This window comes from Gemmiger formicilis (genome assembly GCF_900167555.1).
Classification (GTDB): Bacteria; Bacillota; Clostridia; order Oscillospirales; family Ruminococcaceae; genus Gemmiger; species Gemmiger formicilis.
Map to the genome: position 1 here is coordinate 115,343 of NZ_FUYF01000004.1, position 113,412 is coordinate 228,754.

General features: G+C 60.5%; 116 protein-coding genes, 8 tRNA genes and 1 pseudogene (1 of these 125 running past the window's edge). 103 read left to right on the top strand and 22 right to left on the bottom strand.

The window, feature by feature from the left end; translation table 11 throughout:
- The 16 genes and pseudogenes from recJ to B5D32_RS05190 all read left to right on the top strand — a co-directional run.
- Positions 1-400 carry the 3' end of a single-stranded-DNA-specific exonuclease RecJ gene (recJ, locus tag B5D32_RS05115; protein WP_078784027.1) on the top strand. It extends 1,634 nt beyond the left edge of the window, so only the last 400 of its 2,034 coding nucleotides appear in the window; its start codon lies beyond the left edge, outside the window; the stop codon is at positions 398-400.
- Between the two features lie 66 nt (positions 401-466).
- Complete coding sequence (locus B5D32_RS05120) at positions 467-2,647, top strand: RelA/SpoT family protein (protein WP_078784028.1); 2,181 nt, start codon at positions 467-469, stop codon at positions 2,645-2,647.
- A 186-nt stretch (positions 2,648-2,833) separates the two neighbouring features.
- Entirely contained in the window at positions 2,834-3,289 is a 456-nt protein-coding gene (dtd, locus tag B5D32_RS05125) for a D-aminoacyl-tRNA deacylase (protein WP_078784029.1), read from the top strand.
- 22 nt (positions 3,290-3,311) lie between these two features.
- Positions 3,312-3,917 (top strand): MBL fold metallo-hydrolase, encoded by a 606-nt coding sequence (locus tag B5D32_RS05130; RefSeq protein WP_078784030.1) that lies wholly within the window; start codon positions 3,312-3,314, stop codon positions 3,915-3,917.
- On the top strand, positions 3,917-5,377 hold the full coding sequence (gene hemZ, locus B5D32_RS05135) for a coproporphyrinogen dehydrogenase HemZ (protein WP_078784031.1): 1,461 nt from the start codon (positions 3,917-3,919) through the stop codon (positions 5,375-5,377). The genes B5D32_RS05130 and hemZ overlap by 1 nt, the downstream gene beginning before the upstream one ends.
- The gene (locus B5D32_RS05140) at positions 5,340-6,266 is read left to right on the top strand and encodes a uridine kinase family protein (RefSeq protein WP_078784032.1); all 927 of its coding nucleotides are present in this window, start codon (positions 5,340-5,342) and stop codon (positions 6,264-6,266) included. The genes hemZ and B5D32_RS05140 overlap by 38 nt, the downstream gene beginning before the upstream one ends.
- A 122-nt stretch (positions 6,267-6,388) precedes the next feature.
- Entirely contained in the window at positions 6,389-6,853 is a 465-nt protein-coding gene (locus B5D32_RS05145; protein ID WP_227594984.1) for a zinc ribbon domain-containing protein, read from the top strand.
- Between the two features lie 108 nt (positions 6,854-6,961).
- Positions 6,962-7,654 carry a MazG family protein gene (locus tag B5D32_RS05150; RefSeq protein ID WP_078784033.1) on the top strand — a complete coding sequence of 231 codons (693 nt, stop codon included), beginning with the start codon at positions 6,962-6,964 and terminating at the stop codon, positions 7,652-7,654.
- A 38-nt stretch (positions 7,655-7,692) separates the two neighbouring features.
- A pseudogene (locus B5D32_RS05155) lies at positions 7,693-7,998 on the top strand (HU family DNA-binding protein); the annotation flags it as partial.
- A 72-nt stretch (positions 7,999-8,070) separates the two neighbouring features.
- Positions 8,071-8,316: an RNA-binding S4 domain-containing protein gene (locus B5D32_RS05160; protein WP_078784035.1), complete on the top strand. Its 246-nt coding sequence runs from the start codon at positions 8,071-8,073 to the stop codon at positions 8,314-8,316.
- A 93-nt stretch (positions 8,317-8,409) separates the two neighbouring features.
- A complete protein-coding gene (locus B5D32_RS05165) occupies positions 8,410-8,727 on the top strand; it encodes a YabP/YqfC family sporulation protein (protein ID WP_078784036.1) in 318 nt (105 codons plus the stop codon).
- A complete protein-coding gene (locus tag B5D32_RS05170; protein ID WP_078784037.1) occupies positions 8,728-9,207 on the top strand; it encodes a hypothetical protein in 480 nt (159 codons plus the stop codon).
- 42 nt (positions 9,208-9,249) lie between these two features.
- Complete coding sequence (locus B5D32_RS05175; RefSeq protein ID WP_159446990.1) at positions 9,250-9,549, top strand: FtsB family cell division protein; 300 nt, start codon at positions 9,250-9,252, stop codon at positions 9,547-9,549.
- Positions 9,550-9,619: 70 nt separating this feature from the next.
- On the top strand, positions 9,620-10,102 hold the full coding sequence (locus B5D32_RS05180; RefSeq protein ID WP_078784039.1) for a S1 RNA-binding domain-containing protein: 483 nt from the start codon (positions 9,620-9,622) through the stop codon (positions 10,100-10,102).
- Positions 10,103-10,269: 167 nt separating this feature from the next.
- Complete coding sequence (locus B5D32_RS05185; RefSeq protein WP_078784040.1) at positions 10,270-11,409, top strand: THUMP domain-containing class I SAM-dependent RNA methyltransferase; 1,140 nt, start codon at positions 10,270-10,272, stop codon at positions 11,407-11,409.
- A gap of 3 nt (positions 11,410-11,412) precedes the next feature.
- Entirely contained in the window at positions 11,413-12,234 is an 822-nt protein-coding gene (locus tag B5D32_RS05190) for an NYN domain-containing protein (protein ID WP_078784041.1), read from the top strand.
- Between the two features lie 178 nt (positions 12,235-12,412).
- Here B5D32_RS05190 and B5D32_RS05195 read toward each other — a convergent pair whose 3' ends face one another.
- From B5D32_RS05195 to B5D32_RS05205, 3 genes are all read right to left on the bottom strand, one after another.
- Positions 12,413-13,771, bottom strand: coding sequence for an SH3 domain-containing protein (locus tag B5D32_RS05195; RefSeq protein ID WP_078784042.1), 1,359 nt, complete (start codon positions 13,769-13,771; stop codon positions 12,413-12,415).
- Between the two features lie 18 nt (positions 13,772-13,789).
- Entirely contained in the window at positions 13,790-15,178 is a 1,389-nt protein-coding gene (locus tag B5D32_RS05200) for an SH3 domain-containing protein (protein ID WP_078784043.1), read from the bottom strand.
- Between the two features lie 89 nt (positions 15,179-15,267).
- Positions 15,268-16,161 carry a PLP-dependent cysteine synthase family protein gene (locus tag B5D32_RS05205; protein ID WP_078784044.1) on the bottom strand — a complete coding sequence of 298 codons (894 nt, stop codon included), beginning with the start codon at positions 16,159-16,161 and terminating at the stop codon, positions 15,268-15,270.
- A 267-nt stretch (positions 16,162-16,428) separates the two neighbouring features.
- On the opposite strand from B5D32_RS05205, the gene B5D32_RS05210 reads away from it, so the two are divergent.
- From B5D32_RS05210 to B5D32_RS05285, 16 genes are all read left to right on the top strand, one after another.
- Positions 16,429-16,827: a sigma factor-like helix-turn-helix DNA-binding protein gene (locus B5D32_RS05210; protein ID WP_078784045.1), complete on the top strand. Its 399-nt coding sequence runs from the start codon at positions 16,429-16,431 to the stop codon at positions 16,825-16,827.
- Positions 16,817-18,175, top strand: coding sequence for a signal recognition particle protein (gene ffh / locus B5D32_RS05215; RefSeq protein ID WP_078784046.1), 1,359 nt, complete (start codon positions 16,817-16,819; stop codon positions 18,173-18,175). Before B5D32_RS05210 ends, ffh begins: the two co-directional genes overlap by 11 nt.
- Positions 18,176-18,277: 102 nt before the next feature.
- Positions 18,278-18,517 (top strand): 30S ribosomal protein S16, encoded by a 240-nt coding sequence (rpsP, locus tag B5D32_RS05220; RefSeq protein ID WP_078784047.1) that lies wholly within the window; start codon positions 18,278-18,280, stop codon positions 18,515-18,517.
- Between the two features lie 30 nt (positions 18,518-18,547).
- A complete protein-coding gene (locus B5D32_RS05225; protein ID WP_078784048.1) occupies positions 18,548-18,781 on the top strand; it encodes a KH domain-containing protein in 234 nt (77 codons plus the stop codon).
- A 198-nt stretch (positions 18,782-18,979) separates the two neighbouring features.
- A complete protein-coding gene (rimM, locus tag B5D32_RS05230) occupies positions 18,980-19,510 on the top strand; it encodes a ribosome maturation factor RimM (RefSeq protein ID WP_078784049.1) in 531 nt (176 codons plus the stop codon).
- Positions 19,511-19,514: 4 nt separating this feature from the next.
- Positions 19,515-20,747: a tRNA (guanosine(37)-N1)-methyltransferase TrmD gene (gene trmD / locus B5D32_RS05235; protein WP_078784050.1), complete on the top strand. Its 1,233-nt coding sequence runs from the start codon at positions 19,515-19,517 to the stop codon at positions 20,745-20,747.
- A 249-nt stretch (positions 20,748-20,996) separates the two neighbouring features.
- Complete coding sequence (locus B5D32_RS05240; RefSeq protein WP_007046747.1) at positions 20,997-21,260, top strand: HPr family phosphocarrier protein; 264 nt, start codon at positions 20,997-20,999, stop codon at positions 21,258-21,260.
- Positions 21,261-21,326: 66 nt separating this feature from the next.
- The gene (gene uvrC, locus B5D32_RS05245) at positions 21,327-23,177 is read left to right on the top strand and encodes an excinuclease ABC subunit UvrC (RefSeq protein ID WP_078784051.1); all 1,851 of its coding nucleotides are present in this window, start codon (positions 21,327-21,329) and stop codon (positions 23,175-23,177) included.
- A 139-nt stretch (positions 23,178-23,316) separates the two neighbouring features.
- Entirely contained in the window at positions 23,317-25,728 is a 2,412-nt protein-coding gene (locus tag B5D32_RS05250; protein ID WP_078784052.1) for a hypothetical protein, read from the top strand.
- 28 nt (positions 25,729-25,756) lie between these two features.
- Positions 25,757-27,010 carry a response regulator gene (locus tag B5D32_RS05255; protein ID WP_078784053.1) on the top strand — a complete coding sequence of 418 codons (1,254 nt, stop codon included), beginning with the start codon at positions 25,757-25,759 and terminating at the stop codon, positions 27,008-27,010.
- Complete coding sequence (locus B5D32_RS05260; protein WP_078784054.1) at positions 27,007-28,728, top strand: cache domain-containing sensor histidine kinase; 1,722 nt, start codon at positions 27,007-27,009, stop codon at positions 28,726-28,728. The genes B5D32_RS05255 and B5D32_RS05260 overlap by 4 nt, the downstream gene beginning before the upstream one ends.
- Complete coding sequence (locus B5D32_RS05265) at positions 28,712-29,683, top strand: substrate-binding domain-containing protein (RefSeq protein ID WP_078784055.1); 972 nt, start codon at positions 28,712-28,714, stop codon at positions 29,681-29,683. The genes B5D32_RS05260 and B5D32_RS05265 overlap by 17 nt, the downstream gene beginning before the upstream one ends.
- A gap of 336 nt (positions 29,684-30,019) precedes the next feature.
- A complete protein-coding gene (locus B5D32_RS05270) occupies positions 30,020-31,093 on the top strand; it encodes a galactose ABC transporter substrate-binding protein (RefSeq protein ID WP_078784056.1) in 1,074 nt (357 codons plus the stop codon).
- Between the two features lie 107 nt (positions 31,094-31,200).
- On the top strand, positions 31,201-32,709 hold the full coding sequence (locus B5D32_RS05275) for a sugar ABC transporter ATP-binding protein (protein ID WP_078784057.1): 1,509 nt from the start codon (positions 31,201-31,203) through the stop codon (positions 32,707-32,709).
- Positions 32,710-32,723: 14 nt separating this feature from the next.
- Positions 32,724-33,707, top strand: coding sequence for an ABC transporter permease subunit (locus B5D32_RS05280; protein WP_078784058.1), 984 nt, complete (start codon positions 32,724-32,726; stop codon positions 33,705-33,707).
- Between the two features lies 1 nt (position 33,708).
- The gene (locus B5D32_RS05285; RefSeq protein WP_078784059.1) at positions 33,709-33,909 is read left to right on the top strand and encodes a hypothetical protein; all 201 of its coding nucleotides are present in this window, start codon (positions 33,709-33,711) and stop codon (positions 33,907-33,909) included.
- Positions 33,910-34,064: 155 nt separating this feature from the next.
- On the opposite strand, the gene B5D32_RS05290 is transcribed toward B5D32_RS05285, so the two are convergent.
- From B5D32_RS05290 to B5D32_RS05300, 3 genes are read right to left on the bottom strand one after another with little or no spacing between them, the layout of a single operon-like run.
- Positions 34,065-34,643, bottom strand: a complete 579-nt coding sequence (locus tag B5D32_RS05290; RefSeq protein WP_078784060.1) for a flavin reductase family protein — start codon at positions 34,641-34,643, stop codon at positions 34,065-34,067.
- Entirely contained in the window at positions 34,640-35,626 is a 987-nt protein-coding gene (locus B5D32_RS05295; protein WP_078784061.1) for a glycosyltransferase family 2 protein, read from the bottom strand. The genes B5D32_RS05290 and B5D32_RS05295 overlap by 4 nt, the downstream gene beginning before the upstream one ends.
- A gap of 18 nt (positions 35,627-35,644) precedes the next feature.
- The gene (locus B5D32_RS05300; RefSeq protein WP_078784062.1) at positions 35,645-36,343 is read right to left on the bottom strand and encodes a Crp/Fnr family transcriptional regulator; all 699 of its coding nucleotides are present in this window, start codon (positions 36,341-36,343) and stop codon (positions 35,645-35,647) included.
- A gap of 110 nt (positions 36,344-36,453) precedes the next feature.
- On the opposite strand from B5D32_RS05300, the gene B5D32_RS05305 reads away from it, so the two are divergent.
- The 3 genes from B5D32_RS05305 (at position 36,454) to B5D32_RS05315 (ending at position 38,904) form a co-directional block, all read left to right on the top strand.
- Positions 36,454-37,512 carry an ABC transporter substrate-binding protein gene (locus B5D32_RS05305; protein ID WP_078784063.1) on the top strand — a complete coding sequence of 353 codons (1,059 nt, stop codon included), beginning with the start codon at positions 36,454-36,456 and terminating at the stop codon, positions 37,510-37,512.
- Between the two features lie 109 nt (positions 37,513-37,621).
- A complete protein-coding gene (locus B5D32_RS05310) occupies positions 37,622-38,344 on the top strand; it encodes an ABC transporter permease (protein ID WP_242943404.1) in 723 nt (240 codons plus the stop codon).
- The gene (locus tag B5D32_RS05315) at positions 38,341-38,904 is read left to right on the top strand and encodes an ATP-binding cassette domain-containing protein (protein WP_242943405.1); all 564 of its coding nucleotides are present in this window, start codon (positions 38,341-38,343) and stop codon (positions 38,902-38,904) included. The genes B5D32_RS05310 and B5D32_RS05315 overlap by 4 nt, the downstream gene beginning before the upstream one ends.
- 176 nt (positions 38,905-39,080) lie before the next feature.
- Here the strand turns inward: B5D32_RS05315 and hemW are convergent, their stop codons facing one another.
- From hemW to B5D32_RS05330, 3 genes are read right to left on the bottom strand one after another with little or no spacing between them, the layout of a single operon-like run.
- A complete protein-coding gene (hemW, locus tag B5D32_RS05320; RefSeq protein ID WP_078784065.1) occupies positions 39,081-40,160 on the bottom strand; it encodes a radical SAM family heme chaperone HemW in 1,080 nt (359 codons plus the stop codon).
- Positions 40,161-40,168: 8 nt separating this feature from the next.
- Positions 40,169-40,978 carry an acetylxylan esterase gene (locus tag B5D32_RS05325; RefSeq protein ID WP_078784066.1) on the bottom strand — a complete coding sequence of 270 codons (810 nt, stop codon included), beginning with the start codon at positions 40,976-40,978 and terminating at the stop codon, positions 40,169-40,171.
- On the bottom strand, positions 40,975-41,946 hold the full coding sequence (locus tag B5D32_RS05330; protein ID WP_078784067.1) for an acetylxylan esterase: 972 nt from the start codon (positions 41,944-41,946) through the stop codon (positions 40,975-40,977). Before B5D32_RS05330 ends, B5D32_RS05325 begins: the two co-directional genes overlap by 4 nt.
- A 168-nt stretch (positions 41,947-42,114) precedes the next feature.
- Between B5D32_RS05330 and B5D32_RS05335 the strand changes: the two genes are divergently transcribed.
- Both B5D32_RS05335 and B5D32_RS05340 read left to right on the top strand, forming a co-directional pair.
- Positions 42,115-42,834 carry a Bax inhibitor-1/YccA family protein gene (locus B5D32_RS05335; RefSeq protein WP_078784068.1) on the top strand — a complete coding sequence of 240 codons (720 nt, stop codon included), beginning with the start codon at positions 42,115-42,117 and terminating at the stop codon, positions 42,832-42,834.
- 114 nt (positions 42,835-42,948) lie between these two features.
- A tRNA-Ala gene (locus B5D32_RS05340) sits at positions 42,949-43,024 on the top strand.
- A 59-nt stretch (positions 43,025-43,083) separates the two neighbouring features.
- Here B5D32_RS05340 and B5D32_RS05345 read toward each other — a convergent pair.
- On the bottom strand, positions 43,084-43,428 hold the full coding sequence (locus B5D32_RS05345; RefSeq protein WP_078784069.1) for a hypothetical protein: 345 nt from the start codon (positions 43,426-43,428) through the stop codon (positions 43,084-43,086).
- Positions 43,429-43,690: 262 nt separating this feature from the next.
- On the opposite strand from B5D32_RS05345, the gene rpsB reads away from it, so the two are divergent.
- Positions 43,691-44,410 carry a 30S ribosomal protein S2 gene (rpsB, locus tag B5D32_RS05350; protein WP_078784070.1) on the top strand — a complete coding sequence of 240 codons (720 nt, stop codon included), beginning with the start codon at positions 43,691-43,693 and terminating at the stop codon, positions 44,408-44,410.
- A 36-nt stretch (positions 44,411-44,446) separates the two neighbouring features.
- The gene (gene tsf / locus B5D32_RS05355; protein ID WP_078784071.1) at positions 44,447-45,364 is read left to right on the top strand and encodes a translation elongation factor Ts; all 918 of its coding nucleotides are present in this window, start codon (positions 44,447-44,449) and stop codon (positions 45,362-45,364) included.
- Between the two features lie 231 nt (positions 45,365-45,595).
- Here tsf and B5D32_RS05360 read toward each other — a convergent pair whose 3' ends face one another.
- On the bottom strand, positions 45,596-46,171 hold the full coding sequence (locus tag B5D32_RS05360) for a xanthine phosphoribosyltransferase (protein ID WP_078784072.1): 576 nt from the start codon (positions 46,169-46,171) through the stop codon (positions 45,596-45,598).
- Between the two features lie 298 nt (positions 46,172-46,469).
- Between B5D32_RS05360 and B5D32_RS05365 the strand changes: the two genes are divergently transcribed.
- The 5 genes from B5D32_RS05365 (at position 46,470) to B5D32_RS05385 (ending at position 51,399) form a co-directional block, all read left to right on the top strand.
- Complete coding sequence (locus tag B5D32_RS05365) at positions 46,470-47,693, top strand: ABC transporter substrate-binding protein (RefSeq protein WP_078784073.1); 1,224 nt, start codon at positions 46,470-46,472, stop codon at positions 47,691-47,693.
- A 241-nt stretch (positions 47,694-47,934) separates the two neighbouring features.
- Positions 47,935-48,819, top strand: coding sequence for a branched-chain amino acid ABC transporter permease (locus B5D32_RS05370; protein ID WP_078784074.1), 885 nt, complete (start codon positions 47,935-47,937; stop codon positions 48,817-48,819).
- 10 nt (positions 48,820-48,829) lie between these two features.
- The gene (locus B5D32_RS05375) at positions 48,830-49,915 is read left to right on the top strand and encodes a branched-chain amino acid ABC transporter permease (RefSeq protein WP_078784075.1); all 1,086 of its coding nucleotides are present in this window, start codon (positions 48,830-48,832) and stop codon (positions 49,913-49,915) included.
- A complete protein-coding gene (locus B5D32_RS05380) occupies positions 49,916-50,677 on the top strand; it encodes an ABC transporter ATP-binding protein (protein WP_078784076.1) in 762 nt (253 codons plus the stop codon). It abuts the gene before it with no gap.
- Between the two features lie 2 nt (positions 50,678-50,679).
- Entirely contained in the window at positions 50,680-51,399 is a 720-nt protein-coding gene (locus tag B5D32_RS05385; RefSeq protein ID WP_078784077.1) for an ABC transporter ATP-binding protein, read from the top strand.
- A gap of 153 nt (positions 51,400-51,552) precedes the next feature.
- Here B5D32_RS05385 and B5D32_RS05390 read toward each other — a convergent pair whose 3' ends face one another.
- The 5 genes from B5D32_RS05390 to B5D32_RS05410 all read right to left on the bottom strand — a co-directional run bounded on the left by B5D32_RS05390 (position 51,553) and on the right by B5D32_RS05410 (position 55,168).
- The gene (locus B5D32_RS05390) at positions 51,553-52,215 is read right to left on the bottom strand and encodes an ABC-2 transporter permease (protein WP_078784078.1); all 663 of its coding nucleotides are present in this window, start codon (positions 52,213-52,215) and stop codon (positions 51,553-51,555) included.
- Positions 52,212-53,072 (bottom strand): ABC transporter ATP-binding protein, encoded by an 861-nt coding sequence (locus tag B5D32_RS05395; RefSeq protein ID WP_078784079.1) that lies wholly within the window; start codon positions 53,070-53,072, stop codon positions 52,212-52,214. The genes B5D32_RS05390 and B5D32_RS05395 overlap by 4 nt, the downstream gene beginning before the upstream one ends.
- A gap of 3 nt (positions 53,073-53,075) precedes the next feature.
- A complete protein-coding gene (locus B5D32_RS05400; protein ID WP_078784080.1) occupies positions 53,076-53,447 on the bottom strand; it encodes a GntR family transcriptional regulator in 372 nt (123 codons plus the stop codon).
- Between the two features lie 130 nt (positions 53,448-53,577).
- Positions 53,578-54,153, bottom strand: a complete 576-nt coding sequence (locus B5D32_RS05405; protein WP_078784081.1) for a DUF4364 family protein — start codon at positions 54,151-54,153, stop codon at positions 53,578-53,580.
- A gap of 106 nt (positions 54,154-54,259) precedes the next feature.
- Positions 54,260-55,168 (bottom strand): S1 RNA-binding domain-containing protein, encoded by a 909-nt coding sequence (locus B5D32_RS05410; protein WP_078784082.1) that lies wholly within the window; start codon positions 55,166-55,168, stop codon positions 54,260-54,262.
- Between the two features lie 125 nt (positions 55,169-55,293).
- On the opposite strand from B5D32_RS05410, the gene B5D32_RS05415 reads away from it, so the two are divergent.
- From B5D32_RS05415 to B5D32_RS05445, 7 genes are all read left to right on the top strand, one after another.
- Positions 55,294-55,482, top strand: coding sequence for a DUF951 domain-containing protein (locus B5D32_RS05415; protein ID WP_078784083.1), 189 nt, complete (start codon positions 55,294-55,296; stop codon positions 55,480-55,482).
- A 128-nt stretch (positions 55,483-55,610) separates the two neighbouring features.
- Positions 55,611-56,699, top strand: a complete 1,089-nt coding sequence (gene prfA, locus B5D32_RS05420) for a peptide chain release factor 1 (RefSeq protein ID WP_078784084.1) — start codon at positions 55,611-55,613, stop codon at positions 56,697-56,699.
- A gap of 4 nt (positions 56,700-56,703) precedes the next feature.
- Positions 56,704-57,723, top strand: coding sequence for an L-threonylcarbamoyladenylate synthase (locus B5D32_RS05425; RefSeq protein ID WP_078784085.1), 1,020 nt, complete (start codon positions 56,704-56,706; stop codon positions 57,721-57,723).
- A complete protein-coding gene (gene coaE / locus B5D32_RS05430; protein WP_078784086.1) occupies positions 57,720-58,355 on the top strand; it encodes a dephospho-CoA kinase in 636 nt (211 codons plus the stop codon). Before B5D32_RS05425 ends, coaE begins: the two co-directional genes overlap by 4 nt.
- The gene (locus tag B5D32_RS05435; RefSeq protein WP_078784087.1) at positions 58,319-58,906 is read left to right on the top strand and encodes a lytic transglycosylase domain-containing protein; all 588 of its coding nucleotides are present in this window, start codon (positions 58,319-58,321) and stop codon (positions 58,904-58,906) included. The genes coaE and B5D32_RS05435 overlap by 37 nt, the downstream gene beginning before the upstream one ends.
- Positions 58,907-58,927: 21 nt before the next feature.
- Complete coding sequence (locus tag B5D32_RS05440; RefSeq protein WP_143402683.1) at positions 58,928-60,319, top strand: aminopeptidase; 1,392 nt, start codon at positions 58,928-58,930, stop codon at positions 60,317-60,319.
- 88 nt (positions 60,320-60,407) lie between these two features.
- Positions 60,408-60,483 (top strand) — tRNA-Thr (locus B5D32_RS05445).
- Between the two features lie 205 nt (positions 60,484-60,688).
- On the opposite strand, the gene B5D32_RS05450 is transcribed toward B5D32_RS05445, so the two are convergent.
- Genes B5D32_RS05450 through B5D32_RS05460 form a run of 3 tightly spaced genes read right to left on the bottom strand, consistent with a single transcriptional unit; the run spans position 60,689 to position 62,990 of the window.
- The gene (locus B5D32_RS05450; RefSeq protein WP_078784089.1) at positions 60,689-61,540 is read right to left on the bottom strand and encodes a DUF2238 domain-containing protein; all 852 of its coding nucleotides are present in this window, start codon (positions 61,538-61,540) and stop codon (positions 60,689-60,691) included.
- 12 nt (positions 61,541-61,552) lie between these two features.
- The gene (locus tag B5D32_RS05455) at positions 61,553-61,774 is read right to left on the bottom strand and encodes a hypothetical protein (RefSeq protein ID WP_078784090.1); all 222 of its coding nucleotides are present in this window, start codon (positions 61,772-61,774) and stop codon (positions 61,553-61,555) included.
- Positions 61,775-61,805: 31 nt separating this feature from the next.
- Positions 61,806-62,990: a hypothetical protein gene (locus tag B5D32_RS05460; RefSeq protein WP_078784091.1), complete on the bottom strand. Its 1,185-nt coding sequence runs from the start codon at positions 62,988-62,990 to the stop codon at positions 61,806-61,808.
- A 58-nt stretch (positions 62,991-63,048) separates the two neighbouring features.
- Between B5D32_RS05460 and B5D32_RS05465 the strand changes: the two genes are divergently transcribed.
- The 9 genes from B5D32_RS05465 (at position 63,049) to B5D32_RS05505 (ending at position 72,002) form a co-directional block, all read left to right on the top strand.
- Positions 63,049-63,360 (top strand): YabP/YqfC family sporulation protein, encoded by a 312-nt coding sequence (locus B5D32_RS05465; protein ID WP_078784092.1) that lies wholly within the window; start codon positions 63,049-63,051, stop codon positions 63,358-63,360.
- Positions 63,357-64,505, top strand: a complete 1,149-nt coding sequence (locus B5D32_RS05470) for a sporulation protein YqfD (protein ID WP_078784093.1) — start codon at positions 63,357-63,359, stop codon at positions 64,503-64,505. The genes B5D32_RS05465 and B5D32_RS05470 overlap by 4 nt, the downstream gene beginning before the upstream one ends.
- Positions 64,506-64,641: 136 nt before the next feature.
- Complete coding sequence (locus B5D32_RS05475; RefSeq protein ID WP_078784094.1) at positions 64,642-65,640, top strand: PhoH family protein; 999 nt, start codon at positions 64,642-64,644, stop codon at positions 65,638-65,640.
- A gap of 1 nt (position 65,641) precedes the next feature.
- A complete protein-coding gene (gene ybeY / locus B5D32_RS05480) occupies positions 65,642-66,142 on the top strand; it encodes an rRNA maturation RNase YbeY (RefSeq protein ID WP_078784095.1) in 501 nt (166 codons plus the stop codon).
- A complete protein-coding gene (locus tag B5D32_RS05485; protein ID WP_159446991.1) occupies positions 66,132-66,632 on the top strand; it encodes a diacylglycerol kinase in 501 nt (166 codons plus the stop codon). The genes ybeY and B5D32_RS05485 overlap by 11 nt, the downstream gene beginning before the upstream one ends.
- On the top strand, positions 66,613-67,524 hold the full coding sequence (gene era, locus B5D32_RS05490) for a GTPase Era (RefSeq protein ID WP_242943406.1): 912 nt from the start codon (positions 66,613-66,615) through the stop codon (positions 67,522-67,524). The genes B5D32_RS05485 and era overlap by 20 nt, the downstream gene beginning before the upstream one ends.
- Positions 67,525-67,811: 287 nt before the next feature.
- Positions 67,812-68,555, top strand: coding sequence for a DNA repair protein RecO (gene recO / locus B5D32_RS05495; protein WP_078784097.1), 744 nt, complete (start codon positions 67,812-67,814; stop codon positions 68,553-68,555).
- Between the two features lie 18 nt (positions 68,556-68,573).
- Positions 68,574-70,946 carry an endonuclease MutS2 gene (locus tag B5D32_RS05500; RefSeq protein ID WP_078784098.1) on the top strand — a complete coding sequence of 791 codons (2,373 nt, stop codon included), beginning with the start codon at positions 68,574-68,576 and terminating at the stop codon, positions 70,944-70,946.
- A gap of 105 nt (positions 70,947-71,051) precedes the next feature.
- Positions 71,052-72,002: a hypothetical protein gene (locus B5D32_RS05505; protein WP_143402684.1), complete on the top strand. Its 951-nt coding sequence runs from the start codon at positions 71,052-71,054 to the stop codon at positions 72,000-72,002.
- A 282-nt stretch (positions 72,003-72,284) separates the two neighbouring features.
- Here B5D32_RS05505 and B5D32_RS05510 read toward each other — a convergent pair whose 3' ends face one another.
- Positions 72,285-72,845: a TetR/AcrR family transcriptional regulator C-terminal domain-containing protein gene (locus tag B5D32_RS05510; protein WP_078784100.1), complete on the bottom strand. Its 561-nt coding sequence runs from the start codon at positions 72,843-72,845 to the stop codon at positions 72,285-72,287.
- A 296-nt stretch (positions 72,846-73,141) separates the two neighbouring features.
- Here B5D32_RS05510 and B5D32_RS05515 point away from each other — a divergent pair, with 296 nt between their 5' ends.
- The 3 genes from B5D32_RS05515 to sigK all read left to right on the top strand — a co-directional run bounded on the left by B5D32_RS05515 (position 73,142) and on the right by sigK (position 76,461).
- A complete protein-coding gene (locus B5D32_RS05515; protein ID WP_338108534.1) occupies positions 73,142-74,566 on the top strand; it encodes a radical SAM/SPASM domain-containing protein in 1,425 nt (474 codons plus the stop codon).
- Positions 74,567-74,890: 324 nt separating this feature from the next.
- Entirely contained in the window at positions 74,891-75,751 is an 861-nt protein-coding gene (locus B5D32_RS05520; protein ID WP_159446992.1) for a sigma-E processing peptidase SpoIIGA, read from the top strand.
- A gap of 14 nt (positions 75,752-75,765) precedes the next feature.
- Positions 75,766-76,461 carry an RNA polymerase sporulation sigma factor SigK gene (gene sigK, locus B5D32_RS05525; RefSeq protein ID WP_078784102.1) on the top strand — a complete coding sequence of 232 codons (696 nt, stop codon included), beginning with the start codon at positions 75,766-75,768 and terminating at the stop codon, positions 76,459-76,461.
- A gap of 113 nt (positions 76,462-76,574) precedes the next feature.
- On the opposite strand, the gene B5D32_RS05530 is transcribed toward sigK, so the two are convergent.
- Entirely contained in the window at positions 76,575-77,096 is a 522-nt protein-coding gene (locus B5D32_RS05530) for a hypothetical protein (RefSeq protein ID WP_078784103.1), read from the bottom strand.
- Positions 77,097-77,215: 119 nt separating this feature from the next.
- Between B5D32_RS05530 and B5D32_RS05535 the strand changes: the two genes are divergently transcribed.
- Positions 77,216-77,995: a SigB/SigF/SigG family RNA polymerase sigma factor gene (locus B5D32_RS05535; protein ID WP_078784104.1), complete on the top strand. Its 780-nt coding sequence runs from the start codon at positions 77,216-77,218 to the stop codon at positions 77,993-77,995.
- 237 nt (positions 77,996-78,232) lie between these two features.
- On the opposite strand, the gene B5D32_RS05540 is transcribed toward B5D32_RS05535, so the two are convergent.
- Positions 78,233-78,844 (bottom strand): HAD family hydrolase, encoded by a 612-nt coding sequence (locus B5D32_RS05540; protein WP_078784105.1) that lies wholly within the window; start codon positions 78,842-78,844, stop codon positions 78,233-78,235.
- 125 nt (positions 78,845-78,969) lie between these two features.
- Between B5D32_RS05540 and B5D32_RS05545 the strand changes: the two genes are divergently transcribed.
- The 39 genes from B5D32_RS05545 to dcm all read left to right on the top strand — a co-directional run.
- Positions 78,970-79,224 carry a YlmC/YmxH family sporulation protein gene (locus B5D32_RS05545; RefSeq protein WP_078784106.1) on the top strand — a complete coding sequence of 85 codons (255 nt, stop codon included), beginning with the start codon at positions 78,970-78,972 and terminating at the stop codon, positions 79,222-79,224.
- A 107-nt stretch (positions 79,225-79,331) separates the two neighbouring features.
- On the top strand, positions 79,332-79,685 hold the full coding sequence (locus B5D32_RS05550) for a ComEA family DNA-binding protein (protein ID WP_078784107.1): 354 nt from the start codon (positions 79,332-79,334) through the stop codon (positions 79,683-79,685).
- A gap of 12 nt (positions 79,686-79,697) precedes the next feature.
- On the top strand, positions 79,698-81,914 hold the full coding sequence (gene ppk1, locus B5D32_RS05555; RefSeq protein WP_078784108.1) for a polyphosphate kinase 1: 2,217 nt from the start codon (positions 79,698-79,700) through the stop codon (positions 81,912-81,914).
- Between the two features lie 14 nt (positions 81,915-81,928).
- Positions 81,929-82,309 carry a hypothetical protein gene (locus tag B5D32_RS05560; protein WP_078784109.1) on the top strand — a complete coding sequence of 127 codons (381 nt, stop codon included), beginning with the start codon at positions 81,929-81,931 and terminating at the stop codon, positions 82,307-82,309.
- Between the two features lie 269 nt (positions 82,310-82,578).
- Positions 82,579-83,373, top strand: a complete 795-nt coding sequence (locus tag B5D32_RS05565; protein WP_242943407.1) for a M23 family metallopeptidase — start codon at positions 82,579-82,581, stop codon at positions 83,371-83,373.
- Positions 83,363-83,809: a zinc metalloprotease gene (locus B5D32_RS05570; RefSeq protein ID WP_078784110.1), complete on the top strand. Its 447-nt coding sequence runs from the start codon at positions 83,363-83,365 to the stop codon at positions 83,807-83,809. The genes B5D32_RS05565 and B5D32_RS05570 overlap by 11 nt, the downstream gene beginning before the upstream one ends.
- Before the next feature lie 46 nt (positions 83,810-83,855).
- Entirely contained in the window at positions 83,856-85,721 is a 1,866-nt protein-coding gene (locus B5D32_RS05575) for a TIGR03960 family B12-binding radical SAM protein (RefSeq protein ID WP_078784111.1), read from the top strand.
- Positions 85,696-86,346 carry a TIGR03936 family radical SAM-associated protein gene (locus B5D32_RS05580; RefSeq protein ID WP_227595376.1) on the top strand — a complete coding sequence of 217 codons (651 nt, stop codon included), beginning with the start codon at positions 85,696-85,698 and terminating at the stop codon, positions 86,344-86,346. The genes B5D32_RS05575 and B5D32_RS05580 overlap by 26 nt, the downstream gene beginning before the upstream one ends.
- Before the next feature lie 368 nt (positions 86,347-86,714).
- Positions 86,715-87,056 (top strand): 50S ribosomal protein L19, encoded by a 342-nt coding sequence (rplS, locus tag B5D32_RS05585; RefSeq protein WP_078784112.1) that lies wholly within the window; start codon positions 86,715-86,717, stop codon positions 87,054-87,056.
- A gap of 72 nt (positions 87,057-87,128) precedes the next feature.
- Entirely contained in the window at positions 87,129-87,674 is a 546-nt protein-coding gene (gene lepB, locus B5D32_RS05590; protein WP_078784141.1) for a signal peptidase I, read from the top strand.
- Positions 87,671-88,621 (top strand): ribosome biogenesis GTPase YlqF, encoded by a 951-nt coding sequence (gene ylqF / locus B5D32_RS05595; RefSeq protein ID WP_078784113.1) that lies wholly within the window; start codon positions 87,671-87,673, stop codon positions 88,619-88,621. The genes lepB and ylqF overlap by 4 nt, the downstream gene beginning before the upstream one ends.
- Positions 88,584-89,231, top strand: a complete 648-nt coding sequence (rnhB, locus tag B5D32_RS05600; protein WP_078784114.1) for a ribonuclease HII — start codon at positions 88,584-88,586, stop codon at positions 89,229-89,231. The genes ylqF and rnhB overlap by 38 nt, the downstream gene beginning before the upstream one ends.
- Positions 89,224-89,574, top strand: coding sequence for a YraN family protein (locus B5D32_RS05605; RefSeq protein WP_078784115.1), 351 nt, complete (start codon positions 89,224-89,226; stop codon positions 89,572-89,574). The genes rnhB and B5D32_RS05605 overlap by 8 nt, the downstream gene beginning before the upstream one ends.
- Before the next feature lie 223 nt (positions 89,575-89,797).
- Positions 89,798-91,246: a threonine synthase gene (gene thrC, locus B5D32_RS05610; RefSeq protein ID WP_078784116.1), complete on the top strand. Its 1,449-nt coding sequence runs from the start codon at positions 89,798-89,800 to the stop codon at positions 91,244-91,246.
- A 27-nt stretch (positions 91,247-91,273) separates the two neighbouring features.
- Positions 91,274-91,957: a metallophosphoesterase gene (locus B5D32_RS05615; protein ID WP_078784117.1), complete on the top strand. Its 684-nt coding sequence runs from the start codon at positions 91,274-91,276 to the stop codon at positions 91,955-91,957.
- Positions 91,958-91,962: 5 nt separating this feature from the next.
- A complete protein-coding gene (locus tag B5D32_RS05620) occupies positions 91,963-93,867 on the top strand; it encodes a DUF6020 family protein (protein WP_078784118.1) in 1,905 nt (634 codons plus the stop codon).
- A gap of 96 nt (positions 93,868-93,963) precedes the next feature.
- Positions 93,964-95,352, top strand: a complete 1,389-nt coding sequence (gene tig / locus B5D32_RS05625; protein WP_078784119.1) for a trigger factor — start codon at positions 93,964-93,966, stop codon at positions 95,350-95,352.
- 123 nt (positions 95,353-95,475) lie between these two features.
- Positions 95,476-96,066, top strand: coding sequence for an ATP-dependent Clp protease proteolytic subunit (locus tag B5D32_RS05630; protein WP_078784120.1), 591 nt, complete (start codon positions 95,476-95,478; stop codon positions 96,064-96,066).
- Positions 96,067-96,080: 14 nt separating this feature from the next.
- Complete coding sequence (gene clpX / locus B5D32_RS05635) at positions 96,081-97,433, top strand: ATP-dependent Clp protease ATP-binding subunit ClpX (RefSeq protein WP_078784121.1); 1,353 nt, start codon at positions 96,081-96,083, stop codon at positions 97,431-97,433.
- Positions 97,434-97,607: 174 nt separating this feature from the next.
- On the top strand, positions 97,608-97,892 hold the full coding sequence (locus tag B5D32_RS05640) for a co-chaperone GroES (protein ID WP_078784122.1): 285 nt from the start codon (positions 97,608-97,610) through the stop codon (positions 97,890-97,892).
- 44 nt (positions 97,893-97,936) lie between these two features.
- Positions 97,937-99,568: a chaperonin GroEL gene (groL, locus tag B5D32_RS05645; RefSeq protein WP_078784123.1), complete on the top strand. Its 1,632-nt coding sequence runs from the start codon at positions 97,937-97,939 to the stop codon at positions 99,566-99,568.
- Between the two features lie 432 nt (positions 99,569-100,000).
- The gene (locus B5D32_RS05650) at positions 100,001-101,407 is read left to right on the top strand and encodes an MATE family efflux transporter (RefSeq protein WP_078784124.1); all 1,407 of its coding nucleotides are present in this window, start codon (positions 100,001-100,003) and stop codon (positions 101,405-101,407) included.
- Positions 101,404-101,982, top strand: coding sequence for a cytidylate kinase-like family protein (locus tag B5D32_RS05655; RefSeq protein WP_078784125.1), 579 nt, complete (start codon positions 101,404-101,406; stop codon positions 101,980-101,982). Before B5D32_RS05650 ends, B5D32_RS05655 begins: the two co-directional genes overlap by 4 nt.
- A gap of 218 nt (positions 101,983-102,200) precedes the next feature.
- On the top strand, positions 102,201-102,665 hold the full coding sequence (locus tag B5D32_RS05660) for a VanZ family protein (RefSeq protein WP_078784126.1): 465 nt from the start codon (positions 102,201-102,203) through the stop codon (positions 102,663-102,665).
- A gap of 82 nt (positions 102,666-102,747) precedes the next feature.
- On the top strand, positions 102,748-104,349 hold the full coding sequence (locus tag B5D32_RS05665) for a peptidoglycan D,D-transpeptidase FtsI family protein (RefSeq protein ID WP_078784127.1): 1,602 nt from the start codon (positions 102,748-102,750) through the stop codon (positions 104,347-104,349).
- 257 nt (positions 104,350-104,606) lie between these two features.
- Complete coding sequence (locus B5D32_RS05670; protein WP_078784128.1) at positions 104,607-105,578, top strand: diacylglycerol/lipid kinase family protein; 972 nt, start codon at positions 104,607-104,609, stop codon at positions 105,576-105,578.
- Positions 105,579-105,580: 2 nt separating this feature from the next.
- Positions 105,581-108,031: an endopeptidase La gene (gene lon / locus B5D32_RS05675; protein WP_078784129.1), complete on the top strand. Its 2,451-nt coding sequence runs from the start codon at positions 105,581-105,583 to the stop codon at positions 108,029-108,031.
- Positions 108,032-108,320: 289 nt separating this feature from the next.
- On the top strand, positions 108,321-108,917 hold the full coding sequence (gene yihA, locus B5D32_RS05680; protein WP_078784130.1) for a ribosome biogenesis GTP-binding protein YihA/YsxC: 597 nt from the start codon (positions 108,321-108,323) through the stop codon (positions 108,915-108,917).
- A 3-nt stretch (positions 108,918-108,920) separates the two neighbouring features.
- The gene (locus tag B5D32_RS05685) at positions 108,921-109,697 is read left to right on the top strand and encodes a class I SAM-dependent DNA methyltransferase (protein ID WP_078784131.1); all 777 of its coding nucleotides are present in this window, start codon (positions 108,921-108,923) and stop codon (positions 109,695-109,697) included.
- On the top strand, positions 109,681-110,592 hold the full coding sequence (hslO, locus tag B5D32_RS05690) for an Hsp33 family molecular chaperone HslO (RefSeq protein ID WP_078784132.1): 912 nt from the start codon (positions 109,681-109,683) through the stop codon (positions 110,590-110,592). Before B5D32_RS05685 ends, hslO begins: the two co-directional genes overlap by 17 nt.
- Positions 110,593-110,697: 105 nt before the next feature.
- A tRNA-Gly gene (locus B5D32_RS05695) sits at positions 110,698-110,773 on the top strand.
- Between the two features lie 6 nt (positions 110,774-110,779).
- Positions 110,780-110,852, top strand: a tRNA-Val gene (locus B5D32_RS05700).
- An 8-nt stretch (positions 110,853-110,860) separates the two neighbouring features.
- Positions 110,861-110,937: transfer RNA gene (locus tag B5D32_RS05705), tRNA-Asp, on the top strand.
- 3 nt (positions 110,938-110,940) lie between these two features.
- Positions 110,941-111,016 (top strand) — tRNA-Phe (locus B5D32_RS05710).
- A gap of 35 nt (positions 111,017-111,051) precedes the next feature.
- Positions 111,052-111,127 (top strand) — tRNA-Gly (locus B5D32_RS05715).
- A 41-nt stretch (positions 111,128-111,168) separates the two neighbouring features.
- Positions 111,169-111,243, top strand: a tRNA-Cys gene (locus B5D32_RS05720).
- A 353-nt stretch (positions 111,244-111,596) separates the two neighbouring features.
- A complete protein-coding gene (locus B5D32_RS05725) occupies positions 111,597-112,526 on the top strand; it encodes a ParM/StbA family protein (RefSeq protein WP_338108535.1) in 930 nt (309 codons plus the stop codon).
- Positions 112,523-112,795: a hypothetical protein gene (locus B5D32_RS05730; RefSeq protein ID WP_078784133.1), complete on the top strand. Its 273-nt coding sequence runs from the start codon at positions 112,523-112,525 to the stop codon at positions 112,793-112,795. Before B5D32_RS05725 ends, B5D32_RS05730 begins: the two co-directional genes overlap by 4 nt.
- 183 nt (positions 112,796-112,978) lie before the next feature.
- A partial coding sequence (gene dcm / locus B5D32_RS05735) for a DNA (cytosine-5-)-methyltransferase (RefSeq protein ID WP_338108536.1) occupies positions 112,979-113,412 on the top strand: 434 nt, incomplete at its 3' end.

Consider the following 113,412-nt stretch of genomic DNA (forward strand, 5'->3'; position numbering starts at 1 on the left):
GCGCAGCGGGCCGATGGTGTCCGCGCACCTCAAGGCTATCCGCCCTGCGGAGCTGGGCAATACTCCCAGTGAACAGGCCGCGTGGTTTGAGGCGTTCCGCACCGGCGGCAGCCTCGACGCGGCCCGCGCCGCCGCGCTGCTGCCGGCCCGCGCTGACACGGTATCACTCTACCGGCGTATCCGCGGCGGGCATGTGGCCGCGGCGGATCTGCAGCCGGTTTTTGCGGCGGAGGGGCCGCAGAACACCGGCAAGACGCTGGCAAGCCTGACGGCGCTGCAGGAGCTTGGCCTGATTGAGGAGCAGGAGGGCCGCTGGCTGCCCGTGCCCGTGACGGCTAAGCAGGACCTGGCCAGTGCGCCGGTGCTGCAAAAGCTGGCGGAGCTGGCAAAACAGGCATGAGCGCCCTACAGAATGCCCGAAAAAGCGCTGTGCAAGACAGATAGAAAACGGAGAGGGGAACGGACTATGGAAAACACAAACGTGCAAGAAGTAAAAATGCCCATCACCTATGACGATCTGAAAAAGAGTCTGGTTGACAGCGGCCGTCCCTATGATTTTGCTATGATCGACCGCGCCTACGCGCTGGCCGAAAAGGCCCACGGCGAGCAGCGCCGCCGCAGCGGCGAGCCGTACATCTGCCACCCGCTTTCGGTGGCGCAGATTTTGGTGGAGCTGGGCATGGACAGCGAGAGCATTGCCGCGGCCCTCATGCACGATGTGGCCGAGGACACGCCGGTCACGGTGGCCGAGATCAAGCAGAAGTTCGGCCCCGAGGTCGCGCTGCTCGTTGACGGCGTCACCAAGCTGACCCAGATCAAGTTCTCGAATGTCGAGGACCGTCAGGCCGAGAACCTGCGCAAGATGCTGCTGGCCATGAGCCAGGATGTCCGCGTCATGATTATAAAATTGTGCGACAGACTGCACAATATGCGCACCGGCGACGCCTGGCCCGAGCAGAAGCGCCGCGACAAGGCACTGGAAACGATGGAGGTCTATGCCCCCATCGCGCACCGCCTCGGAATTTCCAACATCAAGGAGGAGCTCGAGGACCGCAGTCTGCACTACCTTGACCCTGTCGGTTATGAGACGATCCGCGACCTGCTGAATAAGCACGGCGACGAGTTCCTGCATCAGGTCTGCCATACGATTGCCAGGCATCTGTCCGAAAACGGCATCCAGAAGGCGACCATCCGCCACCGCGTCAAGAGCATCTACGGCATTTACCGTAAGATGTATATGCAGAATAAGGATTTTGAGGAAATTTATGACATTTACGCTGTGCGTATCATCCTCGACAACGTCCCCGAGTGCTATACCGCGCTGGGGTTGATCCACGATATGTACCACCCGCTGCCCAACCGCTTCAAGGACTACATCTCGACCCCGAAGCCCAACGGCTACCAGTCCCTGCACACAACGGTCATCGGACGCGAGGCCATCCCGTTTGAGGTGCAGATCCGCACCTGGGACATGGACCGCATGGCGGAGTACGGCATCGCCGCGCACTGGAAGTACAAGGCCGGCATCACAGGCAGCAACGACAAGCTGGACGAGCGCCTGGCCTGGGTGCGCCAGCTGCTGGAAAGCCAGCGCTCCAGCGCCGACGCCACGGATTTGCTCAGCGACATCAAGAGCGACCTGCTGCCCGAGGAAGTGTTCGCCTTCACGCCGCGCGGCGACGTCATCAACCTGCCCGCGGGCGCGACGGCCATCGACTTCGCCTACGCGATCCACTCTGCTGTCGGCAACAGAATGATCGGCGCGAAGGTCAATAACCGCATCGTGCCCATCGACCACAAGGTCCAGACCGGCGAAATTATTGAGATCATCACCGGCTCCGAGAACCGCGGCCCCAGCCGCGACTGGCTCAACATCGTCAAGACGAGCGAAGCCAAGAACAAGATCCGCAACTGGTTCAAAAAGGAACGCAGAGAGGAAAATATCCAGGAGGGCCGCGACGCGCTTGAGCGCGAGATGCGCCGCAACCTCATGACGCTGACCGACGAGCAGCACGACGTCTTTATGGAGGCGCTGGCCCGCCGCAATCGCTGCAACAGCGTGGAGGAAATGTACGCGGCCATCGGCTACGGCGGCCTGCAGATCTCCCGCATGCTGCCCAAGCTCAAGGAGGAGTACACCAAGCTGCAGGCTACCGAGCCGAAGCCGGTCACGGTGGAGCTCAAGCGGATGCATTCCTCCGACGGCGTCATCGTCGAGGGCATCGACAACTGCCCCATCAAGTTCGCCAAGTGCTGCTCTCCGCTGCCGGGCGATGAGATCATCGGCTTTGTCACCCGCGGCTTCGGCGTGTCTATCCACAAGCGTGACTGCGCCAACGCCCGCGAGAGTATGCGCCACCCCGAGAACGCAGACCGTTGGGTCCACGCCTACTGGGACGAGGCGGAGAAAGAAAACTACAAGGCTACGTTGGATATTGTTTGCATGGATCGCGCGAACCTCGTCTCTGACGTGGCACTGGCACTGGGCGATATGCGCGTGCCGATCTACTCTCTGACGGCCCGCGCCGCCGAGCAGGGCCGCGCCCGCATGGGCGTGACCGTCGGCATCACCAACACCGAGCACCTGAACAGCGTCGTGGCAAGACTGAAAAAGATCAAGGACGTTGTGAGCGTGACGAGGAACTGAGCGCTCTTGGCCCCCTCTGTGAGGGGCTCCCGCCGCAGCGGGTGGGGGGGAGGGAGGCAAGGGCACCGTAGGGGCGGATTCCATATCCGCCCGCAGACCTTGCCGCAGCCGCACACGGCCACGGGCGAGCAATGCTCACCCCTACCCCCTCGTTTTGCAGGAATATACAAATAAGGAGATTTTCCTATGCGAGCAGTCATCCAGCGCGTCACCCGCGCAAGCGTTACCGTCAACGGGGGCGAGCCCCGGGCCATCGGGCCTGGCCTTGTCATCCTGCTGGGCGTGCGCGATACCGACGACAGCGCCATTGTGCCCAAGCTGGCCGAAAAATGCGCCCACCTGCGCATTTTTGAGGACGAGGACGGCAAGCTGAACCGCAGCGCCGTCGAGTTGGGCTATTCGGCACTCGTCGTCTCCAACTTCACGCTCTACGGTGATACGTCCAGGGGCAAACGCCCGAGCTTCATCCATGCCGCCAGGGGCGAGCTGGCCGTGCCGTGCTATGAAAAATTCCTCGAGGAGATGAGCCATCAGGGCCTTAAAGACCTGCAGCACGGGGAGTTCGGCGCGGACATGAAGATCGACCTTGTAAACGACGGCCCCGTCACCATCGTCATCGACACCGACGAGTGGAAAAAGTAAGCATAATTTAAGGGAGGACGCAATGAACATCCAGCATATCCACGGCGTTCCGCCGCTGTACACGAATACCTTTTTAATTATCACCAACGCGAAGCACGGCGTCCTGATCGATGCCGCCGCCGAGCCGGGCGTCTATCTGAAGGCGCTCGACGAGGCCGGCGCGCCGCTGACGCACATCCTGCTGACCCACGGCCACTATGACCATGTCGGCGCAGTGGCCGCGCTGAAAAAGGCGACGGGCTGCAAGGTCTATATGGACCCGGTTGACGCGCAGGGCAGCCAGCTGCTGCCGCTGACGCCCGACGTCCTCACCGACAACTGGCCCGCGAACGACGAGCTTACCATCGATGAGCTGACGTTTACAATCTATCACACGCCCGGCCACACCGGGGGCGGCGTCTGCCTGTCCTGCTACGGGCTGCTGTTCAGCGGTGACACGCTGTTTGCAGGCTCCTGCGGGCGGACGGATTTCCCCGGCGGCAGCATGCAGGAGATGGCAAAAAGCCTGTCCCTGCTGGCAGAGCTGCCGCTGCCGGATGCAACAAAAGTCCTGCCCGGACATGAGGGCTTTTCCACCCTCGGGCAGGAGCGCAGCACCAATCCTTACATGAATGGGGCATGGTACTAATGCAGATCATTTTACGCGGCCCCGCAGCGGGCTATGAGGCCGAACACACCGCACGGCTGTTTTTCCCCGACGCAGAGAAGGCGGAAAATCTGCCGCAGGACAGTGATTTTGTGCTGGCACAGAGCCATCTCTGCACCGACACGATCCTGCTGCGCCTGCACGGCAGGCTATACTGGAAGATCGCCCTGCGCCCGCAGGGCGCAGACCCCGAGTACACGCTCTGCAGCCTTTTGTACACGCTGCTGGGGGAGGTCACCGGCAGCACGCCGCCCTGGGGCATGATGACCGGCGTGCGCCCGGTGCGCATCATTCACGACATGCGCGCAAGCGGTGCCACGGAGGATGAGATCCGCGCACGGTTCCTTGACCACTTTGCCTGCACACCGGAGAAATTCGCGCTGGCCCTCGGCATTGCCGACCTGCAGAAGCCGGTGCTGGACGCCGCTGACCCGATGGATTGCAGCGTCTACGCGGGCATCCCGTTCTGCCCGACGCGGTGCAGCTATTGCAGCTTTGTCTCCCGCACGGTGGGGGACAAGGCGACCCGCGCCCTCGTCCAGCCCTATGTGGACAAGCTCTGCGCGGAGCTGACCGCTATCCGCGAGACCGCGGACCGCTGCGGGCTGCATATCCGCACGTTCTACATCGGCGGCGGTACGCCGACGAGTTTGTCTGCCGCGCAGCTCGAGCAGCTTATGTCCCACATTGCCAAAACGTTTGATTTAGCGAAGCTGGACGAGTACACCGTCGAGGCGGGCCGCCCCGACTGCACCGACGCCGAGAAGCTGCGAATCATAAAAAAATACGGTGCTACACGCATTTCTATCAATCCGCAGACCTTTTCTGATCAGGTGCTGCAGAACATCGGGCGCCGCCACACCGCGCAGGACATCATTGACTGCTTTGCGGCGGCCCGCGCGGCAGGGCACAAAAACATCAACATGGATCTGATCGCGGGTCTGCCGGGGGATACCGTCGAGGGCTTTGAGGCCAGCCTGCGTCAGGCCATTGCGCTGGACCCCGAAAACATCACGGTCCACACGCTGACCCTCAAGCGCGCGTCCAACATCGTCGTGGAGCACCGCGCCGCCGACTACGCCGATGTGGCCGCCATGCTCGGCAAATGCAGCCTGCTGGCCGACGCCGGTTACCGTCCGTACTATATGTACCGCCAGAAGGGCACGCTGCAAAATCTGGAAAACATCGGCTGGGCCAAGCCCGGTTTCGAGTGCCTCTACAATATTTATATAATGGAGGAGGTCCACACGATTCTGTCCGCCGGTGCGGGCGGCTCCACCAAGCTCGTCATTCCGGGGCAGCGCCGCGGCAAGATCGAGCGTATCTTCAACTTCAAGTATCCGACAGAATACATTGACCGCTTTGCGGAACTGCTGGACCGCAAAAAGGCCGTGGAGGATTTCTATGCACGTTACACATCGCAAACGCTTTGTCAGTCGTGACCTCGTCGCGCTGGCGGCCCGCCGCCCGCAGGAGCTGGCCGCTCTGAGCGAGGCCCACTACCATGACCAGATCGAGAGCATCGCGGACGAGGTGCTGGCCGCGGGGCAGCGCATTGTCATGCTGACCGGTCCGTCCGCCGCGGGCAAGACGACGTCCGCGCACAAGATCGCTGACGCTATCGCCGCCCGCGGGCACCGCAGCCAGGTCATCAGCCTTGACGATTTCTACATCGGGGAAGGGAAATACCCCAAGCACCCGGATGGCAGCGACGACTACGAGAGCCTGGAGGCGCTTGACCTTGAAAGACTGCACGCCTGCCTGAAGGAACTGTACAAAACGGGCGTTTGCGACGCACCTGTGTTTGATTTCACGATTCAGCGGCCCAGCGGCACCCAGCGCATCGACGCGCGGGACGGCGTGGTCATCATCGAGGGACTGCACGCACTGAACCCCGCCCTGACCGAGGAGCTGCCCGAAGATGCAGCACTCTGCCTGTACGCGGGTCTGCGGGAGGAATACGCCGACAGCCGCGACGCGCGCTGCCTGGCCACGCGGGACATCCGCCTGGCACGCCGTCTGGTGCGGGACTGCCTGTTCCGCGGCCACGGCGCAGCGTTTACGCTGGGGCTGTGGGGCCATGTCTGCGCGGGCGAGGACCGCTATATCAAGCCCTACAAGCCCCGCGCCAATCTCCTGCTGGACACGACCCATACCTACGAAGTCTGCCTGTGGCGTACCGTGCTGGACGCCATGCCGGCAGACCCGGCGCTGACCGCCACCCAGGCGCGCCAATTGGCCGCCCTGCGGGAAAAATTTGCGGCGTTCCCGGCGCTTGGCACCGAACTGGTGCCCCAAAACAGCATGCTGCGGGAGTTTATCGGCAAATAATCCTGCACAATTCACGGAAAATATACATTTGCGCGTTGCAAACCGCACCGCAATGGGCTATAATAGACCTAAATCGCACGGCAGAACTGCCGCGACAGGGCTAAAGAAAGAGGTGCTTAACTATGTTTGAACTGGATATTGAGATGCTGAAGGAGCAGGGTCTGCAGTTGGTGGATTCCGCCAAAAAGACCGCACAGGATCTGGCAGATAAGGGCAAGAACAAGCTGGATCTTCTGAACCAGCAGGCGCGCCTGTCCAAGGCGCAGCGTCAGCTCGGCGCATTGGTCTACAGCCTGCACAAGGCCGGTGAGGAGAACCCCGCCCTGGTCGAGAAGTATATCGACGCCGTGGCTGAGGTCGAGAAGGCCATTGAGGAGATCAAGGCCAACATGACCGACGACGAGCGCGCCGAGGTCGAGGCCCAGGAGGACGCCGAGAACACCGAGCCCGAGGCAGCCCCCGCCGAGGACGAGGAAATCGAGGAAGAACCCATCCAGCTGCGCGGCGAGACCAAGACCTGCCCCGTCTGCAAGGCCGAGGTCGACGGCGACGCCCTGTTCTGCAACCACTGTGGTGCTCAGCTGTAAAATACGGCAGAACGAAACTTTTGCAGGAGAAACGCTGCCAACACTTGACAAATCCTGCGATATGTGTAAAATGAAGCGTATTGCATTTCTGCCCAAGCGGAGAGGTCTATGAACGCATACCCTGAAAAACAGCACTACACGGCGGACGATCTGGTAGCAATCATTGCGATCCTGCGTGACCCGGACAACGGCTGCCCGTGGGACAAGGTGCAGACGCACCGGTCTATCCGGATGAATTTTCTGGAGGAAGCCTACGAGGCTGTGGATGCCATTGACCTCGACGACCCGGAACTCCTGTGTGAGGAGCTGGGGGACGTGCTGATGCAGGTCGCCTTTCATGCGCAGATCGAGCGGGAGGCCGGGCATTTCACCTTTGCAGAGGTCTGCGACGGTGTCTGCCGCAAGCTGCTTGACCGCCATCCGCACATTTTTCGTGGGGACGAGAGCATAAAAGACTGGGATTCGCTCAAGAATAAGGAAAAGGGCCGCCTGACACTGGCCGATGACCTGGAGAGCGTGCCCGGTGCGCTGCCTGCGCTGATGCGTGCCGCTAAGCTGCAAAAGCGCGCAGCCCGCTGCGGCGTGGAAACAGCAGCCGCACCTGCGGACATCGCCGCCGCAGCCGAGACCGCCGTCTCCACTGCGGACAAGGCCATGGCGGAGCAGGCAGTGGGAGAGCTGCTGTTTACCGCTGCCGCGCTGGCGCGCCAGGCGGGGGTTGACCCCGAGCAGGCGCTGCAGAAGCGCAATGCCGCGTTCCTTGCAGAGCATGCAGGCCGCGCGGAAAACCAGGAGAGCTAAGAAGTGAGCCGAGCGGACGGAGATTTCCGCAGCCGCTTTTTGCTGATATAATACTTTGGAGGTATAATACTATGACGAAAGTTGAACTGATCGCCGCTGTTGCGAACGATGCGAACCTGACCAAGAAGGATGCCGAGGCTGCTGTCAACAGCGCCCTGAACGCCATCACTGCTGCCCTGAAGGACGGCGACAAGGTCACGCTGGTCGGCTTTGGCACTTTTGAGGTCCGCGAGCGCCCCGAGCGCAAGGGCCGCAACCCCCAGACCGGCGCCGAGATCACCATCGAGGCTTCCAAGCTGCCCGCCTTCAAAGCTGGCAAGGCTCTGAAGGACGCCGTTCAGTAACTTAAAACGGAACCCGGTCCGCCCCGTCACAGCCTGCGACGGGGCGGTTTTGTATGAGTGAAAGGAAAAATCATGCGTCTGGACAAATATTTAAAGGTCAGCCGCGTCATCAAGCGCCGCACCCTCGCCAATGAGGTCGCCGACGCCGGGCGCGTGCTGGTCAACGGCAAGCCCGCCAAGGCCAGCTACACGGTCAAGATCGGCGACATCATCGAGGTCACCTTCGGCAACCGGCCTGTCAAGATCCGCGTCCTCTCCGATGTCGAGCAGAAGGGCAAGGACGTTGCGCGGGAGATGTTTGAGGTGATCGAGGGGTAAACGGCCAGAGGGGCTTCGCCGCGCACAGCCCGGTTCTACTTTCCCCTCCGCCTGCATACATTACCATTGTAAACAAGCAGGGGAGGAACCGCCATGCCGGAAACAAAATTGGAGTCGCGCACACCCCGCGCGGTTGACACCGCCCAGCCCCAGCCGAAAAGTCACGGCCTGGCGCTGAAGGACCGCCGCCATCTGGCTGTGACCGGCGTCATCCGGGTCATCAGCTGCGACGAAAACGCCGCTGTGCTGGAAACGCCGCTCGGCAACCTGACCGTCGGCGGGCAGGAACTGCAGATCGGTGAGCTTTCCACCCAGAGCGGCCAAGTGCAGCTTTCCGGTAAGATCGAATACCTGCAGTATGCCGAGAACCAGCAGTCCGGCGGCAGTCTGCTGGCGCGGCTCTTTCGGTAAATGGCCCCGTCGCCCGCGCCGTGGGCCGTGCTGGGGGATGTGCTGTGGTGCTTAGGGCTCGGCTGCCTGCTCGGGGCCGCGCGGGATGCTGTGCGGCTGGCACTCGGGGAGGGGCCGGTGCGGTGCTTTTTCCGGGACATAGCCGTGTTTGCCGCGGCGGCGGTGCTCGTCTGCGGGTTTGCCGCCGGGGCCAGCGCGGGCGGTCTGGCCCGCTGGTATATGAGCGCCGCCGTGCTGCTGGGGGCCGTCAGCTGGCGGTGGGCGGTGCAGCCTGCCGTGCACCGCGCGGCGGCAGCACTGGCGGAGCTGGCGTGCAGACCGCTGCGGCTTGTACACAAAATGCTCGTCAGGCCCGCACAAATGCGCTTACAAGCGGCCCAAAGCCGCCGCCGCGCCTGCCGCAAAGCAAAAAAATCTGCTAAAATCAAAAAATCCGCCGAAAAACGGTTGCAAAAACCGTCGAAAGTATTATATAATTAGCCATACGTAGTAATGTGCATGTCTTGGAAGGGGGCATCCCAGATGAGAAAACGCAGCGGGCTGTCCCGCACCCAGTTTCTGGTGCAGTGGGTCGTACTTCCGGTGCTGGTCATCGTAAGCGCCGCTATGTTTGTAGGGCTGGTCAGGAACCAGGTCTCCATCGCGGCCAAGCAGCAGGAGCTGCAATCGCTGAAGAACCAGCTGGCGGCACAGGTCACGGAAAATGCCGAGCTGTCCGGCACGCTCGACCAGGGTGAGGACGCCATCATTGAGCGCTACGCCCGGGAGCAGGGCTACGCCAAGCCCAATGAGCGCGTCTTTGTGGACATCAGCGGCAAATAACATCGTTTTCAGCGGGGAAGCTTTGCGGCAGCCCCCTGTAATAAATTACATTTTAAAGGGGTATCATAGTTTGGCATTACAAGTTGGGGATATTGTCGAGGGCAAGGTCACTGGTATCAAGCCGTTCGGCGCGTTCGTTTCTCTGCCGGAGGGCAAGACCGGTCTTGTCCACATCTCCGAGGTTTCTTACGAGTTTGTGCAGGATCTTTCTGCTGTGTTGAGCGACGGGCAGACGGTTTCCGTCAAGGTGCTTTCCATCGCACCGGACGGCAAGATCGCCTTGTCCATTAAGCGCACCCAGCCCGCACCGGAACGCGCACCGCGCCAGCCGCACGGTGAGCGCAGCGGCAACGGCGGTGATCGCCGCCCGGCCCCGCGCCCCAAGCGCGAGGAAAAGCCCCGCGTGTGGCAGCCCAAGCCCGCCGCCCCCCAAGGCGAGATGAGCTTTGAGGACATGATGGCCCGTTACAAGACCCGCAGTGAGGAGAAGATCGCAGACCTCAAGCGCGTGACGGAGAACCATCGCGGTGGATATTCCCGCCGCCGCGGCTGATTTGGCCGCAGAAACCACAGTACGAACGGCCCTATCCTGACGGCTGTCAGCCGCCGGGCTGGGGTCTTTTTGCAATTTTAGAATGTAGGGGGAGGTCATTGACCGCCCGCGGGCGAGCAATGCTCGCCCCTACAAAATAACCGGCACATCAATAAGAAAGGACACCTATGTCTACACTTTATACCATGGTCGCGCCCTGCTTTTTCGGCACGGAGTCGACGCTGAATTTTGAGGTCAAGCGTCTGGGCGCACAGAACATCCAGGTCACCGATGGCCGCGTGGCGTTCCAGGGCGGGGCGGACGTTATCGCCGCCGCCAACCTGAACCTGCGCACGGCGGAGCGCGTCCTGCTGCTGCTGGCTACCTACAAGGCCACGACGTTTGACGAGCTGTTCGACGGCTGCTACAACATCGCGTGGGAGGACCTGCTGCCCGCCAATGCGGCGTTCCCGGTCAAGGGCTCGAGCCTGTCCAGCCAGCTGTCCAGCGTGCCCGCCTGCCAGAGCATCGTCAAAAAGGCCATCGTCAAGCGCCTGATGCACGGCCACAAGGTCGGCACCCTGCCCGAGGACGGCGCACTGTACAAGGTGCGCTTTGCCCTGCGCAAGGACACCGTGGAAATTTACCTCGACACCTCCGGCGACGGCCTGCACAAGCGCGGCTACCGCAAAAACGCGACGCTGGCCCCCATCAAGGAGACGCTGGCCGCCGCCATTGCTGACCTGGGCCGCGTGCGCCGCGACTCCCTCGTGCAGGACCCGTTCTGCGGCTCCGGCACGCTGGTCATCGAGGCTGCCCAGAAGGCGCTGAACCTGGCCCCCGGTCTGCGCCGCCGCTTTGCCGCCGAGCACTTCGACTTTGTGCCCGCCGACATCTGGGCAGAGCAGCGCCAGAAGGCCCTGGACGAGGTGCGCAAGGACGCTGCGTTCGAGGGCATCGGCTACGACATTGACCCCGCCGCCGTGGCACTGGCCAACGCGAACGCCAAGCTGGCGGGCGTGGGGGACCGCTGCCGCTTTGAGGTCGCCGACGTCAGGGAATTCCGTGCACTCGACAATGCCACCGTCCTGACGAACCCGCCCTACGGCGAGCGCCTCGGCGACGCATCCGAGGCCGCCAGCCTTGCCAGAACGCTGGGCCAGGTCTGGCAGGCGCACCCCGCGCAGGGGCTCTATGCCATCACCGCGGACGCCGAGTTTGAGCAGCACTTTGGCAAAAAGGCCGCGCGCCGCCGCAAAATTTACAACGGCATGATCCCGTGCCAGCTCTATATGTACTTTGAGCAGCCCAAGCGCGAGAGGAAGTAAGCGATGGAAGACCTGAAACTTGCGATCCTCATTGATGCGGACAACATTTCGCCCAAGTATGTCAAGGTCATTCTTGACGAGGCCGCGACCTTCGGCGTGGCCGCCTGCAAGCGCATCTACGGTGACTGGTCGGATGTGCGTCTCAAGAGCTGGAAGGACGCGCTTTTGAACAACTCCATCATCCCCATCCAGCAGTATAGCTATACGACGGGCAAAAACGCGACGGACTCCGCCATGATCATTGACGCCATGGACCTGCTCTACGGCGGCAATCTGGACGGCTTCTGCATCGTCTCGTCGGACAGCGACTTTACGCGGCTGGCCGCCCGTCTGCGTGAAGCCGGAAAACTCGTCATCGGTATGGGCGAGAGCAAAGCGCTCGGCCCCTTCGTCAAGGCGTGCGACCAGTTCAAATACCTGGATCTGATCCTCGACCACGGTGAGACCGACGACACCGCGCCCGCAGCCCCCGCCGCCGAGGCCGCCGCCCGCGCCAACGCCGGGGACGACACGGCCATCAACCGCGATTCCATTGGCCGCATCATCCACGGCCTTATTGATGAAATGGACGACGGCACGGGCTGGGTGCGCACCTCCCGCGTCGGTGACCAGCTCATCAAGCGCTACCCGGACTTTGACGTGCGCAACTTCGGCTCCAAGAGCCTGAACAAATTCCTGGCATCCCTGCCGGAGCTCGAGGTCGAGGAGCGCATTCTGGCAAACGGCAACCCCATCCAGTTTGTCCGTGTGAAGCCTGTACCGAAGCCGGTCAAAAAGCCTGCGCCGCGAAGAACGGCAAAGCGCACAGCGCGCAAAAAGAAGTAAGGGAGAGATTCGTCTCTTCCGTCAGACTGCCGAAAAAGGTGCGTTCACCCCTTGGCCCCCTCTGCGAGGGGGCTCCGCCCGCAGGCGGTGGGGGAGAGAACTGTGCGGTTGCCCGATGCAAACCGACCACCGCAAAGCAACAGCCCCGGACACATCGCGTGTCCGGGGCGTTTTCATTTTAATGTCCCAAAACCAGAAAATCCTGACTGACCCAGCCAAATTTACGTCCGTATTTGACAAGCGCCCAGCCGGGGGCAGTGCTCAGAGCGCCGTACAGGCGCACCTGCGCGGAATCGGAAAGCTTGTCGAGAATGTCGTATTCCAGCCCCGGCCCGGTACGCACGTTTAGACGCTCACCGGCAGTATCCACCGAGAAAAATACAATATCCGTCCGTGTGGGCCGCGTGTCGGGTGCGACAATGCTTTCCGGCAGGTCGTCCAGCGGGTCGGGCTTCGTCACGCCGGGAATAGAATATTCGTGCCAGCCGTCGCCCAGCCTGACCCAGGCCGTGCCGCCGTCCCACACAAGGCCGTCATACGCGCAGGGGACAAATTCTGCTCCCGTGGAATCCAGCAGACCGAACTTTCCGTCCCGGCTCACCGGCGCATAGCCGTTTAGCAGCGGGGCGGCGCGGCGGTAGACCAGGGGTTCCTCTGTGTAATAGTCTGGGGCATAGACGCTGTCATAGCAGGGTTCTGTTACCTCGCGCCCGGCAGTGTCCAGATATACCCATTTGCCGTCGCGCTGGGCGGGGGCCAGCGGTGCATCAAAGAAAAAATCTGCGGCTGTATAAATGGAATCGTTGGCGGCAGTGCCGTCTTTATAACGGTAGGCGTATTGCCCATCGCTGACAAAATAATACCAGTCGTCGCTCTCGCGGTGTATTGTACCGCCGCAGGTGGGCACAGGGCCGTTGGCGCTGCCGCTGTACCGCAGCAGATCATCCTCTGTCGGGGCGCTGAACTCGCCCGGGCCGAGGCTGCCGCTGTATATGGACACAGTATGCTCCTGCAAATAGACAAATTCCAGATAGCCGTCGCCGTCGTGCCCGTCACAGATCACACCATCGCCGCAGGCTTGCAGCTGACGGGCATATTCCTTTCGCAGCGCGTCGGCAGCCTCCCACGAAAGACCGTTTGTGTAGTCGTGCCAATGGCGGTTGCCGAGACCACATTCAAACAGCGGCTCCGGCGCGCGGCAGGGCAGAACCTCACTGCCGTCGCTGCGCATCAGGCCCCACTTGCCGTCCTTGCACATCGTGTAGTATTCGACCTCGGGGTAGGACTGCAATTCCCGAGAATAGCGGAGGAGCCGTATCTCATCGTAGTCCAGCACCGCCGCGCCGGTTTCCACGAGTCCCTGCGGCGGCACGGCGTCAGCTGTGGGTGCGGGCGTCGCCGCGACCTCGGCTGTTTCCCCGGTCTCCGTAGCGGCGGGGGTGGGTACAGCAGTGGGCGTTACGCTGCCGGGCACATCCGTCCCGGCGGTACAGCCCGCCAACAGCAGGGCAGACAGAATGCAGAGCCAAAGCTTCATAGCAGCACACCGCCTTTATTATTCCGCTGAAATCAAATACGCCGTACTGACCCAGCCAAACTGCGGCACATCGTACAGCGGGTCATACCGCACCAGTGCCCAGCCGGGGGCGGCGGAGGAATACCCGTACACGCGCAGGGTGGAGGAAGAAATTTTGCCGAGGATGTCGTACTCAAGCCCGGGGCCAGCGCGCAGATTCAGGCGGTTGGTGCTGTTGGCATCCGCCATGAAAAACACCGCGTCCGTCCGCGCGGGGTAGGTGTCGGGGGCTGTAACGCTGTCGGGCAGGTCGGCCAGCGGGTCGGGCTTTGTTACGCCGGGAATTGTGTACTCGTGCCAGCCGTCGGCCAGCTTGACCCAGGCCGTGCCGCCGTCCCACGCAAGGCCGTCGTAGACGCAGGGCACAAGCTCTACGCCGGTGTTGTCCAGCAGACCGAACTTTCCGTCCCGGCTGACGACTGCATAGCCGCTCAGCAGCGGCGCGGCGCGGGCAAAGACCAGCGGCTCGTCTGTATAGTGGTTGGGCCGGTATATGCCGTCGTAGCAGGGGGCGGTCACTTCATGGCCCGCTGTGTCCAGGTACACCCATTTGCCCTCGCGCTGGGCGGCGGCCAGCGGCGCGTCAAAGAAGCAGTCAGCCGCGGTGTATACAAAATTGTTGGCTGCACCGCTGTTCCTGCAGCGATACACGTACAGCCCGTCGCCGACGAAGTTGTACCATTCGTCGCTTTCGTGCGTGGTGGTGCCATTCTGCGCGGGCACAGGGCCGTTGGTGCTGCCGCTGAACAGCTGCAGGATGTCGTCGGTGAGCGTAATGAACTGGCCCGGCCCCATGCTGCCGCTGTACAGGTAGGTTTTATCGTCCTGCAAAAAGACAAACTGCCGGTAGCCGCCGCCGTCGTGTTCTGCACAAAGGCGTCCGTCGCCGCTCTCTGTCAGCGTTTGTGAGGCTGCTTTATACGCGGCTTCATAGTCCGGTGAGCCGAACAGGTCGTCCAGATACCCGTGCCAATGGTGGGCGTTCCAGCTGCATTCAAAAAGCGGCTCGGACGCGCGGCAGGGCAGTACCTCGGTGCCGTCGCTGCGCATCAGCCCCCACTTGCCGTCCCTGCACATCGTATAGTAATCGGTGTCGGGGTAGGGCTGATATTCGCGAAAATAGTCGATCAGCCGTATCTCATCGTAGTCCAGCACCGCCGCGCCGGTCTCCACGAGTCCCTGCGGCGGCTGCACAGCGTCAGCGGTGGGTGCGGCCGTCGCCGCGGCCTCGGCGGTTCCGGCAGTCTCCGCAGTTCCGGGCAGAGGGGCAGCCGTGGATGGCACAGCCGCCGAGGAAACCGCCCCGGCGGCACAGCCTGTCAAAAAAAGCATCGACAAAACGGGAAACAAAGATCTTTTCACGGTCACACACCGCCCTTCCTTTTTATAATACCAGTATAGCATAACGCCCCGCACCGGGAAATACGGTGCGGGGCGTTCGCGCAAATTTTACAAATTTATCCGTAGATATGCCGCCCGGCAAAGACGCACAGGGGGCGTTTGGCCTTGCCCATGCCCAGCAGCTGCACGGCAGCGGCAAGCGTCGCCCCGGCGCTGGTGCAGGCGGGCACGCCGTCAAAGAACAGCACCTCCCGCGCGGCGCGCTCGGCGTCGGCGGTGGTCACGGTCAATACGGTGTCCACGACATAAGGGTTGTAGTTCTCCGGCACAAAGCCCGGCCCGATGCCCGAAATGCCGTGCTGGCCGATGAACCCGCCCGAGATGGCGGCACACTCGGCAGGCTCCACGGCGACGATGCGCACCATGCTGTTCCATGCCTTGATGTACTCGGCCACGCCGGTGATCGTGCCGCCGCTGCCCACGCCGATGACGATGGCGTCTATGGCATCCCCTGCGTTTTTATAAATCTGCGGCCCCGTCACGCGGCGGTGGTACTCGGGGTTGTCGTCGTTGGAAAAATAGTGGGTGTAATATCCGCCGTAGCGCTTGGCGGTGTCCTCGGCCACGCGCTCCATGGCGCGGCGCCCGCTGCTGCTGCAGGCGATGATATGCGCACCCAGGTCCTGCAGCCGCTTGCGCTGGGCAATGGGCAGGTTGCTGGGTACGACCAGGATGCAGGGGTGCCCCGTTGTGGCACAGCTGACGGCCAGTGCCGCGCCGAAGCTGCCGGAGCTGGCCTCCACCACAGGCATGCCGGGCTGCAGCGTGCCGCGCTCGGTGGCAAAGGCAAGCATCGTCTCGGCCAGGCCGTCCTTGGAGGAACCCGTCGCGCCGCCGAAATCGAGATACGCGAGGATGCCGGTACTCAGCCCGTGCTGCGCGGAATAGCCGTCCAGCCGCACGATGGGGCAGCGGTAGACGTCCTGATAATAGCTGTGCAGGATGGGCATGGCGGGGCACCTCACTTTCCGTAAACAAAAGTATTCTTATTATAGCATAGTTCGGCAGGGTTTGCCACGGGTCTGGCAAAATATTGTGGGGCAATGTTGTAGGGGCCGCTGCGGAAGGTCCGCGGATTTCCTCAAAAAATCGCAGGAAATCGGCACAAAATCCGCCCGGACCCCTTGACTTTTCTCCCTGCGCCTGTTATAATTCAAAGGCTGATGTAAAGAAAAATACTTTACACGGCCTTCACAAGCAGCAAAGGGGGCGCGGGCATGGCCGGCAAGCCGCAGAAAAACCTTGCCTACTCCGTCCTGCTGGACTTCTACGGTCCGGTCCTGACGGACAAGCAGCGCGTCATCCTGACAGAATACTATGATGAGGATCTGTCCCTGGCCGAAATTGCCGAGAACCTCGGCATCACGCGGCAGGGGGTGCGGGACGCCATCAAGCACGGTGAGGCCGCGCTCGATGAGCTGGAGCAAAAGCTCGGCAACGCCCGCCGCCACACCCGGATGCAGGCTGACTTAGACCGCCTGCGGCTGCTCGTCACAGAGATTCGCTGCTCGAACTCCGGCTCCTTCACGCCGGACCCGCGGATCACGAACGACACCGCGGAGATGCTCACGATTTTACACCGCTTGGACACGCAGGAGGATGCCGATGGCCTTTGAGTCTTTAACAGAGCGCTTGAATGGCGTTTTCAAAAAGCTGCGCGGCAAGGGCAAGCTGAACGAGGCCGACATCAAGGCCGCGATGCGCGAGGTGCGCATGGCCCTGCTCGAGGCCGACGTCAACTATAAAGTCGCCAAGGACTTCTGCGCACAGGTCTCGGAACGCGCCATGGGGCAGGAGGTTATGGAGAGCCTGACCCCCGCCCAGCAGGTCGTCAAGATCGTCAACGAAGAACTGACCAACCTCATGGGCGGCAACGAGCCGAAGTACCTGCGCCTGAAAAACAAGGGCCAGACCGTGCTGATGATGTGCGGCCTGCAGGGCAACGGCAAGACCACCCACGCCGCCAAGCTCGGCAAATATTACCGCAGCCAGGGCCGCCGCCCGCTGCTGGTCGCTTGCGATATTTACCGCCCCGCCGCCATTGAGCAGTTGAAGGTCGTCGGTGAGCAGGCCGGTGTCCCGGTCTTTACGCTGGGCACCGAAAAGCCCGAAATCATCGCGCAGAAGGCACTTGCCTACGCGAAGGATCACGGCAATGACATTGTTATTCTCGATACCGCAGGCCGTCTGCAGATTGATGACCAGCTCATGGATGAGCTGGTGCGCATCAAGCAGGCTGTCGAGGTCGATGAAACGCTGCTGGTCGTGGACGCCATGGCCGGTCAGGAAGCCGTCAACGTGGCCAAGACCTTTAATGAAAAGATCGGTATCAGCGGCGTCATCCTGACCAAGACCGACGGCGACACCCGCGGCGGTGCGGCACTCTCGGTGCTGGCCGTCACCGGCATGCCGATCTACTTCCAGGGCACGGGCGAGAAGCTCGAGGATCTGGAGCCGTTCTACCCGGCGCGGATGGCGAACCGCATCCTTGGCATGGGCGATGTGCTTTCCCTGATCGAGAAGGCGCAGACGCTCCAGAACGACAAGGAGGCCGAGGCCGCCGCCAAGCGCCTGATGGAGAACAAGTTCGACATGAACGATTTGCTCGCTCAGTTCCAGCAGGTCAAAAAGATGGGCGGCGCGTCGGCGCTGCTGGCCATGATGCCCGGCGGCGGCCAGATCGATGCTGATTCCCTCGACGAAAAGGCACTGCCCCGCATCGAGGCCATCATCTACTCGATGACCCCGGCAGAGCGCGCCAAGCCAGACATCATCAACCCCAAGCGCAAGCGCCGCATTGCAGCAGGCTCCGGCACCACGGTGGAGGACGTCAACAAGCTGTTGCGCCAGTTTGAGATGATGCAGAAGATGATGAAAAAGGTCAAGCGCAACCCCAAGGGCTTTATGCGCAGCCTGGGCAGCTTAGGCGGCAGGGGCGGCGGCTTCCGCGGCTTTGGCCGCTGACACAATTTCGGTATGACCCGCTCGGCTTTACGGCCCACGGGATGTACAATATAAATCAGATGCCCCGCAAGGGCCGTAAACAATTTTTGGAGGAATATTACTATGGTTAAGATTCGTCTGCGCCGCATGGGCGCCAAGAAGGCTCCTTTCTACCGCGTTGTTGTCGCTGACAGCCGCTTCGCTCGTGATGGCCGCTTCATCGAGGAGATCGGCTACTACGATCCGACCAAGGAGCCCTCTGTCGTCAAGATCGACGCTGAGAAGGCTAAGCAGTGGCTGGACAACGGCGCTCAGCCCACTGACACCGTCCGTGAGATCCTGAAGAAGGCCGCTGTTCTGTAATTTGTTCGCTTTTCAGGGAGGGAACGCCACATGCAGGAACTCTTATTAGCCGTTGCCCGCGGCCTTGTCGAAGACAAGGAGGCCGTGCAGGTGACTGTTGATCCCATGCGTGAGGACGGCACTGTTGTGTACCACCTCAAGGTGGCCGAGGCCGATATGGGCCGCGTCATCGGCAAGCAGGGCCGTATCGCCAAGGCAATCCGCGTTGTCGTGCGTGCCGCTGCCGTCCGTCAGGGCGAGAAAGTCATCGTTGAGATCGACTAAGACCCGTTACAAAGCACTTTGCCGCAGGGTAAAGTGCTTTTTTCAATGTAGGGGCGAACATTGTTCGCCCGCTGCAGCCTTACGGCAGCGGAGACTTCCGCGGGTAGATGCCGTCCTACACCGTAGGGGTGGATTCTATATCCGCCCGGGGCGTTTCCGCTGCCGCAAACAGACCTCTACAACACATCAGGAGGAACTATGCAAAACTATCTTCCCGCCTGCAAGATCGTGTCCACCCACGGTGTGCGCGGCGAAATGAAAGCCCTGCCGCTCTGCGACGGTGCGGCGTTTCTGGCAAAATTCAAGCGCCTGTTCACCACCGCCGACGGCGCAGGGGAGACCCGCGTGCTGGGCGTGCGCGCTCAGGGCAATGTGATTTTACTGCGCCTCGACGGCGTCAACGATATGGACGCCGCCCGCGCCCAGGTGGGCCGGGTGTACTATCTGGCTAAGGCGGACGCACGCCTGCCCAAGGGCCGCTTCTTCATTGACGACCTGCTGGACTGCGAGGTCGTCGATGCCGAAACCGGCCGCGTGTACGGCAGACTGACGAACGTGGACCGCCCCGCCGCGCAGGACATCTATACCGTCACCGACACCGCTGGCGGGGAGCACATGCTGCCCGCTGTGCCGGAATTTGTCAAAAATATCGACATCGAGGCGCGCAAAATTCTGGTGACGCCCATCGAGGGCATGTTCACCGAGGCCGTCAACGGCGACGAGGACTGAACCGATGCGCATTGACATTGTAACGCTTTTTCCGGAGCTGTGCGACAGCTTTCTCTCGGCCAGCATCCTGGGCCGCGCCCGCGCCAAAAATCTGTTTGAGGCGCACTGCCACCAGATCCGCGACTATACGAAAAACAAGCAGAAGCAGACCGACGACTACCCCTACGGCGGCGGCTGCGGCATGGTGCTCTACGCCCAGCCGATTGCCGACTGCCTGCGCGCCGTGCAGGCCCAGTGTGCTGCGCAGGGCAGAGCCAGGCCGCACGTCGTCTTTCTGACCGCCGCAGGCCGCCCCTACAATGAGGAAAAGGCCCGCGAGCTGGCCGGCTATGACGCGGTGACGCTGGTCTGCGGCCACTATGAGGGCATCGACCAGCGCGTCATCGATGCGTTCGGCGACGAGGAAATTTCCATCGGAGACTATGTGCTGACCGGCGGTGAGCTGGCAAGTCTGGTCGTGGCCGACAGCGTCCTGCGCCTGCAGCCCGGCGTCCTGGCCGAGGAAAAGGGCTATCAGGACGAGAGCTATTGGGACGGCCTGCTGGAATACCCCCAGTTTACCCGCCCCGAGGTCTGGGAGGGCCGCGCCGTGCCGCCCGTGCTGCTGACCGGCGACCACAAAAAAATTGACGAGTGGCGCGGAGCCCAAAGCCGGGAGCGCACCCGCGAGCGCCGCCCCGATTTGTACGACGCCTGGTGCGAGAGCCACCCGCTGACCGAGCTGCCCAAGTGGAAGCGCGGCGAAAATATGCGCCTTGTGAAAAATGACGAACAGCTCGCCCTCTGCGCTGCCCTCATGGCCGAGGGCCGCCGCACGGTCTGTGCGCCGGTCTGCGACGAGGAATATCTCGAAAAAATGACGCCGGACTTCTGGCTGCCGGATCTGACAGACGAGAAAAAAAACGGCTGGGCGTTCTATCTGCACTACACGAAGGACGCTGCCGACGGTATGGTCGGCGTCTGCCACAAAACCGGCGAGATCGGCCATCTGTTTGTGACCGAGGCTGCCCGCGGCAAGGGGTACGGTGCGAAAATGCTGGACTTTGCCCGCAAAAAACTGCCGGAGCATGACCACCCGACGATGGGAGTCTTAAACACGAACACCCGCGCCATCGCACTGTACAAGCGGATGGGCTGGCGGCTGACGGGCACAGTGCTGCACCGCTACGACCCCGCCGAGGAAGGCACCTTTGCAGCGGTATATTGTGAGGAATTGGAGATGCAGTATCGGGGCTGACCGTTGTTTTTGTCGTCAATCCACAATCCTGTTGAAAATAAACTGGCAATATTGCACAAACGAGAGAACGAAGATTTGGCGGAATTACAGAATCCTGCCAAAATTGCAATTTTCCACTGTACAAAATCGACTAAATAGGATAAAATAGAGGCAATCAAGGCGGCGTATTAACACGCAATAGACCGCCTGGAAGTCGCCCACGGTAGATACGCAGGGGCATATTATTTTCAAAAGTAGGAGAGAATAACTATGTACGTTAAAGAAGTTACCGTTGAGAATCAGGTTGGTCTGCACGCACGTCCGGCTACCTTCTTCATCCAGAAGGCGAACGAGTATAAGTCTTCCATCTGGGTCGAGAAGGAGGAGCGCCGCGTCAATGCGAAGTCTCTGCTCGGCGTCCTGAGCCTGGGCATCGTCGGCGGCACCACCATCCGCATCATTGCTGATGGCGCCGATGAGCAGGCTGCAGTTGACGGCCTGGTCAAGCTGGTCAGCTCCGGCTTTGCCGAGTAATCTATTCCAGAACAATCAGCGGTGGGGCGACCCGCCGCTTTTTTTGTATAGGAAAGGCAACACCCCATGACAAAAGCTGAACTTTATAAAAAGGCCTGTATGCTGCCGCTGCTGCCCGGCGTCTACATCATCCGGGACAAGTCGGACACGATCATCTATATCGGCAAGGCCAAGCGCCTGAAAACCCGCGTGTCGCAGTATTTCCGGGAGGGCGTGCCCCACGACGCCAAGGTCAGCCAGATGATCGCCCACGCCTTCACGTTTGACGTTATTGTCTGTCAGTCGGAATTTGAGGCGCTCGTCCTCGAGGCCAGCCAGATCAAGGCCCATACGCCGAAGTACAATATTTTGCTGAAAGACGACAAGGGCTACAGCTATGTCAAGGTCACGCGCGGGGCCTGGCCGCGCATCTCCGCCGCGCTGCAGAAGGATGACGACGACGCCGACTACATCGGCCCGTTCACCTCGTCGTTTGCCGTGCGGGAGATGGTGGAAACGGCGCAGGACTGCTTCCTGCTGCCGCGGTGCAATAAGAACTTTCCGCAGGATTTCGGCAAGGGCCGCCCCTGCCTCAACGCCCACATCGGCAAGTGCATGGCCGTGTGCAGCGGCAAAATCACCTGTGCTGCTTACAACGACGCTGTGCAGGGTGCACTGCGGATGATCCGCTACGGCAAAAAGGACATCGTCAGGCAGCTGCGGGAGAAGATGGAGGCTGCGTCGGAGCGGCTTGACTTTGAGACGGCGGCGCTGCTGCGCGACCAGATCATGGCCATTGACCGCGTGGCAGCCGGGCAGAAGGTCGTCATGGAGAGCGACACCGAGATGGACGTCATCGCACTGGCGGGCACGACCCACGCGGTCTGCGCCGCCGTGCTGCGCTACCGCGACGGACGCCTGACCGACAAGCGGGAATTCCTGTTCCGCGACACGACGGACATCGACGCCGTGCGGGAGGAATTTCTGCCGCAGTATTACCTCGACGGCGAGACGATCCCTAAAACGATTGCCGTGGACGCCCTGCCGCCCGACGCGGAGGCACTGAATGAAGCTCTGAACCAGGCGCGCGGCACGAAGGTGGAGCTGTACGTGCCCCAGCGCGGCGACGTCGCGAAGCTCGTCACGATGGCCTATACAAACGCTGTCGAGCGTCTGGGCCGCGAGAGCGGGCGCTATACCCGCGAGGAAAAGTTGCTTGAGGAGGCTGCGCAGGTGCTGGGCCTGAAAAAGCCGCCCCGCGTGATTGAAAGCTACGATATTTCCAACTGGGGCGACGGGTCGAGCGTCTGCGGCATGGTCGTCTTTCAGGACGGCAAGCCCCACCGCGCAGGCTACCGCCGCTTTAAGATGAAAACCGTCGCGGGCACCGATGACTACGCCTCGCTGGCAGAGACGCTCTCCCGCCGCGCGGCGGAGTACGAGATGGCCCGCCGCGGCGAGAAGCCGGACGGCCCGCAGAACCAGTTTGCGACGCTGCCCGACCTGCTGCTCATCGACGGCGGCAGGGGACAGGTCGGCGCGGTCAGGCAGGCGCTGCGCGGCACAGCGCTGGAGCATGTGCCGACCTTCGGCATGGTCAAGGATGACCACCACCGCACCCGCGCCATTGTGGACGACGAGGGCGGCGAGATCGCCATCAACCGCCACCGCAATATCTTTACGTTTGTCACGAACATTCAGGACGAGACCCACCGCTACGCCAACGACTACCGCAAGCGCGCAATGAAGAAAAAGTCCTACGCCGCCACCCTGACCGCCATTCCCGGCGTCGGTGAAAAGACGAGCGCCGCGCTGCTGGCGCACTTCAAGACCGTCGCCGCCGTCAAGGCTGCCTCCATCTCCGATCTCGAGGAGGTCAAGGGCATCAGCCATGCCAAAGCGGAAATGCTGTACAACGCGCTGCGGAATGGTATATAATGAAAATGTAATCGCCGCGCTGTAGGGGCCGGGCATGCCCGGCCCTCAACTGTACGGAAAACGGCATTTCCGGTAAGGCCGCGGGCCGCACATGTGCGGCCCCTACAGCACAACAACAATTCAAAATGGATTTATCCTTATGCTGATTCTAACCATCCTCATCTCTCTCGCCCTCGCAGCCCTCTTTACACTCCTGCCCGCCCGTATCCATCACCGCCCCTCCGTCCGCGCGGACCTGTACGCCGGGGCGGGGGTGTCGGCGCTGGTCTGGCTGTGGGCGGTCTGCGTCTGGTCCAAGCCCGGGCTGTCCGTCGGCTTTGACGCCTTCCGGCTGGCTGCGATTTTAATCATGCAGGCAATCGCCTGCGGTGTGGTCTGCGGCTTCCGGCTGCGCGGCACACTGCCGCGAAAGCTCCGCACCCCGGCGGCTGTCGGACTGCTGCTGGCCGCCAGCCTTGGAATAGAATTATTCGTCGGCAATCTGAACTGGCTGGCGACCCACAGCTACACGCCGGTTGACCTGCGCCCGTATCTGGTCAATGACGCAGACCCCGCCGCGCCGCTGACGCTGAACGATGAGCAGACAACGCTGGAATTTGCGGGCCTCGACTTTGCAATATACAACTTGCAGCTCGACGGCCTGACCTCGCTGGCCGACGGCGACACGCCGGAGCAGAAGAACGTTCTGCTGACCCTCAATGTTGCCGCCACCGATGAGGCCAGCTCGGTCTCCCGCCAGAGCTGGAACTGGGAGGCCGCCCCCGCGTCCGCCCGCAGCCAGACCCACAGCCTTGATCTCTCCGGCAAGGCGTCCACCCTGACGCTGACGGCGTCGGGCTATACTGGCGAGTACCGCAGTTACCCGCTCAATGCCCAGTTGACCACGGTTTACGCCAACGCCCGCCGCCCGCTGGATTTCTCCGTCCTGCGCTTTGCAATCATCTTCGCACTGGCGCTGGCGGCGTTCGCCCTGCGCCCGGCCAGTGCCGCGTGGCAGGACGCCTACCTGACCCATGAGAAAAAATACCGCCCGGCAGTGCTGGCCGTGGGGCTGGCGCTCTGCGCGGCGGCGTTCCTGGCGCCCTTCGGGGACCGCTTCAACGCGGGCGTCGCCACGAGCTTTTATAACACCCCCGACTGGTCGGGTACGAGCCGCATCGACTTCACCATGCACATCAACGACTGGGCGTCCAACGCCGGTGCCCAGTACGGTGCGCTGGCGCACAGTCTGCTGAATGGCCGCCTTGACCTTGAAAAGAACCCGCCCGCCGCTATGGCTGAACTGGAAAACCCCTACGACACCGCCGCCCGGCAGGCCGCCGCGCCCGATGCCCTATGGGATGTGGCCTACTATAACGGACGCTATTACGTCTATTTCGGAATCGTGCCCTGCCTTCTGTTCCAGCTTCCGTTTGAGGCGCTGACCGGCATCCGGGACCTGCCGCCCGCACTGCCGATGATTTTGCTTGCCTGGCTGTACATACTTGCCGTCTTTGGCTTTGTGAAGCAGGCTGCGCACCGCTGGTTCCCGCAGGCAAGCGCCGCGGCCTACCTGCTCACCGCCGCGGGCGCGGCCTCGGGCACACAGATCTACTATCTGCTCCACCGCCCGTCGGTGTATGAGTACGCGATCCTCTGCGGTGCTGCGTTCGTTTTGTGGGCACTGTGGCAGTGGCTGTGCGCCGCAAACACGCCGGTAAACCGCCGTAAAGCGCTGACTTTCCACCTCGCGTTTGGCTCTCTCTGCATGGCGCTGGTCGCGGGCTGCCGCCCCCAGATGGTGCTTTTTGCCGTGCTGGCCCTGCCCATCCTCTGGCCGCACTATATCACGGAAAAGCACCTGTGCACCCGCCGGGGCGCAGGGGAAGCCGCTGCGTTTATCCTGCCCGTTGTGCTTGTGGCCGTCGGCCTTATGTGGTACAACGCCGCGCGGTTCGGCTCGCCGTTTGACTTTGGTGCCAACTACAACCTGACCAGCAACGATATGACCCGCCGCGGCTTTGCCGTCGGGCGCATCGCCCCGGCAGCCGTGACCTTCCTCGCGGGCATTCCCGGTGTGCAGACGGTGTTCCCGTACCTGACTGCCACGCGGATGCAGACAAACTACATGGGCCTGACCATTACAGAGTTGTACTACGGCGGCGCGTTCGCCTGCCTGCCGCTGCTGTGGGGGCTGGCTGCGCTGCCGCTGGCCCGCCGCCGGTTGGGCAGCCGCCGCGACCTGCGCACCGTCATCCGGCTTGTGCTCGTCTGCACGGTTGCGCTGGCCGTCGTAGACTGCCAGATGGCCGGAATGCTCTACCGCTACCAGAGCGACTGGCTCGGCCCGCTGCTGCTGGCGGCGGCGCTGGCGTGGCTCTTTGCGGAAAGTGTTCTGCAGGCCCGCCCCATCCCCGCGCTGACCAAAGCTCTGCGCACGGCGCTGCCGCTGGCCGTGCTGGCGGGCGTCTGCTACAATTTCTGTGTTTACTTTGCGGCGGAGCCGCAGCTGATGGGGCAGAACCCTGCCCTGTATGAAAATGTGAGCCGCCTGGTCCAGTTCTGGCTGTGACGGCGCACCCTAAAAAGGAAAAGGACGTATGGCTGACAAAAACATCTACACCGTCGTCGTGGCTGACGATGAGGACGAGCTGCGCGAGGCCGTCTGCACAATGATCCCCTGGGAGGCGCTCGGCTTCCACCTTGTGGGAAATGCCAGCAACGGGCTGGACGCGCTCGAGCTTGTCGAGCGGCTTGAGCCGGACCTGCTGCTGACCGACATCCGTATGCCGTTCATCTCGGGCATCGAGCTGGCGCGGCAGGTGCGCGAGATCCGCCCTGCGATGCACATTGCCTTTTTGAGCGGCTTCGACGATTTCGAGTATGCCAAGCAGGCCATCCAGTACAACATCATCAGCTACATGCTCAAGCCGCTGACGATGGACGGCCTGGCCGCCGAGCTGAAGGCCATCCACGAGAAGATCGACGCCCGCTATGCCGGGCTGCGCCGGGCTGGCTCGGCCCATGCGGATCGCGCAGCGCTCATTATTCCGCTGGTACTGGCCCGTTATGAAAATGCCCCCGAGAATCTGGAGACGCGCCTGCGCCAGGCAGCGGTAGACTGCGGTCTGCTGCGCGGCACCGATGACCGCAGCACGCTGGTGGTGATGGCCGCGGCGCTGGACGGCCCGGTGGACTATGAGGCCGGGTTTACCCAGCTGGTGGAGCAGAGCGCCAACAAATATCTGCGGCATTTCGTATTTTATGGCTGCGGGCGTGCCGTGGCTTTGCTGTTGGGCAACCCCTCTGACTTTGAAGAATACCTGCACATTCTGGCCGATGAGATCTGCCAGCTGGCGGACCGTGCCCTGGGACGCAGTGCCAGCGTCGGCGTCAGCCGTGAATTTGCCCGATTCAGCGACCTGAACGATGCCTACAAACAGGCGATCGAGGCCCTGCGCGCGGCGGCGGAGGGCGAGGGCGGCGTCAGCTTTACGGCGGACGCCCGCAAGACCGGCAGCCTGTGCGAACGCGCACTGGAGATCATTGAGCAGCACTACATGGACGAGGATCTGTCCCTTGCGTCACTCTCCGCTATGCTGGACGTCAGCCCCAACCATCTGAGCGCCTGTATCAAAAAATCGGAGGGGGAGACCTTCATCAACATTCTGGTGCGCCGCCGCATGGAGACTGCCCAGACCCTGCTGCTGACCACCGACCTGCAAATTCAGGAGATCGCCCGGCGCTGCGGCTACACCGATCAGCATTATTTCAGCTATTGCTTTAAAAAGTACAGCGGTACGTCGCCTGTGGCGCTGCGCCGCGCCCGCGCCGCGGGGGAGGCCCGGCCGTGAAGCGCCCGCCCCGCACCGTAGTCCTGGCGGCAGCGCTGATCTCCGGCGTGGCCGTGGCGGCGCTGATCCTCTGCACCACGCTGTTTCTGCGCAGCTACCGCAGTGCTGTTGTGGAGGGCGCACGCACGAACAGTGCCCAGGTCGTCAGCCAGGTCGCAGGCGCGGTGGATAACTACGTCAACACGATGGACAGCGCCGTCGGCATCGTGCTGGAACAGCTTGACAGTGAACCTGCGATGCGGGACGCATTTCTGAATGCCTTTCTGACAGCCCGGCCCGAGGTCGCGGCCATCACGACTTACGACGAAAGCGGCAGTCTGTTGGACTGCTGGGCCCAGGCGGGCCGCACGCCGAAATCTGACATACTGCGCAACCTCTCCTTTGACCTGACCACGGCCCGGCGCCTGGGACATGGCTACATCAGCACGCCGCATGTAGAGTCGATCTTTGACAGCTACTACCCGTGGGTCGTCTCGGTCATCCGCGCTGTGCCGGGGGACGGCGGCAGCAGCCGTTGGCTTGCGGTAGATTTGAGCTTCAAGGAGCTGGCCGCAACGATCAACAACGTCAGCATCGGTCAGCACGGCTACTGTTACCTGATGGATGAGCGCGGCAACATGGTCTACCACCCGCAGCAGCAGCTTTTGTATGCCGGGTTAAAGAAGGAGGAGGCCGGGCGTCTGGCCTGCCTCGGCGACGGCACCTACGTGGAGGACACGGTCATCTACAGCGTACAGCGTGTGCCGGGCAGCACATGGCGCGTCGTCGGCGTTAGCTACATTGACGAAACCGTCAATGAGAGTTTCCGGCAGATGGTGCGCATCACGGTTATCACGGCGGGGCTTGTTTTTCTTGCCGCGCTGGTGGCGGGCTGGGTGCTGTCCCGTCTGCTGTCCCGCCCGTTGCAGCAGCTCGAAACAGCCATGGAGCAGTTTGAGCAGGACGCCGACCACTTCGCCTTTCAGGCCGTGCGCGGCACGCGGGAGGTGCAGAACCTCTCGGACTCCTTCGGCCACATGGTGGGCCGCATCCAGCAGCTTATGACCACCGTCCGCGAGGAGGAAATTGTCCTGCGCAAGACAGAGCTCAAGGCGCTGCAGGCGCAGATCAACCCACATTTTCTCTACAATACGCTGGATTCCATCGCCTGGATGTGTGAGCGCGGCAAAAACGCCGATGCCGTCCAGATGGTCCATGCACTGGCGCGGCTGTTCCGCATCAGCATCAGCCGCGGGCATGAGCTGATCCCGATCGAAAAGGAGCTGCAGCATGCCGAGGCGTATCTGCAAATTCAAAAATACCGCTACAAAAACCAGTTTACCTACCACTTTACGGTGGACGAGAGCTGCCTGCACTGCCTGTGCAACAAGATCACGCTGCAGCCCATCATCGAGAACGCCATTGTTCACGGGCTGGATCTGATGGTCGATTCCGGCCACATTGAAATCACCGTAAAGCCCGACGGGAATGATATTCTGCTCATCGTCGCGGACGACGGCATCGGCATGGAGCCGGAGCAGGTCGCGGCCCTCTTGCAGAATGAACCGAGTGACCGCACCGGCATCGGCGTCAAGAATGTCAATGACCGTCTGCGCATCTACTTTGGCGCGGACTACGGTATCTCCATTGAAAGCGCCCCCTACGAGGGCACAACGGTGACGATCCGCACCCCGCGCGTGCCGGAGGACAGGGAGGGCGACTATGACAAAAACCATTAAACGTCTGCTGCCCGCGGCCCTGGCCGTGCTGCTGGCAGGCTGTGCCATGCAGCCCGTGGACAGCACAACGACCCGCTACAGGGTCGCGTTCATAGCCAAAAACAATCGGGATTCCGAGTTCTGGGACGCCGTCTTTACCGGGGCAGAGGCCGCCGCCACGGAATATAACCTGCAATTGACCATAACGGCCCCCGACGATGAGGAGGACTATGCGGCGCAGAACCAGCTGATTGCCGATGCCGTTGAGGACGGCGCACAGGCTATCGTTTTCTCCGCCATTGATTATGAGGCCAACGCCGCTGCCATTGATGCCGCCGCCGCGGCGGGCGTGACGGTCATCAGCGTGGATTCCGCGGTGAACTCCGACAACGTTGCGGCCTACATCGGCGCGGACAACTACGGCGCAGGCCGGATGGTGGCCCAGAGCGTACTGGACGGCATGGAAGGGGCGCTCTGCGTCGGGCTTATCAACTATGAGGTCAACGGTGCCAACGGGCGGGACCGGGAGCAGGGTGCGCGCGATGCTTTTGCGGAAAGCGGACGCGCCAGGATCACTGCCGCCGTGTCAACACACCCCAACGCCGCCAGTGCCCGCGCGGACACGCTGGCCATGCTGCGCACCCACCCGGAGATCAATGTGCTGATCGCCCTCAACGAGACGACTGCCGTCGGCGCGGCGCAGGCTGTCCAGCAGATGCAGCGCGCCGACGACCTCTGGCTCGCGGCGTTCGACTCGAACATCGAGACGATTGACGCCCTGCAGACCGGTACGGTGGACACGCTGATCGTGCAGAACACCTACGGCATGGGCTATTTCGGCGTCGAAAGCGCCTATAAGCTGCTGGCCGGGCAGGGGAGCAGCGTCGAAAAATCGAACATCACCGCCACCCGCACCATCACCCGGGAAAATATGTTTGCCATGGATAAGCAAAAGGCCCTGTTCCCGTTTGGATGACCCCCGAAGCCAGGCCCCTACGAACCTACCGCCAAAGCCCTTCTCCCACGCCGGAGAAGGGGCTTTTTTATTTTTCCATCACCCGCAAAAATCTTACAAAATGAAAACAACAAGCACCCTTTTGTTACTTTTACTGCGCATTCTGCACAAAAACAAACGCTTTCGACTGGCGAAACCGCCCTAAACGGTGAAAATTTCCACCCATAGTCGGTGAAATTTCACCTTGTTTTTTCACCTGTCCCCGAGTATTATAATAACTGTCAACAGGGTTCGCTCCTCTACAAGCGACCCGCCCGAAAATCTACTGCATATCTAAAAAAGAAGGAGAAACTCATTATGAAAAAGTTTGCTGCTCTGGCCCTTGCAGGCTGCATGGCCGTCTCTCTCGCCGCCTGCGGCGGTTCCGCCTCCACTTCCACCGCTGCTTCGGAGTCCACGGCTCCCGCAGAGTCCACCTCTGCTGCAGAGTCTGCAGCTGAGTCCGCAGCCGAGAGCGTTACCGAGGCCACTCAGGGCGGTAAGGTCGGCGTCTGCATCTACAAGTTCGACGATGCCTTCATGACCACCTACCGTAATGCTCTGCAGGAGATCCTCGAGGGCAAGGGCTACGAGGTCACCATCGTCGACGGCAACAACGACCAGGCCAAGCAGAACGAGCAGATCAACACCTTCATCACCCAGGGTGTTGACGCACTGATCATCAACCCCGTTATGACTTCCGCTGCCGACCAGATCATCTCCACCGTCAAGGGTGCCGATGTTCCCACCGTCCTGATCAACCGTGAGCCCACCGCCGATCAGATGTCCGCTTATGACAAGCTGGTCTACGTCGGCTGCGACGCTGCTCAGTCCGGCACCTTCCAGGGCGAGCTGATCCTCGACACCGAGAACAAGGGCGACATCAACGGCGACGGCAAGGTTTCCTACATCATGATCCAGGGCGACCCCGAGAATATCGATGCTCAGCTGCGTACCGAGTACTCCGTCAAGGCTCTGACCGATGCCGGCGTTGAGGTTGAGCAGCTTGACCTGCAGCGCGGTGACTGGGATCGTAACAAGGGCCAGGAAATCTGCCAGAACGACCTTGCCAAGTACGGCGATCAGATCGAGGTTGTCTTCTGCAACAACGATGACATGGCTATCGGCGCTCTGCAGGCTATTCAGGCTGCCGGCCGTACCGTCAACAAGGACATCTACCTCGTCGGTGTTGACGCTCTGGACGCTGCCAAGAACGAAGTTGCCAACGGCAACATGACCGGCACTGTTCTGAACGACGCTAAGGGTCAGGCTACGCAGGCTGTTGCTTCCATGGAGGAGCTGCTGGGCGGCAAGACCTTCGAGGCTAACCACCAGAGCGTCTACGTTGACTACGTCAAGGTTACCCCTGACAACGTCAAGGACTTCCAGTAATTTGACAAAAGCCACAGCTTAAACCAGAACAATCGGGGTGCGTGTGCGCAGGCGCACGCACCCTTTTTTCGTGAAAAGGTTACAAAAGATTAAAGGGGGCCAGCGAATTGTCAGAGTACCGCTTGGAGATGTGTGATGTCGTCAAGACGTTCCCCGGCGTCAAGGCACTGAATCACGCACAGCTGAAATTGAAACCCGGCACCGTCCATGCGCTGATGGGAGAGAACGGCGCGGGCAAGTCTACCTTGATGAAGTGCATGTTTGGTATCTACCACATGGACGAAGGCAAGGTCATTTATGAGGGACAGGAGGTCCAGATCAAGGGCCCGCTTGATGCACTGAACCGTGGCATTGCGATGGTGCACCAGGAACTGCAGCCCATCCCGGAACGCTCCATAGGCGAGAATATCTACGTTGGGCGCTATCCCACCAAGAAATACGGACCCGTCACCGTTATCGACCATGACAAAATGTATGAGGATGCGGCCAAGGTCCTGAAGGAAGTCCATCTGAATTATGATCCGCACGCAAAGCTCGGAACCTTGAGCGTTTCCCAGATGCAGCTGGTTGAGATCGCCAAGGCGGTCTCCGCAGACTGCAAGGTGCTGATCCTCGACGAGCCGACCTCCTCGCTGACGGCAGCTGAGGTCGAGGCACTGTTCACCATCGTGAACGAGCTGCGCGCCAAGGGCGTCTCCATCGTCTACATCAGCCACAAGATGGACGAAATTCTTCGCATCAGCGACGAAGTCACGATCATGCGCGACGGCCAGTACATCGGCACCTGGGAGGCCAAGGAACTGACCACCGATATGATCATCACCAAGATGGTCGGACGTGAGCTGTCGAACCTCTACCCGCCGCGCTCGAATACGCCCGGTGAGGTCGTGTTTGAGGTCAAGGACTTCACGTCCATCAACCCCAAGAGCTTCCGTCACGTCAACTTCAACGTCCGCAAGGGCGAGATCCTCGGCGTTGCGGGTCTGGTCGGTGCCCAGCGCACCGAGCTGATGGAGGGTCTGTTCGGTCTGCGCTGCCACACATCGGGCACCATCACCTATAAGGGCAAGGAACTGACCATCAACCAGCCGCAGGACGCCATCAAAAACGGCATCGCCATGCTGACCGAGGATCGCCGCGCCACCGGTATTCTGGGTGTGCTTTCCATTGCGGATAACGTCTCCATTGCATCGCTGAACAAGTATCTGATCGGCGGCATCATGCTGGACGACAACAAAATCGAAAAGCTCGTGCAGGATAATGTCGCCAAGCTGTCCATCAAGACGCCGTCCTCCAAAACGCAGATTCAATCGCTGTCCGGCGGTAACCAGCAGAAGGTGCTGATTGCCCGCTGGCTGGCCAACGACCCCGATGTTTTCATCATGGACGAGCCGACCCGCGGCATCGACGTCGGTGCAAAGTATGAAATTTACTGCATCATCGCCGAGATGGCCAAACAGGGCAAGAGCATCATCATGATCTCCTCCGAAATGAGCGAGCTGATCGGCATGTCTGACCGCATCATGGTCATGTGCGATGGCCGCTGCACCGGCTTTATCGACGGTGATAAGGCGAACCAGGAGAACATCATGACGCTGGCTACCCAGTTTGAATAAGGAGGAATCCGAAAATGGAGAAAAAATTCGACTTTAAAAAATTCCTGTCCAATAACGCGATCATTATTCTGATCATTTTGCTGGCCCTCTTCGTCGGCTGCACGACCCAGAACTTCTTTACCGAGACAAACGGCAAAAACCTGCTGCTGAACGTCGCCCCGCGTTTCATCATCGCCTGCGGCGTTTCGGGATGCCTGATTACCAAGGGCACTGACCTGTCCGCCGGCCGCCAGGTCGGCCTGGCCGCCTGCTTCTCCGCCATGCTGCTGCAGAGCGTTGACTACTCTGCCCGCATGCTGCCCTGGCTGCCCGATATTCCGTGGCCCGTGGCCCTGCTGATCGTCATGGCAATCATGGCCTGCTTCGGTGCCATCAACGGTTGCATTATCGCATTCCTGAAGGTTCCTCCTTTCATCGCTACGCTGGGCATGCAGACCATCGTTTACGGCCTGTGCTCCGTCATCACCAACAACCAGCCCATGGGCGGTTACAAGCAGAGCTACCTGACCGTTGCCAGCGGCACGCTGGGCCCCATCCCGTTCCTGGCCATCTTTGCGCTGATCGTCGGCATCTTCTTCTGGTTCCTGTACAATAAGACCCGTCACGGCAAGTACATGTACGCCATCGGCGGCAACGAGAACGCCGCTCAGGTTGCCGGTGTCAACGTCACCGCGTCCCTGATCCGCATCTACATCCTGGCCTCCTGCATGTATGCTCTCGGCGGCTTCCTCGTCGGCGCAAAGGCCGGCGGCGCTTCCACCAACACCGGCAACGGCTATGAGCTGGAAGCTATCGCAGCCTGCACCATCGGCGGCGTTTCCACCAACGGCGGCGTTGGCAAGGTCTCCGGCGTTCTGGTCGGCGTTCTGGTCTTTGAAGTCCTGAAGATTTGCCTGCAGTTCCTCGGCGTCGACCCCGCTTACACCTACATTGCACAGGGCCTTGTCATCGTCATCGCCGTTGCCCTTGACCTGCGCAAGTACCTGGCCAAGAAGTAATATGGAAGAAGAAAAAACCACCTCTGAAACGCAAAAGTCCGATTCCCGCCCGGATCACAGCCAACTGAACGCCTTTGAGAATTTCTATGAGAAGTTCCGCAAAGTGCCGCTGAAATACATTGATGTCTTTATCGGCGTCTGTGTTGCCGCACTGGTCATCGTTGTGCTGGTCGGCATCCTCAAGAGTAAGGGGATACTGTAAAAAAAGAAGCACCGTTCACGGAGAAAAATCTCTGTGAACGGTGTTTTTATTTGTGTTTTAGCAGAGCTGTAGGGGCCGCACATGTACGGCCCGCAACCTTGCATTTACAGCGCGGCTGCCTTCTAGCCGAGAGGCGGATATGGAATTTGCCCCTATTATTTTTTGATCACCTTTTTCTTCTTCCTGACACTATACCCAAAGCTGCCCAGCTTTCTTCCCAGCGCCAGATAATCCCCGTGGCTGTAGACGATCAGCTTCGCCTTGTTCAGGCACAGCTTGCCGCTCTCGTCCAGCAGCCGCTCGTCCACATCCACGGCGACGCACTCGGCCAGAAACAAATCATGCGAACCCAGCGCAATGACCTGCGTGACCTTGCACTCCAGATTTACGGGGCTTTCCTCCACCAACACCGTGCCGACCTTGGCCGCAGGGACAGCGGTCAGGTGCATGGCAGCGAACTTGTCCACGTCGCGCCCGCTCTTGACACCGCACCAGTCGATGGCGCGGACAAGGCTCTCGGTGGGCAGGTTCACGACGAACTCGCTGCTTTCCTTAATTAGATGGTGGCTGTACCGCTCGGGCCGCACGCTGATGGACAGCATCGGCGGCTGGGTGCAGATCGTGCCGGTCCAGCCCACCGTGATAAGGTTCGGCTTCTCCGGAGCCCCGCAGCTGACCAGTACGGGCGGCTCCGGGTTCAGCAGGGTAGACCCCTTCCATACCTGTCGGCTCATTGCGCATCCTCCTTGATTTCACCAAAGTTTGGCGTTGCATCGCTGATAATATACCGCGGGCGGTGCTTGGATTCCAGATAAATTTTACCGATGTACTCCCCGATAACGCCCAGACAAATCAGCTGCACGCCCGACACAAAGCAGATGATGCTCGTCATCGACGCCCAACCGGACACGGTCAGGCCGAGCGCGGCCTCGATGACGGCCCACAGCACGCCGATAAAGCTGACGAGCGCCACAAACACGCCGAAGCCTGTGATGAATCGGATGGGTTTGATGGACAGGCTTGTGATGCCGTCAAACGCCAGCGCCAGCATTTTGGACAGGGGATAGTGGCTCTCGCCTGCTATGCGCTCATGCCGCTCGTAGGTCACGCAGGTGGACTTGAAGCCGACCAGCGGCACCATGCCGCGCAGGAACAGGTTGACCTCCCTGAACCGGGCAAACTCCTCCAGCACGCGGGCGCTCATCAGGCGGTAGTCCGCGTGGTTAAAGACGACCTCCGCGCCCATGGCGTTGAGGATTTTATAAAAGCTCTCCGCGGTAAAGCGTTTAAAAAACGTATCTGTCTCGCGCTTGCTGCGCACGCCGTACACGACGTCGCAGCCGTCGCGGTAGGCGTCCACCATGGCGTCCATCGCGTTGATGTCGTCCTGCCCGTCGCAGTCGATGGAAATCGTAATGTCGCAGCGGCTTTTGGCCTCCATCAGGCCCGCCAGCACGGCATTCTGGTGGCCGCGGTTGCGGCTCTGGCAGATGCCTGCATAGTGCGGGTCACGCGCAGCCAGGTCACAGATAATTTCCCACGTCCGGTCTTTCGAGCCGTCGTTCACAAACAGAACGCGGCTGTCGGGGCTGATCTTGCCCGCTGCTGCCAGATCGTTGATCTTCTGCAAAAACATCGGCGCAGTGATGGGTAAAACCTCCTGCTCATTGTAGCAGGGTATAACGATGTACAAAATCGGGTCGGTACGGTTGTTCATACAAATAACCTCAATATGTTAAAATTGCGGGCAGGCGGCGTGCAGCCGCTCGGGGTCGGGCAGCTTAAAGCTGCCCCGGAACAGTTCGATCAGCCCCTCCTCCTGCATCCGGCTCAGTTCGCGGGAGAGCGCGCTGCGGTCACAGTTCAAAAACGCGGCCAGCTCAGTGCGGGTCATGGCGGTGGAAAACGTATCCGCGCCGCACCGCTCGCGTTGTTCCAGCAGCCACATGCAGATGCGTCCGCGCAGGCTCTTGCAGCAAATCAGCTCCAAACGGCGGTCCAGCGCAAAATATTTGTCGCTGATGGTCTCCAGCCAGTTCTGCAGCAGCTTCAGGTGTGCACTGTGCAGCGCGGCGCAGGGGCGCAGCAGTGCCTCGCAGGGAAGATACAGTGCCAGACAGGCCTCAGCGGCGGAGACATTGACGGGGCTGCGACTGCGCCCGCCAGCCAGCACGTCGGCAAAGACGCCGCCCGGCCCCATACGGGCCATGACGACGGTAGAGCCGTCGGCCAGCGGTTTGCTTGCCGTGATAGCACCTTCCAGCACAAGGCCGACTTCGTGGGTCTCGTAGCCCGCCATCAGCAGCAGCTCGCCTTTGGCGTAGCGGCGCACCCGCGGCGCAAAGCAGGCCATCAGCGTGTCCAGCTCGGCGTCCGTCATGCCGCGCAAAAGGCTTGTGCGGCGCATCGTTTCGTAGTAGGGTGTGTAGTCCATACAGCTCCTTGCAAACGGTTGAAAAGGGTATCTGTTGCACGGGCAACAGACAATTCACACTTATTATAGTATAGTAGGGCCGCAAAAGCAACAAGGAGGATAAGATTTTTATGAAACTGAAACGTATTTTCGCCGCTGTAACGGCGTTTGCTTTGTGCGCCTCTCTGGCAGGCTGCGGCGCGGCCGCGACTGTGAGCGAGTCTGCCGCAGAATCTGCCGCTGAATCCGCCGTCGAGGCAACCCCCGCCGTCACCGAGGCCCCCGCTACTGAAGAAACCGCCGACGCATCCGAGGCCGCCCTGCGCATCGCGGGCCTGAAAGGCCCCACGACGATGGGCCTCGTCAACCTGATGAGCGACGAGGTCGCCTCCAACTACAACTTCACGATGTACGGCGCTGCCGATGAAATCGTGCCGCTGCTGGTCAAGGGAGACTTGGACGCCGCCGCTGTGCCCGCCAACCTCGCCGCCACGCTCTACAACAAGACGAACGGTGCAGTGGAAGTTGCCTGCATCAACACGCTGGGCGTGCTCTACATCGTCGAGAACGGAGAGACCGTCAACTCTGTCGGGGATCTGAAAGGCCAGACCATCGTCACCACCGGCAAGGGCGCTACCCCCGAGTACGTTCTGCGCTACGTCCTGACCGAGAACGGTGTTGACCCCGACAGCGACGTTACCATCGAGTATTGCAGCGAGGCCACCGAGGCCCTGAGCAAGGTCCAGGCGGGCGAAGCCACCATCGCCATGCTCCCTCAGCCCTTCGTCACCAGCGCCATGTCCCAGGTCGAGGGTCTGCGCGTTGCGCTTGACATGAACGAGGAATGGCAGAAGGTCGCCGGCTCCAAGCTGGTCACCGGCGTTCTGGTCGTCCGCAAGGATGCCGTTGAGAACGACCCTGAGGCTTTTGCCGCCTTCATGGATGGCTATGCCGCCAGCGTCGAGGCCGCAAACTCTGACCTTGAGGGCACCGCAGCCCTCTGCGAGCAGTACGGCGTTGTCGCCAAGGCTGCGCTGGCCCAGAAGGCCCTGCCGCAGTGCAACATTGTTTTTGAGACCGGCGACGAGATGAAGACCGACCTCGAGACCTACTTCAAGGTTCTGTACGCCGCCGACCCCGCCAGCGTGGGCGGCGCCCTGCCTGCCGACGACTTCTACTATGCAGGCTAAATCCCCCCGCAGAGGTCGATGCTCGCATCGACCCGCCGCTGCTGCTGCGGGCGGATGCAAGCATCCGCCCCAGCAAACGCCGCTGTGGCAAAAGGCTGCCGCCATCCTTGTGTGGATTCTGATTTGGCAGCTTGCCGCCATGGGGCTGGGACACGGCGGGCTGTTCCTGGCTACGCCCCTGCAGACACTGGGGGCGCTGGCACAGCTGGCACCCACAGCTGCATTCTGGCAGCGCATCGTGTTCAGTGCGCTGCGCATAATGGCGGGCTTCCTGCTGGCAGCAGCAGGGGGCCTGCTTCTTGGCGCAGCGGGCGCACGTTGGCACTGGGTACGGGTGTTCATTGACCCTGCCATGCAGCTGATCCGCGCCATGCCCGTTGCCAGCTTTGTCATTTTGGCGCTGCTCTGGGTGCGCAGTGCGAACCTGTCGGTCATCGTCAGCTTTACCCATGTGCTGCCCGTCGTCTATGCGGGCGTGCTGGGCGGCATTGCCGACACCGACCCGAAGCTGCTGGAAATGGCGAAAGTCTACCGCCTGCCGCTCACCGCGCGGCTGCGGTACATCTGGCTGCCCGGCATCTTCCCGTCCTTCTGCGAGAGCTGCATCGCCGCCATGGGCATGTGCTGGAAGAGCGGCGTCTCCGCCGAGGTCATCGGTCTGCCGGACCACAGCGTGGGCGACGCGCTCTACCGCGCGAAGATCACCCTGTCCACGCCGGATGTGTTCGCGTGGACGCTCGTCATCGTGCTGCTGTCGGCGGCGCTGTCCGCGGCAGCGGCGGCCCTGCTGCGCACGGCCAAGACACGTCTTTGCGGGGAGGTGCGCGTGTGAGCATTGTGATAACCGATCTCTGCAAAAGCTTCGGCAGTACGCCGGTTTTGCAGCGCTTTACCTGGACGGTGGAACGCCCCATGGTGCTGATGGGCCGCTCCGGCTGCGGCAAGACCACGCTGCTGCGCATCCTGCTGGGACTGGAGTCCGCGGACTCCGGCACAGTGACCGGCGTCGAAACGCCCGCCGCCGTCTTTCAGGAGGATCGCCTCTGCCCGCAGCTGACCGCCGCCGCCAACCTGACGCTGACCGGCCACGGCCTGACGCCGCAGGATGCCGAGCGTGAGCTGCGTACCCTTGGCTTTACGGATGCCGAGCTGGCGCTGCCTGCGGCGCGGCTCTCCGGCGGGCAAAAGCGCCGTGCCGCTCTGCTGCGCGCGCTGCTCTGCCGCGATGCGAAAACGCTCTTGCTGGACGAGCCCTTTACCGGCATGGACGCCGAGCTTGTCGAGGACGCCGTCGCCGCCACAAAACGGCTGGCGGGGGAGCGTCCCACGATCCTCGTCACCCATGACCGCACCGCCGTCGACCTGCTCGGCTGGCCGGTGAGAGAAGTATAAAAGTACAAAAAACGCACACGCGGAAATTTTCCGCGTGTGCGTTTTTTTGTTGAGATTGTAGGGGCGAACATTGTTCGCCCGCGGAGCATAGCGGCAACCGCCAAGGCTCAGGGGCGATGCAAGCATCGACCCCTACAGCGTAGGGGCGCATTCTATATGCGCCCGCAGGCTGCCGCTTACATCAATTCCTCCAATATCGCATTCTGCACGACCATCCCGGCGGGGGTCAGGCGGAACACCTCTCCGTCCCACACGGCGTACCCGTGCCCGACGCACTGCCGCATAAAGACGCACTGTGCCGCCGTAAACCGTCCGCCGCGGCGTTCATACGCAGGGATGTTCAGTCCGCTGACCAGCCGTAGCTGCATCAACAGATAATCCTCCGACGTGCAGTCGCCCTCGCGCTGCTCGGCCACGGTACCCGCGATAAATCCCTGGACGTCGTCGGGCCAGAACCGCCGCACATTGCCCACACAGCTGTGGGCGGCAGGGCCGACGCCCCAATAATCGCTGCAGTTCCAGTACAAAAGATTGTGCCGCCCCTCGTGGCCCGGGCGGGCAAAGTTGCTGATCTCATACTGCCGGTAGCCTGCGGCCTCGAGCTGCTGCACGGCATATAGGTAAAAATCTGCCGCCGCGTCACCGTCGGGCAGACCCGCGGGCGGATTGCGGTAAAACGCCGTGCCCGGCTCTACCTTTAATAAGTAGGCCGAAATATGCGTGCAGCCGCCGTCCCGCAGCAGGGCCAGCGTGCGGTCAAATTCAGCGTTTGTGTACTCCGGCAGCGCCAGCATGATGTCGCCGCAAATTTCAGGAAAGCCCGCCTCCCGCGCCCATGCCAGCGCCTGCGCGGCCCCGGCGGCGGTGTGGGTGCGGCCCAACCGGCGCAGCTGCGCGTCGTCGGCGCTCTGCACGCCAAAGCTGATGCGGGTCACGCCTGCTGCCCGGAAGCCCCGCAGCGTCTCCGGTGTGACAACATCGGGGTTGGCCTCCAGCGTGATCTCCGCGCCGGGCAGGGGATTGGCAGCCTCGATCAAAGCCGCCGCCTGCGTGGGCACCAGCAATGCCGGGGTGCCGCCGCCAAAGTACAGCGTGTCGGGGCGGCGGGTGTTTTTTGCCAGTTCCCGCAGCAGCGCGTCCACGTAGCTCTGCGGCACGCCGCGCGCACCGGGGGCCGAATAAAAATCGCAGTAGCGACATTTTGCCTTGCAGTAGGGAATGTGCAGATAGATGCCGAACGGTGTTGCTTCAGACATGGTGTACCTTATGCTTCCGGGATGCCGTCCTTGAAGAAGCACAGCATCTGATTTTCAAAAAAGTTGACGCGCTCATGCACGTATTTGGGGTAGAGCTTCCACTGCTTAGGACAGGTCAGGCGGTTGTAAATCGCGGCCTGACCCTTGGGCGGGGCGTACTCGTCCATCAGACAGGTGCCCAGCAGCACCTCGGCACGGCAGAGCGGTGCGAAATTCGCTGCATCCAACTCGTCGTATCCGGGCAGACCAAGGCCGGCAAAATCTCCCGGCAGCGGATTCAGCGCTGCGCAGCGGGACACTGCAGGGCAGAGCGACGCTGCCAGCAGCGCCAGTCCGCCGCCGAAGCCCTCGCCAAACGTGTACACGCGGCCTGTGTCCACCCACGGCAGCGCCAGCGCGGCCTTTGCCACGGCCAGCGCGTCGAGATAGCGCTGGCGGAACGCCGCCTGTGCGGGCTGCACCTTCCAATCCTCCCGGAACGGCTCGGCCTCCAGAGCGACAACGCCGAAGCCCAGCGCCAGAAACCGCGTTATATGGTGCCAGCCGCGCACGCCGCGGTTCAGGTCGTGGTACATCAGCAGCAGCGGATGCACTCCGTCTGCGGCGGGGCGGATGACCCGGGCCGTGACGCTGCGCCCGTCAAAGGTGACGGTCAGCCGCTCATACACGCCGCAGGGGTTGCCGAACGCGACGGGCGCACAGCTTACCGCGGGGTGCAGTGCCGCTGCAGTCTCCTGCCAGCGCTGCGCAAAATCAGCGGGGGCCTGCGCCTGCCCGGTGTAGCTGCGCAAAAATGCCTTTTGCTCTGTGATGGTCATAGCACAGCCTCCTTGCTGGTGAAAAAGTCCAGCAGCATATCGTCAAATTCCGGGATCTCCTCATGTCCGTACCCGGGGAAGAGATACCGCTTCTTGGCGCAGTGCAGATTGTTGTACACGGCGCACTGGGTCTGCGGCGGGCAGATAACGTCATCCAATCCCGTGCCGAACAGCACCGGGCAGCGGATCATCGGCGCAAAGTTTTTGCTGTCAATGTAGCCCAGCTGGCGGAACCACCGGTCCTGCTGGTGCTCGTCGGCGTCAAACCAGCGGGCGTAGTAGCGCAGACCTTCATAGGCGATCTCGTCCGCGCCAAGGTCCCACACGAGCTTGAAATCGCTCAAAAACGGGTAGAGGATGGCCGCGCGGTCAATAAGCTCCGGGTTCAGCGCCGCACAGGCCAAACCCAGCCCGCCGCCCTGCGAACCGCCGTTGACAAAGACACGGCTCGTGTCGATGCCGTCCAGCTCCCGCACTAAGCGGCAGAGGATGCGGATGTTCTGGTGCAGCCGCACATAGTACATCCGCTCCGGCGGGCCGTCCAGCCCGGCAATGATATGCCCGGACACGGTGGTGCCCAAAAAGCCGCCGGCATCCTCACTGTAGCCGGCCTGACCGGGGCAGTCCATGGCAATCAGCGCCATGCCCATGCCCGCGAACGACGCCTGCTCGGCAAAGCTGCGGGATGCGCCGGGGTAGCCGTGAAACTGCAGAACCAGCGGCATCGGCTCGCTCCGGCGCGGGCGTAAAAACTTTGCGTAAAGGCGTGCGCCCTCCATGCCGGTGAACCACAGGTCCAGAAACTCGCAGCTGTCCCAGCTCGGGACCTCCTGCGCCTGGGTGACGGTGTAGTGCAGCGGCACCGCGTCAGCCTCGGCCATCCGCGCCTGCCAGAAGCTCTCAAAATCATCGGGGCGCGGGGTGGCACCGTAGTAACCGCCCAAGGCCTCGATTTCGGCTGCTGTCATAAGAATCACATCCCTTTATATAAATGTAAACGGAAAGCATTATTTGCTATTATAGCACAGAAAGCACTGCCTGACTATAGTTTTAAAAAGAAGTAAATTTCACAATTTCTTGATGATTTACGGTGAAAAACACGCTATAATACTGCCTAGAGAAAGGAGATTGCAACTATGAATCGCAATTATTCTGATATTTCGTATGCGGAAAGCCCCTTTGGTACGCTTTCCGAGTTTATGTCCAAGACCTTCGGCTGGATGTTTGCCGGTCTGCTGGTCACGTTCCTGGTCGGCATCGGCGCAGTGACGACAGGGCTGATCTACCCGCTCATCACCTCGGGCCTGTTCATCCTGACCTCCATCGCGGAGTTGGTGCTGGTGTTCGTGCTGTCGGCCCGGGTGCAGACGCTGCAGCCGTCCACAGCCACGGGCATCTTCTTCGCCTACGCGGTGCTCAACGGCCTGAATCTGAGCTCCATCTTCCTCGCGTATGACTTCGGCAGCCTGATTTTGGCGTTCCTCGTCGGTGCGGTCTACTTCGGCGTTATGGCGGTGTACGGCAACGTCACCAACCGTGACCTGACCGGCTGGGGCCCCAAGCTCATGGGCGGTCTGGTTGCCCTGATCGTCTGCAGCCTGGTGGGCGGGCTGTTCAGCCTGTTCGGCTTTGGCTTCGGCATCATGGATCTTGTGCTCTGCGCCGTCGGTCTGCTGATCTTCATGGGCCTGACCGCCTATGATACCCAGATGCTGAAATACTACTACTCCTACTTCGGCGGCGACGCGGCCATGCTGCACAAGTCCTCCATCATCGGTGCGCTGAACCTCTACCTTGATTTCATCAACATCTTCCTGTATATCCTGCGTATGCTGGGCCGCAGAAGCAACGATTAAAAAATCCTAAAATAATTTCAAAAAACCGCTTGACATTTGAAAAAAGGTTTGCTATAATAAATGGCGTCGCCAGGAGCGCACGAAACACAAATGCTTCGAAGCGACGCCAGCTATGGGGGATTAGCTCAGCTGGGAGAGCGCTTGCATGGCATGCAAGAGGTCACCGGTTCGATCCCGGTATTCTCCACCACAAAGACCTGTCAGAGAAATCTGACAGGTCTTTTCTTTTAGTTTAAACATGCGGAAAAATCAAAACCCGTCGATCAGACGCTCGGCAATGGGGGAGATGAACAGCACAAAAAACAGTACGCCAAGCCCCGTGATAAAGCTGGCTGCGTCGCCGCCGATGTACCACCCCAGCGGGAAGGTGAGCAGCAGAAGCCCGGGCACGGCAAAGCAGTTCAGCAAAAACGCGGCAAACTCCCCGCGGCTGAACATCCACCAGACCTCAATGGGCTTGTAAGGGCTGCGCTCCGGCGGCGGATGGTGCCAGCGGCGGCGGTCCACGCCGACAAGGCGCAGATGCTGCGTGTACAGCTGGACAAGGCCGCACACAAAGACCCCGATGAAATAAATGCTGATCCAAATGACCATCCCGGCACCCCCGTCGCTCCCGTTGGAAACACTTCACAGTATCGTCTCTGCCTGTATCATAGCACGTTAAAAACACACCTGCAACGATAAATTTTCAAAAACCCCTTGCAATTTGCGTCGGGGTATGGTACTATACTAAAGCAATACACACGCATTGCGCTGTTTTTTTGTGCCTTTTTTGCGGTAACACGTCAAAGGGGTTAGAAAACAGAAACCCCGCAGTGCGGAGGGTACAAACTAAATTTTTTGGAGGAAACAAACAATGGCAGTCGTATCTATGAAACAGCTTCTCGAGGCCGGTGTCCACTTCGGCCACCAGACCCGCCGCTGGAACCCCAAGATGGCTAAGTACATCTTCACCGAGCGCAATGGTATCTACATCATTGACCTGCAGAAGACCGTGAAGAAGCTCGATGAGGCTTACAACTTCGTCCGCGACACCGCTGCACAGGGCGGCGAGATCCTGTTCGTCGGCACCAAGAAGCAGGCTCAGGAGTCCATCCGTGACGAGGCTACCCGCTGCGGTATGCACTATGTCAACGCTCGCTGGCTGGGCGGCATGATGACCAACTTCCGCACCATCCGTAAGCGCATCGACCGTATGGAGCAGCTCAAGACCATGCAGGAGGACGGCACGTTCGACCTGCTGCCCAAGAAGGAAGTCGTCAAGCTCGAACTCGAGATGGCCAAGCTGGACAAGTACCTGGGCGGCGTCAAGAACATGAAGGCTCTGCCGAAGGCTATGTTCATCGTTGACCCCCACAAGGAGCGCATCGCTGTCTCCGAGGCCCGCAAGCTGAACATCCCCATTGTTGCTATCGTTGATACCAACTGCGATCCCGATGAGATCGACTACGTCATCCCCGGCAACGACGACGCTATCCGCGCTGTCAAGCTGATCTCCGGTGCCATGGCCAGCGCTGTGCTGGAGGGCAAGCAGGGCGTTCAGGACGCTCCCGCCGCCGAGACCAAAGAGGATTGATTTACTCCCTACAATTCAGAAAGGACATTGAGCACTATGGCTATTTCTGCAAAAGACGTTATGGAGCTGCGTAAGCAGACCGACTGCGGCATGATGGAGTGCAAGAAGGCACTGACCCAGGCTGACGGCGACTTCGAGAAGGCTATCGAGATCCTGCGCGAGCAGGGCCTGGCTGCTGCCAACAAGAAGGCTGGCCGCATCGCCGCCGAGGGCATGGTCTATGCCGTTTCCTTCGACAACTGCGCTGTTGTCGTTGAGGTCAACGCCGAGACCGACTTCGTCGCCAAGAACGACAAGTTTGTTGACTTCACCAAGAACCTGGCCAAGGTCGTTGCTGACGAGAACCCCGCCGATGTTGAGGCCCTGATGGCCTGCAAGATGGGCGACGGCACGGTTGACGATGCCCTGAAGGCTCTGATCCTCGTCATCAAGGAGAACATCAAGGTTCGCCGCTTTGCCCGCTATGAGGGCCACTGCGCTGCCTATGTCCATGGCGGCGGCACCCACGGCGTCATCGTCAAGTTCGAGACCTCTGACGACGTCGCTGCCAAGCCCGAGTTCGCTGCCTTCGGCAAGGACATCGCCATGCAGGTCGCTGCTGCTAACCCCAGCTACCTGAACGAGTCCGACGTGCCCGAGGACGTTCTGGCCAAGGAGAAGGAGATCGTTCTGGCTCAGATGGCCAACGATCCCAAGACTGCCAACAAGCCCGACGCTATCAAGGAGAAGATGGCCATCGGCAAGCTGGGCAAGTTCTACAAGGAAGCCTGCCTGGTCGACCAGGCCTTCATCAAGGACGGCGGCATGGACGTCAAGAAGTACGTTGCCGACACCGCGAAGGCTCTGGGCGGCGACATCAAGATCGCTGCCTTCACCCACTTCACCAAGGGCGAGGGCCTGGAGAAGCGCAACGAGGACTTCGCTGCTGAAGTTGCTGCTGCCATCAAGGGCTGATGTAACCACATAAAGCATTGACCGCCTGCGCACCGCGCAGGCGGTTTTTGGTTGGTGAGACGTATGAAAAATCTGAACAGACAGTCATGGCCCGCGCTCGCCGCGCAGAATGCTGCTTATCTGGCTTCTCTGGGCAAGTGATCTTTGCTTCTGAACATCTGAAATAAAAATTCCCGGGCCACTTTCACGGCCCGGGAATTTTTTGCGCCATACGTAAAATCAGAGAAAAGCTTACTGCTCACGGAACGTCAGCTGGTCGTCGGTCATCGTATCGACGATGGCCAGGCTGGCCAGCTTGTAGCCGGCAGCGCGCAGCTCGGCACCGCCCGGCTGGAAGCCCTTCTCAATGCAGATGCCGATGCCGCCGACGGTCGCACCTGCCTGCGCGCAGACATCCAGCAGACCCTTCATGGCCTTGCCGTTGGCGAGGAAGTCGTCCAGAATCAGCACCTTGTCAGAGGGGGAGAGAAACTTCTTGGACAGCGTGATGTCATAATCACGGCCATAGGTGTAGGAATGGACGGTGGAGGTGTAGACCTCGCCGTCAATGTTCTTGCTCTTGGCCTTCTTGGCAAAGACGACAGGCACGTTGAAATGCCGCGCGGTCATGCAGGCGATGGCGATGCCGGATGCCTCGATGGTCAGAATCTTGTTGATACCGTCGTCCTTGAAGATGCGGTAGAACTCCTCGCCGACCTTGTCCAGCAGGTCTACGTCCAGCTGATGGTTCAGAAAGCAGTCGACCTTCAGGACATTGCCGGGACGAACCTGGCCTTCCTGCATAATACGTTCCTCCAAAAGTTTCATCTGCGATGATGCCCCTTTCACAAACTCAGTTTCATTCTATTATGACAAATTATGGCGGATTTTGCAAGTCCTTTATCCCAAAAAGTCTTACTAAAATGTCAATAGGTAAAGTTGATAATGTTTTGTAACCAAAATTTGTGAAACTTCCCCATAAAGCGGTCAAAAAGCATAGAAAACGCTGTTGATTTGGTTCATTGCATTTTTGTAAACAAAAGCTTATAATTTAGTCAATGAAGCGGCACGGGGTTGTGCGAACCCGTTATGTGCCGTTGCTTTATTTTTAGGAGGGAACACTATTATGAAAAAACTCGTTAGCTCTGTGCTGGCGGCTTCCATGGTCCTGAGCCTGGCCGCCTGCGGCTCTTCCGCATCCACCGATACGGCATCCTCCTCTGAGGCTGCCTCCACCTCCACCGCTGCCACTGCCGAGGCAGCCGGTGAGGGCTCCGGAGCTTACACCGGCACCCCCATCAAGATCGGCGGCATTGGCCCTGTTACCGGCGGCGCCGCCATCTACGGTCAGGCCGTTAAGAACGCCGAGGAGCTGGCCGTCAAGGAGATCAACGCCGCCAACGGCAGCGATGTCTTTGAGTGGAAGTTCGAGGACGATGAGCATGACGCCGAGAAGAGCGTCAACGCCTACAACACCCTGAAGGACTGGGGCCTGCAGGTTCTGGCCGGTCCTGTCACCACCACCCCGTCCATTGCCGTTGCCGCCGAGACCGCCAATGACAACCTGTTTATGATGACGCCTTCCGCTTCTGCGCCCGCTGTCATCGAGAGCGGCGACAATGTGTTCCAGATCTGCTTCACCGACCCCAACCAGGGCGTTGCCTCCGCAGATTATATCGCAGAAAACAAGCTCGGCACCAAGGTCGGCATCATCTATGACTCCTCCGATGCCTATTCTTCCGGTATTTATGAGAAGTTCAAGGCCGAGGCTGCTGCGAAGAACCTCGAGATCGTTACCGCTGAGGCATTTACCGCTGACAACAAGTCCGACCTGTCCACCCAGGTTGCCAAGTGCCAGCAGGCCGGTGCTGATCTCGTATTCCTGCCCATCTACTATCAGGAGGCTTCTCAGATCCTGATTGCCGCCAACAAGAGCGGCTATGCGCCTGTCTTCTTCGGCTGCGACGGTATGGACGGCATCCTGACCATTGAGGGCTTCGACACCTCTCTGGCCGAGGGCCTGATGCTGCTGACTCCGTTCGCTGCGGACGCCCAGGATGAAAAGACCCAGGCATTCGTCTCTGCTTATAAGGAAGCCTACGGCGATACCCCGAACCAGTTCGCTGCGGACGCTTACGATGTTGTCTACGCCATCTATCAGGCTGCGGTTGCCGGCGGCATCAACGGCGACATGGATGCTTCTGACGTCTGCGATGCTCTCAAGGCTCAGTTCACCAGCATGACCTTTGACGGTCTGACCGGCGATGGCATGACCTGGGATGCCTCCGGTGCGGTTTCCAAGGCTCCTAAGGCTGTTGTCATCAAGGACGGCGCTTACGCTGCTATGTAATTCCGGTACGGCGCACGTAAATTGAATTTTCCGTTGCCAAAAAGGGCTGCCGGACATAGGGTTCGGCAGCCCTTTTTGGTTTAGTAGGAGCAGGTCTCGACAAATACACTTGTTTTTTGCAGAAATACAGGATAACCCATTGTTTTGCCCGCAGATTTGTGCTACTATGGATTCATATTTTCCTGCTTACCTGCGGCATAACGATCAGCAGGGGAAAAGTTAGAGTGAGGTGTATTCCGCAATGCAATTTTTATCCTACCTGATCAACGGTATCAGTCTGGGCAGCGTTTACGCGCTGATTGCCCTGGGCTATACGATGGTCTACGGCATTGCCAAGATGTTGAACTTCGCCCACGGCGACGTTATCATGATTGGCAGCTATGTTGTGTTCTTTGCCTTTGGCTCTGCGGGTATGAACCCCGTGCTGGCCATTGTCCTTTCGATGGTCGTCTGCACCGTTCTGGGCGTTACGATCGAGCGCGTCGCCTACCGCCCGCTGCGTGAGGCCCCGTCTCTGGCCGTCCTGATTACGGCCATCGGCGTCAGCTACCTTTTGCAACAGGTGGCCCAGCTGGCTTGGACGTCCAACCCCAAGAGCTTTACCTCTGTTGTCTCCGGGCTCAAGCCCATCAGTCTGTTCGGCGGGCAGCTGACCATCTCGGCAGAGACCGTCGTGACCATCATTGCCTGCATTGTCATCATGGTCGTGCTGATCTGGTTCGTCAATAACACCCCCGCGGGCCACGCCATGCTGGCTGTGTCGGAGGACCGCGGCGCCGCCCAGCTGATGGGCGTCAACGTCAACGCGACGATCTCGCTGACCTTTGCCATCGGCTCTGCGCTGGCCGCTGTGGCCGGTGCGCTGCTCTGCTCGTCCTATCCGACCCTGCAGCCCACAACCGGCGCCATGCCCGGCATCAAGGCGTTCGTGGCTGCGGTCTTTGGCGGCATCGGCTCTATCCCGGGTGCATTCCTCGGCGGTATCCTGCTGGGCATCATCGAGAACCTGAGCAAGGCCTACATTTCGACCCAGCTGTCTGACGCTATCGTATTTCTTGTCCTGGTCGTGGTGCTCATTGTCAAGCCCACCGGCCTGCTGGGCAAGAAGGTCAACGTGAAGGTTTGAGGTGGCTGCTATGTTGAAAAATATGAAAAAGTCCACCAAAAGCAACGTCATTACGCTGGGCATTGTCGTCGGCTTCTATGTCCTGATTCAAATTCTGAGTGCCGCCGGTGCGCTGACAAACTCCTTCTCCGGCCAGCTCGTGCCCATCTGCGCCTATGTCATTATGGCGGTCTCGCTGAACCTGACCGTCGGTATGCTGGGTGAGCTGAGCCTCGGCCACGCCGGCTTCATGAGCGTCGGCGCGTTCTCCGGCACGCTCGTCTATGTCGTCATGTCCGAAAACGCCCCGCAGCCCCTTGCACTGCTGCTGGCCTTCGTGGTCGGCGGCGCGGTGGCAGGTCTGTTCGGCGTGCTCGTCGGCATCCCTGTTCTGCGTCTGTCCGGTGACTACCTGGCCATCGTCACGCTGGCTTTTGGTGAGATCGTCAAGAACGTTATGAACGCCTGTTATCTGGGCGTGGATTCCCACGGCCTGCACTTCTCACTGAAGGATTCCGCCTCCCTGAATCTGGAGGTAGACGGCAAGGTGCTGATCAACGGCGCTATGGGCATCACCGGCATCAAGAAGGCGTCCACCTTCACCATCGGCATCGTGCTGGTCATTATTACGCTGCTGGTCATTCTGAACCTTGTCAACTCCCGCGCGGGCCGCGCCATCAAGGCCATCCGCGATAACGAGATCGCCGCGCGTTCCGTCGGCGTCCCCATCACGAAGTACAAGCTCATGGCGTTTGTGACCTCCGCTGTCTTTGCGGGCGTTGCAGGCGTGCTCTACGCGCTGAACTACTCCTCGCTGGTCGCGAAGAAGTTCGACTACAACACCTCGATTTTAATTCTGGTGTTCGTTGTTCTGGGCGGCATCGGCAACCTGCGCGGCTCGGTCATCGCCGCCGCCGTGCTGACCGTTCTGCCTGAGCTGCTGCGCAGCATGAACGACTACCGTATGCTGATCTACGCCATCGTGCTGATCGTGGTCATGATTTTCAACCAGAGCCCCGAAATGATTGCCCTGCGCAAGCGCCTGACCGCGCGCTTCCGCAAGGAGGATGCCGAGGGCAAGGGTGCCAAAGACAAAGAGAAAAAGGGGGTGGCGTAAATGGCACTGCTGGAGGTCAGTAACCTGGGTATTGCGTTCGGCGGCCTGCAGGCCGTTGCGCAGCTCGATCTTTCCATTGAAAAGGGTCATCTGTACGGCCTGATCGGCCCCAACGGCGCGGGCAAGACGACGGTCTTTAACATGCTGACCGGCGTCTATAAGCCCACCGAGGGCAACATCATTCTGGACGGCAAGGACATTACCGGCCAGAACCCCGAGCTTATCAGCAAGTCCGGTATTGCACGTACCTTCCAGAATATCCGCCTGTTCAATGATATGACGGTGCTGGATAACGTCAAGGTCGGTCTGCACAACCAGATTCGGTACAATATGTGGACAGGTATCCTGCGTCTGCCTGCTTACAAGGAAAAAGAGCACGAGATGAACCGCGAGGCCATGAAGCTGCTCAAAATCTTTGACCTGGATAAGGAGGCCGACTACAAGGCCAGCCAGCTGCCCTACGGCAAGCAGCGCAAGCTGGAAATTGCCCGCGCACTGGCCACGAACCCGAAGCTGCTGCTGCTGGACGAGCCCGCCGCCGGTATGAACCCCAACGAGACCGAGGAGTTGATGCACACCATTCACAGCGTGCGCGACCAGTTCGGCGTCGCCATCCTGCTCATTGAGCACGATATGAACTTTGTCATGGGCATCTGCGAGGAGATCACCGTGCTGGACTATGGCCGTGTGATTGCCCGCGGCGACGGCAAAGCCATCCGCAACAACCCGAAGGTCATTGCGGCATATCTGGGAGGTGACTGACGATGGGCGAGATGCTTTCTGTCAAAAATATCAATGTTTACTATGGCTCGATCCACGCCATCAAGGACGTTTCGTTCCATGTCAATGAGGGCGAGATCGTCACCCTGATCGGTGCGAACGGCGCGGGCAAGACCACGACGATGCACGCAATCTCCGGTCTGCTGAAGCTGCAGAGCGGCGAGATCGACTACTGCGGCCAGACCATCAGCAAGATGGAGGCGCATAAGATCATCCGCCTGGGCCTGGCGCAGGTGCCGGAGGGCCGCCGCGTGTTCAGCGGCCTGACCGTGCAGCAGAACCTGCAGATGGGCGCGTACACACGTCGCGACGGCAAGGAGGCCATCCAGAATGACTTCGACATGGTCTTTGACCTGCTGCCGCGTCTGAAGGAGCGCCGCAACCAGCCCGCCGGTACGCTCTCCGGCGGCGAGCAGCAGATGCTGGCCATGGGCCGCGCACTGATGTGCAAGCCCAAAATGCTGCTGCTGGACGAGCCGTCCATGGGCCTGTCCCCGCTGCTGGTCAAGGAAATCTTCAAGATCATCCGCCAGGTCAACCGCAACGGCGTGACCGTGCTGCTGGTGGAGCAGAACGCAAAGATGGCCTTGGAAATCGCCAACCGCGCTTATGTTCTGGAGACCGGCACGATCAAGATGGAGGGCGAGGCCACCGAGCTCGCCAACAACATCGAGGTCCGCAAAGCATATCTGGGCTGCGAATAAGTGCATACTAAAAAATCCTGTGTCCGCAAAAGGACACAGGATTTTTTGTTATAAAGCCTCCCTTGTAGGGGCGAGCATTGCTCGCCCGCAGGGAAGCCGCACACACACGTAGGGGCGGATTCCATATCCGCCCGGGCACATTGCGGCAGGAACTCAGTATTCCTTCCGCTTATAAATCCCCACGCATACCTTATAGCTCACAAAATACACCGCCAGCAGCCCCACAAACGCTGCAACCAGCCCCGCCAGCAGCACTTCGTCGGAGGCATTGAACAGCTGCATCAAATCAGGCGAGACGGAAGCGACCAGCCCAATACAACCGCCGAGCACACCGATGATCAGAAACAACCAGCTGCGGGCCTTGACACTGTTGAACCGATAGGACAGCGGCAGCAAAAGCGCGACCAACAGCAGCGCCATGCTGCCGCAGGCCAGCAGGGCTGCCAAACACTCGAGGGGCGGTACTTTATACGCGGCGTGCCAGAACAGCAGAGGCGGCAGCACATTGTTCAGCGCCACGATCAGCACCGTACACACTGTGCCCAGCGCCAGCCCGCACAGCCCAAACAGGTATTTGCTGCCCACAAGCTGCGCGGGTGTTACGGGCAGCGTGCGGACGTAGATGTCCCAATGGGAGTTCTCGTCAAACGAAATCGTGGAGGTGATCAGAATGGAAAATACAACGAGCAATGCATAGGCCATCCCGGTCTGCCCGGTCAGAATGCTGATGCCGCCGTAGAGGAACGCGATAAAAAATACAGTCTGTTTGTAGGAACTTGTCAGGGTGGCCCATTCTTTATACAAAAGCCCTTTCATTGTGCATCCCTCCCGCTGTAAAACCGCATAATATCATCGAGCCTTGCCGCGTCGCAGACGGCCTCCGGCAAAAGCTCCTGCACGGTGCGCCGTTCCCTGACCAGACTTTCACACCCATAGGCCCCGCGCCTGGTGAACACCACCAGCCCGGCGGGCAGGGAAGTCAATACATCCTCGCCGCAGTGCAGCACGCCGTATTCCTGCAAAAGGTCATCCTTGTTCTCCTGAAACAGCAGCTGCCCGTTGTGCAGGTACGCGATGGAATCCGCAATCTGCTCAAGGTCCGCCGTGATGTGGCTGCTCATGACAATGCTGTGCCGCTCGTCCTGGATGAACTCCAAAAACAGATCCAGTAGCTCACCGCGCACCACCGGGTCAAGACCGGCGGTGGCTTCGTCCAGCACCAGCAGCTCGGGGTCATGGGCCAGCGCCGCAGCCAGGCTCAGTTTCAACCGCATGCCGCGGCTGTACTCTTTGAGCTTCTTGCCTGCGTCCAGACCAAAGCGGCGCAGATAGGCGGAAAAGCTGTCCGCATTCCACCGCGCACCGTACATTCCGGCCAGACTGCGCGCGACCTGCGCGGCGGTGAAGCTCCCGTAGAAAAAGGCATCCTCAAACACAACGCCAATCTTAGCGCGAGTGGCGGCATCGGCAGGGAAGCCGCCCAGCAGGTCAACCGTGCCGTCATCCGCCCGGTTGACGCCGCAGAGGATTTTCAAAAGCGTCGTCTTGCCTGCGCCGTTTTCGCCGATCAGCCCGACGATGCTGCCCGCGGGCACGGTCATATCCACCGGCCCAAGGGTAAAGTCTTTGTACTGCTTCGTGATGCCGCGTAAAGCGGCGGTGCTTGCTGCCATAGGTCAGCCCTCCCACAAAAGGCGCAGCGTCTCTGCAACCTCGTCATAGCCGATGCCACTCAGCCGCGCGGCGTCCACCGCGCCCTGCAGGCAGTCCTCGACCTTTTTTAAATGCTCCTCGCGCAGCAGGGCGGGGTTCTGCTCGGCGACAAAGCTGCCCCGGCCCTGCTGGGTCAGGATAAAGCCGTCGCGCTCCAGATCCTCATACGCGCGCTTCGTTGTGATGACGCTGATGCGCAGCTCCCTGGCCAAAAGCCGGATGCTGGGCAGTGCGTCGCCGGGGCGCAGCGCGCCGGACAGGATCTGCTGCTTGATCTGCCGCGTGATCTGCGCGTAGATCGGCTCCTGCCCGGAGTTGGAAAGATAAATCTGCATTGTCAGAAGCTCCTTGTAGTCGAACTGTACATATCCGATATTTACAGTATATACACGCTATACACGGTTGTCAAGAGGAATGGCACAAAAAATCCCCGTGCTCATGGAGAGCACAGGGGAAAAGGCTTGCTTACATCAGCCCTGCCGGGGGGCGGTCATCCTCGCTGCCGGGCTGGGTAAGGGCGTTCAGCAGCTTCGGGAAAATATCACTGCCGTGCGCAATAAAGTTGTTCTTGATCATCTCGGCGGTCAGCTTATCCGGCATGGCCAGCTCCATGCGGAACACATCGCTGCCCATGTCGGCAATCGAGCAGACCACGCTGAACTGGCCGTCCTTCTCCTGCACAACGGCGCGGTTCGACGCGGCGCGGTGCCGCCAGCTGCGGATCTGCATGACGGCGCGGATCGCGCTCTCCCGCACGGTGCGGGGCAGGTCGTAGGCCAGCGTGTCCGCCACGGTGGTGCCGCGGCGTGTAATGGTATACCGCCCGTCCTCGTCCACGGTGACAAGCTGCTGCTTTTCGACCTCGGCCAGGGCGTCGGCAAACTCAAAATAATTGACAAGCTGTTCCTGCAAAAGCGCACCCTGCATCGTTTCGCGCTTTACGGGGCCTGCCACTTTGACAAGGTAGCAGAGCAACATACGGATCTGCGTGTCGTCTGTAAGGCCGCCCGGGCGCACCCCGGCGGTGAATGCCTCTGCCATCGTAACCACTTCCTCGACAAAATTTCATCTATCTCATATTATACACGCCGCGGCGGGCCGTGGCAAGATGGCAAAATCCAAAAGTGACAAAAATCGGACGCCAAAATCAAAATACCGTTTCGATCTGCTTGCGGCTCTGCGGTGTGGAGTAGGTCCACCGCTTGAGCCGCCCGCGGGTCACGAAATAGTGCGGCTCAAACCGCAGGGGCTGGCCCAAATTCTTGTTGACCACGACCAGCTTGATCTTCATTTTATCGGGCAGGATGTTCTTGATGTACACGCTCACGGCCTGCCCGGGGCGCAGTGTGGAGTCCGCCTCCGCCAGCCCCGCCAGGTTCGGTGCGATTTCAATAAAGACGCCGTATTCCTCGACGCTGCGCACAATTCCGACGACGGTCTCCCCGGCGGCAAAGCAGGCTGCGTTCTCGCTCCAGGTGCCCAGCAGCTCGCGCAGCGTCAGCACAATGCGCCCCTGCACGTCGCGGTTCTTGATGGCACACAAAAGCTGCTGGCCGACCTGCACCCGGTCCGCGGGCGAGGCAATGCGGCTGACCGACAGGCAGTCGATGGGCAGCAGCGCCGCAATGCCGCAGCCGATGTCGCAGAACGCGCCGAAATTCTCAATGTGGGTCACGGTGCAGGGAATGACGCTGCCGGCCTCCAGCGTATCAAGGTACTGTGCCCGGCAGCGGCGCTGTGCCTCGGCGCGGGAGAGCAGGTAGTATTCCTCGCCGTTATCGTCAAACTCGGTGCCCATGATGACAAAGCAGGTCGGGCGGCCTACCCGGGTCAGCACGGCAATGTCCTTGACGGTCTCGCCGGGAGCGGCGTCCACACAGTCCGCAAACGGCATGATGCCGCGCAGCCCGCCCAGCTCAAACCGCAGGCGGTGCCCTGTGTCGTAGGCCAGGGCTGTGCTTTGCAGCACCTCGCCGCTGGCCATGCAGCGGCTCAGTTCCTCGCGGCTCAGGTGGTTCGCATTGCGGCAAAGGCCTTCGGCTCGATATTCCAACATTTTCGGTTCCTCATTTCTTATAAGATTTGTGATTACTTACTAAACTTTTATGCGGGAGATTTGCAAAACAACACAGGCTGTACTATAATAAGAATGATATTTTTGAAAGAAAGGCGGTGTGCCGTATGGACGTACAGGTCGGAGACGTCATCCAGACCAAGAAGCCGCACCCCTGCGGTGCGAACCGTTTCGATGTACTGCGCGTAGGCATGGATTTCAAGATCAAATGCCAGGGCTGCGGGCATGAGATCATGCTGCCGCGTGCCAAGATCGAGCGCAACATCAAAAAAGTTCTGCGCGCGGGGGAGCAGTAGCGGGGTTTTGCATAAGTACGCGGGTCGCCCATTGTAGGGGCGAGCATTGCTTGCCCACGGAACGCAACGGCAGCCGCAAAGCGCCCGGGTCGTCGGGGACGCCGACCCCTACAGCCAAAGGAGAACCTATGCAGAACTTTACCGAACTCTACGAGGTCGAGCGCCGCTATGAGGAGCTGGCCCACAGAATGTCCACGCCCGATGCGGCGGCCAACGCCGACGAGTACGCGCGGATGATGCGTGATTACAAAGAGCTTACCCCCCTGATCGAAGAATACCGCCGTTACACCGACCTGCAGCAGCAGGAAGCGGACGCAAAGGAAATGCTGGCCGCAGAGTCAGACCCGGCGTTTGCTGCTATGGTACAGCAGGAGCTGTGCGAAATTGGCCGGAATCTGGCACAGAGCGAAGAGAATCTGCGTCTGCTGCTCATCCCGAAGGACGCCGATGACGAAAAAAGCGTCATTCTGGAGATTCGCGCCGGTGCCGGCGGCGAGGAGGCCGCGCTGTTTGCCCACAGCCTGTGGCGCATGTACACAATGTACGCCGCCAGGCGCGGATGGCAGTGCGAGACGATCAGCGAAAACCCGACGGAGCTCGGCGGCGTGAAGGAGATCGTCTTTTCCGTCGAGGGGCCGGACGTCTACAGCCGCCTGAAATTCGAGAGCGGCGTCCACCGCGTCCAGCGCGTGCCCGAGACAGAGACGCAGGGCCGCATCCACACCTCCACCGTCACCGTGGCCGTTATGCCCGAGGCCGAGGAGGTCGAGCTGGAGATCAACCCAAAAGACCTGCGCATTGACACATTCCGCTCGTCGGGCGCGGGCGGCCAGCACATCAACAAGACGTCGTCCGCCATCCGTGTGACCCATCTGCCCACCGGTATGGTCGTGGAATGCCAGGACCAGCGCAGCCAGCGGGAGAACAAGGACCGTGCCTTAAAGGTCCTGCGCAGCCGTCTTTTGCAGCAGAAGCAGGACGCCTACGACGAGGAATACAACGCCCGCCGCCAGAGCCAGGTCGGCAGCGGTGACCGCAGCGAAAAGATACGCACCTACAACTTCCCGCAGGACCGCGTGACCGATCACCGCATCGGCCTGACGCTGCGTAATTTGCAGGGTGTGCTGGACGGCGACCTGGACCGCGTGGTCGAGCCGCTGATTTTGGCAGACCGGGAAGAAAAACTGAAGCAAAGCAGTACAGAAGAAGGAAAATAAAGCTATGAAAACACAGGTTTTGCCCATCACGCCGGAGAGCGTGGCACTGGCCGCCCGGCTTTTGCAGCAGGGTGAGCTCGTCGCCCTGCCGACGGAGACGGTCTACGGCATTGCCGCCGACGCCCGCAACGGCGAGGCAGTCAAGAAAATTTTTGAGGCGAAGGGCCGCCCGCAGGATAACCCGCTCATTGTGCATATCTGCGGCATGGAGATGCTGAACGGCATCGTCTCCGAGGTGCCCGAGCGCGCCAAAAAGCTGGCTGCCGCCTTCTGGCCCGGCCCGCTGACGATGGTCATGCCCCGCGGCCCCGAGGTCAGCGACGTGACCTGCGCGGGCCTTGACACCGTCGGCGTGCGGATGCCGTCCCACCCGGTAGTGCAGCAGGTCATACGGACAAGCGGCGTCGCGTTTGCCGCGCCGTCGGCAAATCTTTCCGGCAAGCCCAGCCCGACGAACGCGCCGGACACGCTGGCCGATATGGATGGCCGTCTGCCGCTGATTCTCGACGGCGGCGAGTCCAACGTCGGTGTCGAGTCCACCGTCGTCGCCGTGACGGGGGAGCACCCGATGCTGCTGCGCCCCGGCTACGTCACGAAGGAGCAGATGGAGGCCGTTTTGGGCGAGGAGGTCCTCGTCAGCCCGGCCATCCTTGAAAAGCTCAGGGACGGCGAGGTCGCGCGCTCGCCCGGCATGAAGTACAAGCACTACGCCCCCAAGGCGCAGGTCACGATCCTGCGCGGCGATTTTGCTAAATACAAAGAATTTATCAAGCAGCATACCGAACCCGGCGTCTGGGCGCTCTGCTTTGACGGGGAGGGCGCACAGCTGGGCGTGCCGTTCATCGAGTACGGAAAAAACCATGACGGCGTGACCCAGGCACACCACCTGTTCACAGCGCTGCGCGATTTGGACAAGCACGGTGCGCAGGTCGTCTACGCCCGCTGCCCCGAGCAGGACGGCGTCTCGATGGCGGTCTACAACCGACTCATCCGCGCCGCGGCGTTCCGGGTGGTCGAGCTATGAAGGTAGTCGGCATCACAGGCCGCAGCGGCTGCGGCAAGTCCAGTGCGACAAATTTCTTGCGGGAAAAGGGCTATCCTTGTATTGATGCAGATTTAGTTGCGCGGGAAGTGCTGCTGCCCGGTTCGCCCTGCATTGCACAGCTGCAACAGGTGTTCGGCGCGGATATTGCCGACGAAAACGGCACGGTGCGCCGCCGCCTGCTGGCAGACCGCGCATTTGCCACGCCGGAGGGCACGGCGGCCCTGACAGACATCACCCAGCCGGAGATCCTGCGCCGCATCGACGCCGCATTGGATGAGGCCCGGCGGGGCGGGGCGGACCTTGCCTTTGTGGACGGTGCGGTCATTGTCGGCACGCCGTTTGAGGCGCGCTGCGACGCCCTGATCCTGGTCACGGCCCCCTATGAGACGAGTGTGGCCCGCATCTGTGCCCGCGACGGCATCGCGCCCGAGATGGCCCGCCGCCGTCTGGATGCGCAGACCCCGCTGGAAACGCTGCGCGCCGCCGCCACGGCAGAGCTGGTCAACGACAGCACGCCGGATGCCCTGCGCGAAAAGCTGCGATCCGTTTTGAATGGATTGGAGAAGGAGGGAACATGCCAAAAGCCAAAAAGCGAAAAAGAAGCATTTTAGCACCGATCCTGGCGCTGCTGCTGGTGCTGGCCCTGGCGGGAACGCTGCTGTTCAGCGCCTTCCGCGATAAGATCGAACACTGGGAATACCCGCAGCGCTTCACAGAGTACGTCGAGTATTACGCCGGGAAATACGGCATAGACCCGATGATTTTATACGCCTTCATCCGCACCGAGAGCAATTTTGATCCGAACGCAGATTCCGACGCCGGGGCCAGGGGACTCATGCAGATCACCGAGGTCACGTTCGACTGGATCAAGATGAAAATCGCCCCGACGGAGAGCCTGACGTTCGACGACCTCTACGACCCCGAGACGAATATCCGGTTCGGCAGCTACTTTGTCAGCTACTGCCTGGACCGCTACAGCGGCCATCTGGCCACCGCCGCCGCGGCCTACCACAGCGGCGTGGGCACCGTGGACGGTCTGCTCGGGCAGGAGGCGTACTCAACGGACGGCGTTACGCTGGACCATTACCCTTACCCGCAGATGCGGCTCTACGTAAAAAAAATCACCGAGAGCTATCAGCACTACTCGGAGATTTATAAATAATATTTAGAAAGGATTCTCGAAATGAAAACCACCGAGGAACTGAAAAATCTGCTCTATAAAAATGAAACGGTAGCCGACGCGGCCCCCGATGCCATTGCTGCCGCGCAGGACTTCTGCGAGGGCTACAAGACCTTCCTGGACAACGCCAAGACCGAGCGCGAGGCCACGGCCTACAGCGAAAAGCTGCTGACCGCCGCCGGCTATCAGAAGTTTGTGCCCGGCACGAGCTACGCCCCCGGCACCAAGGTCTACACCATCAACCGCGAAAAGTGCGTGCTGGCCGCGACCATCGGCACGAAGAACCTCGAGGAGGGCTTCCACCTGAACATTGCCCACATCGACTCCCCGCGCCTCGACCTGCGCCCCGTGCCCGTGTTTGAAAAGACCGGCATCGGCTACCTGCGCACCCACTACTACGGCGGCGTGCGCAAGTACCAGTGGCCCACCATCCCGCTGGCCCTGCACGGTGTCATCTACCGCGCCGACGGCACCAAGGTCAACGTCTGCATCGGTGAGAAGGACGACGACCCCGTGTTCTGCATCACCGATCTGCTGCCGCATCTGGGTGCCAAGCAGAGCGCCAAGACGCTGGCCGAGGGCATTACCGCCGAGGACCTCAACGTCATCATTGCGTCCCTGCCCATCGAGGATAAGGACGCCGAGCAGCGCGTCAAGCTCAACGTCCTGGGCATGCTGAACGAGGCCTACGGCATCACCGAGCGCGACTTCACCCGCGCCGAGATCGAGGTCGTGCCTGCCTACAAGGCCCGCGACATCGGTCTGGACCGCGCTATGATCGGTGCCTACGGCCACGATGACCGCGTGGACGCTTACCCTGCGCTGATGGCCGAGATCGGGACCAAGAGCCCCGTCTATACCTCCGTCTGCGTCCTGACCGACAAGGAGGAGACCGGCTCCGACGGCGTCACCGGCCTGAACAGCATGTACACCTTCCACTTCCTGCAGCAGCTCTGCGCAGGGCAGGGGGCGGACTACATCACGGCCTGCAAGGCCGCCAAGTGCCTGTCTGCTGACGTTACGGCGGCCTACGACCCGACGTTTGCAGACGCCTTTGAGCCCGACAACGGCACCTACGCAGGCCGCGGCGTGGCCATTTACAAGTACACCGGCTCCCGCGGCAAGTCCGGCACGAGCGATGCCTCCGCCGAGCTCGTCAGCTACCTGACCGGTCTGATGGACGCCAACAGCGTTGTGTGGCAGATCGGCGAGATGGGCAAGCTCGACCTGGGCGGCGGCGGCACGGTTGCCAAGTATGTCGCCAATCAGGACATCGACACCATCGACATCGGCGTACCCGTGCTCTCGATGCACTCTCCGTTTGAGATCGTCTCCAAGGCCGACGTTTACATGGCCTACCTGACCTTCAAGGCCTTCTGCGAGGACGCGGAGTAAACTACATCCCGCAGGACAGCAATAAAATTTTCGTCAGGGTATTGACTTATCCGGGAAAATCTGTATAATATTTATTGTTGTCTTGCGTGCTGGTGTGGCTCAGTTGGTAGAGCAGCTGATTCGTAATCAGCAGGTCGCCGGTTCAAGTCCGGCCACCAGCTCCAAGTGAAAAGCCCCGATACATCGTTGAAAACACGATGCGTCGGGGCTTTCTTTTTGCCTGTATTCATAACGAAAGACTCGCAGCGGCGGGATGCTTCAGCATCCTCAGCTACTGCGAGTCCTTGGGCAATACCGCACAATTCCCGCCTGACGGCTTACGCACCGCTCCGGCGGTGTGAGAGGTCGGCTCCTGTTTAAGAGAGCCTCTTACTCAATTTCGTTTTTTTCGGGCGCTTTGGACGGTGCATCCTTCGGGCGGGTGCTGTTGTTGGCTACCGGGATGAACCGTTTGGCAAACTTGTTTTCGCCGCGGCTGCACACGTAGAAGTAGCCGATGATCGAGAACGTCAGCGCACCGATGAAGTTGACGAACAGATCCTCCATCGTGTCCAGCAGACCAATGTCCAGATACCCGCCCAGCCCCAGTGCGGTCTGGGTGCCGTCCGCCTGCACGACGATGACGTCGGTGATGTTTTTCAGCACAGTGGACGTATTGCCGCCCGTGGGGTCCAGCATGATGGAGCCAATCGTGTTGACGACGGTGTCCTTCTGCATATCGAGGAAGAACAGCTGGTCCATCGTACACTCAAAAAATTCCCAGATGACGCCGACGGTCATCGAGAAGCAGAACGCCACGATGGCCAGATACAGCGGCGACAGGTGGAACCGCGCCTCGCTGTGGCGGTTCAGAATGTCCAGCAGCGAGAACCCGATGGCCGCGCACAAAAAGCCGTTCAGCGTGTGCAGCACCGTGTCCCAGTAGGGGAAGGTGACGTAGTACGCGCCGATCTCGCCCATGATTTCCGCTGCATAAATGAACAGCAGGATGATGATTTCCAGCGTGTTCGGCAGGGTGATGTCCAGCTTTTTTTCCAGGACGCTGGGCATCATGAACAGGATAAGCGTCAGCACGCAGAGAAAAACGTTTTCAAAGTTGCCGTTGAAAATCTGTGCCAGCATGACCAACACAACCGAGATGCGCAGCAGGATATACACCATCGTGACGGAGCGTCTTTCGCGCCAGACGGCTTTCCATTCTTCGAGTTTCGGGTGATCCATGACTTCTCCTTTTCAGTCGTCCAGTGTAAAATCCCGCGGGTCCAGCTCGGGCAGGACCTGGCGGCGGGGGATGCGCATCAGCGGGTCATAGCTGAATTTGCGGCAGCAGTAGTAGGGCGACACAACGCCCTTGCGCTTGCATAAAATCATTTTGGGGTCGGCGGCGGTGGAGCCGTGCAGGCAATAAGCACACGCCGGGGCAATATGTGCGCCGTAATAGGTCTTTTTAAACATTAGACTCACCCTCAAACCACAAAATATACTATCATTTATTATAAATGCTTTGCCGGGCCTTGTAAAGAGCTGCGCAGAGAAAGACAAACCCCGCCGCCGCGGCGTCCGGTGGCAGACGGAAAACCGGCAGGACGCGGGCGGCCAGTGTACTGCATACCGTCACGCTGCCGGGCAGCAGCTGCGCACACACCCTGACGAGCAGCTGCAAAAGTACAAGGTGCACCGCGCGGCTGAAAACTAGCAGCCGCGGGCGGTACGCCGCCCCGGCAAACAGCCGCAGCTGCGCCCAGACCGAGACACCGAGCACGCTCAGGCAGGCGCAGCAGCCGTACAGCGCCGCCGCCCCGCCCAGCGCCGCAAAGTCCGCGCATCCGGCGCTGACCTCCAGCGTCGCGCTGACAGCCGTAGGCGGCAGCGGTAGCACTGCCAGCAGCACAGCGCCCACTATGCGGAAGAATACAACGCACCCGCAGACCGACAGCGACGACGTGACCGCGGAGGATATGGCCTGCGGCAACCCCTTGGCCCCCTCTGCGAGGAGGCTCCCGCCGCAGCGGGTGGGAGAGAGAACCTTGCTGTGCCCCGAAACCTCCCGGGTGCAGTTTGTAGGGGCGAACATGGTTCGCCCGTCAAGTTGGCGTGGCTGTGCTTTTCCGGAAAGGCCGCTCCCATCGGAAACGGCCAGCGGGCGAACAATGTTCGCCCCTACAATGTGGGATAGCAACTGACAAACCGCTCCCGCCCCCAAATTCGCCCCGATCTGCGCCGCGTACAGCACCACGCCAAGCCGTACATTCCCCAGCAGGGCCCCGCCGACGCAGCCGATCACAAACCCGGGCCCGGAGCAGCAGCCCAGCACCTGCAAAAGTGCAGCATCCCGCCGCGTAATGCGCCCCGCACCGTACAGCTGCCCGGCCAGCCGTGCACACACTGCATATCCGCCGACCCAGGACAGCAGCAGTGCCCGCGCGGTCTCGGCGGATTCCAGCCCCAAGACCCGCTGCATGGGCCGCAGCAGGACGGCGGGCGGCGGGGCAGCGGTCAGCAGCTCGCACACGACAAAAAACGGGAACAGCGCGGGTAAAACGCTTTGCAGGCAGAGCGCCGTGCCCCCGGCAAAGCCCCGGGCCGCGGCCTCCGGTACGGCCAGCACAAGCACCCCGAACGCCAGCGCTGCCGCTGCTGCAAGCCCCTGCCGATTTTTGCCGTTGTTCATATTGCGCACCTCACTGCGTATACTGGACTGACAAGTCTTGTGCGGGGAGGGAACAGCCATGAAACCGAAAAAGCCGCGTCCCCGCAAGCCACGGGAGCGCCCTGACCTGCGCCGTCTGGCGGCTCCGCCGCCCGCGGACTTCTACCGTCTGCCGGAGCTGGAGCTGCGCGGCGGCAATCTGCTGACCGACGGCTGCCGCAGGGTGCTGGACTTCACGCCGCAGCGCATCTGTCTGGACATGGGGGACACCCTGGTAACATTGTATGGCGCGGACCTGCGGATAGAATCCTTCGCGGGCAAAAGATTGATCGCGGCGGGGCGGTTCGCGCGCATTGAGCTGCGCAGCAAGTGGGAGGTGCCGCAGGAATGAGGCTGCAATTCTGGGCGGCGGATACCCTCCGCTTTTCGGTCACAGGGCCGCAGCCGCACCGCTTTTTGAACCGTGCCGCCGCGGCGGGCGTGCGGCTGCGGCGCGTCCGCTGGCAGCGGGACGGCTATGCGGCTACGGTCAGCGGTGCAGACCGCCGCCGGTTGGAGAAAATCGCGCGGGACGGCGGCTGGACGCTTGCCGTGACCGCCCGCCGCGGCCCGGGAAAGCACACGGAGCGCCTGCTGCAGAGCCGCCCCGGGCTGGCCGCGGGGGCCGTGCTGTTTTTGCTGCTGGTGCGGACGCTGGGCGGCCTTGTCTGGTGCATCGACTTTGGCGCGATGGACCCCGGTCTGCAGCCCGCCATGCGCCAGCTTTTGGCGGACTGCGGCATTCATGAGGGCGTGCTCCTGACAAAGCCGCTGCTGCAGACCGCGCAGGCACAGGCTTTGCGCCGCAGTGAGGTGTTCGGCTGGGTCAGCCTGAACTTTACGGGCGGCTGCCTTGCCATCGAGAGCACGCCCTCCCAGACCCAGACTGTGCGGGAGCCGCCGCCCCGGCAGGGCCTGTACGCCAGTGCGGACGGGGAAATACTCGCCGTTGAGATCGAGAGCGGCTTTGCAGCGGTGACGGTGGGGCAGACCGTCGCCCGGGGCCAGCTGCTGGCCGCCGCTGAAAGGCTGGACCGCAAGGGCAACGCTGTGCCGCAGGGCGCCGGCGGGCGCGTTATAGCGCGGGTACAAAAGCATTACACAGCCAGCCAGTCCCTGACGGCAGAGACTTCCGCCTACACGGGCCGCAGCAGCGTGCAGACGACGCTGTACCTGCCGTGGCGCAGCTATACAGACGAGCCGGAGGACCCGCTGACCGGCATCACGCAGACAGACTGGCTGCCCGTGCAGCTGGGCCGCCTGGCACTGCCCGCCAGCCTTTGCCGCGTGACGACCTGGGAGCAGCTGCCGGACACGGTGCAGTATTCCGAGGCTGCCGCCGCCGCACTGGCCCTGCGCGCCTGCCGCGCCGCGCTGCTGGCCCAGTTCCCGGATGCGGTCATCGAGGCAGAGCAGCGCGAAATTTCCGCGCAGGAAGGCGCAGAAACGGCAGCTGTGACCTATATTTTTACCGCCAACATCGCCGCACCGCCGTGATTCGACATTTTTTGCTTAGGATGACGAAATGGCTGATAAAATTTTGTGCAATATTCATAGTTTCTTTTGCGAAAAACTGTGATATAATCTAAATGTATAGCTATGTGCTACACCATGGAACCGGGAGGCTGAAAATTTGGCAGAACGATCTTTGGAACTGGACAGCATTGAACTGGCCGCAGCCATCTTTGGCAGCGGCGACCAGAATATCCACCTGCTGGAAAAGGAATTCCGCGTCACGGCGGTCTGCCGCGGCTCGGTGCTGCGCTTTACCGGTGAGCAGAAGGATGTGGACGCCGCCGCCCGCGCCGTGGACGGCATGGTCACCCTGATGGAAAACCACACCCCGCTTGAGGAGCAGACCGTGCGCTACTGCATCAGCCTGGCCCACGGGGGTGAGGAAAAGCGCCTGCGGGAGCTGACCGACGATTTCGTCGCAGTCACGGCCAAGGGTCGTCCCATCCACCCCAAGACGCTGGGCCAGAAGGAATATCTCGCCGCCATCCGCAAAAATGCCATCACGTTCGGCGTCGGGCCTGCGGGCACCGGCAAGACGTATCTGGCTGTGGCAATGGCGGTCAAGGCGTTCAAGTCTAAGGATGTCAGCCGCATCATCCTGACCCGCCCCGCCGTCGAGGCGGGGGAAAAGCTCGGCTTTCTGCCGGGCGACCTGCAAAACAAGGTAGACCCGTATCTGCGCCCGCTCTACGACGGGCTGTTTGATCTGCTGGGGGCCGAGACGTTCCAGAAGCTGTTTGAAAAGCAGGTCATCGAGGTTGCACCGCTCGCCTATATGCGCGGGCGCACGCTGGATGACGCCTTCATCATCCTGGACGAGGCCCAGAACACCACGCCCGAGCAGATGAAGATGTTTCTGACGCGCATGGGCGTCGGCAGCAAGGTCGTGGTCACCGGCGATGTGACCCAGATCGACCTGCCGGATAAGGTGCGCAGCGGTCTCATTGATGCCCTGCATGTCCTGCGGGACGTCGAGGGCATCGCGCAGGTTCGCCTGACCGAGAAGGACGTCGTGCGCCACCGCCTGGTGCAGCAGATCGTAAAAGCGTATGAAAAGGCCGCCGAGGAGAAGGCTCCCGGCAGCCACAACCATAAACAAACAATGGAGGTCGATTAACGTGTCCAATAAGGTGTTGATTACGAACGATCAAAACGTGGTCAAGGTCCCTTCCGGGCTGCGCATCCTGATCCGCCGCAGCTGCAACGCGGTGCTGGATTTCGAGCATTTTGACGGTCCGGCGGAGATCAGCGTGACCTTCGTGGATAACAACCGCATCCACGAGCTGAACAAGGAGTACCGCGACAAGGATTCCGCCACTGACGTTCTGAGCTTCCCGCTCGGTGAAAACGGCGAGTATGACATTGACGAGGACAACGGCTGCAAGCTGCTGGGCGACATCGTCATCTCGATGGAGCGCGCCATGGAGCAGGCCGAGCTGTACGGCCATTCTTTGCAGCGTGAGGTCGCGTATCTGACGGTACATTCGATGCTGCACCTGCTGGGCTACGACCATGAGGCCGGCGGCCTGGAGGCTGTGCGCATGCGCGAGAAGGAGGAGGCTGTGCTCATCCAGCTCGGCCTGCCGCGCACGGTTTCCTATACCAACGATGAAATTTGAGCAGCTGACCCGCTTTGCGCGGGGCTTTGTCTATGCCTACAACGGCATACGCGCCGCTGTGCAGGAGGAACGCAACTTCCGGTTTCACCTCTGCGCGGCGTTCTATGCCTTTGTGGCGGCATTCTGGGCGGAGCTTGACCCCGTGGAGACCGCGCTTATCGCACTCTGCGTGGCGGCGGTGTTGGCGCTGGAGCTTGTCAACTCCGCGATTGAGCGCGCCGTGGACAAGCCCGACACCACCCACTGGTGGAGCGCAGGCGCGGCCAAGGATATGGCCGCGGGTGCAGTGCTCGTCATGGCGGTGGGAACGCTGATCGTGGCCCTCTGCGTGTTCTGGCCGCGGCTGGGCACGCTGTGGGCTAACTTTACGCTGCGCCCCACACGACCGGCGGGGCTGGTGCTGACGCTGGTCATCTTCTGTAAATTCATTTTCCGTTCTTCCAACTCAACAGAGAAAGGCAAACAACCGAATGGCAAAACCGATTCCTGAAATGCCCTCCAGCGTATTTGTGGCGCTGGTGGGCCGCCCCAACGTGGGCAAATCCAGCCTGACGAACTACCTTGTGGGCGAAAAGGTCGCTATTGTGACCAAAAAGCCCCAGACGACCCGCAGCCGCATTACCGGCGTCATCACCAAGGGCCCCGTGCAATATGTGCTGATGGACACCCCCGGCATCCACGCCGCCCGCAACAAGCTGGACGCCCGCATGACCCAGACCGCCGCCGCCAGCCTGAAGGACGTTGATGTGACGATGATGCTGTTTGAGCCGGCAGGGGAGTTCACCGACGCCGAGCTGACGATGGTCAAGGCGCTGCAGAAGGGCGGCCCGGCCATTGCCGTTATCAACAAGGTGGACCTGCTGGATAACTTTGCCGCGCTGGAAGCCCGCAAGAAGCAGCTGGAGGATTTCGGCTGTTTTGACCACATCGTCACGATCTCGGCTAAGGACGGTACGGGCTGCGATGAACTGTTTGCCATGCTCAAGCCCTACGGCAACGAGGGCCCGCACTATTTCGATGATGACGCCTTCACCGATATGCCGGAGAAGGAGCTTGTCGCAGAGCTTGTGCGCGAGAAGGCACTGCTTTTCCTGCGTGAGGAGGTGCCCCACGGCATCGCCGTTGTTGTCGAGCGGTTTAAAGAGCGCCCCGACAAGGATCTCATCGACATTGACGTGGACATCTACTGTGAGCGCAAGAGCCATAAGGGCATGATCATCGGCAAGGGCGGCCAGATGCTGAAAAAAATTGCCTCCGCCGCCCGCATGGACATTGAGGAACTGCTCGGCGTCAAGGTCAACCTCCAATGCTGGGTCAAGGTCCGCGAGGACTGGCGCGATAACGAACTGCAGCTGAACTCGCTGGGATTTGCGAAGCCGTAAAGCCGCTGCACGGCGTAGGGGCGGGGCATGCCCCGCCCGCAGCCTACCCGTTATAGAGCATTATCCGTAAGGCCGCGGGCCGGACATGTCCGGCCCCTACAGCATTTGCAAATTTATTTTATTCCCCATTCCGCCAACATCCCCGCGCCCCCTCTGCTACACTGTAGCCATGGGGGTGAACGGCATGGACAAAACGGCGGACGACTGGCGGCGCTTTGCGCAGACAGGCAGCATTTACGACTATCTGACGTACAAAAATCAACAAAACACAGCACGGGAGGACGTATATGCAGGTGGCAACAACGGGCCTTGTGCTGCGGCAGGTCAAGGTGGGCGAGGCGGACCGGATCCTGACGATCCTGACGCCTGACCTCGGCGTGGTGTCGGCGTCGGCCCGCGGCAGTCTGCGGATGAAGAGCGCCCTGTTCAGTGCAACAGGGCTGTTCTGCTACTCGGAATTCACGCTCACCAGCGGGCGCAGCCACTATTTTGTGGACACTGCGCAGGTCAAAAAGGTGTTCCACGGCATCTCTGCGTCCATTGAGGGGATGGCTCTGGCCAGCTACATGGCGGAGATCGCGGCGGAGCTTTCCCCCGCGCCGCCCGAGGCCGACGCCCAGCTGCGCCTGCTTCTCAACTGCCTGTATATGATCAGTGAGCGCCACTATCCCTGCGCGCAGCTCAAAGCCATCTATGAGCTGCGCGCCCTGACGCTGGCGGGCTATATGCCGGACGTGCTGGCCTGCGCGGGCTGCGGTAAATACGACGGGGGAGAGTTTTACCTTGACCCTGTCGAGGGCCGTCTGCTCTGCGCCGACTGTGCCGAAAAAGCGCGCCATATCACGAATCTGGACAACGGCGCACTGTACGCCCTGCGCCATATCTGCCTGGCCGAGGATAAAAAGCTGTTCGGGTTCAAAATCTCGCCCGAGAGCTTACAGGAACTTTCCCGCACCAGCGAGCAGTACACGCTGGCGCATCTGGAGCATGGGCTGAAGAGCCTGGATTTTCTCAAATCTGTACTTGAATAAGGAGACCTAAACCCTGTTATGGATACCGCCTATAAAACAACACTGGAGCTGGACAAGGTCCTGAACCGCGCTGTGCAGCTCTGCGCCTGCCAGGAAACGAAAGAAATGATGCAGGCGCTGGAGCCGGCCCCCACGATTGAGGATGAGCGCTACGACCTGACCCAGACCAACGCCATCAACGCGCTGCTCATCAAGAACGGCAGTCCCCGCTTCGGCAGCGTGCGTGAGGTGCGCCGCATCGTTGCCCACGCCCGCAAGGGGGGCATCCTCTCGATGGGTGAGCTGCTGGAAATTGCCGCGACCCTGCGCAATTTCTCGGGCCTGTCCCAGTGGTACGGCCTGAGCGAGCATGAGATGCTGCCCACCGACGACCTGTTTTTTGCGCTGGCCCCGCAGCCGGTGCTGGAAAAGCAGATTTCGGAGAGCATTCTTTCTCCCGAGGAGATGGCCGACACTGCCAGTGTGACCCTCCACGATCTGCGCCGCAAAATCCGCCAGACCGAGGATTCCATCCGCACCAAGCTCGATAACATCATCCGCAACTCCACCACCAATAAATTTTTGCAGGATGCCGTCGTTTCCCTGCGCAATGGCCGCTACGTCGTGCCCGTCCGCGCCGAGTACCGCGGTGAGGTCGGCGGTGTCATCCATGACGTCTCGTCCACCGGCGCAACGGTCTTTGTAGAGCCTACCGCCGTCGTCGAGGCCAACGCCCGCATCATGCAGCTGCGTGCGCAGGAGCAGGAGGAGATCACCCGCATCCTGACCTCGTTCTCGACGCAGGTCGGCTCGCTGGAGCCGCAGTTCACCTACAGCTATGACGCGATGCTCAAAATCGACCTGCTGCTGGCAAAGGCCCGGCTGGCTGTGGAGCAGAACGCCTTTATGCCCGCCGTCAGCGACACGGTGCACTTCAAGCTGAACAAGGCCCGCCACCCGCTCATCGACAAGAAAAAGGTCGTGCCTGTGGACATCGAGCTGGGCAGCGAGTACGACACCCTCGTCATCACCGGCCCGAACACCGGCGGCAAGACCGTTTCGCTCAAAACCGCGGGCCTTCTCAACGCGATGGCCCAGTACGGCTTCCTGATCCCCGCGCACGAGAGCAGCATCGTCTGCCATTTTGACGAGTACCTTGTGGACATCGGCGACGAGCAGAGCATTGAGCAGAGCCTGTCCACCTTCTCCGGCCACATGAAGCGCATCAGCGGCATTCTCGACCTGGCGGGCCACGCCACGCTGACCCTGCTTGACGAGCTGGGCGCGGGCACCGACCCTGCCGAGGGCGCGGCGCTGGCCGTCAGCATTCTCGAGCAGCTGCGCCGTCAGGGCAGTCTGCTTATGGCCACGACCCACTACGCTGAGCTGAAGGTCTACGCGCTGGAAACGCCCGGCGTCGTCAACGCCAGCTGCGAGTTCAACGTCGAAACGCTGATGCCCACCTATAAATTGAGCGTCGGCGTGCCGGGCAAATCGAACGCCTTCCTCATCAGCGCCAAGCTCGGCATCCCGCAGGAAATTATCGACGCCGCACGCAATCACATGTCGAACGACGATAAGCGCCTCGACAGCGTGCTGTCCCAGCTGGATGACCTGAAGGTCCAGCTGAAGGAGGCCCAGGCCGAGGCCGAGCAGGCCCGGTATGAGGCGGAGCACGCGCTGGAAAGTGCCGAGAAGAAACGCGACGACCTGATCAAAAAGGGTGAGGAAGAACTCGAAAATGCCCGCCGCCAGGCCCATGACCTGATGCAGCAGGTGCAGAACGAGGCCTACAGCCTGACCGACGAGCTGCGCCGCATCCAGAAGGACGAAAAGACCAGCGCTGCCCAGCGTGCTGTCCGTGCCCGGGAAATTGCCCGCAGGGATACCGAGACACTGCTGAAAAAGACCGACGCCAAGCCGCAGCCCGTAAAGGAGTTTGTGCCTTTGAAGGAGGTACAAATCGGGCAGGAGGTCGTTATCGCAGACCTCGGCCAGACGGCCACTGTCACCGCGCGGCCTGACCGCAACGGCATGGTCGAGGTGCGCGCCGGCATCATGAAAACGAAGGTGCCGCTGACGAACCTGCGCGCGCCCGATAAGATGGAGAAGCGCAAGCCTGCCGAACCGCGCCGCTCGACCCGCGTGCAGCTCGACAAGAGCCGCAAGACCAGTATGGAGCTGAACCTGCTGGGCTACACCGTGGACGAGGCCCTGAACGAGGTGGACAAGTTCCTGGACAGTGGTATGCTGCGCGGGCAGTCCACGCTCTATATCATTCACGGCAACGGCACCGGCGCGCTGCGCACGGCCATCCAGAAGCATCTGCGCACCCACAAGGCCGTCAAGAACTTCCGCCTGGGCCGCTACGGCGAGGGCGAGAGCGGCGTGACCGTTGTGGAATTAAAGTAAAAATCAAAACAATCCGCGTGTTTTGTCTATGGCAATCGCTCACCGAGTTTGCTATGCTAACAGTATTACGATAATCGTTTTAATAATAAATTAACAGGGGAGCGAGTGAACGCTTTGGCTATGGATTACAACAGCACACGCAGCTTTACCATGACGCTGGCACACCGCGCTGTGGGGGACATCCGCCGCGGCGGCTTCCGCCAGCTGCGCAACTATGTGGATATGTGTGCCACACTGGCTAAAAAGCAACAACAGAAGGACTTTTTTGCCTACGCGCAGAAGGCTCTGCAGCGCACGGACAGCTGCTACTACAGCCTTATCCACCGTTTGTTGGATTCCGTGGATGAGGATCGCATCTGCACCGTCGGCGTCAATATGGGCTTTGGCGGGTTGATTTACGGTGCCAGTGAGCTGAAAAAGCAGGCTGACCTCGAAGGTCAGCCCATTGCCTGGATCACGGCGGCCCGCTGTGGCGACGAGCGCCTGAGCGAGCTGGTGCCCAAGGCCGCTAGGCACGGCAGCTTTGTCTGGCTGCTGGATGCGACGGACACCGACCCCGCGCAGGTCGTGCTGCTGGCTAAGGCCAACCCGCAGAGCGCCTTCGGTCTGCTGGCTGACCCGTCCGCACTGACCGAGGACTGCGTCAAGACGCTTGCGGCATGCCGCAATCTGGTGGTCATGCCGCTGCTGCAGACGCCGGAGCTGACCCCCGAGGTCTGCCGCGCCGCCCGCCGCCTGAAAGCCCAAAAGATGTTCTATGTGCTGACGGTTCTCATCGATGACGAGACCGCGGGCGAGGTCATGCAGGACGACTGGCTCGAGAGCATGGCGCAGGAGACGCTTTGCTGCATGTGTGCCCGCAAGCCCGGCACATCGGACGAAACCGCCCGGAAGCTGCGCCGCAGCATCGTGAACGGACGCCTTGAGACCGGCAAGCCCGTGCTGCTGCTCGACTGGGACGGCGATGTGCGCTATCTGAACAACCGTATTTCGGAGTATATGACCTTCGGCAGCGTCCTGCTGGAGGGCAGCACCTTCCCTTTGCAGTTGGGCTGACTTCTTGGCCCCCTCTGCGCGACATCCGTCAGGCCGCGTTCCTTGCACACTTTGCAGTTAGGCTAACTTCTTGGCCCCCTCTGCGAGGGGGCTCCCGCCGCAGCGGGTGGGGGAGAGAACCTTACACCAGCTCGAAATACTTCGGGTTATGGCAAAGCTCGCTCCCTCCGGCCCTTCGGGCCACTTCCCTCGACGAGGGAGGCGAGTACTGCCGCATAAAATGACAAAAACCGACCCCGTACCGATGTTATGATCGGATACGGGGTCGGTTTATTTTTGCGTTTATTGCGGATCGCCGCGCAGCAGCTTCTGCATGATCTCGTGGTTGAACACCGGGATCGACAGCTCCGACATGTTGGACAGGGCGTTGCTCTTCATGCCGCTGAGCACCCACGGAATCAGGATACCCATCATCGCACCGGCAAAGAACTGCCCGATCTTGCGGGTATCCTCGGCGCTGGCATCGGGGTTCAGCTCCCGCACGTTCTGCTCAAAGATGGAGCGCAGATAATCGAACATATATTGCTGCAGGCTGTTCTGCCCGTTATAGGCAAGGGCATTGCAGTAGAACACCTTGTTTTCCAGAAAATAGGTCTCCAGCGCCGCCAGCAGGGCATTCCAGCTGGAATAGGCGCTGAGCTCCACCAGAAACCGGGTGATGCCGCTCTGGAAATACCAGTTTACCAGATCGTACTTATCCTCAAAATGGTAATAGAAGGTGTTGCGGCCCACATTGGCGTGATCGACAATGTCGTTGACAGAAATTTTCTCCAGCGGAGTCGTGGCCATCAGCTCCTGCAGACTCTGGGCCAGCAGCTGCTTGGTTTGATTGGAACGAGGCATAGCAATCCTCCTGTACGGTAGGTGGTAAAATTATATACCTGCATTATAACACAAATTCGACATAAAGTGCAATGCTTTGTGGGAAGAACAAAAGAAGAACAAAAGGCAAGACCACGCAGACGTTGTATGACAATTTGCGCGGAGTGTTTGGTTTTGCCCGCAGCAGCGGGGTCTCCGGGCTGTCTAGTTGAACATTCCACGGCTTTTGTCTATGTACACTAAGCCGAAAATAAGCATAAAATAGTGCCATACCAAATGAGTGTCCCAAACGGAGAGAAAAAGGAGAGCAATCTATCATGCCGATGAATAAAGTGGTTCATGCCGCTCAGCGCGCTGCATTCAGCGCTGCCATTGATTCTGCCATCAAGGCCGTGCGCGGCAAAGGCCCTGAAAATATGGCCGAGCAGGCCGTCAAGCTCGTCAACCTGGCCCAGCCTCTGCTGGCCCACCGTTACCCCGATGCCGACTGGGACAAGGTCCGCGCCTTTGTGTCCGACCCCGGCAGCAAGTGGATGGAGTACGCCTACAAGGCTATCAACGAGATCGACCCCCACATCCTCAAGATGAACACCCTGAACCTTGTGTATGAGGGTATGTTCGCGGGCTATAACTACGTCATGGAGCTGCGCAGGAAGTATGACTGCAACATGCCGTGGATCCTGCTGTTCGACCCGACCTCCGCCTGCAACCTGCACTGCAAGGGCTGCTGGGCTGCCGAGTACGGCAACCGCCTGAACCTGAGCTTTGAGGATATGGACCGCATCGTCACGGAAGGCGAGGAGCTGGGCATCCACTGGTACATGTGCACCGGCGGTGAGCCGACCTGCCGCAAGGAGGATCTGTTCAAGCTGGCCGCCAAGCACCAGAACTCCGTGTTCCACCTGTTCACCAACGGTACGCTGATCGACCAGGCTTTCTGTGATCGCGTCAAGAAAGTCGGCAACATGGCCTTCTTCATCTCCATCGAGGGCATCGGTGATGCCACCGATGCCCGCCGCGGCGAGGGCGTCTATGACCGCGTCATGCACGCCATGGACCTGATGAAGGAGAACGGTCTGCTGTTCGGCACCTCCATCTGCTACACCAGCGCCAACTACAAGGCCGTCACGAGTGATGAGTTCATGGATATGCTCATCAGCCACGGTGTACGCTTCAACTGGTACTTCCACTATATGCCCATCGGTGACGGTGCAAACGTTGACCTGATGCTGAACGCCGAGCAGCGCGAGTATATGATCCACCGCGTGCGAGAAATCCGCGGCTACACCGGCGGCAAGCCGATTTTCTGCATCGACTTCCAGAACGACGGCGAGTACATCGACGGCTGCATTGCCGGCGGCCGCCAGTATGCCCACATCAACCCGGCGGGCGACGTTGAGCCCTGCGTCTTTATCCACTACTCCAACGCGAACATCCACGACAAGAGCCTGCTGGAGTGCCTGCAGCAGCCGCTGTTCAAGGAGTACCACAAGGGCCAGCCCTTCAACCACAACCACCTGCGCCCCTGCCCGATGCTCGAGAACCCCGAGCTGCTGGGTGAGATGGTCAAGCGTTCCGGCGCCCACAGCACCGATATGCAGCAGCCGGAATCTACGGACGATGTTTTCCGCCGCTGCCGCCCCTACGCTGACCAGTGGACTCCGTCCGCTGACCGCATCTGGGCCGAGGAGCACCCCGATTGCGCTTCCTGCGCCAGCTGCTCCGCCTGCGCATCCAAGTAAAATCGCATAAATAACATTTCACGCCCCGCTGTGGTTTGCAGCGGGGCGTTTTTGTTTGGTTTGGCTTCCCCCACGGGGGAAGCTGTCAGCGGCCCCGCCCGCTGACTGATGAGGGGGAGCCTTGCCAATACCATCCGCTAACGGGTGACCACGCAAGCCTGCCCCTCATCCGGCCTCGGGCGGGGTCTCGGCCACCTTCCCCCCGTGGGGAAGGCATTCATCTTGTCAGCTTTTCGCACATCCCACCGTCCGCGGATTTTCTCCCCAACCGGCGCATATAGTGGTAGCATGGCGGCAAAAAGGGGAGGTGGGCGTATCAAAACGGTGGTGTATCTCGATGTGCTGCTGCTGACGAATTTCCTGACGGCGTACCTTCTGCTGCTGGCGGCGGGGGCGCTGAGCGGCCAGCGTGCGCCGTTTGCCCGGATGCTGGCGGGCAGCGCACTGGCGGCGCTCTCGGCACTGATTTTGTTCGCGCCCGAGCAGCCGTACCCCGTGCAGGTCGCGTACAAGGCCGCCACGGCGCTGGGCATCACGGCGGCAGCGTTCGGCTGGCGGAGCAGGCGGCGGCTGGTGACGGCGGCCTGCTGGTACGCGGCGCTGAACATTGCGCTGGCGGGGGCGGTCCTTCTCGTCATCCTGCGCACCGGCACCCGCGTGGCGGATACGGCAAATTTGACGGTCTACCTGCGTGTTTCGCCGCTGCTGCTGTTGGCACTGTCCGGGGCCTGCTGCGCAGCGGTAGAACTGGGCCTGCGGCTTTTCACCCGGCGGGAGGCACCCACCAAAACCGCAGGTCTGGAGCTGGAGCTCTGCGGCCAGCCCGTCCGGCTGCGCGCGGCGCTTGACACCGGCTGTCATCTGCGCGACCCCGTCACCTGCCTGCCGGTGCTCGTCGTCAGCTACCCGGATGCGAAGGCCCGTCTGCCGGACGCGGTCAACACCTTTTTGGACCAGTGGTTTGCCGGGGCCACTCGGGCCGACCCGCCGCCCGGCACGCGGCTGCGGCTGGTGCCCTGCGGCACGGCGGCAGAAAAGAGCCTGCTACCCGGCTTTGCAGTGCAGGGCATTGGGCTGATCACCGAAAACGGTGTGCTGGGGCTGGGGCGCAGCGCCGTGGTGTTTGCGCCGCGCAGCTTTGGCAGCACCGCCTACGAGGCACTGTACGGAAACGATTTTATGTAAGGGGGTAAATTGCTATGCTCAAGGAGCTGTACCTTTTGTGGCTGCGGCTGGCCGCGCCGCAGGACCTGCACTATATCAACGGGGCCGACACCCTGCCGCCGCCCCTGCCGCCGGAGCAGGAGCGCGCCGCTCTGGATGCGCTGACCCGGGGGCAGCCGCAGGCACGGGACCTGCTCATCACACATAATCTGCGGCTGGTCGTGTACATTGCCAAGAAGTTTGAAACGCCCACCGCGGGCATCGAGGACATGATTTCCATCGGCACTATCGGGCTTATCAAGGCGGTCAACACATTCGAGCCGACGAAAAACATCAAGCTGGCAACCTACGCCAGCCGATGTATTGAAAACGAGATTTTAATGTACCTGCGCAAAAGCTCGAACCGGCGGCAGGACGCCAGCATAGACGAGCCGCTGAACACCGACACCGACGGCAACGAGCTGCTGCTGATGGACGTGCTGACGAGCGACGACCCGCAGGTCGGCGAGGAACTGGAGCGCAGCGCCGAGCGCGCCGCCCTGCGCGGTGCGGTGGGGCGGCTGTCGCCCCGGGAGCGCCGCATCATGGAGCTGCGCTTCGGCCTCAACCACGAGACGGAGCACACCCAGAAGGAGGTCGCCGACACACTGGGCATCTCCCAGAGCTATATTTCCCGGCTCGAAAAGCGCATCATCCGCCGCCTGCGCCGGGAGCTGGAGGCAGTGGGATAAAAAATCAGCAGCCCCGTAGGGGCCGGGCGTGCCCGGCCCGCGGCCTGCCCGTCAGCAGGAACCCCCGGAAAGCCGCGGACCGCACATGTGCGGCCTCTACAGGGCGATGCCTTTTACACCACCGCCTCCGCCCGGGTATTCGTCACAAACTCCACCGCCAGCCCGGCAATCATGTTCATCTCGGGCTGCAAAGAGTACAGCAGGTACTCGTACCCCTCCCGCGTCCACGATATACCGGTGATGCGCCCGGCGTTCTGGCTCTGGGTCACGGTGACACCGTCAATGTCGTACTGCTGTACATCCTCAAATGCCAGGTCAAAAAAGCCGACGGGGTAAAGCATCTGCCCGGTCCTGGCCGTGCGCAGGCTCATACGGCGGCCCGGCACAATGTCGTAGTCGATCTCCGAGACCTGCCCCTCAATGAGCCAGTAGCGGTAGGGAATGATGGTTTCATTGCTGGGCGCGGACGAGACGCGGAACCCGCCGGTCTCCCCATAGTTGGGCTGTAGATACTCGGTGCGGGTCTCGCGTCCGCAGTGCGCCTCCTCCCGCCGCAGGACCAGCACAAGCACCAGCGCCACCGACACCACGGCCAGCAGCACCAGCGCAAGGACAAACCACAGGGAATCTACCATAAAAATCCCTCCTTTTCCGTATGCTATGCCGCGGCGGTGCGCCGTGTGCAAAATTTACCGGTTTGCCGCTGTGCATACCCGCCCATACTCCCGGTAAATAAAAACTGGGGGTCAGTAGGATGTATGCAGGAAAAGTAGAGCTCTGCGGTGTGGATACGGCGCGTCTGCCCGTGTTGAGCGAGGCCGAAAAAAGCCGCCTCATCAAGGCGGCCCGGGCGGGGGACAAGCAGGCCCGGCAGGAGATGGTGCAGGGCAATCTGCGGCTGGTGTTAAGCGTTGTACAGCGGTTTGCGGGCCGCGGCGAGAACATGGACGACCTGTTTCAGGTCGGGTGTATCGGGCTCATCAAGGCCATCGACAACTTTGACCCGGCGCAGAACGTGCGGTTCTCGACCTACGGCGTGCCGATGATCGTCGGCGAGGTCAAGCGTTACCTGCGGGACAACAACGCCGTGCGGGTCAGCCGCTCCATCCGCGACCTGGCCTACCATTCGATGCAGGCGCGGGAGGAGCTGCAAAAGCAGAACGGGCGCGAGCCGAAGCTCTCCGAAATCGCCGCCCGGGTCGGCCAGAGCCCGGAGAACGTCGCTATGGCGCTGGAATCCGCTGTGACGCCGACGAGCCTGTATGAGCCGGTCTACTCCGACGGCGAGGACAGCTTTGCCCTTCTGGATCAGCTGCGCGACGCCACAGGCGAGGAAAGCTGGATCAGCGACATGATGTTCCGCGACACGGTCAGGGCACTCACACCGCGGGAGCGCCGCATCATTGCCCTGCGCTATCTGAACGGCAAGACCCAGACGCAGGTGGCAAAGGAGATCGGCATCAGCCAGGCCCAGGTCAGCCGCTTGGAAAAGGCCGCGCTCAACCATATCAAGGAACAGATCTGCGCGAACTGAGCTTTAATTATCAAAAATGCTTTGTAGGGGCGAACATTGTTCGCCCGCTGAAGCCTTGCGGCAGTACGGATCTTCCGGGTCGATGGCGAGCATCGACCCCTACAACGTAGGGGCGGATTCCATATCCGCCCGGGAACTTGGCCACTGCCGCACATGACCTGCGGGCGAACAATGCTCGCCCCTGCATTCTCTGCACACAAAAACGGCAGCCCATCCGAACTGCCGTTTTACATTCTGCTATTCCACCTCGATCCCGCAGGCTCCCAATGCGCGGGTGAAGGACTTCGGGTTCTTGTACAAAATGCCGGTGATCCCCAGATTGTACGCAGCCTGGGCGTTGGCCTTGTTGTCGTCAACAAAAATCGACTCATCGTAGGCCAGGTGGCAGGTCTGCATCAGCGTTGTAAAAATCTCCGGCTCGGGCTTGCACAGGTGTACATCGCACGAGGCAATGCCGCCGTCAAACAGCGAGAACCACTCCCGCTGGCGCAGCTCGTCCATAACGTCCGTCGGGATGTTCGTCAGGTAGTACAGGCGGTACCCGGCGGCCTTCAGCTTGCGCATGATCTGCACGGTGGTCTTATTGGTTTCCAGCATCGTGAACCACTCGTCAAGGCAGGTCTGCACCTCAAACACGCGGTTGGCGTGGGCGGCCTTCTCCAGCATGATCTTATTGGCTTCCTCGCGGGTGATGATGCCGCGGTCCAGATCCTGCCACTCCTGGCTGCCAAAGACGATGTCGTAGGTTTCCTCCTCGGCGCGGCGGTTCATGAAGTGGTCCATCAGAAAATCCCTGGGATTAAAATTGACGACAACGCCGCCGAAATCAAAAATAATATTCTTGTACATAAAAACCTCCCTGCGGGGCAGTGTGTGTTTTCTTTATTATACACGCCCCGGGGCAATAGGGCAAGGCAACAATTTCACTTTCCCGGCATAGAATAGACCGGAAAAACCGGAAAGGGAGGCACGCCATGACCCTGCGCGATCTGTCAGCCAAGGACGTCATCCAGCTGAAAACCGGGGAGAACCTGGGCCGCATCGACGATGTGGTCTTTGACGAGCACGGCGGCCAGCTGCAATCGGTCATTCTGCGCGGGCGGGCGCACTGCTTCGGTCTGCTGGGCTGCGACGATGACCTGATCCTCCCGTGGGAGAGCATCCGCACCATCGGCACCGACGTCATCATGGTCGATGCCGGGCCGCTGCCCGGCGCGCGCCGCCGCTGATGTCTGCAAATCGTATATTTTGTGTAAAATTCCGCAAAAATCGGCTGTATTTTTTGGGATACTATGCTATAATTAAAATTCAACAGGCGGAAAGTGAGGAATCGGCCATGCAGACCACGCGCAGATTGGCAGTGCTGACCGTGCTGGCCGCGGTGCTCATCGCGGCGGGGGCGCTGTTCCTCATTGCTCCGGTCTGGCAGCCGCAGCGCCCTGCCGCTGCGTATGTCCCGGCGGCGGTACACACTGCCGAGCCGGAGGCACCGACCCTCATTGACATCAACACGGCCACGGCGGAGGAACTGACCGCCCTGCCGGGCCTTGGCCCCCGGAAGGCCGCTGCGCTCGTAGCCTACCGCGAGGCGCACGGCCCGTTTGCCACGCTGGCGGACGCCGCTGCGGTAAAGGGCATATCCCTGCGCATGACAGAAAGCTGGGCGGGCCTGGCCGCTGCCAATCATTAGGAGGAGATACACTTGGAAAAAAAGCCGGAAAGCATCTTCATCAACCGTGAACTCAGCTGGCTTGATTTCGACAGCCGGGTGCTGGCCCTTGCCAAGGAAAAGACCGTGCCGCTGGGCGAACGCATCAAGTTTGCTGCTATCTTCGGCAGCAATATGGACGAGTTCTTCATGGTCCGCGTCGGCTCGCTCTACGACCAGACGCTGCTCAAAAACAATAAGACCGACAACGTCACCCACATGACGGCGGCGGAGCAGATCGCTGCCATCACGCCGCGCGTGGCGGAATTGCAGGCAAAATGCGATAAATACTTCCAGCACCTTGTCTCGGCGCTGGCGCAGGAGGGCTACAAAAAGGTAGACTTCGCCAAGCTCGCCAAGCCGCAGGAGCATTTCTGGAAAACCTACTTCCAGCGCGAGCTGCTGCCGCTGCTCAGCCCGCAGATCGTTGATTCCCGCCATCCGTTCCCGTTCCTGAACAACAAGGACATTTACTATATTGCCCAGCTCCACTCCAAAAATGAGGGCATCAGTTACGGCATCGTGCCGGTCAGCAGCCAGTTTGAGCGGGTGCTTTTTGTCAAGGACGGCGAGACGACCTGCTTTGCCTTTGTGGAGGAGCTGATCGCCCACTATGCTGCGACGATTTTCAGCGCCAGCACAGTGCAGAAGCAGTGCCTGTTCCGCGTGACCCGCAACGCGGACATCACGGTGGACGAGGGCATGATGGATCACGACGTCGACTTCCGCGATGTCATGAGCGAGCTGCTGAAAAAGCGCCGCAAGCTGGCGGCTGTGCGCCTGCAATTCTGGCCGGACGCCCCGCAGGAAATCGTCAAATTCCTGCGGGACAAGCTCGTCGTGCCCGCGGATCGCTGCTATACCCAGACGTCGCCGCTCGACTCCGGCTCGCTGTTCAAGCTGGCCGGGCGCATCTCCGCTGACGGCGGCCACACGGCGCTGTTCTATCCCGCGGCAAAGCCCATGCAGGCCCCGGCAGGGTACGACCTGTACACCGAGGTCCGCAAGCATGACGTGCTGCTGGCCTACCCGTACCAGAGCATCCGCCCGTTTATCAAGATGCTGCTGCGCGCGGGTGCTGACCCCGACGTTGTGTCGATCAAAATGACGCTCTACCGCATGGCCAGCGACTCCCAAATCGTGAACGCCCTGATCGCCGCTGCCGAGAACGGCAAGGAGGTCGTCGCGATGGTCGAGCTGCGCGCCCGCTTTGACGAGCAGAACAACATCGACTGGTCCAAGCAGCTCGAGGATGCGGGCTGCACCGTGTTCTACGGCTTCGACGATTACAAGGTCCATTCCAAGCTGACTCTTATCACCAGCCGCGTCAACGGCCAATATAAGTACTTGACGCAGATCGGCACCGGCAACTATAATGAAAAGACAAGCGAGCTGTACACCGACCTGTCCTTCATCACGACCCGGCAGGAGATCGGCGAGGAGGCCAGCGCCGTCTTTAACAACATGGCCCTGCAGCGCCTGACGAGCGAGGCAGACACGATGCTGGTCGCACCGCTGCGCTTCAAGACCGTGCTGCTCGAGGAAATGGACCGCCAGATCGCGCTGGCCATGCAGGGCAAGCCCGCGTCCATCATCCTGAAAAACAACTCCATCAACGACCCGCAGATCATCGACAAGATCAGCGAGGCCAGCTGTGCGGGTGTCCGTGTGGACATGATCGTGCGCGGCATCTGCTGCGTGCGTGCCGGTGTGCCGGGCCGCACCGAGAACGTGCATATCCGCAGTCTGGTGGGCCGCTATCTGGAACACTCCCGCATCTACTGCTTCGGCAGCGGCGAGGCCATGCGCATTTACATTGCGTCCGGCGACTTCCTGACCCGCAACACCGAGCGCCGCGTTGAGGTCGGCGTCCGCGTGGATGACCCGGCCATTGCCAAAAAGCTGCGCGGTATCCTTGACTTGCAGCTGCGCGACACCGTCAATGCCCGCGAGATGCAGCCGGACGGCACCTATGTGAAGGTGCGCCCCGCCGAGGGTCAGCCCCCGGTGGACAGTCAGATGGCGATGTTTGGCTATTTCCAGAACGGCTTCGTGCAGGAGACGGACAAGCCCGAGAAACCAAAAGCAGAATCCAAGCCCAAGGCGGCAGCCGTAAAGGCCGCTGTAAAACCCGTACCCCGGCAGCGTGCGGCACTGCGCCCCAAACGTGCAGGTCTGCTGCAAAGCCTGTTCGGACGCGGGAAAAAATAAGGAGAACCTAAACCATGAAAAGCTGTGTAGTGACCGCAAATTATGCCTGTGACCCCAACAAGGTGTGGCTGTATCTGACCAAGCCGACCCTCAACGGCTGGCGCAGGGACGTCAGCAGCTATGAGGAGAGCGACGACGGCCTGAAGGCTACCGAAAAGAACACCGACGGCAGCGAGACCCAGATCGTCTTTACCCGCAAGGAAAAGCCCCGGTGCTTGAGCTGCAACTTCCAGAAGGGAAAGATCAGCGGCACCTTTACGGCGCTGCTGCTGGGCGGCGGTGACGCCACCAGCGTGGAATGCACGCTGGATGTCAACGGTCTGGGCCTTTTCACCAAGCCCGAAAAGCTCCTAAACGAGCGTCTGGAGATGCTCCGCCAGACGCTGGGGGCATAAGGCCCTTGGCCCCCTCTGCGAGGGGGCTCCCGCCGCAGCGGGTGGGGGAGAGAACCTCCCGGCAATCCGAAATATTTCGGGTCGCGGCAAGGCTCGCTCCCTCCGGCCCTGCGGGCCACCGCTCCCCCTCTGACGCTGCGCGCCACCTCCCCCGTATCGGGGGAGTCTGTCTCGCCGAGGGAGGCAAGTAAGCATGCATCCGCCCTTCGGGGCGGATATTTTTTTCCCCGCCCGCATACCGTGTATAAAAAACACGGGAGGTGTACGCCATGTGGGAAAACGCCGCGCCGCTGCCGGAAAATGAGCCGCCGAGGCCGCCTGCCCGCCGCGCCGGTTCCGAGGAGGATTTGGTCCTATGGGCGCAGATCCTTCTCTGTCTTGCTGCCATCGGCCTTGTGCTGGCCGCCGGGGCGCTGGATTGGCCGATTTACCCGGAGCTGCGCCGCGCGTTCACGGCGGCCATGCAGCCCGAGCAATCGCTGCTTCTGGGCGAGGAGCGCAACCTTCTGAAATTTACCGAGCAGACCGCCGGGGAGCTGGCCGACTCCGCCCGCAGCATGTGGGAGGACTTCACCCTGCCCGCCACGCCGGAGAGCGCCCGCACAGCTCACGGCCAGCCGTCGCCGCCTGCCTACGCCAGGACGGACAGCTACACGCCCGACTTTCCACTGCAATTCCCGCTGCCCGGGCAGAGCCGTAAAACCTCCGGCTACGGCTGGCGCACCGATCCGATGGGCGGCCTTGGCGACGACTTTCACATCGGCAACGACCTGGCTGCAGCACAGGGCATGCCGGTGCTGGCCGCCGCGGACGGTGTGGTGCGCATGGCGGGCAGCCATAAGAGTTACGGCAACTACCTGCGCATTCTCCACGCCGACGGCGACGAGACGCTGTACGCGCACATGCAGTATCTGTTCGTAAAGGCGGGGGAGTGCGTCACCGCGGGGCAGATCCTCGGCACCGTGGGCGAGACCGGCAACGCCACCGGCCCGCACCTGCACTTTGAGATCCTGCACCGCGGTCTGCGCTATGACCCCGCCGAGGCCCTGCAGAATGCGTCGTAGCCGCGCAAAGATCCGCTGGAAGCAGCCGCTGCTTACCCTTGCGGCCTTAACGCTGCTGCTGGCGTTTGACGGCAGCGGCATCCTGCGGGTAGGGCTGGGCTGCGCCGTGCTGCATGAGTGCGGCCACGCGCTGGCTTACCGCCTTTTGTGGCAGCGCTGGCCGGAAATCGAGGTCTCGCCCTTCGGCCTCTGCCTGCGGCTGCGCGGCCTGCCGATGACGAACCTGCAGGAGCTTCTGCTGGCTGCAGCGGGCCCGGCGGTCAACCTGCTGGCCTGTGCGGCAGTGCTGGCCTTCATGCGCGCCACGGCCTATACCTATGGCGGCTACTGGTTCGCCTGCTGCAATCTGCTGGTGGGCGCCAGCAATCTGCTGCCCCTGCCCGGCCTGGACGGTGCGCATATTGCCGTGTGTCTGTTGCATTTTGGCCGGAAATAGGGTACAATAAACTGATACACTAAAAAGCTAAGGATGGTTCACCAATATGGCGGAATTTTCCCCGAAATTTAAAGAAGCATTAAGCCTTGTGCAGAAGCCGGGCCGGTACACCGGCGGCGAGCCGGGCTGTGTCTATAAGGATAAGTCCAGGGTCGATGTGCGCATGGCGTTCTGCTTCCCCGATACCTACGAGATCGGCATGTCGTTCCTCGGCGAAAAGATCCTCTACGACATCCTCAACCGCCACGAAAACTGGTGGTGTGAGCGCGCGTTCATGCCCTGGACCGATATGAAGGAGCAGATGGAGCGGCTGGACATTCCGCTCTACTGCCTTGAGAGCAAGGATCCGCTGACCGATTTTGACATCATCGGCTTCTCGCTGGAATATGAGCTGGCCTACACGAACGTGCTGGCCATGCTGCGCCTGTCGGGTATTCCGCTGCGCGCCGCGGACCGCGACGAGCGCTGGCCGCTGATTATTTCCGGCGGCCCCTGCGTCTGCAACGCCGAGCCGATGGCGGATTTCTTCGACGTCATGCAGCTGGGCGAGGGTGAACAGATGCTCCAGGACATCTGCGCCGCAGTCGAACGGGGCAAAAAACAGGGCTGGAACAAAGAACAGCTGCTTTTGGAACTCGCCAAAATTCCCGGCGTCTACGTGCCGTCCTTCTACGATGTGACCTACAGGGAGGATGGCCGCATTGAGGCTGTCACCCCGAACCGTCCCGGCGTTCCCGCCCGCGTGACAAAGGCCATCGTCAGGGATATGGACAGCTTCACCCCGCCGGAAAACTTTGTTGTGCCGCTCGTCGGTGCGGTGCAGGACCGCGCCTGCGTCGAGGTGCTGCGCGGCTGCGTGCGCGGCTGCCGCTTCTGTCAGGCAGGCCAGCTCTACCGCCCCTTCCGTGAGCGCAGCCCCAAGCTCATCAGCGACAGCGCCCGTGCGCTCTGCCGCAACACCGGCTACGATGAATTGAGCCTGTCGAGCCTGTCTACCTCCGATCATTCGCGGCTGGAAGAAATTCTCGATGAACTGAACTCCTGGGCCGAGGCTGACCACGTCAGCTTGTCGCTGCCGTCCCTGCGTGTGGACAACTTCTCGGAATCGCTGGTCGAAAAGACGACGAAGGTCCGCAAGAGCGGTCTGACCTTTGCCGCCGAGGCCGGCACCCAGCGCCTGCGCGACGTCATCAATAAGAACGTCACGTGGGAGCAGATCGAGCGCGGCTGCCGCATCGCCTTCTCGGAGGGGTACACCTCGGTCAAGCTCTACTTCATGATGGGTCTGCCGACGGAAACGCTCGACGACATCAAGGGCATTGCTGACACGGCGCAGCAGGTCGTGGACCTGTTCTATAAGATCCCCAATCGACCGAAGGGCAAGGGCGTGCAGGTCACGATCAGCGTCGCCTGCTTTGTGCCCAAGCCCGACACGCCGTTCCAGTTCTGCGCCCAGGACCGCCGCGAGTCCCTGCGTGAGAAGCAGAAATATCTGCTCAGCTGCGTGCATTCCCGCAAGATCAAGGTCAACTACCACGACAGCACCACAAGCGTGCTCGAGGGTGTGTTCGCCAAGGGTGACCGCCGTCTGGGCCGCGTCATCGAGACGGCGTTCGAGAACGGTGCCTTTTTTGATACGTGGGAGGAATACTTCAACTATGACCGCTGGCTCGATGCGTTCAAGACCTGCGGCCTTGACCCGGACTTTTACAACTACCGCACCATCGGCCTGGACGAGGTCACGCCCTGGGACCATCTGGATGTCGGCGTGACAAAGGCCCATCTGGTGCGCGAGTACAACAAGGCGCTCGAGGCAAAAACGACCCAGCCCTGCAACCGCCAGTGCAGCGCCTGCGGTGCCAACAAGCTGATCGGAGGACCGTGCTTTGACTACAGTAAGAATCTTCTTTGAGAAGTGCGGCGAGTCCGCCTATATCTCGCTGCTTGACCTGCAGCGGGTCTTTCACCGGATGCTGAAAATGAGCAGCCTGCCTGTGTACTACACGCAGGGCTTCAACCCGCACATCTACCTGTCCTTCACCTGCCCGCTGTCCCTGGGGCAGGAGAGCCTCTGCGAAAGCTGCGAGGTCAAGACCGAGCAGGAGACGATTGACCCGCAGGCATGGATCGACGCCTTGCAGCCCCTGATGCCGCGCGGCATCGTCATCACGAAGGTCGCCCCGGCTGTGGAGAAGGTCGGTGAGATCGAGACGGCAGCCTATGAAATCACGATGCCCGCCGGCTCAGCCATCGCCCTTGACGCCTACAACAATGCCGAGCACGCCGAGGTCACGAAAAAGACGAAGCGCGGCTGCAAAACGCTGGAGCTGAAGCACTACCTTGACCGCATTGAGTACACGATTGAAGGCGGCACGCTGCGCTTTACGGCGCTGCTGCCATGCGGAAGCGGCGAGGCACTGAACCTGAACCCGTCCCTGCTGACCGACTTCCTCCGCACGCAGGGGGCCGCTCCCGTCTGGCAGTGCCGCGTGGTGCGGACGCACCTTTATAATAAAGCGGGCAAAGACTTCGAGTAAGCTCCCTGGCCCCCTCGCAGAGGAAGGTTTTTGACACGCGGCCTTCCCCCTCGGGGGAAGGTGCCCGAGGCCCCGCCCGAGGGCGGATGAGGGGCGGCCTTCCGGGCACAGCCCGTTTACGGGTAACTGCCGGGGACTTGCCCCTCATCCGGCCCTGCAGGGCCACCTTCCCCGCAGGGGAAGGCAAAAGCTGAAAAAATCTTCGTTTTTCTGTCAAAACCCCCTTGCCAAACGCGCTGCACAATGCTATAATACTAAAGCGTTAGTGCCGCCGAGCCATCGGCGGGATAATGACACATCATTATACAGGCGGTCCTCTGACGAACAATCGTGTATGAACGTCGCAATAAAATGGAGGAATTCAAACCATGGACGCAATGAAGCATTTTACCGAGGGTATGATCAAAGAGAACAAGCCCCAGTTCGAAGTCGGCGACACCGTTCGCGTCTCCGTCCGCATCAAGGAAGGCGACAAGGAGCGTATCCAGGCTTTTGAGGGCACCGTTATTGCCAAGAAGCATGGCGGCATCGCGGAGACCTTCACCGTCCGCCGCACCTCTTACGGTGTTGGCGTTGAGCGTGTGTTCCCGGTCAACAGCCCGTTCGTCGAGAAGGTTGACGTCGTTCGCCGCGGCAAGGTCCGTCGTGCGAAGCTGTTCTACCTGCGCGAGCGCACCGGCAAGGCTGCCAAGGTCAAGGCACGTATCTGAGCATACTAGAAAAGGGGAGGACGGTTGGCGTTCTCCCTTTTTTCGTATTTTTTTAAACGGGTGGTGGAAAACATGGCAGCATCCTTCAAGGACCGCTACCGCCGCAATAAGGAAACGCTGGAATGGTACGACGCCCTCGCTATGGCCGTGGCGGTCATTGCGCTGGTGTTCACCTTCGGCGTGCGCATCGTCAAGGTGGACGGCCACTCAATGGACCCGACCCTCTCTAACGGCGAACGCATCCTTATCAACCTTTTAAAAAAGCCCGACTATGACGACATCGTTGTCGTGGACGGCTACACGGAATACGGCAGGCCTCTCGTCAAACGGGTCATCGGCAAGGGCGGGGACACCATCGATATTGACTTTACCGCCGGCATCGTCTACCGCAACGGCGAGGCCCTCGACGAGCCCTACACCGCCGAGCCTACGTATTTATATGAAAGCGTGGACTTTCCCATCACGGTGCCGGACGGCTGCCTGTTTCTGATGGGGGACAACCGCAACAATTCCACCGACAGCCGCGATACCCGCGTGGGCTGCGTGGACGAACGTGACATTATGGGCGCAGCTGTGCTGCGCGTACTGCCCTTTGGCAAGATAGGAGCGGCCCAATGAGCCAGAGTGACATTATCAACAGCCGCCAGATCCAGTGGTTCCCCGGGCACATGACCAAGACCCTGCGCCTGATGGAAAAGGAGATCCGCAACGTCGACTGCGTTTTGCAGATTCTCGACGCGCGCATCCCGCTTTCCAGCCTGAACCCCGAGATCGAGCGCATCACCGCGGGCAAACCGCATCTGTACGTATTGAATAAGTCTGATTTGGCAGACCCCGAGATCACCAAGCAATGGCTGGCCTACTTCAAGAGTGCGGGTGCGGGCTGCATTGCGATGGACTCCAAGCAGCGCGGACGCGCCACGGCTACGAAGGGCCTGATCGAAAAGGAGCTTTCCGCGCTGATGGAGCGCCGCCGCAGCCGCGGCATGGTCGGCGCAGCCATCCGCGTTATGATCGTGGGCATCCCGAACGTCGGCAAGTCCACCTTCATCAACTCGTTTGCGGGCACGACCCGCGCCAAGGCTGCCAACAAGCCCGGCGTGACCCGCGGCAAGCAGTGGATCTCGGTTGACAGCTTTGACCTCATGGACATGCCCGGCGTGCTGTGGAAAAAGTTCGATTCGCTGGAAACGGCGTCGAACCTTGCGTTTATAGGCTCCATCCGCGACGATATTCTCGACATTGAGGAGCTGGCCTGCGGTCTGCTCTCCAGCGTGCGCGGCATTTATCCGCAGCAGCTGCTGGCCCGCTACAAGCTGGACGCCGAGGCACTGACGCTGCCGCCGTATGACCTCCTGCAGGCCATCGGCGCCAAGCGCGGTATGCTGATTTCCGGCGGTGAGGTCGATACCGAACGCGCCGCCAAGATGCTGGTCGGTGAGTTCCGCGCCAGCAAGTGGGGGCGGCTCTCCCTTGAGCGCCCGCCCCGGCGCGCCATTCAGGAAGATATGGAAGAGGTGACGGACGATGCCCCGCAAGACGACGACTGGGACGACGAGCAGTAACGAGGCGCTCTACGCCTTTGACACCGCCAAACGCGCCGAACACGGTACTGTCTGCGGTGTGGACGAGGCGGGCCGCGGCCCGCTGTGCGGCCCGGTCTGCTGTGCGGCGGTCATCCTGAACCCTGATGACCCCATCGAAGGTGTCAACGACTCCAAAAAGCTGACAGAGAAGCGACGCGACGCGCTGTATGAGGAAATCACAAAGCGCGCACTGGCGTATAAAATTATCTTCATCTCGCCGCAGGAAATTGACGAGCGCAACATCCTGTGGGCCACGATGGACGGCATGGCGCAGGCTGTGGCGGGGCTGGAAATAACGCCCGACTATGTGCTGATCGACGGCAACCGCTGCCCGCCGGGGCTGATACAGCCCGCCGAGGCCGTCGTCAAGGGCGACGCCAACAGTGCGTCGATTGCGGCGGCGTCGATTCTGGCAAAGGTCAGCCGTGACCGCTATATGCTCGAGCTGGACAAGCAGTACCCGCAGTACCAGCTTGCCAGGCACAAGGGTTATCCGACCAAGCTGCACTACGAGCTGATCGCGCAGTACGGCATCCAGCCGTTTTACCGCCGCAGCTTTCTGAAAAAGCAGGGCTACTGGCATGACTGACGTCGGCCGCACGGGCGAGGCTGTCGCCGCCAAGTACTACCAGCAGCGCGGCTGGCTGCTGCTGAACCACAACTACCGCACGCGGCTGGGGGAGCTGGACCTTATTTTGTATAAGGAAAACACCCTCGTCTTTGCCGAGGTCAAGACCCGCACCGGCGCGATGCTGGACCGCCCCGCCGCCGCGGTGGACGCCCGGAAGCAGAACCGCCTGATTTTGGCGGCCCAGCAATACCTGCAGCACAGCCCCTACCGCGATGCCGCCATCCGCTTTGATGTGGTGGAGGTCACGCCCGCCGCCCGCGGCTGGCAGGTGCATTGCATCCCGGGTGCGTTTGAGTGTTGAACCTCTCTTGGCCCCCTCTGCGAGGGGGCTCCCGCCGCAGCGGGTGGGGGAGAGAACCTTGCGGCAGCCGCACACTTTCCGGGTCGATGACGGACATCGACCCCTGCAACCCGTAGGGGCGGATTCCCTATCCGCCCGCAATCCGCCGTTCACAGCAACGGTATAGCGCCAAAAAAGGCTTATACATATAGAGGAAAGAGAATAAGAGAAAGGGTGTAAACGTATGCAGTATTTGAGCACCAGAGATTCCGCACTCCGCGTTTCCGCACAGGAGGCTATCGTCCGCGGTCTGGCACCGCAGAGCGGTCTGTTCGTGCCGGAGACCTTCCCCCGGGCCGATTTGGACGCATGGAAAAATCTCTCCTATTCCGAGCTGGCCGAGAAGGTCCTGGCCGGTTTTCTGACCGATTACAGCGCTGATTTCCTGCACACCGCAACGGCATCTACCTACGGCGCTGCCTTTGGCGGCAAGGCGGGCGAGACCGTTAAGGTCCGCGACGGCCTGTATTCTCTCGAGCTGTGGCACGGCCCGACCTGCGCCTTCAAGGACTACGCCCTGCAGCTCATGCCGAAGCTGCTCGTCGAGGCCAAGAAGATGCTGGGCCGCACCGAGACGACCCGCATTCTGGTGGCAACCTCCGGCGACACCGGAAAGGCCGCGCTGGCGGGCTACGCCGACCTCGACGGCATTGAAATTGAGGTATTTTACCCGAACGACGGCACAAGCGAGATCCAGCATCTGCAGATGGCGACCCAGAAGGGCGAAAACGTGCAGGTCTACGCCGTGCAGGGCAACTTTGACGATGCCCAGACCGGCGTCAAGAAAGTCTTTGCCGACGCCGACGTCGCCGCCGAGCTGGAAAAGCGCGGCATCCGCCTGTCCAGCGCCAACTCCATCAACTGGGGCCGCCTCGTGCCGCAGATCGTCTACTACTTTTACGCCTACTTCCGTCTGGCCGAGCAGGGCGCAGTCGAGTGGGGCAAGCCCGTGGATTTCTGCGTGCCCACCGGCAACTTCGGTGACATTCTGGCGGGCTACTACGCCAAGCAGATGGGGCTGCCCGTGGGCAGGCTGGTCTGCGCGTCCAACAAGAACAATGTTCTGACCGACTTCCTGCGCACCGGTACCTATGACGCCCGCCGCACCTTCTACAAGACGACCTCGCCGTCGATGGACATCCTGATCTCCTCGAACCTCGAACGTCTGCTCTACCACGTCAGCGGCAGCAGCGAAAAGGTCGCGGGCTGGATGCAGGAGCTTTCCGCCACCGGCAAGTACACCGTTGACGCCGAGACGCTGGCAAAAATCCAGCAGAGCTTTGCCGCAGGCTACGCCGACGATGCCGACGGTGCTGCTGAAATCAAGGCCCGCTTTGACGGCGACCACTACCTCTGCGACACCCACACCGCCGTGGCCTTCCGCGTGGCTGAGACCCGGCGCACCGACGCGCCGATGGTCGTGCTCTCCACGGCCAGCCCGTTCAAGTTCCCGCGCGACGTCCTGACGGCTCTGGGCGGGGAGGCCCCCGCCAGCGACTTTGCCGCCATGGCCGCGCTGACCGCCGAGACCGGCGCCGAGGCTCCCGCCTCGCTGCGCGAGTTGGATAAGCTCGAGGTACGGTTCAAGACCGTGCTGCAGCCCGCCGACATCCGCACCGCGGCTCTTCGTTAAAAGCAACAACTAGAAAGTGAGGGCCCTATGGCCATCTTTGCAATCGGGGATATGCACCTCTCGCTGGGAACGGACAAGCCCATGGACGTTTTCCCGGGGTGGGAGGGGTATCTGCCCCGACTGGAAGCCAGCTGGCGCAAGCTGATCGGCCCGGACGACACCGTTGTTCTGGCGGGTGACACCAGCTGGGCCATGAACCTGAACGACACAAAAGCGGATTTTGCCTTTATCCAAAACCTGCCGGGCCAAAAGTGGCTCTTAAAGGGCAACCATGACTACTGGTGGACGACGACCCGCAAGATGGAAAACTTCCTGACTGCCAACGGCTTTGACACGCTGCATATTTTGCACAACAACGCCTGCACTGTCGGCAATGTGGCGCTGTGCGGCACCCGCGGCTGGCCGTTTGACGACGTTGCCGCCCAGGGCGAAAAGCTCATGGCGCGGGAGGCGGGCCGTCTGCGCATGTCCTTGCAGGCGGCGGGGGATGTGGCAGAAAAGATCGCTTTTCTCCACTACCCGCCTATCTACCCCGGCGCACAGGCGCAGGAGCTGGTGGATGTGCTGAATGAGTTCGGCGTGACCGAGTGCTACTACGGCCACCTGCACGGCAAGTCCATCCGCTACGCAACGCAGGGCGAGCGCGACGGCATCACCTATCGGCTGATCTCCGCCGACGGTCTGTCGTTCTGCCCGTATAAAATCAGGTGATGCGGATGAAGCAGAAAACAAAAAGCATTGTCACGGCGCTGCTGCTGGGGGTCTTGTGCGCGGTAACACTGTCCGCCGTCATTACGGTGCCGGACTGGGAGACCGCCCGCGCGGATCTGCTGATCGGCATGCAGTACGAGACAACGGGCCTCGACCTTGACGCCGTGCCCGGCTGGCTTGCGGCGCTGGTCATGCTGCACCAGAATTTTCCGCTGGACGGCTGGGCCTGGGGGCCTGCCGCCGCGGGGCTGGCCGTGCTGCTCTGCTGGGTGCGCGGTCAGCGTGAGGCGAAACCCAAGCGCACGGAGCTGGTGCTGAGCATTGTCTTTGGCATTGCTGAGGTATTGGGTCTGAGCATCTGCAAGCTGGGCAGCTGGGCGTTTGTCTTTAAAAATCCGTATCAGCTCTGCGTCGGCGTGCTCTGCATGGCCGGGTACGCGGTGCTGTTCTACCACGCGGTCTGGGGGCTGTACGCCCTGCTGGGCCGCAGCCGGACGGGCGGGGAGGACTTCCCGCAGACCCGCTTCGCAGCGTGGTTCGCCAAGGCACCGGGCCGCGCGTCGTCGCTGCTCATCGGCGCGGCGTGGCTGCCGTGGGTCGCCGTGTTCTGGCCCGGCTCCGTGGACTGGGACTCCTGGGGGCAGATCTCGCAGGTGCTTGGGGTGCAGGAGATGACCGCCCACCATACGGTGCTCTCCACCTGGCTGCACGGCTGGCTGTTCCGGCTGGGCCGTGCGCTGGGCAGCGACAACCTCGGCGTGTTTCTCTACATAGTATTGCAATTTCTCGTCTGCGCGTGGGTGTTCGGGCAGGTAACGGCCTTTGCCGCCAGGCTCGGCTGCTCCCGCGGTGTGCAGTATGCGGTCACAGCATTCTTTGCACTCGACCCCATCTGGGGCGCGTTCATCCAGACGCAGGTCAAGGATACGCTCTACACGGGACTGTTCGTCCTGTTCGTGCTGAAAACCGCTGACCTGCTGCTCTTTCCGCAGGAATGGCAGGGGAGCCGCCCGCGCATGACCGCTTACGCGGTGCTCGGCGTGCTCTGCTGCCTGCTGCGCAAAAACGGCATCTATGCCGTTGTGCCGATGCTGCTGGCGTCGGCCTTCACCGTGAGTGAAAAGCGCCTGCGCCGCCCCGTGCTGGCGGTGCTGCTGGCCGTCTGCATCGGCTCGTTCGGGTTTGACACGTTCACCGAAAAAGTCCTCGACATCCCCGCAGGCAGCGTGGGGGAGGCGCTCTCGGTCCCGATGCAGCAGACCGCCCGCTATATCCGCGACTACGGCAATGAAGTCACCGACGGCGAGCGCACCGCCATCGAGAAGGTCCTCGACTACGATGCCATTGCCCAAAGCTACATGCCGGAGCTGTCCGATGGTGTCAAGCAGTACTACAAAAATCCCGGTAAGGGTGACCTGGCCCGCTATATGCTGGTCTGGGCCAAAATGCTGCTCAAGCACCCGGTCTGCTATTTTGAGGCAACGCACGCAAACTCCCACGGGTATTACACCATCACGAAATGCCGCGCCATCAACGATTACTACACGTTCAATAATGACATTTGCATGGAAATGTCTGAAATGAACGTCCACTATCTTGATAAATCCGGCTATCTGCGGTATGCTTTTGTACAGGCGCTCTCGGCATTTGAAAAGCTGCCGCTCGTGGGGCTTACAACGTCCATCGGGTTCATGGCGTGGCTGACTGCCGTGCTTGGTCTCTGGCTGGCGCGCTGCAAAGCAAAGCCTGTGCTGCCGGTTTTTATCGGCCTTGGCATCTTCTGGCTGACCTGCATTGCGTCCCCGGTCAATGACTGTATGCGCTATTTCCTGCCTGTGGCGGGGTGTCTGCCGCTGGTTTTCTGCCTGGCGGCGGTGTTTTCCCGTGAAAAATCAGAAATTACCGTCTGATTTGTTAAAAAATTCAAAAAAGACTGGTATTTTCCGCACAGGCATGGTATAATAACTTGTATTTTTATGTACATCTATTTTTGGAGGAATTTATAAATGAAACTGATTTCCTGTGAAAAGCTCGAAAAGAGCATGGTCGAACTGCAGTTCTCTATTGACGCGGAGACCTTCAAATCTGCTGTCAATACCGCTTTCAAGCGCGAGGGCAAGAAGTACGCCATCCCCGGCTTCCGCAAGGGCAAGGCTCCCAAGGCCATGATCGAGAAGATGTATGGCAAGGACCTGTTCCAGTATGATGCCATCAACGACCTGTTCCCCGAGAACTACGAGGCCGCCGTCAAGGAGGCTGGTATCGAGGTCGTTGGCCGTCCTGACCCCGAGGTCGTCTCCATGTCCGAGGACGAGGGCGCTACCCTGAAGGTCAAGGTCGCCGTCAAGCCCGAGGTCGAGCTGGGCGAGTACACCGGTTTAACCGTCAACAAAGATGTCAAGACTGTTGACGAGGCTGATGTTGACGCCGAGATCAAGCGCATGCAGGACCGCAATGGCCGTCTGCTGACCCGTGAGGGTGCTGCCGAGAACGGCGACACCGTTGACATCGACTTCGAGGGCTTCGTTGACGGCGTCGCTTTCGAGGGCGGCAAGGCTGAGCACTACTCTCTGGTGCTGGGCTCCGGCTCCTTCATCCCCGGCTTCGAGGAGCAGGTCGTCGGCCACAAGGCCGGCGAGGAGTTCGACGTCAACGTCAAGTTCCCCGAGGAGTACCAGGCTGAGGAACTGGCCGGCAAGGACGCCACCTTCAAGATCAAGCTGCATGAGGTCCAGTACAAGGAGCTGCCCGAGCTGGACGACGACTTTGCCAAGGACGTCAGCGAGTACGACACTCTCGACGAGCTGAAGGACTCCATCCGCAAGGGCATCGAGACCAACCACGAGAAGCAGGCTGACCAGAAGGTCGAGAACGACCTGATCGACCAGGTCGTGGGCGGCATGAAGGCTGAGATTCCCGACGCCATGATCGAGAGCCGCATCGAGGAGCTGGTGCAGGACTTCCAGTACCGCATCTCCCAGCAGGGCCTCAAGCTCGAGCAGTACCTGCAGTATATGGGCATGACCATGGAGCAGTTCAAGGAGCAGTTCCGTGAGCAGGCCGACAAGCAGGTCAAGATGCGCCTGGCCATGGAGGCTATCGTCGCCAAGGAGTCCATCGAGGCTACCGAGGAGGAGTTCGAGGCCGAGATCAAGCGCATTGCCGATGCTTACCAGATGGAGGCCGACAAGGTCAAGAGCCTGGTCGATGCTGCCGCCGTCAAGAAGGATCTGGCTGTCAACAAGGCAATCGACTTCGTGAAGTCCAAGGCCAACATCGTCGCCGGTGCTGCCGAGGAGAAGAAGCCCGCCAAAAAGACCACCCGCAAGACCACCAAGAAGGCTGCCGCCAAGCAGGACGAGGAGCCGAAGGAAGAGGAGACCAAGGGCGAGTAATCACCCTGAGGGCATCCGTAAACATTGAGTAAAAGGGCCGGTACGGTTGCGCAGCTATGCCGCCGTATCGGTTCCTTTGTCATCACCCATACTTTATCGAAAGCACCAAGGAGGGAAACCAGAATGAGCCTTGTACCTTATGTTGTCGAACAGACTGCGCGCGGTGAGCGCAGCTATGACATCTTCTCCCGCCTGCTCAATGACCGCATCATTGTGCTGAGTGAGGACGTCAACTCCGCCTCTGCCAGCGTCATCGTAGCACAGCTGCTGTACCTCGAGGGCCAGGACCCGGAGAAGGACATCTACTTCTATATCAACAGCCCCGGCGGCTCGATCTCTGACGGTATGGCCATCCACGACACGATGAACTACATCAAGTGCGATGTCTCCACCATCTGCGTCGGCATGGCGGCCTCGATGGGCTCTTTCCTGCTGGCCAGTGGCACCAAGGGCAAGCGCTTTGCCCTGCCGAACTCCGAGATCCTGATCCACCAGCCGCTTATCGGCGGGCAGGGTATCTCCGGCCAGGCTACCGACATCAAGATCCACGCCGACCACATCGTGCGTATCCGCGAGAAGATGAACACGCTGCTCAGCCAGTACACCGGCCAGCCGCTGGACGTCATCACCCGCGACACCGAGCGCGACAACTATATGACCGCGCAGCAGGCGAAGGAGTACGGCCTGATCGACGACATCCTCTATAAACACTGATTCGGGGGAACAACATGGCAAATCAAACGTCCGGCAAGGACGGAAAAGGACGCGAGCTCGTCTGCAGCTTCTGCGGGCGGACGCAAAATGAGGTAGAGCAGCTGATCATTGGCCCCGGCGTCAATATCTGCAAGGACTGCCTGGATATGTGCAACAATGCCCTGTACAAGGACGGCGAGCGCCCGGCCCCGCCGCGCGCCGGTATGCCGCGGAACCGCCGCCGCACAGACGCGCAGCCCGGTGCGGACTATGACTATGACCCGCTCGAGAGCATCAATATCCTGACCCCCGCCGAGATCAAGGCGGGGCTGGATCAGTATGTTATCGGGCAGGATGCCGCCAAAAAGGTGCTGGCTGTCTCTGTTTACAACCACTACAAGCGCATTCTCTCCCGCGAGAGCAGCGACGTGGAGCTGCAGAAGTCCAACGTGCTGATGCTCGGCCCGTCCGGCACCGGCAAGACGCTGCTGGCCCAGACGCTGGCCAGGATGCTCAATGTGCCGTTCGCCATCGCGGACGCCACGACGATCACCGAGGCAGGCTACGTCGGCGAGGATGTCGAGAACATCCTGCTCAAACTCATTCAGGCGGCGGATTTTGACGTCGCCCGCGCCGAGATCGGCATTATCTACGTCGATGAGATCGACAAGATCACCCGCAAGAGCGAGAACCCCTCCATCACCCGTGACGTCGGCGGTGAGGGTGTACAGCAGGCGCTGCTGAAGATCGTGGAGGGCACGGTCAGCAACGTGCCGCCCAACGGCGGACGCAAGCACCCGCAGCAGGAGTTCATCCAGATCAACACGAAGAATATCCTGTTCATCTGCGGTGGTGCGTTCGATGGGCTGGAAAAGCTCATTCAGAAGCGCACCGACAACGCCTCCCTCGGCTTTGGCAGCCAGCTGCGCACAACGCTGGACAAGGATGAGACGCGCCAGAAGCTGCTGAAGAAGGTCGAGCCTGACGACCTCGTCAAGTTCGGTCTCATCCCCGAGCTGATCGGCCGTCTGCCCGTTGTGACGGTGCTTGACCCGCTGGACGAGGAAGCTCTTGTCCGAGTTTTGACCGAGCCGAAGAACAGCATTGTGCGCCAGTACAAGGAGCTGTTCCACCTCGACAATGCCGAGCTCGTCTTTACCGAGGACGCGCTGCACGCCATCGCCAAGAAAACGGTGGAACGCAAGAGCGGTGCCCGCGGTCTGCGCAGCGTCGTCGAAGAACTGCTGATTCCGATCATGTACGACATCCCGTCGGACGCCACCATCACAAAGGTGACCATCGATGCGGATACGGTGGCAGGGGGCGAGCCACACATCGAGCACGGCATGATGCGCCCGCGCTACAAAAATATGGCGTCCCAGCAATAATTTGCAAACACACCGGTGCAGGAATGCGCCGGTGTGTTTTTGTTCACAAAAATTTTATATAGAAAACACTTGATTTTTTGCAGTAAAGTGAGTATTATATATTTAGCACTCAGAGAGATTGAGTGCTAAACTAAAAATCAAAAGAGAAATCTTTTATAGGGAGGAACTTCCACTATGAAAATCAAACCTCTTGCAGACCGCGTTGTCATTAAGCTGGTCGAAGAAGAAGAAACCACCAAGGGCGGCCTAATCCTGTCCGGCTCCGCCAAGGAGAAGCCCCAGGTTGCCGAGGTCATCGCAGTCGGCCCCGGCGGCAATGTGGATGGCAAGGACGTTGAGATGATCGTCAAGGTCGGCGACAAGGTCCTGACCAGCAAGTACTCCGGCACCGAGGTCAAGGTTGACGGCGAGGAATGCACTATCGTCCGCCAGAGCGACATCCTCGCAATCGTCGAGTAAATTTGATTTCACCGATTTCTTTCAGATAAAAGGAGAGATTCATTATGGCTAAACAGATCAAGCAGGGCGAGGACGCCCGCAAGGCGCTTTGCGCAGGTATCGACCAGCTGGCCAACACTGTTAAGGTCACCTTGGGCCCCAAGGGCCGCAATGTTGTGCTGAGCAAGAAGTTCGGCAGCCCGCTCATCACCAATGACGGTGTCACCATCGCCAAGGAGATCGAGCTGAAGGACGAGTTCGAGAACATGGGCGCACAGCTCGTTCGCGAGGTCGCCACCAAGACGAACGACGCCGCCGGTGACGGTACGACCACCGCTACCGTTCTGGCACAGGCCTTCGTCAATGAGGGTATGAAGAACGTCACCGCCGGTGCAAACCCGATGGACATCAAGCGCGGCATGCAGAAGGCCGTCGCCGCTGCTGTCGATGCTGTCAAGCAGCACAGCCAGAAGGTCAACGGCAGCAAGGACATTGCCCGTGTTGGCACTGTCTCTGCAGGCGATGCCGAGATCGGTCAGCTGATCGCTGACGCAATGGAGAAGGTCACCGCTGACGGTGTTATCACCATCGAGGAGAACAAGACCACTGCCGAGACCTACACCGAGGTCGTCGAGGGTATGCAGTTTGACCGCGGCTATGTGACCCCCTACATGGTCACCGATACCGAGAAGATGGAGACCGTCTACGACGACTGCTCTGTCCTGATCACCGACAAGAAGATCAGCGTCTTCCAGGATGTGGTTCCTCTGCTCGAGCAGGTCATCCAGTCCGGCCGCAAGCTGCTGATCATTGCAGAGGATGTCGAGGGCGACGCTCTGTCCAACCTCATCATCAACCGTCTGCGCGGCGGTCTGAACGTTGTCGCTGTCAAGGCACCCGGCTTTGGTGATCGCCGTAAGGAGATGCTGCAGGATATCGCCACCCTGACCGGCGGCACGGTTATCAGCAGCGACTTGGGCTATGAGCTGAAGGACGCCACCATGCAGCTGCTCGGCAAGGCCCGCCAGGTCAAGGTCACCAAGGAGAACACCACCATCGTCGGCGGTGCCGGTGACAAGCAGGCTATCGCAGACCGTGTTGCCCAGATCCGCAGCCAGATCGCCGTTGCGACCTCTGACTTTGACCGCGAGAAGCTGCAGGAGCGCCTGGCCAAGATGGCCGGCGGCGTTGCCGTCATCAAGGTCGGTGCCGCTACCGAGGTCGAGATGAAGGACAAGAAGCTGCGCATCGAGGATGCCCTGAACGCGACCAAGGCCGCTGTTGAGGAAGGCATCGTCGCTGGCGGCGGCACGGCCACCATCAACGCTATTCCCGCTGTCGACAAGCTGGTCGGCGAGCTGGAGGGCGACGAGCGCACCGGTGCGAAGATCGTCCGCAAAGCGCTGGAGGCTCCTCTGCGCCAGATCGCTGCCAACGCTGGCCTCGAGGGCAGCGTCGTTATCGACAACATCCTGAAGGCCAACAAGCCCAACTACGGCTTTGATGCCCAGAAGGAGGAGTACGTCGAGGATATGATCGAGGCCGGTATCGTCGATCCGACCAAGGTCACCCGTTCCGCTCTGGAGAACGCCGCCAGCGTCGCCGCGATGGTCCTGACCACCGAGAGCCTTGTCGCTGACCTGCCGGAACCCCCGGCTCCGGCTGCTCCGGCCCCTGATATGGGCGGCATGTACTAAGAGACGCCGCAAAGCCTTGAAATTGCTTGATTTTTTGGATGCGCAAAAGCGAATTTACGCCTAACTTACGCCACTTACGCCAAAAATTCAAGCGCATTATAGGGTAACAGAAATCGGCACCTGCCTCAAAAGCAGGTGCCGATTTTTATGTTATCCGGCAGCATGGTGATTGCAAAAAGTAGGATCGACGAGACGAAAATCATTCAAAAAGCATTTGAAATTTCCATCCAAATCCGCTATAATAAAGGTACAGCGTGTGGCGTTTCTGCGTAAATCCAGTTGCAGAGCAGCCACGCGCCTTTTTTTGCGGAATCGGGTGAGAAATGGCAAGATGAGCGAAAACTTCATAGGCAAATCGTGTAGCAGAAATGCGTAAGTCCGGATGTTCTGGGACTTACGCATTTTTTATTTTTTGAAAGAAAGGTGATTTTTTTGGAAACCGGAAATCAGTTCTTGGGGACGGAGCGTGTGAGCAAGCTCATGCGGCAGTACGCCATCCCCTGCATTATCTCGCTGCTGGTAGGCGCACTTTACAACATCGTTGACCAGATTTTTATCGCCAATGCCAGCTACCTCGGCTCCTACGGCAACGCCGCCAATACGGTGGTGTTCCCGCTGACGGTGGTGGCGCTGGCTATCGCCGTCATGTTGGGCGACGGCTGCTGCGCCTTCGTCAGCATGGCGCTGGGCAGAAACGAGGTGGATAAGGCCAAGCAAAGCGTGGGCAACGCGGTGGTGTTATCTGTCGTCAGCAGTCTTGTTCTGACGGCGGTATACCTCATTTTCGCAAACACCATCATCGCCATGTTCGGCGGCACGGTGAATGAGGAGACCTTCCGCCACTCGCAGGAGTACTTCTTCTATATCACGCTGGGCATCCCATTCTATATGTTCGGGCAGGCCATGAACCCCATCATCCGTGCCGACGGCAACCCCAAGTTCGCCATGATCTCCACATTGGCAGGCGCTGCTATCAACATTATCCTCGACCCAATTTTCATCTTTGTCTTTAAATGGGGTATGATGGGTGCGGCAGTGGCCACGGTCATCGGTCAGGTGGCAACGGCGTTTCTTGCTGTGTGGTATCTGCTGCACATGAAGATCATCAAGCCTGCGTCCGGCGATTATGCACTGCGGGGAACTGTCTGCGGACGAATGCTGACGCTGGGTATCACCAGTTTTCTTTCGCAGATCAGTCTGGTGGCGGCCATGGCGGCCATCAACAATATGCTCCGCAAATACGGCGCTCTGGACGCTGTGTTCGGACAGGAGCAATACGCGCAGATCCCCATGGCTGTGGTCGGCATTGTGATGAAGTTCTTCCAGATCGTCATTTCCATCGTGGTCGGCATGGCGGCAGGCTGCATCCCCATCGTGGGCTATAACATGGGTGCGGAGAAGAAACTGCGTGTTCGGGAGCTGTTCACCAAGCTGCTGATTGCCGAAGCACTGGTGGGGGCAGTGGCGCTGGTGATGGCAGAGGGGTTCCCTCGGCAGCTCATCGCCATTTTCGGTGCAGCCAATGAGAGCGGCTACTATACGGACTTTGCTATTAAGGCGTTCCGCACCTATCTCTGCATGATGGTGCTGGCCTGCGTCAACAAGGCGTGCTTTATCTTCTTGCAGGCAGTCGGCAAGGCGCTGACATCCACGCTGCTGTCCATGTTCCGTGAGGTGGTGTTCGGTGTGGGCTTTGCTCTGTTGTTGCCTGTGTTCTTTGGTTTGGACGGCGTACTGTATTCCATGCCGGTGTCGGATATTCTGACCTTTATCATCTCGGCGATCATCATCGTGAAAACCTATCGGGAATTGAATGCGGAAGGAGTGCAGAAAGTATGAAAAACAGAGTCATTACCATCAGCCGCGAATTTGGCAGCGGCGGACGCACCATCGGCAAAAAGGTGGCGGAAAAGCTGGGTATTCCGTGCTATGACGCAGAGATCATTCAGGAAATGGCAAAGAAAACAGGTTTTGCACCGGACTATGTAAAAGAAGCAGGAGAGTACGCACCTGGGAGCTTCCTATCGGCAGCTTTTTCCAACCGAATGTTCGGCCCCACCAACGAGGATATTCTGTGGGAGCATCAGTACAAGGTCATCACGGAGCTGGCGGAAAAGGGTCCCTGCGTCATTGTTGGCCGTTGTGCCGACTGTATTCTGCGGGACAAGGCAGACTGCCTGAAAGTCTTTATCCACGCGGATATGAAGTTCCGTGCAGAGCGCATCGTCAAGGTGTACGGCGAACGGGAGCAGTCCCCGGAGGAGCGCCTGCGGGATAAGGATAAACGCCGGGCCGCCTATCACCGCTTATACACCAACATGAAGTGGGGACACGCTCAAAATTATCACCTGACGCTAGACAGCGGCGTCATCGGTATCGACAAGTGCGTGGACATCATCGCGGAGCTGTATTGAAACTTTCCAGGAAAAACGTTTGAAATTCGTTTTGAAAATCGTTAAAATATAAGGCAACACCGCATAATTCCCGCTGGAGCGGTGCTTGAGCCGCTAGGCGGGAATTGTGTGGTGTTGCCTTAAGGTCGAAGTCTCCGAAAAATAGAGGCTTCGGCCTTTTTGTATAAACCGGCAAAGTGTGCTATAATAGACAGAAATAACGCAGCGGGGGAGCCGCCATGAAAAAATACGCAAAATATCCGGCACTGGCCGTTACGCTGGCAATTATGGCAGTGATCTTTGTCTTGTCCTCGCAGCCGGCGGAGCTGTCCACCAAGGTCAGCCGCGCCGTTACCGAGACCGTGCAGGCCAGCAGGATAAAAGCCATCACGCCGCTGTGGTTCAGCACCACAAACCTGAACGCCAACGTCCGCAAGTGGGCGCACATCTATATCTACTGTGCCCTCGGCGTCAGCATGGCCGTGACCGTGCAGCTGTGGCTGCACCGCGTTACGCTGCGGCAAAAGGCACTGCTGGCATCGGCGCTGTGTATGCTGTACGCGGCCGGTGATGAGCTCCACCAGTATTTTGTGCCGGGCCGTGCCGCGCAGTTGAGCGACGTTGCGATTGACGCCATGGGTTTTCTGCCCTGCGTGGCGGCGGTGTATCTGGTGCTTTGGGCTGTCAGGAGGCTGCGCAATTAACAGGACTCAACCCAAAATTATATGGGTAATAGAGGTATTTTAGGTTGACCCGCCGCCCATACTTCCACCGGGGGGATGTGCCTTGTCTCTGCGTCGGTTGCATGGGCTTTGCGCTGTGCTGGTGCTGCTGGCGGGCGTCGTGCTCTGCCGCACCTACTGGGTGGGGCAGCAGACGGCCTATGCCGCCAGTGCGGGTGGGCAGAGTGTTCAGACGCTGGCCCTGCCGCGCGCCCGGGGCGATTTCTATGACCGCACAGGCCGCAGGCTGACCGGCCTTGCCCCGCAGTATTACGCACTCTGCCTGCCCGGAGACGCCGGGTACACGGCACTGTTTCCGTATGTCCCGTATGCGGTGCAGAGCCTTTTGTATGAGCGCCGCAACCTTGCAAGTCCCTTTTTGATACAGGTGGACCGCGACCTGACCGCGCAGGGCATCACGACCTGCACCGTGCCGCAGCATTTCGGCGGCAGCACCGCCGCGCACCTGCTGGGCTATCTGGACAGCGAGGGCCGCGGCGTGTCCGGCCTGGAAAAAGCCTACGACGACCTGTTGACCGCCTCCGGAGACGCGCGCATTGTGACCTGCTTTATGACCGCGCAGGGACGCCTGCTGACGGACACAAGCCCGCTTGTGGCGGTGGAAACACCCGGCACGGGGCAGGGCGTGCGGCTGACGCTGGACGCCGACCTGCAGCGCGCCTGTGAGGGCCTGGCCACGGTGTATCTGCCGCGCGGCTGTATCGTTGTGATGGACACGGCCACCGGCGAGGTGCTTGCCTCTGTCAGTATGCCGTCGTTTGACCCGCAGAATGTTGCCGCCAGCATTGCCGCCAACGATACCTCGCTGCTCAACCGGCCTCTCCGCGCATTCAGTGCCGGGTCGGTGTTCAAGGTCGTGCTGGCTGCAGCCGCCTACGAGAGCGGCCTTGACTGGTACACCCACGACTGCACGGGTGAGGTCGAGGTTGCCGGGCAGACCTACCGCTGTGCACTGGGCCGCGCCCACGGCGTGGTCAACCTGCGCGGCGCGCTGGAACAAAGCTGCAACACCTATTTCATCGAGCTGGGCCGTCTGCTGGGGGCACAGCGCATCCGCAAAATGGCAGAGACACTCGGCTTCGGCACGGCCACGCAGCTTGCGCCCGGCCTGCAAGGCGCATCGGGCACACTGCCCGATGCCGCCGCGCTTGAAAACCCAGGCGAGCTGGCGACGTTCAGCTTTGGTCAGGGGGCGCTGACCGTGACGCCGCTGCAAATTGCAGCCATGATGAACACTGTCGCAAACGGCGGCATGTACAGGACACCGGCCTTTGTACAGGGAATTGTTGACGCCGACGGCACGCTTACCGGGCAGACCCGGACGGCTGACACCCGCACGGTCTTTGATGCGGCCACGGCACGGGTGCTGCGCAGCATGCTGGCCTCCGTCGTGTCGGAGGGGATCGGCAGCGAGGCACAGCCCAAAACCGGCACGGCAGGCGGCAAGACCGGCACAGCGCAGACCGGCCAGTACGACGAGAACGGCGAGGAGCTTCTCAACTACTGGTTCAGCGGCTTTTACCCGGCGGACGACCCGCGGTATACCATTACCGTTTTGCAGGACGGCATTTTAAAGCCCGAAACCTCCAGTGCCGCGATATTTGCAAAGGTTACCGAAATTCTGGCTGTGTGGGAGAACTCCTAAGCCTTCCCCCTCGGGGGAAGGTGGCCCCGCAGGGCCGGATGAGGGCAGACCTTGCCGCCGCAGCACTTTACCGGGCAGCAACGGCATATCCGCCCCTCATCAGTCAGTGGTCGGGGCCACTGACAGCTTTCTCCGAGGGGAAAAGCCAATCTCTCCGTCAACCAATTTCCTCCAAGGTATTGCACTTTTGCGGCAAAAAAGCTACAATAATTAGTATCTGTAGACCGCAAGTAACCGATGCTGAAAGGGACAAACCGATGCAGCATATTTTTATCATAAACCCAACGGCGGGCAAGGTGGACGCCAGCGTGGCGCTCATCCCGCAGATCCACGCCGCTGCCAGCCGCGCAGGGCTTCATCCTACCATTGAGGTGACCCGCCGCGCCGGGCAGGCCCGCGACCTGGCCGCCCAATACGCCGCCGGCGGGGAAGAAGTATACCTCTACGCCTGCGGCGGCGACGGCACGCTGAACGAAATATTGCAGGGTACCGTCGGCCACCCGAACGCCGCTATCGGCTGCGTGCCCTGCGGCAGCGGCAATGACTATGTGCGCAACTTTGGCACGCAGGCGCAGTTCCTGGACCTTGACGCACAGTTGGCCGCACAGCCGTTCGCAGCGGACGTCATCCGCACGCCCCAGGGGTGCGGCATCGACATCTATGCCGCGGGCATCGACGCCCAGGTCGCCAACGGCATCCCCAAATGGCGGCGCGTGCCCTTCTGCGGCGGCACAACGGCCTACACACTGTCGATTCTCGAGGCCGTGTGCAGCACCTTCAGGCACCGTCTGCGCATCACCGCCGATGACCGCCAATTGGAGGACACCTTCATGATGCTGGCGGTCTGCAACGGCCAGCAGTACGGCGGCGGCTACTGCGCCGCGCCCCACGCCAGCATGACCGACGGTCTGCTGGATGTGGTGCTGCTGCGGCCCGTGCCGCGTTTAAAGCTGCCGGGGCTGCTGGGCAGCTACAAAAAAGGGAAGCACCTTTCGGAGGGTGACACCATCACCGAAAAATTCGCCCCGTACATGACGTTTTTCCGTACAGGCAGCATTGACATAGAGGTGTTGGACGGCAACCCGCTCATCACAACGCTGGACGGCGAATGCTCGCCCCAGCTGCGGATGCACGCGGAGATCGCGCACAGTGCGGCGCGCATCCTGCTGCCGCCGGAGCTTGCCGCAAACGCAAACAAGACGCCTGTTCTGCAGGCTATGGGAGAGTAAGAATGTCTGAAAAAGTAAAGATCAAGATCGCCCGCAATGTGGTGCATCTGCCGGCCATCGCCCTGCGCGGGCTGGTGGTTTTCCCCAACAATGTAGTCCATTTTGAGGTGGGCCGCACCAAGTCCATTGCCGCCATCGAGGCCGCCATGCACGCCAACAGCAGCGTCTTTCTCGTCGCCCAGCGCGAGATGGATGAGGAAGAACCGGCCCTTCGCGACCTATATGCCTACGGTGTCATTGCCGAAATCAAGCAGGTGCTGCGCGTCTCCGACGACCTCGTGAAGGTCCTCGTCGAGGGCAAGACCCGTGCCCGTCTGCTGGAGCTCGACGCCGGCGAAAAGTATCTGCAGGCAACGGTACGCCCCGTGGCGGTGCGCGGCATCCCTGCCGACAAGCGCAACCAGGTCGAGGCTCTCGTCCGCAGCCTGAAGGACTGCTTTGAGGAGTACCTGTCCTACAGCCCGCAAATTTCCAAGGATGTCGTCTATAACATCGTTTCCTCCGATTCGCCGCTGTATTTGAGCGAGTACATGCCCGCCAACCTCTTGTTCAAGTATGAGGATAAGCAGGTTATCCTGAACGAATCGACCCTGCTGGGCCGCCTCGAAAAGCTGCTGACCCTGCTGCGGCAGGAATGCCAGATCATGGACATCGAGCGCGACCTGGACGACAAGGTCAACGCCCGCATGGACAAGGGCCAGCGCGAATACTACCTGCGTGAGCAGATGAATGTCATCAGTGAGGAGCTCGGCGACGCCGAGGACACCCGCGCCGAGGCCGATACATACCGCGGGAAAGTTAAGGCACTGAACCTTGATGAAGAATCCACCGAAAAGCTGCTGAAAGAGTGTGACCGTCTGGCCCGTATGCAGGGCAGCAGCGCCGAGAGCGGCGTTATCCGCAGCTATCTGGATGCCTGCCTGGCCCTGCCGTGGCACACCGCCACCGAGGACGACCTTGACCAGGCCCACGCCCGCAAGGTGCTGGACCGTGAGCACTACGGCCTGCAGAAGGTCAAGGAACGCATTCTCGAGCTGCTGGCTGTGCGCAAGCTGAACCAGGACGTCAAGGGGCAGATCATCTGCCTTGTCGGCCCTCCGGGCGTCGGCAAAACGAGCATTGCGCACTCCATTGCCGAGTGCATGGACCGCAAATTTGCCCGCATGAGCCTGGGCGGTGTCCACGATGAAGCCGAGATCCGCGGCCACCGCCGCACCTACATCGGCGCGATGCCGGGCCGCATCATCAGCGCCATCACGACGGCCAAGTCCACGAACCCGGTCATCCTGCTCGACGAGATCGACAAGCTGGCGGGCGACTACAAGGGAGACCCGTCCAGCGCACTGCTCGAGGTGCTGGACCCCGAGCAGAACCGCACCTTTAAGGATAACTACCTCGATATTCCGTTTGATTTGAGCGAGGTGCTCTTTATCACGACGGCGAACGATGCCTCCACGATCCCTGGCCCGCTCTATGACCGCATGGATGTCATCGAGCTGCCCAGCTACACCCGCACCGAAAAATTCAACATCGCCAAGCGCCATCTGCTGCCCAAGCAGCTGAAAAACAACGGCCTGGAGGGGCGCGTGACCCTGACGGGCAGCGCACTGTATGCCATCATCGACGGCTACACCCGCGAGGCCGGCGTGCGCAATCTGGAACGCACCATCACGTCGGTACTGCGCAAATGTGCGCAGAAGATCGCGGCAGGGGAGGCCGAGAAGATCAGCGTTTCCGCAGCGATGGTCAAGGAGCTGCTCGGCCCCGAAAAGGTCAAGCCGACGTTTATCTCCCGCAAGGACGCCGTGGGCATTGCCAACGGTCTGGCGTGGACGAGTGTCGGCGGCGAGATGCTGCCTGTTGAGGTCGCCGTCATCCCGAACGGCACCGGCAAAATCGAGATCACCGGCAGCCTCGGTGATGTCATGAAGGAGAGCGCCCAGCTCGCCGTGACCTACGCCAAGGTCCACGCCGAAGAATACGGCATCACGCCCGACAAGTTCAAGAACATCGACCTGCACATCCATGCCCCCGAGGGCGCTGTGCCGAAGGACGGCCCCTCCGCGGGTGTCACACTGACGACGGCGCTGATTTCGGCGCTGTCCGGTATCCCGGTCAACCACGACCTGGCCATGACCGGAGAGATCACGCTGCACGGCAACGTGCTGCCCATCGGCGGTCTGAAGGAAAAGAGTATGGCGGCCTTCCGCGAGGGCATCTCGACGGTGCTCATCCCCAGGGATAACGCCAGCGACCTGTATGAGGTGGACGCCGAGGTCAAGGAGAAGGTGCGCTTCATCCCCGTGGGCACGCTGTCCGAGGTGCTGAAGCACGCCCTTGTGCGCCCGGGCCGCACCCCCGCCCGCGCTGTCCGTGGTGTGCCGCAGGCAACCTCTCTCATCGCCAACGACAAGCCCGCCGAGGGACATAAGGAGCCCGCCGCGGTGATGTAATTCGCCTTGAATGCCACTCTGTAGGGACGGAGGCCCGCACCCGCCCGCGGGCCGATGACGGGCATTGCCCCCTACAGCACAACCCCCGTAGGGGCGGATTCCATATCCGCCACGGAGCAGAACGGCAGCCGCCAAGTCCGCGGGTCGATGACAAGCATTGACCCCTATACAGCCACATCCGTAGGGGCGGATTCCATATCCGCCCGCACTACGCCGTGCCGCGCATGTGGGGGGCGGCGTCCTCGACGCCCCGCAATACACAGCACACCCAGAACATAAAGGAACACCCATGAACTACAACAACAGCGAATTCCTCGCGTCCTACGGTCTGTCCCGCCAGCTGCCGGACAGTGACCGCCCTGAAATCGTATTTTCGGGCCGCTCCAACGTCGGCAAGTCGAGCCTCATCAATAAGCTTTGCAACCGCAAGAAGCTGGCCCGCGTCAGCGCCACGCCGGGCAAAACGGCAACCATCAACTTCTACCGCGTTGATACGGCCTACTTTGTCGACCTGCCCGGCTACGGTTACGCCAAGGTCTCCAACGCCGAGCGCGAGCGGTGGGACGATTTGATCAACAGCTATTTTGAGGCGGATCGTGCGGTCTGCCTGCTTGTCCAGCTGCTGGACAGCCGCCACGCGCCCAGCGCTGACGATGTGCAGATGCTTGAGTACCTGCACTACCACCGTATTCCGTTTGTGGCCGCGCTGACCAAGGGCGACAAGCTGAAAAAGAGCGAGATGGCCGCCCGCAAAGAAGAATTTGAAAAGATCTGCGCTCCCTACGGCTGCCAGGGCGTTGTGCTGACCAGCGCCGAGAACGGGCTGGGCATGGACGAGCTGCGTGCGCTGCTTGAGGCCAGCATGACCCCCGAGACAGAGGACTGACCGATGGCCTACAACGAGTTTGCCTATTTCTACGACGAGTTCAACGGCGAGGCTGACTATGACGCGCTGTACGGCTATATTACCGACGAGCTGAAGGCCCACGGCATCACAGACGGCATCCTGGCCGACCTGGGCTGCGGCACCGGCGATCTGACCCTGATGCTGACCCAGGCAGGGTATGATGTCATCGGCATTGACCGCTCCGAGGAGATGCTCAGTGTCCTGCGCGAAAAGGCCGACGAGCTGGGCCTGACGGGCCGCTTGCTGCTGCTGAAGCAGGACCTGCTGGACCTGGACCTGTACGGCACGATCCGCGCCGCGGTGTCCACGTTTGACACCTACAGCCACATTGGCCCGCAGGAAAATTTTGAGAAGGCCATCCGCAAGGCTGCCTACTTTATGGAGCGGGGCGGCGTGTTCATTTTTGACTTGAATACGCCCTATAAGCACCGGCACATTCTGGCAGGCCAGACCTTTGACATCGAGGCCGAGGACGCCGACTGTCACTGGTCGAACCGCTACGACGAGACGGCGCAGCGGGTGGATATTACCATCAACATTGACTACCACGAGACGGGGGAGCACTTCCGCGAGGCGTTCAGCGAGTACAGCTACGCGCTGGACACCGTGTGCGCCCTGTTGGAAAAGTACGGCTTCACCGTGGCCAAAGTCGCCGACGGCGAGAGCTTTGGCCCGGTGCGCGGCGACAGCCCGCGCTGGATCATCACGGCTGTCAAGCAATACACACAAGAGGAAAAAGCAAATGGAACAGAATCATAACATGCTGCGCGGTATCTCCGAAAACGGCGGTATCGTGTTTTACGGTGTTGACTCTACGGAAATCGTCCGCGAGATGGAGCGCCTGCACAAGACCAGCGCCGTCACCACCGCTGCCCTGGGCCGCCTGCTGACGGCAACCTCGATGATGGGCATTATGCTCAAAAGCACCCAGGACTCGGTGACGCTGCAGATCAAGGGCGGCGGCCCCGCAGGCCGCCTGCTGGCCGTTTCCGACGGCACCGGCAACGTCAAGGGCTACGTCGAGCACCCCGTTGTGGAACTTCCCCCGCGAGCTGACGGCCATCTGAACGTCGGCGCAGCCGTCGGCAAGGACGGCACGCTGGACGTCATTCGTGACTTGGGTATGCGCGAGCCGTACATCGGTCAGGTGCCGCTGACCTCCGGTGAGATCGCCGAGGACATCACGACCTATTTTGCTATCAGTGAGCAGGTGCCCACTGTCTGCGCGCTGGGCGTGCTCGTCGATAAGGACCTGAGCGTCCGCTGCGCGGGCGGCTTTGTCGTGCAGCTGCTGCCCGGCGCAACCGAGGAGGAGATCGAGCACCTCGAGAAGAACATCAAGGCCATGCCCAGTGTGACGACAATGCTCGAGGAGGGCAGGAGCGTCCGCGATATGCTGGAGCTGGCTCTGGCCGGCTTTGCACCCGATATTCTCGACAGTTACCATGTGACCTACAAGTGCGACTGCGGCCTTGAGCGCGTTGAAAAGATGATCCGCTCCCTTGGCAAAAAGGAGGTCGAGCGCATGCGCGACGAGGACCCCGTTGCCGAGGTGAACTGCCAGTTCTGCAACAAGAATTATAAGGTGGACCTGAATGAACTGCTCAAAAACTGGCCTTCCACCGTCGAAAATGTGCCGAGCGAAAACGCATAAAAATTTATGCAAAAAAATGTAAAAAACGCTTGACTTTTCCGCTCATATAGTTTATAATAACAAACGTCGCCCGGAGAGAGCGATTGAGCAAAAACTCTCCAATATGCGGCCGTAGCTCATCTGGTAGAGCGCCACCTTGCCAAGGTGGAGGTAGCGAGTTCGAGCCTCGTCGGCCGCTCCATTATGGGGAAGTTTAGCTCAGCTGGGAGAGCATCTGCCTTACAAGCAGAGGGTCAGCGGTTCGAGCCCGTTAACTTCCACTTAATATGGCCCGGTAGTTCAGTTGGTTAGAACGCTAGCCTGTCACGCTAGAGGTCGTCAGTTCGAGCCTGATTCGGGTCGCCATTTGCCTCTGTAGCTCAGTCGGTAGAGCAGGGGACTGAAAATCCCCGTGTCATTGGTTCGATTCCGATCGGAGGCACCATTTCTTGTGTATTCTTCGCAAAGAATACACATCCTGCGGCCGTAGCTCATCTGGTAGAGCGCCACCTTGCCAAGGTGGAGGTAGCGAGTTCGAGCCTCGTCGGCCGCTCCAAAAAACAGTGGAGATTGGTAAACATCAGTTTTCACTTATATGGTGACGTGGCCAAGTGGTAAGGCAAAGGTCTGCAAAACCTTCATTCACCAGTTCAAATCTGGTCGTCACCTCCATAAGACTGTGATGAAAAAGATGTCACAGTCTTTTTTCTTTGTTGTATCGTTGAAAATTGGCGGTTTCGACAGCCAATTTTCGAGTTGCGTTTTATAAAGATGTCCAGCGGTTTTCAGACTGTTGGACATTTTTATTGCCTCATCTTCCCGCAAAATTCTGAATTGCGGCAGGGGAGTGGGCAATTCTTTTGAGAAAAAACAGAATAAATCCTGCTGTTTTCAGAATGTTTTCAATTTCCTCGCAGCCAATTTCCTGTTGGCTGCGGGGATTTTTCGTTTTTCCCGGCAGTTTTCAGTTTGTTTTCAGATTTTCCATTTTATACCTATTAATTATAATAAGGAGGATTTCCACTATGAGCATCATGATCGGCATCGACCACGGCTACTACGCCATCAAAACAGCCCACTGCTCGTTCCCGGCAGGACTGACAAGCTACGGAGAACACGAACCCTACACCCGCCAAGGACTCTTAGAGTTTGGCGGGTGCTTTTTTGTTTGTGGCACAGGGCGGCAGCCTATCCAGCGGGATAAGACTGCGAACGACAACTACTACCTGCTGACGCTGGCAGCGATTGCAAAAGAAATCCGGCAGCGCGGCTTGCCGCCCGAATGCTCGGTGCGCATTGCGGCGGGTCTGCCGCTGACCAGTTTCGGACGCGACAAACCCAAGTTCAAAGATTATCTGCTGCGGAGCAACCAGCCCGTGAATTTCAAATTTGAGGGCGTGGAGTACAGCATTACCATCGAGGAAGTTGCTGTCTTCCCTCAAGGCTACGCCGCCCTTATGACCGAAATGGGGCTTTTGCAGGACGAACCGTCCATGCTCCTCATGGACTTGGGCGGCTGGACAGTGGACCTCATGCGCATCGACAACGCCATCCCTGCGGCTGACACTGCGCACAGCTTGGAGCTCGGCATGATCCGCTGCGTGGATGACATCCGGGAACAGGTGCGGCGCGAAACCGGGCTGTCCCTCACGGATGCCCAAATCGAAAATATGCTGGCAGGTCAGCCCTGCACGGTCAGCGATACGGTGCGCGACATTGTGAACCGGCAGGGGCGCAAGTACACCGAACATCTGCTGTCTGCCACGATGGAAGCCGGTTTCGATCTGCACGCTATCCCCGCCGTGCTGCTGGGCGGCGGCGCATCGGTGGTGAGCCGCCACCTAAGCCCCAAAGACGGCCTTTGTAAGACGATTTTCCTGCTGGACGACAAGGTGAACGCTGTCGGGTTCGAGCGCGCGTTGGCCGCCGTGTCGCGCCGTAAAAGCGAGGCATGAAACGCCCGCAGTATGTTTTCCGCCCGAACCTCAGCGACCCACAGCACCGCGGCGCGTGGGCGTTGCTGCAGCAGGTGCCGCCTGCCAAACGCAAAGAGTTTCTGGTGCAGAGTATCCTTGCGGCAGAACAGACGGATAGGCTGGAGAAAAGCATCCGCAAGGTGGTGCGGGAGGAGTTGCAGGCAGTCAACATAACCGGCGCTGTTCCAAGCCCACTGTCAGAGAATGCTATACCGGACTCTGCGCTCGATTTCCTGAATTCACTGTAGGGGGTGATTCCAATGTTTTAATAATAGGTAGAAAAGCAGAAGGAAAAAGGAGGTTTATACATTATGAACGGTAAAAAAATCTTGTTCGGTGCAGCCTGTGACGGGCTGCTTTTGTTTTTGATGAGGGGCGCCTATTAAGCACCTTCGCAGATGCGGCAAACATCCCCATCGGGAGTTGTGCCCTTGATCAAGTTCGTAGATATGTTCTCCGGCATCGGCGGTTTCCGCGAGGGACTGACCCGTGCCGGAGGCTTTACATGCGTAGGACACTGCGAAATCGACAAATACGCCAACCGCAGTTACAACGCCCTGTTTGACACGAAGGGAGAGTGGTTCATTGAAGATGCCCGAAAAGCCGACCCCAGCGCCATGCCCGATTTCCAGTTACTCTGCGGCGGATTTCCTTGCCAGACTTTCAGCATTGCAGGCTCCCGAAAAGGATTCGGAGATCCACGCGGCACTCTCTTCTTTGAACTGGCCCGCCTGGCTGAAGCCCGGAAGCCTTCGTATCTGCTGTTTGAAAATGTACCCGGCCTGTTATCTCATGACGGAGGGCGGACATTTGCGACGATCCTTAACACGCTGGACCGACTGGGGTATGGTGTGGAATGGCAATG

Bases quoted from the DNA above. Each gene is read 5' to 3' on its own strand.
- B5D32_RS05345 (WP_078784069.1), bottom strand. From the start codon at position 43,428: ATGGTCATTTGGATCAGCATTTATTTCATCGGGGTCTTTGTGTGCGGC.
- B5D32_RS05140 (WP_078784032.1), top strand. From the start codon at position 5,340: ATGCACGTTACACATCGCAAACGCTTTGTCAGTCGTGACCTCGTCGCG.
- tig (WP_078784119.1), top strand. From the start codon at position 93,964: ATGAAACTGATTTCCTGTGAAAAGCTCGAAAAGAGCATGGTCGAACTG.
- B5D32_RS05190 (WP_078784041.1), top strand. From the start codon at position 11,413: ATGGAAGACCTGAAACTTGCGATCCTCATTGATGCGGACAACATTTCG.
- B5D32_RS05550 (WP_078784107.1), top strand. From the start codon at position 79,332: ATGCAGACCACGCGCAGATTGGCAGTGCTGACCGTGCTGGCCGCGGTG.
- B5D32_RS05425 (WP_078784085.1), top strand. From the start codon at position 56,704: ATGAAAACACAGGTTTTGCCCATCACGCCGGAGAGCGTGGCACTGGCC.
- B5D32_RS05630 (WP_078784120.1), top strand. From the start codon at position 95,476: ATGAGCCTTGTACCTTATGTTGTCGAACAGACTGCGCGCGGTGAGCGC.
- B5D32_RS05605 (WP_078784115.1), top strand. From the start codon at position 89,224: ATGACTGACGTCGGCCGCACGGGCGAGGCTGTCGCCGCCAAGTACTAC.
- B5D32_RS05575 (WP_078784111.1), top strand. From the start codon at position 83,856: ATGGCGGAATTTTCCCCGAAATTTAAAGAAGCATTAAGCCTTGTGCAG.
- thrC (WP_078784116.1), top strand. From the start codon at position 89,798: ATGCAGTATTTGAGCACCAGAGATTCCGCACTCCGCGTTTCCGCACAG.
- B5D32_RS05170 (WP_078784037.1), top strand. From the start codon at position 8,728: ATGGCCCCGTCGCCCGCGCCGTGGGCCGTGCTGGGGGATGTGCTGTGG.
- B5D32_RS05205 (WP_078784044.1), bottom strand. From the start codon at position 16,161: ATGCCCATCCTGCACAGCTATTATCAGGACGTCTACCGCTGCCCCATC.
- lepB (WP_078784141.1), top strand. From the start codon at position 87,129: ATGGCAGCATCCTTCAAGGACCGCTACCGCCGCAATAAGGAAACGCTG.
- B5D32_RS05670 (WP_078784128.1), top strand. From the start codon at position 104,607: ATGCAGCATATTTTTATCATAAACCCAACGGCGGGCAAGGTGGACGCC.
- B5D32_RS05620 (WP_078784118.1), top strand. From the start codon at position 91,963: ATGAAGCAGAAAACAAAAAGCATTGTCACGGCGCTGCTGCTGGGGGTC.
- B5D32_RS05335 (WP_078784068.1), top strand. From the start codon at position 42,115: ATGAATCGCAATTATTCTGATATTTCGTATGCGGAAAGCCCCTTTGGT.
- lon (WP_078784129.1), top strand. From the start codon at position 105,581: ATGTCTGAAAAAGTAAAGATCAAGATCGCCCGCAATGTGGTGCATCTG.
- B5D32_RS05565 (WP_242943407.1), top strand. From the start codon at position 82,579: ATGTGGGAAAACGCCGCGCCGCTGCCGGAAAATGAGCCGCCGAGGCCG.
- B5D32_RS05460 (WP_078784091.1), bottom strand. From the start codon at position 62,990: ATGAACAACGGCAAAAATCGGCAGGGGCTTGCAGCAGCGGCAGCGCTG.
- B5D32_RS05400 (WP_078784080.1), bottom strand. From the start codon at position 53,447: ATGCAGATTTATCTTTCCAACTCCGGGCAGGAGCCGATCTACGCGCAG.
- B5D32_RS05295 (WP_078784061.1), bottom strand. From the start codon at position 35,626: ATGAACAACCGTACCGACCCGATTTTGTACATCGTTATACCCTGCTAC.
- ylqF (WP_078784113.1), top strand. From the start codon at position 87,671: ATGAGCCAGAGTGACATTATCAACAGCCGCCAGATCCAGTGGTTCCCC.
- trmD (WP_078784050.1), top strand. From the start codon at position 19,515: ATGCGCATTGACATTGTAACGCTTTTTCCGGAGCTGTGCGACAGCTTT.
- B5D32_RS05225 (WP_078784048.1), top strand. From the start codon at position 18,548: ATGCAGGAACTCTTATTAGCCGTTGCCCGCGGCCTTGTCGAAGACAAG.
- B5D32_RS05455 (WP_078784090.1), bottom strand. From the start codon at position 61,774: ATGTTTAAAAAGACCTATTACGGCGCACATATTGCCCCGGCGTGTGCT.
- B5D32_RS05685 (WP_078784131.1), top strand. From the start codon at position 108,921: ATGGCCTACAACGAGTTTGCCTATTTCTACGACGAGTTCAACGGCGAG.
- B5D32_RS05465 (WP_078784092.1), top strand. From the start codon at position 63,049: ATGAAACCGAAAAAGCCGCGTCCCCGCAAGCCACGGGAGCGCCCTGAC.
- B5D32_RS05405 (WP_078784081.1), bottom strand. From the start codon at position 54,153: ATGGCAGAGGCATTCACCGCCGGGGTGCGCCCGGGCGGCCTTACAGAC.
- B5D32_RS05280 (WP_078784058.1), top strand. From the start codon at position 32,724: ATGGAGAAAAAATTCGACTTTAAAAAATTCCTGTCCAATAACGCGATC.
- B5D32_RS05545 (WP_078784106.1), top strand. From the start codon at position 78,970: ATGACCCTGCGCGATCTGTCAGCCAAGGACGTCATCCAGCTGAAAACC.
- B5D32_RS05500 (WP_078784098.1), top strand. From the start codon at position 68,574: ATGGATACCGCCTATAAAACAACACTGGAGCTGGACAAGGTCCTGAAC.
- hslO (WP_078784132.1), top strand. From the start codon at position 109,681: ATGGAACAGAATCATAACATGCTGCGCGGTATCTCCGAAAACGGCGGT.
- B5D32_RS05370 (WP_078784074.1), top strand. From the start codon at position 47,935: ATGCAATTTTTATCCTACCTGATCAACGGTATCAGTCTGGGCAGCGTT.
- uvrC (WP_078784051.1), top strand. From the start codon at position 21,327: ATGACAAAAGCTGAACTTTATAAAAAGGCCTGTATGCTGCCGCTGCTG.
- B5D32_RS05145 (WP_227594984.1), top strand. From the start codon at position 6,389: ATGTTTGAACTGGATATTGAGATGCTGAAGGAGCAGGGTCTGCAGTTG.
- prfA (WP_078784084.1), top strand. From the start codon at position 55,611: ATGCAGAACTTTACCGAACTCTACGAGGTCGAGCGCCGCTATGAGGAG.
- B5D32_RS05210 (WP_078784045.1), top strand. From the start codon at position 16,429: ATGGCCGGCAAGCCGCAGAAAAACCTTGCCTACTCCGTCCTGCTGGAC.
- B5D32_RS05515 (WP_338108534.1), top strand. From the start codon at position 73,142: ATGCCGATGAATAAAGTGGTTCATGCCGCTCAGCGCGCTGCATTCAGC.
- B5D32_RS05265 (WP_078784055.1), top strand. From the start codon at position 28,712: ATGACAAAAACCATTAAACGTCTGCTGCCCGCGGCCCTGGCCGTGCTG.
- ffh (WP_078784046.1), top strand. From the start codon at position 16,817: ATGGCCTTTGAGTCTTTAACAGAGCGCTTGAATGGCGTTTTCAAAAAG.
- B5D32_RS05330 (WP_078784067.1), bottom strand. From the start codon at position 41,946: ATGACAGCAGCCGAAATCGAGGCCTTGGGCGGTTACTACGGTGCCACC.
- era (WP_242943406.1), top strand. From the start codon at position 66,613: ATGGCAAAACCGATTCCTGAAATGCCCTCCAGCGTATTTGTGGCGCTG.
- coaE (WP_078784086.1), top strand. From the start codon at position 57,720: ATGAAGGTAGTCGGCATCACAGGCCGCAGCGGCTGCGGCAAGTCCAGT.
- B5D32_RS05375 (WP_078784075.1), top strand. From the start codon at position 48,830: ATGTTGAAAAATATGAAAAAGTCCACCAAAAGCAACGTCATTACGCTG.
- B5D32_RS05450 (WP_078784089.1), bottom strand. From the start codon at position 61,540: ATGGATCACCCGAAACTCGAAGAATGGAAAGCCGTCTGGCGCGAAAGA.
- B5D32_RS05535 (WP_078784104.1), top strand. From the start codon at position 77,216: ATGTATGCAGGAAAAGTAGAGCTCTGCGGTGTGGATACGGCGCGTCTG.
- B5D32_RS05390 (WP_078784078.1), bottom strand. From the start codon at position 52,215: ATGAAAGGGCTTTTGTATAAAGAATGGGCCACCCTGACAAGTTCCTAC.
- B5D32_RS05195 (WP_078784042.1), bottom strand. From the start codon at position 13,771: ATGAAGCTTTGGCTCTGCATTCTGTCTGCCCTGCTGTTGGCGGGCTGT.
- rplS (WP_078784112.1), top strand. From the start codon at position 86,715: ATGGACGCAATGAAGCATTTTACCGAGGGTATGATCAAAGAGAACAAG.
- B5D32_RS05410 (WP_078784082.1), bottom strand. From the start codon at position 55,168: ATGTTGGAATATCGAGCCGAAGGCCTTTGCCGCAATGCGAACCACCTG.
- recO (WP_078784097.1), top strand. From the start codon at position 67,812: ATGCAGGTGGCAACAACGGGCCTTGTGCTGCGGCAGGTCAAGGTGGGC.
- B5D32_RS05250 (WP_078784052.1), top strand. From the start codon at position 23,317: ATGCTGATTCTAACCATCCTCATCTCTCTCGCCCTCGCAGCCCTCTTT.
- B5D32_RS05365 (WP_078784073.1), top strand. From the start codon at position 46,470: ATGAAAAAACTCGTTAGCTCTGTGCTGGCGGCTTCCATGGTCCTGAGC.
- B5D32_RS05725 (WP_338108535.1), top strand. From the start codon at position 111,597: ATGAGCATCATGATCGGCATCGACCACGGCTACTACGCCATCAAAACA.
- B5D32_RS05560 (WP_078784109.1), top strand. From the start codon at position 81,929: ATGAAAAGCTGTGTAGTGACCGCAAATTATGCCTGTGACCCCAACAAG.
- B5D32_RS05485 (WP_159446991.1), top strand. From the start codon at position 66,132: ATGAAATTTGAGCAGCTGACCCGCTTTGCGCGGGGCTTTGTCTATGCC.
- B5D32_RS05415 (WP_078784083.1), top strand. From the start codon at position 55,294: ATGGACGTACAGGTCGGAGACGTCATCCAGACCAAGAAGCCGCACCCC.
- rimM (WP_078784049.1), top strand. From the start codon at position 18,980: ATGCAAAACTATCTTCCCGCCTGCAAGATCGTGTCCACCCACGGTGTG.
- B5D32_RS05655 (WP_078784125.1), top strand. From the start codon at position 101,404: ATGAAAAACAGAGTCATTACCATCAGCCGCGAATTTGGCAGCGGCGGA.
- B5D32_RS05615 (WP_078784117.1), top strand. From the start codon at position 91,274: ATGGCCATCTTTGCAATCGGGGATATGCACCTCTCGCTGGGAACGGAC.
- groL (WP_078784123.1), top strand. From the start codon at position 97,937: ATGGCTAAACAGATCAAGCAGGGCGAGGACGCCCGCAAGGCGCTTTGC.
- B5D32_RS05640 (WP_078784122.1), top strand. From the start codon at position 97,608: ATGAAAATCAAACCTCTTGCAGACCGCGTTGTCATTAAGCTGGTCGAA.
- B5D32_RS05435 (WP_078784087.1), top strand. From the start codon at position 58,319: ATGCCAAAAGCCAAAAAGCGAAAAAGAAGCATTTTAGCACCGATCCTG.
- rpsP (WP_078784047.1), top strand. From the start codon at position 18,278: ATGGTTAAGATTCGTCTGCGCCGCATGGGCGCCAAGAAGGCTCCTTTC.
- dtd (WP_078784029.1), top strand. From the start codon at position 2,834: ATGCGAGCAGTCATCCAGCGCGTCACCCGCGCAAGCGTTACCGTCAAC.
- hemW (WP_078784065.1), bottom strand. From the start codon at position 40,160: ATGTCTGAAGCAACACCGTTCGGCATCTATCTGCACATTCCCTACTGC.
- hemZ (WP_078784031.1), top strand. From the start codon at position 3,917: ATGCAGATCATTTTACGCGGCCCCGCAGCGGGCTATGAGGCCGAACAC.
- B5D32_RS05175 (WP_159446990.1), top strand. From the start codon at position 9,250: ATGAGAAAACGCAGCGGGCTGTCCCGCACCCAGTTTCTGGTGCAGTGG.
- B5D32_RS05160 (WP_078784035.1), top strand. From the start codon at position 8,071: ATGCGTCTGGACAAATATTTAAAGGTCAGCCGCGTCATCAAGCGCCGC.
- B5D32_RS05660 (WP_078784126.1), top strand. From the start codon at position 102,201: ATGAAAAAATACGCAAAATATCCGGCACTGGCCGTTACGCTGGCAATT.
- B5D32_RS05185 (WP_078784040.1), top strand. From the start codon at position 10,270: ATGTCTACACTTTATACCATGGTCGCGCCCTGCTTTTTCGGCACGGAG.
- B5D32_RS05150 (WP_078784033.1), top strand. From the start codon at position 6,962: ATGAACGCATACCCTGAAAAACAGCACTACACGGCGGACGATCTGGTA.
- B5D32_RS05510 (WP_078784100.1), bottom strand. From the start codon at position 72,845: ATGCCTCGTTCCAATCAAACCAAGCAGCTGCTGGCCCAGAGTCTGCAG.
- tsf (WP_078784071.1), top strand. From the start codon at position 44,447: ATGGCTATTTCTGCAAAAGACGTTATGGAGCTGCGTAAGCAGACCGAC.
- yihA (WP_078784130.1), top strand. From the start codon at position 108,321: ATGAACTACAACAACAGCGAATTCCTCGCGTCCTACGGTCTGTCCCGC.
- B5D32_RS05325 (WP_078784066.1), bottom strand. From the start codon at position 40,978: ATGACCATCACAGAGCAAAAGGCATTTTTGCGCAGCTACACCGGGCAG.
- B5D32_RS05290 (WP_078784060.1), bottom strand. From the start codon at position 34,643: ATGAGCCGACAGGTATGGAAGGGGTCTACCCTGCTGAACCCGGAGCCG.
- B5D32_RS05470 (WP_078784093.1), top strand. From the start codon at position 63,357: ATGAGGCTGCAATTCTGGGCGGCGGATACCCTCCGCTTTTCGGTCACA.
- B5D32_RS05440 (WP_143402683.1), top strand. From the start codon at position 58,928: ATGAAAACCACCGAGGAACTGAAAAATCTGCTCTATAAAAATGAAACG.
- clpX (WP_078784121.1), top strand. From the start codon at position 96,081: ATGGCAAATCAAACGTCCGGCAAGGACGGAAAAGGACGCGAGCTCGTC.
- B5D32_RS05380 (WP_078784076.1), top strand. From the start codon at position 49,916: ATGGCACTGCTGGAGGTCAGTAACCTGGGTATTGCGTTCGGCGGCCTG.
- B5D32_RS05240 (WP_007046747.1), top strand. From the start codon at position 20,997: ATGTACGTTAAAGAAGTTACCGTTGAGAATCAGGTTGGTCTGCACGCA.
- B5D32_RS05540 (WP_078784105.1), bottom strand. From the start codon at position 78,844: ATGTACAAGAATATTATTTTTGATTTCGGCGGCGTTGTCGTCAATTTT.
- rnhB (WP_078784114.1), top strand. From the start codon at position 88,584: ATGCCCCGCAAGACGACGACTGGGACGACGAGCAGTAACGAGGCGCTC.
- B5D32_RS05395 (WP_078784079.1), bottom strand. From the start codon at position 53,072: ATGGCAGCAAGCACCGCCGCTTTACGCGGCATCACGAAGCAGTACAAA.
- B5D32_RS05120 (WP_078784028.1), top strand. From the start codon at position 467: ATGGAAAACACAAACGTGCAAGAAGTAAAAATGCCCATCACCTATGAC.
- B5D32_RS05130 (WP_078784030.1), top strand. From the start codon at position 3,312: ATGAACATCCAGCATATCCACGGCGTTCCGCCGCTGTACACGAATACC.
- B5D32_RS05305 (WP_078784063.1), top strand. From the start codon at position 36,454: ATGAAACTGAAACGTATTTTCGCCGCTGTAACGGCGTTTGCTTTGTGC.
- sigK (WP_078784102.1), top strand. From the start codon at position 75,766: ATGCTCAAGGAGCTGTACCTTTTGTGGCTGCGGCTGGCCGCGCCGCAG.
- B5D32_RS05270 (WP_078784056.1), top strand. From the start codon at position 30,020: ATGAAAAAGTTTGCTGCTCTGGCCCTTGCAGGCTGCATGGCCGTCTCT.
- B5D32_RS05300 (WP_078784062.1), bottom strand. From the start codon at position 36,343: ATGGACTACACACCCTACTACGAAACGATGCGCCGCACAAGCCTTTTG.
- B5D32_RS05360 (WP_078784072.1), bottom strand. From the start codon at position 46,171: ATGAAACTTTTGGAGGAACGTATTATGCAGGAAGGCCAGGTTCGTCCC.
- B5D32_RS05730 (WP_078784133.1), top strand. From the start codon at position 112,523: ATGAAACGCCCGCAGTATGTTTTCCGCCCGAACCTCAGCGACCCACAG.
- B5D32_RS05285 (WP_078784059.1), top strand. From the start codon at position 33,709: ATGGAAGAAGAAAAAACCACCTCTGAAACGCAAAAGTCCGATTCCCGC.
- rpsB (WP_078784070.1), top strand. From the start codon at position 43,691: ATGGCAGTCGTATCTATGAAACAGCTTCTCGAGGCCGGTGTCCACTTC.
- B5D32_RS05385 (WP_078784077.1), top strand. From the start codon at position 50,680: ATGGGCGAGATGCTTTCTGTCAAAAATATCAATGTTTACTATGGCTCG.
- B5D32_RS05570 (WP_078784110.1), top strand. From the start codon at position 83,363: ATGCGTCGTAGCCGCGCAAAGATCCGCTGGAAGCAGCCGCTGCTTACC.
- B5D32_RS05530 (WP_078784103.1), bottom strand. From the start codon at position 77,096: ATGGTAGATTCCCTGTGGTTTGTCCTTGCGCTGGTGCTGCTGGCCGTG.
- B5D32_RS05165 (WP_078784036.1), top strand. From the start codon at position 8,410: ATGCCGGAAACAAAATTGGAGTCGCGCACACCCCGCGCGGTTGACACC.
- B5D32_RS05255 (WP_078784053.1), top strand. From the start codon at position 25,757: ATGGCTGACAAAAACATCTACACCGTCGTCGTGGCTGACGATGAGGAC.